We start from the raw sequence: 115343 nt of genomic DNA, 5'->3' as shown, positions 1-115343 counted from the left end.
TGGAAGTAAGACATCGTATTCACCGGTAAAGTCTTGTACCTGAAGGCCGGGTTCAAATTGCGTGATCCACTCAGATGCGGCTACCCAGTTCACTTGCTGAGGAACGCGTACTTCCGCAGAGCTCGGTACTTCTGTTTCTTCATAACGCACACCAGCGTTAATCTGAACGAAGTAGTCACCTACTTCAAAGTCCCATTCGGTTTGAACGTAGATAGAGTCAGTTGTCTCTTCAACGTTACTTACAGATGGCGCACCTGTGAAATAAGGGTCAATTGAATAGGCATTACTTTCACCAACAACATCAGCAGTGATAAAGGCTAATTGACGGGCAATGGCTTCGTCAAAGTTGTAGGTGTAGTAATAACCTGGGTTCATGGAAGCGCCGCCACCGTCGAAGGCATCAAGGAAGCCTGCGGTGCTGTTGCGCACAAACATGCTGTCGGGGAATATTTGGGTGAATGACGGGCTGAAACCTGGGCCACCACGTAGTCCACTCCATGCTTGGAAGCCTGACAAGGCTTGCTCTGTACGGGCAATACCAAAATCAATTTTCACTAGTGGTATATCAAACGCAGAGTTGTACCATGTGCCGTCTAGTTGTAATTGTTCTATGTCTGAACGGCCTGGTGAATAGATAAACTGACTGAAGTTTGAATCTATCTCGCTAGGGAGAATCTCGTTGGTACCATTATTCCAGTTAACAAATACTTGTGGTATTTCGCCTTGGCGGAAATCGTACACTTTTGATTCAAGTTGGTTTGAACCAAGAATAACCTGACCAGAGCTTCCAAGCCCTTTGTCATGCCCATTGTCTATTTTATTGTAAGAGTCATGATAGTCTAACGAAAAGTGCCAGTCATCAGATACAACCCAATCAAGGTTCACACCTAAAGAGCGGGCATCAACACGTGTTGTTTCTCTGCTGGCAGTAAATGAACCATCATCACCACTGATATCAGCATAAACTGCAGTACCGTTTTCATCTAGCTCATAGGCATTGATGTTGGCACCAAAGTTATTCCAGATACCCCAACCTACTGTATTTACGCCGGTTGTTGCTTGTGAGAATGTGTAATCAACCGTCGCCGTGAAGTTATCAACTGGACGGAACTGGAACGTTGCTTGTGCATTCGAACGTTCTCTTTGCACATCCGTAATGCTGTAGTTCATGTCTTTAGGGAAAAACGCAGCATTGGTGATGTTTGTGCGGTTATCTACCACATTTGCCGAATCTAGCTCAGGTAAAGCACTGTTTTCTTGTAACTGCCAACCTTGAATGCTCGCAGCTTGTTGCTGGAAGTCGCGTTCCTGATGTGAAAACGAAACACCGAAGCCAAACATGTCATCTGCAAATGTATTGCTATATACACCTGCTATTTCTGGCGTTACATCGTCACCTTCTTCATTAGAAGAGTCATAAATGCCTTTAACTGAAATAGTGGCATTTTGACCCGGTTGTGATAACGGCTTCATGGTAATAATGTTTACCGTAGCACCTAATCCGCCACTGGGGTTTTCTGCACGTGCCGTTTTGTGTAGCTCTAGTGTGTTTACACCTTCTGACGACAAATTTGCCAAGTTAAATGAGCGGGTGAAGCCGGTGCCTGGCATTTGACGACCATTTAAGGTGATCAAGTTGAACTCTGGACCGAAACCACGAACGGTAATTTCGCTACCTTCGCCGTTTGAACGGCTGATAGTTACACCAGTAATACGCTGCAATGCTTCTGCAAGGTTGGTGTCGGGGAACTTACCCAATTCTTCCGCCGATATTGCGTCTACAACACCATTTGAGCCGCGTTTTAAATCCATTGAACGCATCATACTGCCACGAATACCACTTACTTGAATGACTTCAATATTGTCATCTGCGGCTTCTGCACTTTCATTTTCTTGCGCGAATGTGGGTACTGCTAACGTTGAACCCATCAACAAAGCCATTGATGTGGCAAGCTGGGTCTTTTTAAAAGTTGAGTGTTTCATAATTGCCCTACTAATTCTTATCAATTTAACGCTGCCGTTGCTTACATTAAGCAACGGCGGTTGCTTTGTTACTGCGCTGTAATTTCAACATTGTCGATACGGTACACCGCACCTTCACCCGATCCCCATGCAGGGAACATCATGATGACGTTGATAGCACTGATATCTAATCCAGCGTCAAATAATGTCTGAAGAGGGAACGTGTAGGTTTGCCACTCGCCTTGTGCAGGGTCTGCGCCTTCAACGCTTGCAGACATTGGCAACTCAACGGCCGTTGATGCGCCAATTGATTCAATTTTGAACAGCCACGGTGCTGATGCATCATTTGGCATCGCACTTACTTTCATTTCGAAGCGAACCACACCGTTAGTTAATAGTGCTGAAGCGTCATAAGAATGCCCTTCATCAGCAAGGAAGCCCATCACAGTTGGTGTGCCGCCAATGCGGAATTCGGCTACTGTACCATGCTCAGAATCGTCAGCTTCTTCAGTAGGAGTGGAACCACCACAGCAATCCCAGATAGACCATTGCTCAGCTGCTGTGTCAGCAAAAAGTGTGATGCCTCCAGCTGGTGCTGTGCCGCTGTCAGGGTGATAGAATTTAACGTTATCTAGACGGTAAACCGCACCTTCACCGGTCCCCCATGCTGGGAACACCATGATTACATCAATGGCACTAACATCTAGTCCGCGCGCTTGTAAATCTGAGAATGGGAAGGTGTAGGTCTGCCATTCACCTTCAACTGGAGCTTGCCCTTCCACGCTTTCTGTCAATGGTAGTTCGACAGCGGTAGATGCGTCGTTTGATTCCACTTTGAATAGCCATGTTGCGTCTGCATTGTTAGGTGCATTTACAACACGCATATCAAATTGAAGTAATCCACCATCAGTTAATGCAGTGGCATCAAATGGCGTGTTACCACCACCAGAAGCTGGACGTGTAATAAAGCCCATCACTGTTGGGTCAGCACCAATACGGAATTCTGCAGTTAGGCCATGTTCTTCGTTATCCATTTCTTCAGTTGGCGTTGAACCACCACAGCAATCCCACATTGGCCAATCTGGATTTTGACCATCTTCAAAGATCACTAGCTCAGGGTAAGTCACACCGCCTTCTTGAGAAATTTCAACGTTAGTCATGCGATAAGTAGCACCGCTACCTGTATCCCATGCTGGGAATACCATGATAACGTCGATAGCACTGGTATCTAAACCAGCAGCGGCAAGTGTACTAAGAGGAAACTCATACGACTCCCACACACCTTGCTCTGGTGTAGCACCTGCAACATCAGCAGGGCCCACGTAGCCATCCATTAACGGTAGTTCAGCGGCGGTAGAACCTTCACTGCTTTCAATTTTGAAAAGCCAGTTTGTGGTTGCATTGTTCGGTAAAGAAACCACTTTTAAGTCAAACTTAACGCTGCCAGTTTCTTCCATTGGCGATGCGTCAAACGGTGAAGCTTCACCTTCAGGGTCGGTAATAAAAGCACTGCGGCTTATAAAGCCCATTACTGTTGGTGCATCACCAATTGAGAACTCGTAAACTTGCCCTTCATCAGAGTCGTCTACTAGCGCCGGTGTTGTGCCGCCGCAGCAATCCCATGCGGGCCAGTTAGGGTTAGGCGTACCATCAAAAATGGTAAGATTTTGTGCAACACCAGTTGATGGTGGAGATGGAATTGGAGCAGCCCCTTCTACCAGTGCGTCTTCTAGTGAATCATAGCCAGGACGTACAGTTTCACAGCCTTTGCCTGTATCAGGGTCAGAAGCACATTCGTACACACGAACATAGTCAATTTCATAGGTTTGACCTTCGGCAAATGCTTCAGCGTCGATACCTGTTTCGTTTACATTGGCTGGCCAATCACCACCTACAGCAAAGTTAAGGATTAGATAGAACTCTTGGTCGAATGGGGCATTGTCCCAATGAGTAACTAATTCACCAGAACCTTGCTCAAAATACTCTGTATACCAACCGCGATGTGAAAGTCCGGTCGCGTCACCGTTGGCATTATAGCGAACTTGAGAGCGCCGCTGCGTTGCATACAAATAGTCGTCCATGTACCAACGAATTTCACCTTCTTGCCACTCAATAGCATAAGTGTGAAAATCATCTGCTGGGTTTGCACCACTGGGCAATGAATATCCTTTGCCTGAACTGTCGTTATTTGGCCATTCTTGACCATAATGCAGCGTACCATGGATATGATTTTCTGGCGTTCCCTCGATTGTAGACGCTTTTAAGTTAACTGCTTCCATGATATCGATTTCACCAGAACGAGGCCAGCCACCATAAACTTCGTCTGTTGGCATCATCCAAAATGCTGGCCAGCTACCTTGACCAAACGGCAATTTGGCACGCATTTCAATACGGCCGTATTTGAAATCGGCCTTGTAGCGCGTGTTTAAACGAGCTGACGTATAAGGTTTTTGTGCACCTTCTTCTGCAGGAAGCGCTACAATTTTTAGACTGCCATCTGAAACAAACGAGTTGTCTGCACTGTCGGTATAGCACTGTGCTTCATTATTGCCACCGCCGTCACAGTTTACTTCATGTGTCCAATTGTCATCATCGATGCTGGAACCTTCAAACTCGTCACTCCATACAAGTGTCCAATCTGAAACGGGTTCAGCGGGGTCAACGACATTGACATTGGTTGAGGTTGTAGCCCCACCACCGCAGCCAAATAGGGTTGTGACTGATAGCGCGGCTGCAATCCGCGTAAGTTGAGATGCTCTTTTAGTCATTTTTTTCAGCCCTGATCCAAAGAAATTAGGTTGTTATGTTGCGGCAATGGCCACGTAAAAAGCGTAATTGTAAGCGCTTACAATTTTACTCAAATAAAAATGGCTGTTTTGAAAGCGCTTACATTACATTAAGCTACTGACAACTAAAGATCAATACTGTTCTCAAAAAATTAACATTTGGTGTGGGTGGGGGATTTTGCTTGTCTTCTCTATTGGCCTTTAATTTAAAGGCTTTCATGGGGTTTTATGTCAATTTTATAAATTTTACTTTTAATGTATTCACTCTATGTTTACAAAGTGTTCGGTGTCGTGTTAACGAATGTCACAACAATTGTGTGCTATTGGCAGTGCACTTAGAGGTATGATTGCGTGTATGCTAGTGAAAACATCTTATAACTGACTTTATATGCATCATCATCACGATCACTCTCATCCACATCTACATGAAAATGACGGTGAAGATTCGAAAAGGATAGGGTGGGCATTTTGGCTCAATTTCATCTTCACCATTATAGAATTTATTGGTGGATGGCTTACTAATAGTGTGGCCATCATGGCTGATGCTGTGCATGATTTAGGTGACTCTTTGTCTATTGGTTTAGCTTGGTACCTAAGCAAAATGGGCAACAAAGCTGCAACTGAAAAGTACTCTTACGGCTTTAAACGACTCAGTTTAATGGGCGCGATGATCAATGGTGTCATCTTAGTTATTGGGTCCATTTGGGTACTCTCTGAAGCTATACCGCGTCTAGCTAATCCAGAAATGCCAGTGACAGAAGGGATGATCGGGCTAGCGATTTTAGGTATTTTAGTTAACGGCTTTGCTGCCTACAAACTACATGGAGGACACTCCATGAATGAGAAAGTGCTCAATTGGCATTTGATTGAGGATACCATGGGATGGGCTGCTGTGCTCATTGTTGCCATTGTATTGCATTTTGTCGAGTGGCCAATACTCGACCCGATTCTATCTATTGGTTTTACCTTATTTATTTTGGTGAATGTTGTTAAGTATGTCATTCAGACAATGGCTCTGTTTCTTCAAGGTGTTCCAAATACAGAAACTCGTGAAGCGATTAGCAAATCATTGCTTTCGATTGAACATGTAGAGGAAATCCATCACGTTCATTTTTGGTCACTTGATGGTGAGCAGCATGTGTTAACCGCGCACGTCGTTATTGATTGCAGTATTGACAATACCAAGCTGCGCTCGCTCAAAGCGCAAGTGCATCGGGCACTTGAACCTTTCGAGCTTGTTCACACCACAATTGAGTTTGAACTTCCCGGTGAGCCCTGTCGAGACGACAGTGATCACCTGCATATGCATGCTCATGATAATAAGCACATTGATTTATAAACCAAAAAATCGCCGGCGCATGTCGTGCGGTATACCTAAATACGGTTCACAGAGAGAGGTTTTGAAAAATCAGTGTTGCGCCACTTGTGGCAAGTATAGAAAGGGCAATAGTTCGCACTAAATGTGGCTTTACTCTCACCGCAATTAGCCTACCAATGCGAGTAAAAAGGAGAATGACAGGTATTGCGATTAGTGCTGAAATGAGCACACCTTTTGAAGGTAGCGTGCCGAAAGGCACAATACATAAGCGTACAAGAGCGGTTATGCTAAAGACTGCAAGCAGTGTAATGCGTATCTCGTTAATAGGCCAATTTTGCCTGTAACACTGAAATACGACAGGTGGGCCAAATGTAGAAAAGAGCCCTCCGAGAAGCCCTCCTAGCGCTCCCGCAATAGCAAAACCTGAATCGCGACCTGATGCAGATATTTTATTGCGTTTTATCAGAAGTAAGATGCAGCAAGTTAATATAACACAGCCAAGTAACACGTTTAGAAACGCTGTCATGCTGACGGACAAATATTCAAGCAGTGTATATCCGACAGCAATAAAGGGTACTCCGCAAGCCAAAATTATAACGAAAGCTCGCTTGTTTATATGTATTGTATTTCTCATCACCAAAGAAGCTGAGTTAAACAAACTCAAAACGCTTACCAGAAAGGTTGTAGCTGTTAGGGGCATAATTTCAAACAAGGTGAAACTAGACACTACCATTAGGCCAAAGCCGAATCCGCTCAGTGTTTGAAGCAGAGTTGCAAGGCTGAGAAGTGCGAACATGGCTATGAGTGTTTCTAATGGCATAGCGCGTAATTCCTGTGAAGCTATTCTAGCAATAAATAATTGTTGGCCTTATTCATCTGGTAGAAAGCGCGTAGTATTAGCGACAATTACGGTGTCGGAACAATAAACAAAATGAACAATTTAGCGGTAAAGTGCAAAACCATATGGCCCGGATTAGGAATTGCTACAATAACGGGAATGGCTGCCCTTTTTCTAAGTGAGCATTATAACGCACCTGCAATGTTATTCGCACTTTTATTAGGAATGGCTGTTTCATTTCTCTATCAAAATAATACCCAATGTAAATGCGGTATCGATTTCGCGTCAAACTCGATATTAAGAGTGGGTGTGGTTTTACTCGGACTGAGGATTGCTCTTGGCGATTTGGCTGTGTTGGGTTGGAAAACCGCGCTAATGCTTGCGGTAGCAATATTTACCACCATTTTATTCGGGGTAATATTGGCGAAGGTGCTGGGGTTACAAAAGCGATTGGGAGCGTTGAGTGGTGGCGCAGTTGCCATTTGTGGTGCATCAGCTGCACTCGCCATATCGGCTATTCTTCCCAAAGGGGAAAACCACGAGCGCGATACCTTACTGACTGTGGTTGGAGTAACGGCTATGTCGACAATTGCTATGGTAACTTACCCCATTATTGTGGGGCAATTGGACATGAGCGATACGCACGCTGGCGTATTTTTAGGTGGTACAATTCACGACGTTGCCCAAGTAGTCGGTGCGGGTTATTCGGTATCAGAAAGTGCAGGGGATGTAGCAACACTGACAAAGCTTGTACGTGTTGCTATGTTAATGCCAGTGGTTGTTATTTTGGTTGCCTTGATTAGGCGAGGTCATCGCGCGAATTTGCGAGCTGGTAGTGGGAATATACCTAAAGTACCTGTGTTTTTAATTGGGTTTGTCTTCCTGATGCTACTAAATAGTTTTGTAGCTTTGCCTACAGTTGTTACCGACTCTGGAACACAAATTTCTCGCTTTTTTCTCGTTATTTCCATTACTGCAATTGGTATGAAGTCGAATTTAGCTCAGCTAGCAGAGGTGGGAATACTACCCATTGTTATGATTGTGCTTGAAACAGTGTGGATAGCATTATTGATTCTGGGTTACTTATTCGTTATTTAACTGATTATTAAACGTAATAGCGTCAGAAGTAGCGACTATGTAAAAACTTGATAACTCAATGGTGATATGTTGATTCTTATCACAAATTTTACATCAGTTTTTTTCACCTTTGCCGATAATCTTGTAATAACACTACTTCAGGCTAATGGTTAACGGCTTAATCTTTCTGTTATTCTGACATGTAAACTAAGATTTCATCAACTAATGGTAATGACATATGTTTGTTTCTCGCAGTAAATTCGAAGATAAGGAAGCGCAAGTCCGTCAATTGGAAGGGCGATTGCAAGAGGCGATGGATAAAGTTGAAGCACTTGAAGCTGAAAACATCGAGCTTGCTTCATCGATTGAAGCAGCCAACCAAGTAAGTTCACAAAGTGATTCGGTGTTGTTGAAGTGTGTAATCGACTCATTATCGCAGATGGAAGGTATTCGAGAAACCGTATTAGCTACCTACCAACGTATTGATGCGGAAAATGAATCCATATCTGATATCAATCAAATATTTAATAATTCAGCCGCTACGTTGCAAAAAATACTCAGTGATATGAGTGGGCTCAGTGTGCAAATGAGCAGCATGAGTGAACGCATCTCTGGGTTATCAACAACAGCTGATAACATCAATAAATTTGTGACAACCATTACCAGTATCTCCGACCAAACTAATTTGCTTGCACTTAATGCTGCTATTGAAGCAGCACGAGCGGGAGATGCTGGACGCGGTTTTAGTGTGGTTGCTGATGAAGTTCGTGCGCTTGCAACAGAGACAAATAAGTCTGCGACGGAAGTTTCTGAACTGGTTAATGGTATTATTCAATCTACGTCAAAAGCAGTTTCTGGTGTAAATGAACTAAGAAGTAATAACGAGCAGCTTGAAGCGGGCATTAACGACCTCAATGGTAGCTACGAAACCATGGTTGAACACTGTGGGAGTATGAAACAAACAATAAGCTCTGGCGCACTAAGTACATTTATTCAGACTGTTAAGCTAGACCACGTAGTTTGGAAAGCGGATGTTTATGCCGTATTGTGTGGATATAGCCATAAATCTATTTCTGAGTTTGCCGATCACGCAAGCTGCCGTTTAGGGCGCTGGTATAGTGAAAATGCCAGTAAACCAATAGGGCAATCTTCAGGATACAGAGAAATTGAAGCGCCTCACGCGGCAGTACACAAAAATGGTATTGCCGCAATGCAGGCGAAACAAAATGGGAATGAACAAGAAGCGGATGCTAAGCTTATTGCTATGGAGCAGGCCAGCGAGCGTGTTATGGCTTTACTCGACAGGCTAATTGGCTAGGGCAAGCAAGAGCCGCGTGCAAAGCGGCACCGATATAAAGGGGGCATCTAGGTGAAGGAGTTAACTCAAAACACCGAGCAAGAAAAACTCTCTTCACTAGAAGCCCGCGTGAACTCGCTAGAGCGACAACTTAAACGCCAAAAAATAGCGCGCAAGAACGCAGAGTCATTTCTCGAGTCTTATTCTCGCGATGCCTACCTTTCCAATCAAGCGCTGCGCAAAGCACTAAATGCTTCAAAACGTCGCGAACGAGAATTGCTCTTTCTCAATCAGGCGGCATCCCAACTTACCAATCTCCAACCAGGACAAAGCGCTATCTTAAGTGCACTTGAAGCTGCCATAGACTTCAGTGGTGCAAGTTGCGGCAAGGTCTTTATCAAAAGGGAAAATGATTTTTTGGTCGGTGATGACGATGAAGTACTAACACCAGATAACAAGTGGACACACTCACCTGAGTTAGCCAAATTACTAAAAGAGATATTGCCCACAAGCATTGACGAGCCTTATGCACATTGGTGTGTAACTTCGGTTGATAGACCCGACACACAAAAAGAAGCGCGTGTACTGCACTTTATGCACGAAATGCCTAACAGCGAGTATGCTTGGTTGGTGTTATTGACACCCGATGACACTCTTGATGAAGAGACTCTTTATGTACTTGATACGACTAAGTATTACCTAAACTTTAACTCACGCTATCAAAGCAAGAAGAGTAAGCTAAACGACAAACAGGTTGAATTAAGCAGTATTAAAAAAGATAAAGATGCCCTGGAGGAAAAGCTAAAAAACGCAGATAAAATGGCGATGTTAGGACAACTTGCCGCAGGTATTGCCCATGAGATAAATAACCCAATTAGTTATGTTCTCAGTAATACTGAAGTTGCTAAAGAAATCTTTGATGATTACCAAAACGCTATTAGTGAAATTGGCAAATTGTGTAATGAAGCGGGTGGCACTTTAAAAGAAAAGTTTCACGAATGTGAAAGAGGCTATTCCTTAAAAGAGAGTGCGAACGAGATTACGGAGATGTTTGTGGAGTCGCTAGAAGGCATTAAGCGTATCGTCGATATTATCAAAGCACTGCGCAGCTTCTCTTATTCCGGCTCAAATAAAAGTGTGGAGGTTGATGTTGTCGAAGCGATGAATTCGGCCATTAAACTTACCAGTACCCTCCATCGTTACAAAAATAAAGTCATTTTAGAAGCTACCGACAATAATATTTGCTTTAGTGGGAATGCTGGGCAAATACAGCAGGTGTTGGTTAATTTGCTCACAAATGCGATTCATGCAACGCCAGAAGGAAAATGTATTTATATTCGCGTTAGCAAAAATGAAGAGCATGTCGTAATTGTCATAGAAGACGAAGGAGTTGGTATGCCAAAAGACGTTTTGGACAAAATTTTCACGCCGTTTTTTACGACTAAGCCCCCAGGTGAAGGGACAGGACTTGGTATGTCAATATCGATGACTATCATAGAAGAACATGGTGGCACTATCGACATTAGTAGTAATCCAGGTAAAGGAACCTGTGTGACCGTGTTTTTTCCTTTAGCCTAAAGTATACTAGGAGCTATTTAACTAACTGATAAGTATTACCGTTTCGCGAATTGTCGTTTTAACTAGACGTGGCGGTTTTTTGTTCTAGTCTTAAGTGAGAAAAGGTTCAGTTTACTGACGGAGCATGACTTTGCTGAACGGAGAGGCATTACATGAGAAATAACCAGCCAGTCACACAAAAAGAATATAAGTTTCCAACGCATCATAGACTGATTTCAACAACAGATAAGCGCGGTATTATTCAGCACTGCAACCAAGAGTTTGTTGAGGCGAGTGGCTACTCTCGTGAAGAGTTGATTGGGAAAAATCATAATTTAATTCGTCATCCTGATATGCCTGCACCTGTTTTCAAAGAAATGTGGCGAACACTTGAATCAGGTAAGTGCTGGTTAGGTATCGTTAAGAACAGAAGAAAAAATGGTGACCATTACTGGGTTTCCGCTTTTGTTACACCTGTGTATGACAAAGGAAGTATTGTCGGATATGAGTCTGTTCGCGTGCCCGCTTTTGCTGACGAAATTTCTCGTGCATCGTCTATTTATGAAAGACTTCAAAGTGGAAAATCAGCCGTCTCTTTTGCACAGAGAACAGTCCATGGTTTAGAGCGCACCTGGCCATCATTGACTATTGGTTCGTTACTTACTTTGTCACTCGGTTTTACTACAGGAATGCTTCCCGCAATTATGTCACTAGTTGCATTTGGTGTATTGGTTGTAGTGCAAGATATCAAGTCTCGAAATGAATGGGGTAAGGTAACTGCATTAAGCCCTGAAAGTTACAACAACGAAATTGTTGCGCAGACTTATTTTCCTGACGCAACGCACATTGCGCAGGCGAAGTTGATAGTGGGTTGTGAATTAGCGAGAACAAGAACAGCATTAACCCGAATAAAAGATGCATCTGGCGGACTTGAGGCAATATCAAATACCACGCATGAGCAAGCGGAAAGCACCAGTGCAGCGGTTGTGCAGCAAAATCAAGCTACGCAACAGATAGCATCAGCGGTAACCCAAATGAGCCAAGCTATTCAAGAAGTGGCAGAGCGTGTTGAAAGTAATGCGAAGAGTGCTCGAACTGCAGCGGAAAATGTCAGTATGGGTAACCAAAAAGCAGAGGAAGCCATGCAGGCGATTGTGTCCTTGCGCGAAGCGGTAGAGTCGATATCTGATACAGTAACAGAACTTGCACAGTCAACCACAGATATCGGCGAGGCTGCGAATATCATTTCTACCATTGCTGAACAAACCAATTTACTAGCCTTGAACGCTGCCATTGAGGCTGCTCGTGCAGGTGAACAAGGTCGCGGTTTTGCTGTAGTTGCCGACGAGGTGCGAACACTTGCTTCAAAAACGCGTGAATCGACAGATAAAATCCACAATATCATTAGTGAACTTGCTGAGCGTTCAGACAGAGCAGTGAGAGTTTCAACAGAAGGCTTAGCATCTGCAGAGCATGGTAGTCATATTGTAGAAGAAACGCGAGGTGCATTGTACGAGATAAATAATGCTGTTAAGGGCATTGCAGATGCAACTGTTGAGATGTCTTCAGCTGTTGAAGAACAAAGCACGGTTGCTGAGCACATTAATCAACAGCTTGTTGAAGTTGCTGATGGTGCAGCAGAAACACAACGCTCTTCGGAGGCCTCGTTAACGGCAAGCAACGACTTACGCAAAACCGTTAGCCAAGTTCATGAACTCATTCTTCGTTTTAGTACAAATAAGCGAGTGGGAGAATAGGCGACTTACTCGCCTATTCTTTTCGCCTTTCCTTATCGACCATTCAGTCCGGCGTGTAAACCTCGTTTATATGCCGCCAATGCCGGAAACAGCGACACCAAATAAGTGCTTGTTAATACAAGGCCGATAATAAAAACGCTGCTTTGTCCAAAAAGCGGTGAGCTTATAAAAAGGCCGTATTCGCTACTTAGCCATGGCCCTATTATTCCCATTAAACCAGCAACGAGCAGAAGGCTCAAAACTATACCAGCAGTGGTAATTAACATAGCTTCTATTTGAATGAGTAAAAGCAAGGTTAATGGGCCTGCACCAATAGTTCTTAATACCGCAATTTCTTGGTAGCGTTCGCGCATTGTCGCAAGTTGCATAGTGGCTAAACCAATAAGAGCACATATAACAATAAGTGCAGAAAGAGCCAACAGCAGTGCTTCAATGTTTCCCATAATTTGCCATAGTTCGGCCAATGCCATACCCGGCAAAATGGCCATTAAAGGTGTGTCTTTGTTTTGATTAACTTGGTATTGCAGTTGTAAAGCTGTGACGCGGTGTTTTAAGCCAATCATAACAACGGAAACTTGTTGCGGCTCAAATGTATCACTGTTGTAATCACTTTTTGAGTTGTTAGCATTGTCATGCTCATGCTCATGCTCATGCTCATGCTCATGCTCATGCTCATGCTCATGCTCATACTCATGCTCATGCTCATTGTCCATATCGTGAGAATGGGTAGGAGCAGGCTTTTTCAAAGTGCTACTACTTGTGTGGTTACTATGCGCGCCCTCTAAACCCTCTAGAGTGACATAAACCGCTTTGTCCACCGGCGTACCCGTTTTCTCTAAAACGCCAGAAACAATAAAAGGGTGTGTATCATGATTGTTAAAAGAAACATTACCTAAGCCATGCGATATAACGATATTATCGCCAACGCTATACCCTAAACTACTGGCGATATCAGCGCCAATGACTGCAGAGCGCTGAGCGTTAAATACATTTCCATGTGCAAAACGTAGAGGTTGCATATTTCCGTATTTAAAATGTGTAAAAAAGCGATTTGTCGTGCCTACCACTCGAAAGCCTTTATGAGTGTCGCCTAAAGAGAGCGGTATAAACCAACTAACCTGCTTGTTAGAAGACAGTGACTCCACGCTGTCCCACGCAATTCCCTTTGTTGGTGTTCCTATATTAAAAACGGAAGATAACAACAGATTGAGCTGGCCACTTGGTGCACCAACAATAAGGTCTACACCGGACACTGTGCGGGTAAAACTGCTTTTAACTTGTGTCCGAATAATATCTACAGACAGTAGCAAGCAAATACTTATGGTAATACTAACTAGCGTGAGAATAGCGGTATGTCTTCGTCTCTTGAGGCTTTCTAGCGCAATGGTTCCTAGCATGATATACCTTCCTTTATTTCATGTAGGGCATCAGTGCTTTTTGATGCATGTAAAGTTTGTATATCGATTTGCGTGTCGAAGTAATTCGCCATTGCAGGATCATGACTGACAAAAATCAATGTGCTCTCTTTTGCCACCGACTTTAAAAGGGCCATAAAGCTATCTCGCGCGTTTACATCAAGGGCCGATGTAGGCTCGTCGACAATAAGCAATTGCGGTGAATTGATAAGTGCCCTTGCAATGGCTACGCGCTGTTGTTGTCCAATACTAAGTGCATCTGCTTTTGCGTTAAGAACATTGCTGGGAAGTTGTAGTCGCTTTAGCAAATCTTCCATTTTTTTGCTCAACGCATCATTGCGCAGTTTTGAATGGGCGAAATAAGCAGCAGCACGAATATTCTGCTCTACCGAAAGATAAGGGATCAAGTTGAACTGTTGAAAAACCACACCAATGTGTTGCGCTCGAAAGCGATCGCGCTGTCGGTTGGACAATGTTGAAAAGGATTCGCCTAGTAGCGAAATAATACCGCTACTTGTTGTTAGCGTTCCGCTTAACAAATTAAGCAATGTACTTTTGCCACTGCCTGAAGGACCAAACAAAAATACGTGCTCACCGCGTCTCACTTGCCATTTATCAATTGAAATCACAGGTGCATCAGAGTTGGTATAGGCAAACCGCAAGTGGCGAATATCTACAGCCAGTTCTGAAAGGGTGTTTGACGATGTATTAGCTACCACACTCATCCCTATTTACTACCAATTTAATTCGTATATTAGGTCCAGGCATCCTCTAAACTGCCTTTTTCAGCGTAATTTAGAGGATACACAGGGCGCAGCGAAAATGTACTGTTAAGGTTGGCAAGTTCTTGCCAAGCACTTTATACCGATAAGCCTACTATTTAACTAACGCTTATACGAATAGCTTTATTAGGTTAAAAGGCTTAGTTTGTATTTCACTACTTATAAAATTTAAAAATGTTATGTTATCAAATAACGTTAGAGCCTGTTTGTCTTTATTCACAAAAAATGAACAAAGATAAACAGGCTCTAATATTTATACAGAAATAAAAAGGCAGTAAATTGGTGGTGCTAAATTCGAACTCATCAATTAACGGTGTTTAGCCATTCGCTTGAAGCTTTACCACCTCTGCACTTTCATCTTCAAGTACGCTATCAGCAGTAGCACCTTTAAATATTTTACTAATTTTATCTTTGTTCTTGGCAAGCATTATGGTGAGCTCTTCAATGGCGCCATCATCCATTTTAATACCTTTTGCCGATATGTACTCAGCAAGGTTATCTGCTGCGTCTAGCATCTTATCGTATTGATCGGCTTCTTTTTTGTCGGTAGTTACCAATTTTTCTACCCCTTTGTGTGAAACAACATATTGCGTAGTAATGGCCATGGTAGGTCCCCTGTTTATTAAAGACACAAAAACTGTACAGTAAGTTACTGTATAAATAAACAGTGTTTGGTTTTGTTTTTCTAAATTTTTTATCTGCCGCTGTCTAAGAAACCCTTATATGCGTCCTTGTATATGATTAATGCTTGTGCAAATTTTGACATGTGCGTATAATGCGCGCCCTTACAGCCAACCTAATTCGTTCCTTGTCTCCATACAGTCGGCTGTACTGTCGAGGCTACAACCGTAAGGAGCTATAATGCGTCATTACGAAATCGTATTTATGGTTCACCCTGATCAGAGTGAACAAGTACCTGGTATGATCGAGCGTTATACCACAATCCTTAAGCAAGACGGTGGTCAGATTCATCGTTTAGAAGATTGGGGCCGTCGTCAATTGGCATACCCAATCGAGAAGCTGCACAAAGCCCACTACGTACTAATCAATGCTGAAGCAACTGCAGAAGCTGTTGACGAATTGGAAAATGCTTTCCGTTTCAACGACGTGATCCTACGTAACATGGTTATGCGCACTAAGACTGCTGTGACTGAGCCTTCTCCAATGATGAAAGAAGAGCCTCGTCGTGAGCGTCGTGACGATTCTGCACCTCGCCAAGATCGCGCAGAAAGAAAAACTGAAACCACTGAAGACAACGCTTAAGGAGATCACCCATGGCTCGTTTTTTCAGACGTCGTAAGTTCTGCCGTTTCACTGCAGAAGGTGTGACTGAGATTGATTACAAAGATATCGCTACTCTTAAGAACTACATCACTGAGAGCGGTAAAATTGTCCCTAGCCGTATTACTGGTACAAGCGCAAAATATCAGCGTCAGCTGTCTTCTGCGATCAAGCGCGCACGTTTCCTTGCGTTGCTTCCGTACACTGATTCACACAAGTAATTTGGCGAAAATAAGGGTTAGCTAAGATGAATATCATCCTACTAGATAAAATCGCCAACCTTGGCGGCCTGGGCGACCAAGTGACTGTAAAGTCTGGTTACGCTCGTAACTTCCTTTTCCCACAGGGTAAAGCGGTTCCTGCAACTAAAGACAACGTTGAGAAGTTCGAAGCACGTCGTGCTGAACTAGAAGCGAAAATTGCTGAGCAGCTAGCTGCTGCAAATGCACGCGCTGAAAAAACTCAACGAACTGGCTGAAGTTACAATTGCAGCACCTGCTGGTGACGAAGGTAAACTGTTTGGTTCTGTTGGTACTCGCGACATCGCTGAAGCAATCACTGCTGGCGGCGTAGCGGTAGAAAAAGCAGAAGTTAAATTACCTACTGGTACACTTCGTGAAACTGGTGAGTACGACATCGACCTACAACTTCACTCTGAGGTAGTCACTTCTATCAAAGTGATCATCATTGCTGAAGCGTAAGCGTTGACGTTTTTGAAAAAGCCGCTCTTTTGAGCGGTTTTTTTATGCCTCAAACAATGTGGTGAAATGTATTTTTGCTGTTATTTGCCCCGTAGTCCGTTCATCAAGAATGTAAAAATTCATTTCCAATCTCGACAAATTACCCATAATCCAAGTCCACTCATCTGCGATAAATAACGTTTGTTAAGCAACATTTAAATGAAATGTTAATAGTCGCTAAAAATCTTCTTATCGTAGCTTTAAACTTTTTCTGTCATTCGTGCGACCTATAGTACATCGAACTATAAAACGCATAAGTACCGAATTATGGATATCACTCGTGCAGCAATAAAAAACGCAACTGGGGTAGGCATTGGAATCACCTTATTGGTGTTTCTTGGGTTATACAGCTTGTTTAATTTACCTGTTCAACTGTTCCCCGACATTGAACGACCGAACATCAATATTCAGACGTCTTGGCGTGCAGCTTCGCCCCAAGAAATTGAATCTGAAATTATTGAGCCTCAAGAAGAAGTGCTTCAAGGCATACCGGGTCTTGAATCTATGAGCGCCTGGTCAAATCAGGGTAATGCGTGGATAAACCTTGAGTTTAGTCTTGGTACCGATATGCAAAAAACACTGATTGAAGTGATAAGCCGCATGAATCGCGTACCACCGCTACCAAGGGATGCACTATCACCCAACATTATGCTGGCGGGCAGTGGTGGCGATGCCCCTGCATTAACCTATTTCTTTTTACAGCGTCTACCGGGTAACCCCAATGAAATTAACTCTTATGTTACTTATTTCACTGATGTGATTAAGCCGCAACTAGAGTCTATACCCGGAGTAGCCCGTGCACGTATGGAAAGTGGTGTGGGTGGTGTTGAAGAATTTCAAATTGTATTTGACCCATTCAAGGCCGCCCAGCTCGGTATTGATTTAACCGCAGTAGCTAATGAACTTGGAAGAGCCAATGATATATCTGGTGGCTTTGTTGATGTTGGACGAAGACGCTACACCTTGCGTTTTGAAGGCCGTTATCAGCCCGCCCAGATGGGCGAAATGATATTGGAGTGGCGCAATGGTAGCCCAATTACACTGAACGACATCGCTGAGATTAAAATTACGCGAGCTGATGGCGCTAACTACAGTGTACAAAACGGTAACCCTGCCATTTCTATTCGTGTCGATAGACAAAACAACGCTAACGTACTTGCTACCCTTGAGGCGGTAAAAGCGAAAGTCGCTGAAATTAATGAAAAGGACTTAGCGGCCGGGCAGCTTGTGATGGCGCAAAGCTTTGATGCATCAGTATTCATTTATCGCGCAGTGCAATTGGTAACCAGCAACCTATTTATTGGTGTATTACTAGCAATTGGTATCTTGTGGCTATTCATGCGCCAGCTACGTGCAACGCTTATTGTTGCTTTGGCAATTCCTATCTCTCTGCTAAGTACGTTTGTTGTGCTTCAGATAACGGGACGTTCGTTAAACATCATTTCACTCGCTGGGTTGGCGTTTGCTGTAGGTATGGTTTTAGATGCCGCCATTGTGGTACTCGAAAACATTGTCCGTACTCGCAAAAGTGTGGGTAGTGACGAAGAAAGTGCACACAAAGGAACGAAAGAAGTTTTTGGTGCTTTGATGGCGTCAACAGCTACCACCGTTGCCATATTCATACCCGTTATGTTCTTGGAGGATGTTGAAGGTCAGCTTTTTGCCGACTTGGCGCTAACCATAGCTATTGCAGTGTGTATGTCACTAGTGGTGGCTGTAACGGTGTTGCCGGTTGTTGCAGCCCGTTATCTCAATGGTGAAATGCCAGAAGATAGTCTGCAACGGGTGTGGGCAAAAGTTACCAAAGCAATTATGAAACTCTCCTCTACGCCGCTGCGTCGTGTATTGATGGTACTAACACTTATGGGTGTACCCATCACAGGAAGCGTTTTGATGATGCCTTCCATGGATTACCTTCCACCGGTAAAACGCGATGCCGTTGATGCTTTCTTGATGTTACCCGCAGGAGCAAGTGAAAACTTTATCTCTGAAGAGGTGATCCCAGTCATCGTGGAACGTTTGAAACCTTACATGGATGGTGAAAAGCAGCCCGCATTGAAAAACTACTACATTATCACTTGGCCGAACGGCGGTACCTTAGGTGTGCGGGCAAAAGACCAATCTAAAGTAAAAGAGCTCGAAGCGATCGTTCGCGACGAAATCCTCAAGGACCTTCCTGATACTCAAGCGTTTGCACAGCAAGGTAATTTATTCGGTGGGTTTGGCAATGGGCGCTCCATCAATATTCACCTTCAAGGTGTAGATCAAGACATGCTTGGTGTAGCTGCTCAAGCAGGTTTAGATAAGTTACGTGAGGTATTTCCCAACGCAAATGCACGCTCTAATCCACCGCTAGAACAATCTGAACCAGAATTGCGTTTTTCTCCTAATGACAGTCGCATGATGGAAGTTGGGCTCAATCGCGGTGGTATGGGTAACTTAGTCCGTGCAATGGGCGATGGAATGTATGTTGGCGAGTACTTCGATGGCGTAAAGCGTATGAATATTATATTCCGCTCAGAGCCTTGGCTAACGCCTGAAGATTTAGGGAGTACGCCTATCATGACCCCAGTTGGCGAAGTTGTTCAACTAAACGAGCTGGTTGATATTCAACGGGCAGTAGGGCCCAGTCGTATTCAACGTATAGACGGTCGCCGTACACTTACATTGAATGTAAATCCGCCTGAAGGCATGAGCCTTGAAGAGACGATGAAGGTGATCCAAGCTGAGGTGGAACCCGCCATAATGGCAATGATGCCGACGGATGGCTCTATTGCCTATGGCGGGAGTGCAGGTAGCCTTAAAGGTGCAATTTCTTCAATGACGGATAATTTCCTATTCGCCATGGTCTTGCTACTTCTTCTTATGGCTGGGCTTTTTAAATCATTGAAAGACAGTGTCTTAGTTGTTCTATCTATTCCGCTTGCCACAGTGGGTGGGGTGCTTGCCATTCGCATAATGAATGTTTTCACCTTCCAGCCTATGGATTTACTCACCATGATTGGCTTCATCATTTTACTTGGTTTGGTAGTGAATAATGCCATCTTGCTTGTTCACCAAACTCGACTGGGTGAACAAGATGGCCTCACGCGAGATGAAGCCGTTGAACAAGCGATTCAACTGCGTCTTCGTCCAATCTTCATGAGTACACTTACATCTATTTTTGGCATGTTGCCCCTTTTACTCATGCCTGGTGCAGGAAGTGTTATATATCGCGGGTTAGCTGCGGTAATCGTAGGTGGTATGACGGTAAGCACCATTTTCACGCTGCTATTGTTACCCACATTACTGCGCATGACGGCAACGAAAAAGACAGTTGAAATAAAGAATCACCACGTAGGTGGACTGACGCCGCAATCGGCAAAATTAGACAAACACAGTGACCACTTATAAGGACTAGAAAAATGAAAGCATTAATGAAAACTTCACTTATCAGCGCTTGTGCTTGGGTTGCTGTAGCGTCATCTGGTGTTGCACTGGCCCAAGAGAATACACCGCCACCTGTACTTGTTCAGGTTGATGAAGCGAGAGAGCAAGCAATATCACAACTTACTTGGGTGCCTGGTACGGTGTTGTCTCAAACTGACGCGAACCTAGCATCAGAAGTTAACGGGCGCATTACTTGGATGGCTGAAGTCGGTGATGTGGTTGAAGCAGGTAAGCCGCTAGTTGCAGTTGATGATACGCGACTTACGATTACGCTTGGTCAAAATAAATCAAATATCGCGAAGTGGGAATCGCAGGTTACTTTATTTGAAAAACGTCTTGCCCGTTACAAAGACCTGCAAGCGAGTAACAATACCTCTCGCGGTGAACTTGAAGCGGTAGAAGCAGATTTGGAAAACGCTAAGCAAGAGCTTGCACAAGCGAAGTTAGACTTGGAGTTCACTGCATATCAAATTGCCCAAAGTAATGTAACGGCACCGTTTACGGCACTTGTGGTCGAACGCTTGCAGTCGCCAGGCGAATATACAGCGATTGGCCAAACGTTATTGCGCGTGGTTAATCCTGAGAATGTCGAAGTACAAGTTCGTGCCCCGCTTTCTGTTTTGCCATATATTCAAAGTGGTATGACGGTTAATGTGCAAGGTAAACTCAATCAAGTAGAAGAAGTCATTCGGGCTATCGTACCTGTGGGTAATCAAAACTCCAGAATGATGGAGTTGCGTATTGCTATGAATCAAGGCGACTTTCCCATTGGTAGCGCGGTACGTGTAGCTATTCCAAGTAGCGACACCCACGAGGGCTTAACCATTCATCGTGATGCATTGGTTCTGCGTAAGTCGGGCACCTATATTTATCAACTCAATGAAAATAATGAAGCGCAACAAGTGAAAGTGAGAACCGGCGTTGGCATAGGCGATAGAATTGAGGTTTTTGGAGAGGTTAATCCCGCTCAATACGTGGTAGTTCGCGGTGCTGAGCGGTTACGAGAAGGTCAGAAAGTGCGCTTTGAAGAATCAACAGACACGTTAACGGCGAAAAATTAATATTTCCTTACGCTTATTCGAAGTAATAGTTTTTTAAATTGGGTAAAGTGCGACCTTTTAGATGACGTTTATCAGGAAGATTTTGCAATGCAACTAATGGCAAATCGTCGACTTACTCTCACGCAAGCGTGGCAATCGGTAAAGATAGTAAAGGTGGTGAAGTTGGTAAAGAAGGGCGCGCTCACAGTATTGGTAAGTGCGCTATTAGGCTGTGCGAGTCAAAACCACGTAGAGAAAGTGATACATGATGACTCAGTCATCAACTATGCCGATGTAGAAGGGTATGAAGACAGATTCACCAATATCTATGGTGAGTTCGATGACTACCCAGTTACATGCGAAGACGACTGTTACCCAGCTAATCCTATAATTTCTTGCAAAGAAGAAATGCAAAGTTGTTTGTATAACGGGGAGCATCCTAAGGTTAGTCTTGATACTGGCTATACGGTTACATGGCTTGGTCATGCAAGCTTCGTCATTGATACGCCAAGCGGCGAGCAGTTTTTAATCGACCCTGTATTTGAGCAATTTGATTGGCCTGTAAACTGGGCTTTCAGGCTTGCGGAAGGGTTTAATCGCAATCCTGCAGTGCCTTTAAGTCACGAGAAAAAAGCGCAAACCGATGCAGTACTTTACTCGCATATTCACTATGACCACTTTAACAAAGATGATATTGGCGAGCTTGGTAATACACCGACGTACTTGGTGCCATTAGGTTTTGCTGAGCATTTCCCCAAAGGTGGGTTTACTATTAAGGAAATGGCTTGGTACGCCTCACAAAAAGTCAGTCAGACAACCGCGCACTTTGTTCCTGCTCATCATTTCAGTAATCGTATTTTGGTGCCCTTTATTCATGAAGATAACAATGCCACCTTGTGGGGCGGTTGGGTGTTAGAAAACAATGGAAAAACCTTGTTTTTCGCCGGTGATACGGGGTACTCCCCTCACTTTAAAGACATTCATGAAAGGTTTGGCGATATTGATGTGTGTTTGTTACCCATTGCTTCTTATTTTAGTGAGGAGTCACCTAAATTTTACCGCAAAGTACATACTACACCTGAGGACGCTATTACTGCCGCAGAGGACTTACAATGTGGTGTAGTAATACCATGGGGTTATGGAAATTCGAGTTGGCGTATGGGCGATAAAACGTCTCACTCAGCATTGTTTCGTTTATTACATATGAAAGATAAACTCAATACGCCCATTCCGTGGTATGTGCTAAATGAAGGAGACTCAGTGTCGTTTTAAAATACGCTGTGTTTCAGTACGCTCTCTTGTTAGCAAAAAGAGAAATGTGTGCCTTGTGAATGATTTGAATCATCTGAGTTAAATAGCTAGCTAGTGAACTTGAACGTTATCTAAAAACGAATAAAGCGCATCTATCTTAAGCGGCTTTGAAAAGTAATAGCCTTGATAAATCGAACAGTTCATTGCTTTTAAAAGAGCAAGCTGTTCAATGTTCTCAATACCTTCGGCAACGGTTTCAATATTTAAGTTCTCAGATATGGTCAATATACCTTTGATCATAGAGCGAGCATCCTCATCAAACCCTATGTCGTCCACAAAACTCTTGTCTATTTTTAGTTCATCAATGGCGAGTTCTTTTAATGAGCTTAGTGACGAGTAGCCAGTACCAAAGTCATCAAGGGAAATTTTGACGCCAAGGGTCTTTAGTTTATCAATCACGCGAATTATCTTTTGAACATCTTCAATGAACATGCTTTCCGTTATTTCTAAAACCAAGTGACTAGGCGAGAAACCAAATTCACTTAGCGCGTTTTTCACGTGATAATAGAAATCGGGCTGCATAAATTGCGATACAGAGATATTGACCGAAAGATTTATATTCTTGTGTGTCTTTTGACAAAGTTCGACAATTTGCCTAATGGATTCCCTCAAAATAAATAGCCCTAAACTTGGCATAATACCCAGTGACTCTGCGATGGGAATAAACTTGAAAGGTGGAATACTACCGAGTGATTTGTTGTCCCAGCGAATGAGTGCTTCTACACCGTGAAGCTGTCCGTCGTATTTTATTTGAGGCTGATAAACCATATACAACTCGTTGTTTACTAGCGCTGTTTTTAGTTCTTGCTCCACTTGTAATCTAAACGCCAACTGTTCTTTTAACGTGTTGGTGTAAACGACGTGCGAATCTCTGCATTTCTTCGCCTCATGCAAGGCAAGGTCTGCGTTAGAAATAATATCATTTAGGCTATTACCGTCTTGTGGATAGCTAGATATACCAACGCTGGTGGTGATTTCAAATTGAATATCTTTCCATGGGAAGGGTTGCTTAATGACTTTAGAAAGCGCTGCGCATGTTTCGTTTAAATTAGCAACAGCAGCGGAGTAACTCACTATTAGAAATTCATCGCTTCCATAACGAACTAGTATGTCATTAGGTGACTTGTAGTTAGTTAGCCTCGTTGAAATTTCACACAGAACGCGATCACCAATGTCGTGCCCAAATTTTTCGTTAATACTCTTGAATCGGTCTAAGTTAATTAAAAAAACCACATAGGGATTTGTGGATTGATTAATATGCGATTCTTGCTCCTTCAAAAAGAAGCGGTTGTGAATATTGGTTAAAAAATCGTGAGTGGCTTGGAAGCTTAATGCGGTTTGCTTTTTTTCTTCTGCATCGGCTATTTTTTTAAATAGTGCGAAGATAATCCCCAGCGAAGTAAAGAACAGGGTGACTAAAAAAAGCACTTTCTTGAAAAATATTGCTTTAACCGTATCCAAGCTTACATTGGTACTCAACCACAGTTGATAATCCTTAAAGTAGGTACTTGCTACAAGCCCATAGCCTTGAGGTGTTTGCGACTGGTGGGTGATAACCAACTCTTTCTCTTTTATTTCTTCTAACGTAAACGGTAATTGACTAAGAAGAGCACTAAGCCCTTGCTTGACAGATTTTTCCGATATTGGCACTTGGTAGCTCTCTTTGTCGTATATTTTTGCTACTGGGGCCAGCATAAAAAATCTATCAAAATCTCTAAAAATATACGTGTCGTAAATCTCAATATCTTCATTGTTAGACGACAGGAAATTAAATTCTTTGTGCATATCTAAAGCTAGGGTAAGCACAAAGACCACTTCTCCATTTTCGTTGCGAACAGCTTTGCGAATAGGGATCACAAACTTCTGAAGTGACTGAACGAAATAGGTCCTACCTATAACGGGCTCTTGAACCTGAAGTGTGTGTAAGAATGTCGCCCTAGTAAATGAGATTTTAAGTAGATTAAATCCCTCTTCTAATGGCGTGGATGAGTTTGAAAGAAGAGGCGCGCCATTCACGTCAAAAATACCGATAGCTAACAAAGAGTCATCTATGGTCATGATAGAGTCTATTAAATTAGTAATTGGTGTATTGGTTATCGTGTAATCATAGTGCGCCATTTCAACAGACAGTAAGTCGAGTGCGACTTCATATTTTTGGAGTACCGCTTTAATTGAATTAGCATTAGTTTTAGTTAGGCTTTTCAATTGGTTTTCAACGTCGCCATAAACGTTGTTGTAGGATAAATAGGTGGCGACAAGGAAAAGCGATAACCATATAGCGGCAACCAATTGAAAGCCGAGCCAGATATTCTTCTTCAAAAATGCCATATAAAGCGTTAGTCACTCTTCAATTACCAGCCTCGGACAAAGTGCCGCAAATACACATTCTTATATTACTTTGTAACGTCTTGCTTGCGTGTAAGGGGTCTACTTGAAACTGATGTAAGTTTAATAAAACACTAACAAGGTAGTCAGTTTTACATCAAATAGTAGTTTCTAATTAAGATAAAAACAATATACACGCTGATAGGGCATTTAATTGCCCCCACTTTGTTGTAACTGGCTTATTTGGGCAACCAAATTGCGTCAGTAACACCTTGCGATGGACAATTTTGACCGCCAACACAAAAAACAAAGATACACGCCCCCTAGGGTATGGCAAGGCTATTTGTTCGTAATTTTTTCGCACTTTAAACGCCATTCATCATCAAGCGTGTCTAATGCTGCGAGCTTTGCCGCTAAGGCTTTATCTGTCTTGTTGTGGGCACATTGCATTAGCGTGTGTACGTCCGTGGTGTCGTCTTCGCGGCTAAGTAATGTAACCGTATCGCCAAGGTGAATTACGCCTGTTTTGATTACCCGGTAGTACCAACCTGTAATGCCGCGCTCACCTACGAAGCGATCTAAATTAGGTATGTCGAAACGCTGAGAGATTTTAATACATGGAGCTCTTGGGGCACTGACTTGTAGTTCCACTTCACCAAATTGCCAAATATCACCAATATAGACAGTAGCATCATCCATGCCTTCTACACTGATGTTTTCTCCAATACTTCCTATTTCGAAGTTACCTTCTGGGAAGTGTTTCGCCAGTGTGAGATAGTTCGTAGGGCAAAACTGATGTAGGACTTTTTCCGGTCCGCCATGAAGCTTTTTATTTGCTTGTTCATCTTCATCGGTACCATCAATATGCACGGTTAATGCATTTATCGCACTTTTTACAATACTGCTTGGTGCACCTCTAGGGCCCATTGGTTGAGGCTTGCCGGCAAATAACCCACTTACTTTAAAGGTTGGTGACATGGTTTCTCCAAAAAAATATTTTGTGCATTTAAACCTTTCTCCTATAGGGTACGACTAACTCTATAACACAAACAAGTGCTGCAATAAAAAAGCACATAAGTTCATAACTTTAAGAGAATACGATGGAACACACCCAACAACGTGTAGTTCACGCCGATGTGGTGTTTGGTAACCAAAGCGAAGAGGCGTTAATTTCGTCTGCGAAACGGGGCAATAAGCAAGCATTTCACTCGCTGTATGAAATGCATATCGCTCGTGTGTACGCTTTGTGTTATCGGCTTACAGGTGAAAAAGGTATGGCTGAAGACGCCTCTCAAGAGGTCTTTATTCAAGTGTGGAAAAAGCTCGACAATTTTGACGGTCAAAGTCTGTTTTCGACGTGGCTACACAGCGTGACAGCTAACATCACTATCTCGTATATGCGCAAGCAAAAGGGATGGGTACAGCGGATGTTCAACTTAGAAGCAAGTGGTATTTATGAAATGGCCGCTGAATCGAATAGTACCGATATTGATTTAGAGGGCTTAATTGTTCGACTACCCGAGCGAGCACGTATGGTGTTCGTTCTACACGCACTAGAAGGGTATAGGCACGAAGAAGTCGCCACTATGTTGAATATGGCAGTAGGGTCGAGTAAAGCACAGTTTTTTCGGGCTAAACAGTTATTAAAAGATTTTATGGGGTATGAAGATGAGTGATTTTGATGACAAGCTATCTCAGCATATCGCTAATTTAAGTAAAGTAAAAAAAACCTGAGCGCGACTTGTGGCGAGGCGTAGAGCTTGGCATCGAAGCGCAAAGAGAGGTATCAACGAGTACACAGGTAGCCGGTGTGAGTAACCGACAATGGTTTGCTATTGCGGCAAGTGTCTGCTTAGTCACTGTATTGTGGCTAACTGCGCCGTTCGCCTATAGAGCTGACCAATCAATGAATGATAGCTATGCGCTAATCGATGCCATGAGTTCTCAGCAGCAACAACAAGTAAGTAGTTTGCTTGCCAGTTATCAAAGCACACCCGCTTTGACAGAAGACTGGCAGCAACAATTAAAAGAGTTAGACGACGCCGCAGATGCAATTAAAGCTGCATTGCAAGAAGATCCAGATAATTCAGCGTTAATCAAAATGCTACATCATGTATATCAACAGCAAATTGCCTTAATTGAGCGAGTGCACGCGCCAAAGTGGCAGCAAATTTAATAAGGGTATAACTATGACAGGTAATAAGATCACAATGTTCTCTCAGCATGTAACCAAAAGCGTCGGTGCAGCACTTTTACTTACTTTTTCTTTAAGCGCATTGGCGGGTGAACAAGTTGATAGCACACTAGATACATCAACTTCGCCCAAACTGGACATAGAGCATGTAAACGGTAAAGCAGATATTCGCGTATGGGATAAACCGCAAGTGCGAGTAACCGGTGAGCTCGGTGATGATACCGAAGAGTTTGTGTTTGAAAAGCGCGGTGATGTAGTTGTCATCCACGTTGAAGTGGAGCGTCATGACAGAAATTGGTTTAAGAAGAGCAAAGACGGTGACGATTTAACTATTTATGTACCAGCAAGCAGTGACCTTCATTACACCGCAGTCAATGCTGATGTAAATGTAGAGGGTATAACCAAAGCTGTTGATATTGAAGTGGTAAATGGTGGTGTCTCGGTTAAAAACGTCGGCACCAAAGTGGAAGTAGAGTCAGTTAATGGTGACATTGAGTTGATTGACGTAAACGGTCATTTAGAGGCAGAAGCCGTCAATGGTGATATTCATGTTAAGCATACTGGGCGTGAAGAGATTTCTGTTGCAACGGTTAACGGTAAGGTAAGTGTAGAGTCCAATAGCCCCGAAGTTCAGGTTGAAACGGTTAATGGGCGCATTGAACTTAAGCTACAAAAAATTGATGCTCTTCAGATTAACACAGTGAATGGCCGCACGTTGGCCAACATGACAGTGAACAAAAACGGTAGTGTGAAGGCCAATTCCGTTGGTGGCACTATAGAGCTAGTCTTTCAAAAAGGCGTGTCTGCGCAATTTGATATTGAAGCTCATGCTGGAGGCGATATCATCAACAAAATCAGTGATGATAGCGTGAAAAAAGCTAAGTATGGACCAAGCAGTAGCTTGCAATTTATTAATAATGGTGGCGCTGCAAATGTAGATATATCAACAGTACATGGACGAATTGTTATAGAGGAAAAGTAAGTTGATATGGATATTTAATCGTCGAGATAGGTTGAAAAAAAGATTTTAGTCCATATTAATTAATCAACGCGCAACAAGCTGCCGTCATCGGCAGCTTGTTGCTTTTTAGTCGTTAAAATGGGGCGTTTGAACGCGCAAGAAGCAACATTTCTTTATTCTACTACTCTGAATCATTGTCATTTTTTCGGTTCGCTTAAGTAAGTGTGTAGAAAGGGATCACAGACAGTGGAGAGCACATTGAGTTTAGTAGGGCACGCCAAACGGTTTTGGCGATTACACGGCTTGGTTTTAGGAGCTCTGAGCGTGTCGGTCTTGGCGTTAGGTTGCGCAGTACAAGAGCCGGCTTTCTATGAAGGAACTTGGGTAGTTACCAAAGCTTACCAACCAGGCATTTCAGCCCATTCAAAAGAACAAGCCGCGCACTTCTTAGGGAGTTCTGTTACCTATACGCCTCAATCAGCAAAATTAGACCAACACGTGTGTCAATCGCCCGTTTATAAGTCTGAGAAGCTTAAAGTAGATGATTTTCAATCAAGCTATAAGGTTTCTATACAAGAGCTCGGTTTTTCTAATGAACGTGTCACACAAGTCACTCTCACTTGTGAGGATGGTGAATTTTCATTGGGGTCATTAATGTTATTTCAGGAAAATACTCACGCTTATACACTTGTTGATGGCACATTTTTCAAATTAGAGAAAACGTTATAACTGTTTTTGAATCAGTATTTTTGTTTTTAGGGTATAAAAAGCCAACATACGCTCTATGTTGAATGCGCTAATTTTTACCTATCCAATTTAAATATTTAAGCCAATTCCTTTCCTTCGTTTGTTGAGCAGAACGCGTTAAAAGCGCATAATATCCCACTGGTTTTTGCTCAAGAATATAGGTTGTTACGTGGCATCTGCTCCTCAAGGCGATAAGAATGTAGAAAAATTGAAGGTTCCACCTCACAGTATCGAGGCGGAGCAGTCTGTTTTAGGTAGCATGCTTATTGATCCTGAAAGTTGGGATAAAGTCGCAGAGTTAGTCACCGATAACGACTTTTACAATCGTTCACACCAAATTATTTTCCGAGCAATCACCCGCTTACTCAACCGCAGTCTTCCTATTGATCTCATCACGGTTTCAGAAGAACTGGAGAAGCATGATGAGTTAGACGATGCAGGAGGGTTTGCCTATCTTGGTGAATTAGCCAAAAATACACCCAGTTCTGCCAACGTAGCCTCGTATTCTCAAATTATTAGTGAACGGGCCATTACCCGTGAACTTATCGGTGTTGCGCATGAAATTGCAGAGATCGGTTATAACCCCGAGGGCAGAGACAGCGCAGATATTCTGGATTTAGCTGAAAGTAAAGTTTTTGAAATTGCTGAGCGAAGAACTGGCGAAAATGAAGGGCCGCGAAATGTTGAGTCTGTCTTGGGAAAAACCATAGACAGACTTGAAGAGTTAGTAAAAACCAATAAAGAAGTAACAGGGGTTACTACTGGTTTTACAGACCTAGATAAAAAAACCAGTGGCTTGCAACCATCAGATTTGATCATTGTGGCGGCGCGTCCTTCAATGGGAAAAACCACGTTTGCAATGAACTTGGTCGAGAATGCAATGATGGCAGAAGATAAGCCGGTACTTGTATTCAGCTTAGAGATGCCTTCAGAGCAAATTATGATGCGTATGTTGGCATCGTTAAGCCGTGTCGATCAGACAAAGATTAGAACAGCTCAACTAGACGATGAGGATTGGGCGAGAATATCTAATACCATGGCGATGCTTAAAGACAAAGATAGCTTGTTTGTGGATGATTCATCAGGTCTTACACCCATGGATGTACGAAGCCGCGCGAGAAAGCTCGCTCGAGAGCGTGGAGGAATTAGCCTTATTATGGTGGATTACCTTCAGCTAATGCGAGTGCCGTCGTTAAGTGATAATCGTACGCTTGAAATTGCTGAAATCTCACGCTCGTTAAAGGCGTTGGCGAAAGAGTTAGAAGTTCCGGTTGTTGCTCTTTCTCAGCTTAACCGTACGCTAGAGCAACGGGCAGATAAGCGGCCGGTTAACTCTGATCTTCGTGAATCGGGCTCTATCGAGCAGGATGCCGACCTTATTATGTTTATTTATCGCGATGAGGTATATCACGAAAACAGTGAAGATAAGGGTATTGCTGAAATCATTATCGGTAAGCAACGTAATGGTCCAATCGGTACCTGCCGCTTAACCTTCCAAGGTCAGTTTTCCCGCTTTGATAACTATGCGGGTCCAGCAATCGCTGACGAATACTAGAGCATATTGATCTTTTTAGGGACACTTTGCGGCAAAAATAAACCGCAAAGGTCAACATGCTCTAATAAAAAACGGCGCCACTAGGGCGCCTTTCTCGTCAAATCAACTGAATTACTTTTCTTCAGCTACTTTTACTGTCTCTTTTACTGTCACTGATATGCGACGGTTAACACGGTGAGCTTCAGCATTGTTTGCTGAGTCAAGTAGACGAGTTTCACCGTAACCAACTGTGTCTAGACGGTTGCTTTCAATACCATACATGTCCACCATAACTTTCTTGAAGTTAGTTGCACGACGTTTTGAAAGGTCCATGTTATACGCTTCTGTACCTGGCGCTGAAGTGTGACCTTCAATCAACGCAGTTGTTGAAGGATACTGCTTCATGAACTCAGCAAACTCAGAGATTTCTGGGTCTTTAGGCATTTTAACGACAGCACTTTCGTTGTCGAATAGAACGCGTAATGTAATTTCTACTGTTTCTTCATCAAATACAGTACAACCCTTAGCGTCTACCTTCACACCAGCTGGTGTGTCTGGGCACATGTCTTTGCTATCAGCAACGCCATCGTTATCGGCATCTTTCAATGCACAACCTTTGGCGTCAACTTTCGTGCCTACTGGAGTGTTAGGGCATTGGTCAACAGTGTTAAGAACGCCGTCCTTATCGTCGTCAATAGAACAACCCGTTGCATCAACACGTAAACCAGCAGGTGTCATTGGGCACTGATCCTTACCATCAACTACACCATCGTTGTCACTGTCTCTTGGTGCAGAAGGTGTACTCTTACCAAATGGAATAGCAAGGCCTACTTTAAAGCTGTAATCATCGTAATCTTCACCGAAATCTTGATAAGCAGCTACTTCAGTAATCAATTTAACTTTTTCAGAAAGGTTCCAATGCTTACCAAGACCTAGATTACCAAGCGTAGTTGAGTCACCAACTGCTTGGCGTTTTACACCACCGAAAATATATAACGAGTCATTTGGTAGAAAATAAAGTGCATCGACACCTACCATTTCACCCGTCTCGTCATCGCCCGATGAAGCGTAGTCCAAAGACAATGATGTAAATTCTACACGAGCAGCCCAGCTTTGGGTAAAACGGAAGCCGTATTCAAACGCGATGCCTCTGCCATTATCATAGGTGTCGTTGACCGGCATAGGGCGATCTGGGTCAGTGTTGTAGTAAACACCTGAGATACCACCCCAATGTCTATAAGATGGCTCAGAACTGTCTTGAGCAAATGCGTTAGCCGAAGCGATCACAGCAAGCGAAACTGCTGCCATTTTAAAATGTTTTTTCATAGTCACATCCTGTTTAACGTTGAGTGATTATCTGTGTTTGATAATTTTAGTGTTGTAGTTAGCTAAATAGCTAGCACAAGCTGTGCCATTTTATAATATGGGTTAAACTGTCATCCCTTGTAATGTGGCAACAATTGTTCTTTTTCCACCGTGATCCCGGTGTTCGCCGAGCATAATACCTTGCCATGTGCCGAGCGCAAGCCTGCCCTGCTGAACGGGTATCGTCAACTGGCAACCTAGTATACTCGATTTTATGTGGGCTGGCATATCATCTTTACCTTCATACGTATGCTGGTAAAAAGAGAGGTCTTCATTTACAGAGTAATTGATAAACGCTTCCATATCTTGTCTTACAGTGGGATCTGCATTTTCGTTTATCGTTAGACTGGCGCTGGTATGTTGAAGCCACAAATGAAGAAGGCCCACCTCAACATCTCGAATGGAAGGAAGTGCGGCCAGAATGTGGTCGGTGATGAGATGAAACCCACGCGGATAGCTATTAAGTGTAATTTTTTCAGACTGCCAGTAATTATTTGTCAAAGCAGATTTCCAAGTGCGCTAAGCCTTCATCACACATAAATGGAAGAATTATCTTAGCGCCATCGACTTGATGACTTATAGTGTGTTGTTTCCCAGAAACAACAATAGGCGTAGCCATACCAAACTCGTAACCGCGTTCAGCGAGGTCGCGTTTGGCATTGCCACAAATCATATTGGTGACTTCACCAACCATATCACCAACTTCTGCATCTAACTTGGCCGGCCTTTCACCCACCATTCTTTCCATAATGGTGAGGGCCAGTGATTCATCAAACGTAATAGACATAGACCCACGTACATTGGGACCTACCATACCAATAAGTCCAGATACATCGCCTTTTGCAAAATCACTTTGCTTTCGCTTGGGCTTACCTGGAGTCAGCTTTGTTTGCGCCATGGTTTCCATAACGTTTAGCAAACCTGCAATAAACGGGTTCACAAAATCAGCATTCATGTACATTCTCCTTAAGAGAGGGATCTTCCGTTTGTTGGCATTCGGCACAGTGTCCGTGCGCTTCTATCGTTTGTTTAGATACGCGAAATCCATGCTGCTGCGCCTGCTTTTCTAATGTTTCTTGAAGGCCTTCTGACTGAATTTCAGCAACATCACCGCAGCTGTCGCAAATTAAAAACTGTACTGGGTGGTTACATCCAAAGTGATAGCACGCCACAAACGCGTTTGTTGATTCAAGTCTGTGGATAAGTCCAAAGTCGAGGAGAAAGTCGAGAGCGCGATAAACCGTAGCAGGTTTGGCGCTCGACTCGGTTTCTTTTAGCGAATCAAGTAGCTCATAGGCTCCCATTGGTCCATGCTTTTCCACGAGAATTTCATATACTTTTTCTCTTAATGGTGTAAAACGCGCCCCGCGTTGCTCACAATATGCGCGAGCTTTATGAATAAGTGTGGTTTTGTTCATTTATAGAAACCGATATGTCGACTTTCATTATTATAAGATGCCCATTGATTGTTCACGATTTATTTTTGTGAACGTGGGCAATTAATTCATCTTCTAGTGCAAAGCGCTCTTCTAGTATTTCTCCAAGATTTGCCAGTGCTTTATCGAGTTTTGCCGCTTGTTCAGGTGATATTGCATCTGCAAATGCATCATTGAACGACAGTGCAGCATCCGTTGTTTCGGCAAGGCGTGGGTACAGTTCATCTTTCAGTGTCAACCCACTAGCATCATCTTCTATCAATATTTCAAATATTTCAAAATGACCAGCAGACAAATAGTCGAGCAACGCGCCGCAAAATTCAGAAATTTCATCCGCATCAGGTAGGCAGTCTCGATGTGCGTTAATACCTGCTATTTTACAATAGGATATAAGCAATGCTTGCCTTTCAAGCAGCCATTTGTCTATGACATGGCTTTTTCCACCCCATTTAGATTTTACGCTCTCAAGCTGTTGCAACATAGTGATCCGTTACCTGATTTGCGACAATAGATTATAAGTATAACACTGTGCCCTTATGACACAAATTTTGCACGAAAAAGAATAGGGTGGTCTTGATCACTTCTTTTGCGCATTAATAGTTAAAACGATCTGCGCGCAAATTGCCTCATTTGTTTTGTAAGACTATACGGAAAATATGCTATCGTGATGTAATTCTAAAAGAGTAATAAGAACGTGATGATTAAGCAGACAGGTGCCAAACTTAAAGCCAGTGAAGCCATGTGGGTTGTGTTTAGTCGAGGGAAGTTGGTAATAAGGGAAAACTCTTTAACTATTCCCGTTGCCTATTTTGATGACCTTCCTTTCCTTGCATCCTATACCGATGATATTCATCAACTGCCTCCGTTGAATGAAAGCGCGCATCGCAGTACTCCTGTTTTTGTGGTTGATTTAGGCTCAGAGCACATCGAAGAAGCTGGTTGGGAGCGCGTATCACTGAGACAACTGTTGGTTACTGAGCAAGATATTGCGTTTTCGGTAATTGGTCGTGCTTGGCAATACATTCACTTTCTGCGAACTCATCAGTATTGCGGTCAGTGCGGTGCGAAAACTGACCGTGTTGACTGGGAAATGGCCGTACATTGCCACCGTTGTCAACATCGCAGTTATCCTCGCGTTTCACCTTGTATTATTGTGTCGATTCACAATCGTGAAAAAACTACTGCTAGCCAGAGGCGTCAGGCATCGTGAAGCGAACATGTATTCTACATTGGCAGGTTTTGTCGAAAGTGGAGAGAGTTTAGAAGAGGCAGTTCACCGGGAAGTATTTGAAGAAGTAGGGGTGAAAGTGAAAAACCTGCGTTATTTCAACAGCCAACCTTGGCCATTTCCTCACTCACTAATGGTGGGTTTTATTGCAGAATATGACAGTGGTGATATCCGATGCCAAGAAAACGAAATTGACGATGCACAATGGTTTGATACTCATGCATTGCCAAACGTTCCACCGAAAGTTTCAATTGCAGGTCAGCTTATTGCTGAAACGGTGTCTCTGATCAGCGACAAATAAAAAACCCTGCCGGAGCAGGGTTTCAATGAAGTTAGCACGGTCCCATGTAGGGCTTCTTTTTAGTTAACGTGAATAGTAATAGCAAACACTTACTATAAGTGCAAGCATCAATTTCAAGTAATATTCGTCTCTTTTAATCGACAGTGTGTCGCAACACAGATATTTCCTTCAGGTTTTAGCACAACCTCGCCATATTGCTGATATAATCGGTCGCTTCAAATCTTTACAGTATCTACAGTTTTTTAGGTGAATTATATGTCGCAATCTATTCCTAGTGTTGATAAGCCCGCGTTGAAAAACGACCGCTACTTACGTGCGTTACTTAAACAGCCGGTTGATATGACACCTGTATGGATGATGCGACAGGCTGGTCGTTACCTTCCAGAATATAAGGCTACCCGTGCAGAAGCCGGTGATTTTATGTCACTGTGTAAAAATGCTGAGTTGGCATGCGAAGTAACATTACAACCCTTGCGCCGTTTCCCGCTTGATGCCGCTATTTTGTTCTCAGATATACTAACTATTCCTGATGCAATGGGATTAGAGCTGTATTTTGAAACCGGTGAAGGTCCGCGTTTTAAAAAGCCAATCACCTGCAAAGCTGACGTGGATAAAATTGGCCTGCCCGACCCTGAAGGTGAACTTCAATATGTAATGAATGCAGTACGTACAATTCGTCGAGAGCTTAAAGGCGAAGTGCCGCTTATCGGATTTTCAGGCAGTCCTTGGACACTAGCAACCTATATGGTTGAAGGTGGTTCAAGCAAAGCGTTTACAAAAATTAAGAAAATGGCTTTTGCTGAACCGGCGACATTGCACGCGCTTTTGGCCAAACTTGCTGACTCGGTAACAGAGTATTTAAATGCTCAAATTGCTGCTGGTGCTCAGTCTGTGATGGTTTTCGATACTTGGGGCGGCGTACTTTCACCTCGTGACTATAAAGAATTTTCGCTTCAATATATGGAGCGCATAGTAAGCGGCCTTACCCGTGAAAGTGAAGGTCGCAAAGTACCAGTTACCTTGTTTACTAAAAATGGCGGTATGTGGTTAGAGTCTATTGCTGCCACCGGTTGTGATGCGGTTGGCCTTGACTGGACAATTGATATCAAAGAGGCGCGTGCTCGTGTCGGTGATAAAGTGGCATTGCAAGGTAATATGGACCCATCAATGCTATACGCGCCTGCGCCGCGAATTGAAGAAGAAGTGGCCTCGATACTGGCAGGTTATGGTGAAGGAACAGGGCATGTCTTCAACTTAGGGCACGGTATTCACCTTGACGTACCACCGGAAAACGCGGGTGTTTTTGTTAACGCAGTACATGCGTTAAGTAAGCAATATCACAAATAGCTTTTACAAATAACTATCACAAATAAAAGAGCGTAGGATGAAACAGTGGTTTGTACTGTTGCTCGTGATGTTCATATTGGTAGCTGGATATAAATTTTCTGGCTACCAGCATCAACTCTCCGAGTCGAAAGCCGAAAAGGAACGCCTGTCATCAGTGCTTGCGCGTCCTCGCTCAACCGAAAATAGTGAGCTAAAGGTTATTAAGCCTACTGGAACTACTAGTCATACAGCCCCGATATTGCAAACAACTTCAGCCTCAAAAACTTTTACGCGCACTAATTCATCCGAGGACGAGTCATCGTTAAAGGCGTTTCTTGCTGCATATTTTGTTGATGTAAAGAATGAAACGAGCAATTTCACAGTCAATTTCAAAGTGGAGTCAGTGTCGTGTGTGCAAGATACTTGTCGTGTGGGCGGGCAATATAATGGTTCAGAGCGTGAGTTAACTACCTTGGTTGCCTCGCTTGAAGCAAATGCTTGGTGGGGGGAGGAAATGCCAACTATAAATGTGCAGCGTACCCACAATGATGTAAAACTTAACCTTGTATTTTCGACTTATCAGTCAATAGAAAATAACGGGGCAATCATCGCTGAATAGCCTATTGCGTGTTTGCCTTCATGCATCCCGTGGCAAGCCCTTCTCGACAGCGCGAATTAAACGTTGCTGCTGTCGATTTTCAACGTCTTTGTTCTGTGCCAACTGTTTTTCCATTTGACGAGCTAGTGCCCACTCAATATGCCTGTCTACCATATCACTTACCGCACCATAGCGCGCATTGAGTAACCTAACGCTTTCTTCATTGTAAGCGGCATTACCTAGCGCCACAGCAATATTGCGCTGCCATTTCTGAAATCCAATTCGCCTAATTGGTGAGCCTTCCGTGTTGGCTAAAAACGTTTCTTCAGACCAACTGAAAAGGGTATTTAACGATTGCCCGTGCAGTACGTCGCGCGGGTGAAAATCTGTTTCCTGTGAAATGTCAGCATAGCGATTCCAAGGGCAAATAAGCTGACAATCATCACAGCCATAGATGCGGTTACCCATCAATGGTCGCAAGTCCTCAGGGATATCGCTGTCAGACTCAATGGTGAGATAAGAAATGCATTTTCTTGCATCTACAGTATAGGGCGCAACAATGGCATTAGTAGGACAGATTGTCATGCATGCAGTACAACTTCCGCACCCTTCTTCAATGGGATTATCAGTGGGAAGAGGCAAGTTAATAAAAAGCTCACCCAGAAAAAACCAAGACCCCGCTTCCTTATTCAGTGTCAAACTGTGTTTGCCAGTCCACCCTATACCGGCTTTTTCCGCTATTGCATGCTCTAACACTGGAGCGGAATCAACAAACGGCCGATATTGTGTGTGAGCTAGCGCTGAAGTGATTTTTTCTCCGAGTTGCTTAAGCCGTTTGCGCAAAACTTTGTGGTAGTCACGGCCTAGTGCGTAACGACTTATATATCCGATGTCTGACGATTTTAAATGCTTAGCAAATGAGGCGTCGGGAGGTAGGTAATTCATGCGTACACTTATAACCCGCAAAGTGCCTGGGACGAGTTCATCTGGGCGCGCTCGCTTCATGCCGTGACTTACCATGAATGCCATATCACCGTGATACCCTTCATCTAACCACGATTGCAAGTACGCTTCGTGCTGATGCAGATCAATATCACTGATACCAACTTGTTGAAAGCCTAGCGCTACACCCCAAGCCTTGATATTGTTGGTTAATTCAACAAGGTCGATAGAATTAATTGCGGACATTTGCTCATGCTAGATACTCAACTCACATCAAGTTTATCACACAAACTATTTAGAGCCGATCAGGTTCGAGAAAATGAAGCGCAAGCTGCAACTGAATCGGGCTGTGACCTATATACGCTGATGCAACGTGCAGGTGAAGAGGTGTTTAAACAATGCCAAGAGCTTATGCCCAATTCTGACGTCTATTTGGTTTTAGTTGGTCAGGGCAATAACGCTGGAGACGGTTATATTGCCGCCTTGCACGCTAAGCAAGCCGGTAAGCAGGTGCATGTATGCGCAGTAGAGCCTGAGCGCGTATTAGAGGGTGATGCTGGTAAGGCTCAGCAGCGATGGTTTGATTCTGGCGGTAAAGTTACCGCATTTGACGGCGAACTTATCGAGAAATCTGATGTTGCTATTGACGCATTGTTAGGCACGGGAATTAACAGTTATATTCGCAACGAGTTTGCTGTGGTTATTGATGCGCTTAACAATGCATCAACGCCGGTGGTGAGTGTAGACGTTCCATCGGGCTTGGATGCAAACACTGGGCAGAGTTTGGGGCGCTGTGTACAAGCCGATATCACAGTAACCTTTGTGGGTATCAAGCCTGGCCTTGTGACTGGCGCAGGTAAACAGTCATGCGGAAAATTGGTGTACGCCGATTTGGGTATAGGTAAAGCGTTTCAAGCATTGGCTAAATCAAGTGCCACTATGCTTCATATCAATCAGTTCAAAGGCATGGGCCCGCGCGAAATTAACAGTCACAAAGGCACGTATGGTCGACTTTTATGCGTAGGAGGAAACCATGGTACTGCTGGTGCAATACGATTGGCTTCTGAGGCAGCTCTGCGCAGTGGTGCGGGTATGGTTCGGGTTTATACGCATTCTTCATCTGTCATACAGGTGAGTTCTGGGCGCCCTGAATTAATGGTGACAGACAGCCAATTAGAAGATGCTTTGGAATGGGCTACGTGCGTAATTATTGGGCCGGGGCTTGGTCAGAATGAATGGGCACAAACTTCGTTCGAAACCACACTGAAACACTGCCAAAGCCAAAACAAGCCTATTGTTATAGACGCGGATGCGCTCAATTTATTGTGCAAGCAATCCACGGCTTACACCCTATCTGACAGTATTTTAACACCGCATTCAGGGGAAGCGGCGCGTTTGCTTGGTGTATCTATTGATGATGTAGAAAGTGATCGTTTCAATTATGCGAGACAATGTTCACAGCGCTACCATGCGGTATGTGTACTTAAAGGTGCAGGAACACTGATTGATAACGAAAGAAAGACGTGGGTATGTCGTCACGGCAATCCGGGAATGGCAACGGCGGGCAGTGGCGATGTACTCAGTGGTATTTTAGGTGCGCTTTTAGCCCAGGGTGTTGAAACCGATATTGCCGCAAAATACGGAGTGGTGTTGCATGCGAAAGCGGGTGATGACATTGCGCAACTTTATGGGCAACGTGGTATGATAGCCAGCGATTTATTTGACGCAGTACGTGCTCTCATCAATCACTAATGTAGAGTGATTTTTTATCGGGTGGGCATCTATTGCGTATTTCAGTTATTTAATTCTGTGGAATATTGTCGATGTCGTACCCGCAAGCCTCTTACTTTGCCAACAATGAAGATGATACTGCTAAGCTAGCCAAGGACTTAGCGGCAGCAGTGTTTAGCCAACTTCCTGCCGACGCTGTAATTTACCTCAATGGCGACTTGGGCGCGGGGAAAACCACATTTAGTCGCTTTTTTATTCAAGCCTTGGGGCATTCAGGTAGCGTTAAGAGTCCAACTTACACACTGGTTGAACCTTATGAGTTAGAAAGCGTCAATATATATCATTTCGACTTATACCGATTGGCTGATCCCGAAGAGCTCGAGTTTATGGGGATTAGAGATTACTTCGGTGGCGGGGCTATTGCACTTGTGGAATGGTCTGAAAAAGGTGCAGAGTACTTGGCATCGCCAGACTTAGTGATTAGTATAAATATCACACTGTCAGGTAGACAATTTCAGATTGAGGCAAAAAGTACCCAAGGTGCAGCGTTGCTTCAACAGTGTAAATGCGTTTAAAGAGAGATAATAACAAAAGCAAAAAGGCGAGTTATGGTGCGCAGTATAATTTCGATATTGTTGTTTTGTGTTGTTGTACATGGCGTGCAGGCAGCGCAAAATAATATCGAAGGCATAAGAATTTGGCCTTCATCTGAGAACACTCGGGTTGTGTTTGATATGAAGTCCGCGCCTGACTTCACCTACTTTACGCTAAAAAATCCTCTTCGTGTCGTGGTGGATTTGCAAAATACCAACGACAATTTAAATTTGTCTAACATTGATAATAGCGGCAATCTTATTAAGAAAGTACGCTATTCAAAAGCTAAAGACTCTCGGTCAGCGAGGGTCGTTATTGAACTTTCCAGACAAGCAAAGCCGTCTCTTTTCGCCGTTGCACCTAGTGACAACTTGGGGCATCGACTTGTTGTGGACCTTGCCGATAGCGCTCCAAGTCAAAATACATCGTTACAAGCCTCTGTTAATAATGTGGTAATGGATGATAAATCCAGCCCAAGAGACACTAATATTATCGTTGCCATAGATGCTGGACATGGAGGGCGTGATCCCGGCTCTATAGGGCCAGCGGGCACTTATGAAAAGCATATCACGCTGAGCATTGCTAAAATGCTAGAAGACATGATAGATGCCGAGCCAGGTATGAAAGCCATCATGACCAGAGGTAGTGATAGTTATATCTCACCTAATCGACGCCCTGAAATTGCCCGTGAGAAAAAAGCTGACTTACTTATTTCCATTCACGCAGATGCGTTTAGTCAACCAGAGCCGCGAGGCGGTTCGGTATGGGTATTGTCAATGCGAAGGGCCGATACTGAGCTGGGACGTTGGTTAGAAAAATCGGAACGTCATGCGGAGTTACTCGGTGGGGCGGCAGAAGTTATTAATGATAAATCGAGTGAACGGTATCTAACGGAGACCATTCTTGGTTTGTCAATGGATCACAGTATGGCAACCAGTCATGATTTGGGAAATAAAGTTGTGGATGAGTTGAAAAAAGTGACCAGCATGCACAAAAGAAGACCTCAGGCTGCTAGTCTAGCTGTGTTAACAGCACCAGATATTCCTTCCATCTTGGTTGAGGTGGGGTTCATATCAAATCCGCAAGAAGAAAAAAACCTCAATTGGTCAGCGCACCGAGAACGCCTTGCCAATGCCATTTTCAATGCCACTAAACGCTACTTTAAACAAGTTCCACCAGACGGCACCTTGTGGGCATTTGAGAAAGCCAATAACCGTACCCATAAAGTGAGAAGCGGTGAGTCGTTGTCTTTATTGGCTCAGCGATACAATGTCAAAGTGAGCAGTATCAAAGCCGCCAACGATTTAAGTGGTGATATCGTTAGAGTGGGGCAAGTGTTGACTATACCCCGTACCTGAAACCCGCGTTCAATGTGAAGTAGATACGGTTTGCATTGAAGTTCAAGCGCGGTTTGACATACCATTGAGCGCACAGCACTGCGTTAAGCCTTTGGGTTAACACAAATTGCGTATTCGCCTCTGCCAGAATCTAAGAATTAACATCATAGGATGAGCCATTTGCCTATTCAGTTATTATCTCCTCAGCTCGCAAACCAAATTGCCGCGGGCGAAGTGGTTGAGCGTCCAGCATCCGTGGTCAAAGAACTGCTTGAAAACAGTTTAGATGCAGGTGCGACTAAAATTGAAGTAGATATTGAGAAAGGTGGGCACAAGCGAATTCGCATCAAAGACAACGGTTCTGGTATTGAAAAAGATGAACTGCAACTTGCTTTAAGCCGTCATGCCACAAGTAAAATTACAAGTCTCGATGATTTAGAGCAAATTCTATCACTGGGATTTCGAGGAGAAGCGCTTGCCAGTATTAGCTCTGTTAGTCGGTTAACGCTAACATCGCGAACGGAACATCAATCTGAAGCGTGGCAAGCGTATTGCGAAGGTCGCGATATGGCGGTTAGCGTCAAACCTGCCGCACATCCCGTTGGTACGACGATAGATGTCGCCGATCTTTTCTATAACACGCCTGCCCGTCGTAAGTTCTTACGCACTGAAAAAACCGAGTTTCAACATATTGAAGAGGTAATTAAGCGCATAGCGCTAAGTAACCCAGATATATCCTTCATTCTTAAGCATAACGACAAGGTAGTAAAGCGTTACATCAGTGATAAAGAAGGTCGCGTTGAAGCGCGCATAGGGGCGGTTGTAGGCCATAAGTTTGTACAAAATGCGGTTCACGTTAAGTCAGAATATGAAGGTATAATCATCGATGCATGGCTGGGCAATGAAGTAATGCTGCGCAGTAGTAACGACTGTCAATTCAGTTTTGTTAACGGCCGTGGTATGCGCGACAAGCTAATTATGCACGCAATTCGTCAAGCGTACGAAAGCGCTTGGGGTGTACTCGAACAACCCAGTTTTGTTGTTTTCTTAACATTAAACCCCCGCGAAGTCGATGTGAATGTACACCCAGCAAAGCACGAAGTGCGTTTTCAGCAAAGTCGTCTAGTGCATGACTTTATTTGTAAGACAGTGAGTGATGCGCTTCATGCAACTTCGGACGATGGCGATACCGCGGTGCAAGGGCATTCAAACCAAGACTATATGACACCTGATGTAACGCATGATTACATTCGGCCACTGCAAACACATCAACCTGAGCATCTCGGTTCACAGCGCGCTTCCAGTTATCAACCACATACGAAGCCATCAGTCAGTGAAGGAAGTATCACGAGTACGAATAGCTATCAGGGGGCTAACCCTAGCGTACGAGAATGTGCGCAAGGCGGTGCTTCGTTTTCTAGTGGACGTTTTCAAAGCAAAACACCAAGTTCTGCCTATCAAACTAGCTATCGCGCATTAATGACGCCAAATAGCGACACACTAACCGACACTACACACTCGCATAGTAATGTTGAGGGAGTATATCTAACGCCCTATAAGCGGATTTATCCAAAAGCTGACAAAATTTATATGGTAAGTGTCGAAAAACTTGCAAGTATCTGGCTTAGCGAACTATTTTTAAATGCACAACACAGTCAACCATTACTGATGCCTGTGGCAATTCCGAATGTGGACGTGAATGAAAGTACCTTAGCTTTTCTTAAATCTTTGCATTTTGAAATTAATCGAGTGGCTGGAAAGTATCGTTTACAACAGGTTCCAGCTGGTACGCGGCATTTGCCTTGGTTAAAGTGGTTTGAGCACATTATTACCATAGATGCGCCACTTGAGGAATATGCTAAAGCAGAGCTCGCTTCAGTTATTACTATTCCATTGGATGGTATTGAAATTGAAGTAGCGCAATTGATTTGGAATTGGTTTGAACTTTTAGATGAAGTGAAACAATGGGAATATATTGCACAATTTGCTAAAGTTCGCCCCCTAAAAATGGTGCTAGAGGTATGGGGGGAATAAATTGTCCAATGGCATAAATTCTGCATCGCCCGTTATTGCGTTAATGGGGCCGACAGCATCAGGTAAAACAGGTTTAGCGTTAGAAATCGCTGAGCATGTTGATAGTGAAGTGATTAGTGTAGATTCAGCCCTTGTTTATAAGGGAATGGATATTGGTACTGCAAAGCCAACGCAGAAAGAACGCGCTGGGGTAGTGCATCATTTGATTGATATTATTGACCCTGCTGAAAGTTATTCTGTGTCGCAATTTGTTAACGATACCAATAGCTTAATTGAAGATATTTTAGGTAGAGGTAAGGTGCCAATTTTGGCCGGCGGTACAATGATGTACTTTAATGCCTTGATAAATGGAATTTCGCCACTACCTAAGTCGGATGAATCGATAAGAAGTGAAATTGCCGAACAAGCTGAACGCTTGGGTTGGGCCAAATTGCACGACGAATTGCGTAGCGTAGACCCTGTATGTGGTGAGAGAATTCACCCCAATGATCCGCAGCGCATAACTCGTGCGTTAGAAGTGTATCGAAGTACTGGTAAAACGCTGACTTATTGGCAGCAACAAGAAAGTGCGAAGTGTCCATTTAATATTGTTCAATTTGCCATTGCTCCAAAAGAAAGGTCGGTTTTACACGAGCGTATTGCTCAGCGCTTTGACTTGATGTTAGCGCAAGGCTTTGAACGAGAAGTGTCAGCACTCTATGAGCGAACTGATCTTCACGAAGATTTACCGTCTATCCGCTCTGTGGGATACAGGCAAATGTGGCAGTACCTAGACGGTCAGCTATCTTATGATGAGATGCGCGAACGCGGCATCATAGCAACGAGGCAGTTAGCTAAGCGCCAGCTCACGTGGTTAAGGGGTTGGGAAGACGTGACATGGTTAGACACATTTTTTAAAGATAATTTGACTAAAATTACAGCGAAAGTCACACTTTAGAACTTGGAGTGTGGTATATATTAGACATGCAGTGGTAGTAGTAGGCTATCACCAATAATAAAAACTAAGGATATCAAATGGCTAAAGGGCAATCGTTACAAGACCCATTTTTAAACGCTTTGCGTAAGGAACGTATTCCAGTATCAATTTATCTGGTAAACGGCATTAAACTTCAGGGGCAAGTTGAGTCTTTCGACCAATTCGTCATTCTTCTGAAGAATACGGTAAGCCAAATGGTGTATAAGCATGCAATCTCAACAGTGGTTCCAGCTCGCGCTATTACAATGCCCAGTGCAGGAGATTCTGAAAATACTAAAGGTGAATAATTTATTAAAAGGTAACGCGCTTGTTTGACCGTTATGAAGCCGGTGAGCAGGCTGTACTTGTTCATGTTAATTTTTCCGACGAGAGCAACAAAGAAGACTTAAGTGAGCTTTCTCTTCTTGTGTCTTCAGCAGGTGTTGATGCCGTTGAAGTGATAACAACTTCGCGCAGTGCACCACATGCTAAGTTCTTTGTTGGGTCAGGTAAGGCAGAGGAAATAGCAGCTGCGGTAAAAGCGCATGACGCTAATGTTGTTATTTTCAACCACGCGCTTTCTCCCTCACAGGAGCGAAATCTAGAAGCAGTGTGTAAATGCAGAGTGCTAGATAGAACGGGGCTTATCCTTGATATTTTTGCGCAACGCGCGCGGACACATGAAGGTAAGTTACAAGTTGAACTGGCGCAGTTACGTCATATTTCTACGCGTCTCATCAGGGGATGGACTCACCTTGAGCGTCAAAAAGGTGGGATTGGTCTACGTGGTCCTGGTGAAACGCAGTTAGAAACAGATCGCAGATTACTTCGAGGACGAATTAAAGCCATTCTTCGTAGGTTGGAAAAAGTTCAAAAGCAGCGTGAGCAAGGACGTCGCTCTCGAAAGCGTGCGGAAATTCCAACAGTCTCTTTAGTCGGTTATACAAACGCGGGTAAATCTACCTTGTTTAATACCATCACCGATTCACACGTCTATGCTGCCGACCAGTTGTTTGCAACACTCGATCCCACTCTACGTAAAATAGACTTAAAAGATGTTGGCCCTGCAATATTGGCCGACACGGTTGGTTTTATTCGTCATCTCCCCCATGATCTTGTTGCCGCATTTAAAGCAACACTTCAAGAAACGCAAGAAGCAGATTTGTTGTTGCACGTTGTTGATATTGCTGATGCAAAATACCGTGAAACAATGGACGAAGTTAACAATGTGTTAGAAGAAATTGACGCTGGGGAGATCCAACAGTTAGTAATCTGTAATAAGATTGATAAACTTGAAGACGTTAAACCACGTATAGAAAGAAATGACGAAGGCGTTCCTGTCCGAGTCTGGTTGTCTGCACAATCAGGAGATGGTACAGAATTGCTAAGCCAAGCGCTTACCGAGTGCTTAGGACGTAGCATGGTGAATTATACGCTTAAGATACCTCCTGCTCATAGTCGCCTACGAGGTGTACTTTATGAGCTAAATTGTATATCGAGCGAGCAATACGACAGCCAAGGAGATTGGGTAGTGGACGTAAGAATGCCTGCTGCCGATTGGAACAGACTGGAAAAACGTCTGGAAAACGGAATATCAGAGTATGTTGTGCACCATTAGTCGCTTCGACTGACTGATAGTGTGTAAAACAAAAGAATATAACAGTAATCTATGGAGTATAAGCATGGCTTGGAATGAGCCGGGTGGCAATAATAACGACCCGTGGAAAAATCGCGGTGGGCGCGAACAAGGGCCCCCTGATTTGGACGATGTGTTTAAAAACTTATTTGGCAAGTTCGGTAAGTCTGGTGGCACCGGTGGTAACTCAGGCAAGAGCTTGGGTGGCATTGGCGCAGGTATTCTCGTTGGCTTACTTGTGGTTATTTGGTTTATCAGCGGCTTTTACACCATACGTGAAGCAGAGCGTGGAGTAGTGTTGCGTTTCGGTGAATACAGCCAACAAGTTGAGCCAGGTCTTCGCTGGGCCCCAACGTTTATCGACAAAGTGATTCCAGTTGATGTGCAGTCTATTCGTGACCAATCTTCATCGGGCTCGATGCTAACAGAAGACGAAAACGTGGTAAGTGTGCAAATGGAAATGCAATTCCGCGTTGTTGACCCTTACCGTTGGACGTTCGCGGTTGAAAGTCCTGAGCAAAGTCTCAGTCAGTCGTTAGATAGTGCTATTCGCTATGTTGTAGGTCATTCAACCATGGATGACGTACTAACAGATGGTCGTGAAGTGACACGTCAACGGGTTTGGGAAGAACTTCAAGCCATTATTGAACCTTACAATATGGGCGTTTCTATTATTGATATGAACTTCCGTGATGCGCGTCCACCTGAGCAAGTTAAAGATGCATTCGACGATGCTATTGCTGCACAGGAAGATGAGCAACGCTTCATTCGTGAAGCTGAAGCCTACGCCAGGGAAATTGAACCGCGAGCGCGTGGTCAGGTTAATCGTATGAACGAAGAAGCCCAAGCTTACAAAGAGCGCGTTACGCTTGAAGCGCAGGGTGAAGTAGCACGATTTAACGAATTGCTGCCACAATATGAAAAAGCGCCTCAAGTTACTCGCGAGCGTATTTACTTGGAAACAATGGAAGAAGTGCTTGGTAGTACTAGTAAAATTTTGGTTGATAGCAAAGGCGGTAACAACATGATGTATCTTCCACTAGATAAAATCATGGAGCGTCAACAGTCAGCAACCACAAGCCGCTCTCGTAACACGTTAGAAGGTTTACAAGCGCCAGTGACTGATGCAGCGGGAAGAAGCCGCAATTCATCACCGACGTCGGGTCTACGTGGTGATAGCTACAGAGAGGGGAGATAATCGCTATGAAGAATTTACTAATTGCTGTTTTCGTTCTTCTCGTTTTATTGACATCAGGTGCGCTGTTTGTTGTAAAAGAGGGTGAGCGAGCGATTGTTATTCAATTCGGTAAAGTTCAGCGTGTTGAAGGAACCGGTGAAACTAAAGTGTTTGAGCCAGGACTTCACTTTAAGCTACCTTTCATTGATACAGTACGTCATTTAGATGCGCGTATTCAAACGCTGGACGGCACACCAGACCGTTTTGTTACCAGTGAGAAAAAAGACCTTATTGTCGATTCTTATGTGAAATGGCGTATCGATGATTTTGCTCGTTATTATCTTTCTACTGGTGGCAACAAACTACAAGCTGAAGCGCTACTTAAGCAAAAGGTGAACAACGGTCTTCGTTCAGAGTTTGGTACGCGTACAATTGCGCAGATCGTTTCTGGTGAACGTTCAGCGCTAATGAATCAAGCAATGGAACAAGCATCTACATCTTCAGATGAGCTTGGTATCGAAATTGTTGACGTACGCGTTAAGCAAATTAACTTACCGACTGAAGTGAGTAACTCTATCTTCCAGCGTATGCGGGCAGAGCGAGCAGGTGTAGCGCGTGAGCACCGTTCACAGGGGCAGGAACAAGCAGAGGTTATTAAGGCGAATATCGATGCCAAGGTAACCGTTATGCTGGCTGATGCAGAACGTAATGCGCGTCAGCTGCGTGGTGAAGGTGATGCACTTGCAGCGCAAATTTACGCAGATGCTTATTCTAAAAACGCAGATTTTTATAGCTTTCTTCGTAGTATGGATGCCTATAAACAAAGCTTCAACAGCAAGCAAGACGTCATGGTGATTGCACCTGATAGCGAATTCTTTAAATATATGAATGGCGCTAAGGGTAAATAAGCCGTAGTTAGATTAAAAATGTTGAAAAAGGCCAGTCTGATGACTGGCTTTTTTATTGCGCTAAAAATTTGTAATGTATTGATTTTATTTATGATAAATCAACAATGGAAAGTCTCTTTGCTAAGCGTTTACCTTTGATTTACCAGTATAACTGCCAAATTTGTGCTAAATCGGGTAAAATAGCGTCGAATTTACTATAAAAGATGCACCACTTATGATTGTGCGAAAGTATGCCGTCCCAGCGTGCTTGTCGATAAAGTAGGTGCCCATAAACGACAGAGGGAAAATTTTGAACACGGAACAAACAAATACAGTTTCTGCCGAATCAAACGGCGGAAAAGGCGGGTTATTCTCACGATTTCTAGCCACGGTAGAGTTTTTAGGTAACTTACTACCGCATCCAGTAACATTATTCGCGCTACTGTCACTCTTTATTGTGGTGTTAAGTGGAATTTTGGGCTATTTCGATATTGCTGTTGCAGATCCACGTCCAGAAGGAGCGAAAGGACGTGAAGCGGATGGCATGATTGAAGTTATCTCGCTAATGAGTGCTGAAGGCCTGCAGCGTATAGTCACTGGCCTAGTAACAAATTTCACCGGTTTTGCGCCGCTAGGTACAGTGCTAGTGGCACTATTAGGTGTGTCAGTTGCAGAGCATTCAGGTTTGTTGTCTGCTGCTATGCGCGCATTGGTCATGAATGCTTCTCAGCGAGCTGTAACTTTTGCCATTGTTTTTGCAGGTATTATTTCAAACACTGCGTCAGAACTTGGTTATGTGGTATTAATTCCACTGGCCGCCATGATTTTCCACTCTCTCGGTCGTCACCCGCTTGCAGGACTTGCCGCGGCCTTTGCTGGTGTGTCTGCAGGTTATAGTGCCAATTTATTATTGGGTACGGTTGATCCCCTTCTATCAGGGATAACCGAAGCGGCTGCTCATATGATTGCGCCTGATTATGTCGTTGGTCCAGAGGTTAACTGGTACTTCATGTTTGTCAGTACATTTGTCATCGCAACCATGGGAGCATTGGTTACTGAGAAAATTGTTGAGCCTCGACTGGGTAAATATGACGCCTCAGAAGCGTCTATAGATTTGGGCAATCAGTCGATGGATGCGCCTACCTCACTTGAGAAGAAAGGTTTGCGTTGGGCGGGTATCGCTTTTATTGCGGTATGCGCTGTGTTGGCATTAACCGTAGTGCCAGAAAACGGTATTTTGCGTCATCCAGAAACTGGTGAAGTGGCTGGGTCTCCATTCTTAAAAGGTATTGTGGCGTTCATTTTTATTACATTCGCTATCCCAGGTTTTGTTTACGGTAAAGTGACTGGCTCGATGAAAAATGACAAAGATGTCATTAATGCTATGTCAAAAAGCATGGGTGCGATGGGGCTATACATTACACTCGTATTTTTTGCTGCGCAGTTTGTTGCTTTCTTTAAATGGACAAATCTTGGAACCGTACTTGCGGTCAAAGGCGCAGCACTGCTTCAAGCCGCTGGATTAGATGGCCCTGCCGTATTCATTCTGTTTATTTTAATGTGTGGCGTGGTGAACTTGTCATTGGGCAGCGCTTCTGCACAATGGGCGGTTACAGCACCTATTTTTGTTCCCATGTTAATGTTAATCGGTTACGCACCTGAAGTTATCCAAGCTGCCTATAGAATTGGAGACTCCGTCACCAACGTGATTGCGCCAATGATGAGTTACTTCGGATTGATCCTTGCCATGGCTGCCCGTTACAGGAAAGACTTGGGAATGGGAACGCTTATTGCCATGATGCTGCCTTACACCATGGTGTTTATTGTAGGCTGGACTTTATTGTTCTATGTGTGGGTTTTCTTACTTGGCATGCCAGTAGGCCCAGGTGCAGCTACATACTATCAGCCGTAGTTTCGGTTAGCAGATTAATTTTAAATAGGAAGGCGTTATTTGTAGTGAATAGCGCCTTTTTTAATACCTAAATTCTATTGATGGAATCGAGTTATTTTCATGTTGTTAGCGATCATTATTCACAGCAAATCAGTATAATATCGAATAAACATGTAAAGCATTCATGCTCTGTAGCGACTTACAGCTAGAAAAACGCGCAGTATTACTTGGGAAGAGTATTTAATGAAGTATAAATCGAACACTGGGTTTACCCATGGGCAGGCTGACAAAATAGGCGTGTTGGTAACGAATTTAGGTACACCTGAAGCGCCAACAAAGCAAGCGCTTCGTCCTTATCTTAAAGAGTTTTTGTCAGATCCTAGAGTAGTGGAAGTACCAAAGTTCATTTGGTGGTTTGTACTTAATTTAATTATCTTGAACTTCCGTCCCAAACGCTCAGCACATGCCTATTCTACGGTGTGGACTGAAGAAGGTTCGCCTTTAATGGCAATTACCAAGGCGCAAGCAGCGGAAATAGAAAAGCGTTGTAAAGCCGCCTATGGTGACGATGTAGTGGTGGATTTCGCAATGCGTTACGGCAACCCAGCTATTTCCAATGTAATTGATAGCATGTTGTCTAAAGGCGTTAGAAAACTGGTGGTGTTACCTCTTTATCCACAATACAGTGCTTCGACGACAGGCTCTACATTTGACGCCATCGCCAATGACTTCACTTCTCGTCGCTGGTTGCCAGAGCTGCGATTCGTAAATCATTACCACGATAGAGACAGTTTTATTACGGCTTTGGCAAATAAGGTAAAAGCCCATTGGGAGAAACACGGTAAAGCCGACAAGCTTATTTTGTCTTACCATGGTATTCCAAAGCGTTACCTGATGAATGGCGACCCATATCATTGTGAATGTTACAAAACATCACGACTACTGGCAGAGAAGCTAGGTTTAGGCAAAGATGATTATATGACGACGTTTCAATCGCGCTTTGGGCGAGAAGAGTGGCTAAAGCCATACACCGATGAAACGCTCAAAGCGCTTCCTGAAAAAGGGGTAAAAGCTATTCAGGTCATGTGCCCTGGGTTCTCGGCAGATTGCCTTGAAACCATTGAGGAAATTGGCGAGGAAAATCGCGAATACTTTATGGAAGCGGGTGGTGAACGTTATGAGTACATCGAAGCCCTTAACAGTGACAAAGAACATATTGATGCATTATTTGAAATTGTGCAGGAAAACCTACATGGATGGGCGGTAAGCGTAGATAACGAGTCTCGGGCTAAGTTAGCCACTTCATTAGGTGCTGATAAATAGGTTCACATAATAAGTTCAACCAGCATTAACAATTAAACTGCAAAAATGAGGTAATACATGGACGTGAAAGCGCCAAAAGCTCTGCTGAAAGCCCAAAAAATGGCAAATTTGTTAGACACGGCCGTCAAATTACCTCTTGTACCAGTGCGGATTGGTTTAGATTCACTTATAGGTTTAATTCCTGGCGCCGGTGATGCACTAATGTTGTTGGTATCACTGCGCATCATCTGGCTGGGTAAATCTTTAGGTATGCCTAAGCTTTTGATTGCGCAAATGGTAAAAAACTCTGCCATCGACTTTGGTCTGGGCTTTATTCCACTAGTCGGTGACATTGCGGATATCTTTTACAAAGCCAATCAAAAGAACGTACGCATTATGGAACGTTGGTGGATAAGTGAGAATAAGGCGAACGTGGATGCTGCCACTCAACAGGCACTTGAAGCGTGGGAAAAACAACAGAATAGCTAGAGCGTGTTGACCTTTGCAGTACGTTTTTGCATCAAAGTGTCTGTCAGTACCGTAAAGCCTTCGTAAAGTCTGTGTAAAGTCATCTTTTTTGGAGAACTACTGCGTTCTCATCACCGTCCCATCATACAATTCTGTATGGCGAGGAAATAACGATGGCAAAAAATTCCATTCATCAAATTAATACCAATAGACGGGGTTTCATTAAAACTGCGGCAGGCCTGTCGTTGATACCTATTACGGCCTCTTTGTGGGGGTGTGGGGGAACGGAAAGTGTTGATATCTCTTCAGGAACTCAAGACTCAAGTGATACTAGCTCCGGTTCTGATGGAAGTACGAGCGATTACGACAATTGGGCTAGTGGCGGGACAGCATCAATGTACGCTGACTTTCCCGACGATTCTTTGTTCGATACTGCCGGCGTGTGTACCGTCGCATTGACGGGATCTCAAACAGAAGGTCCTTGCTACTTTCAAAGTAGCTATTTAGATGATATCTCTTTCGAACAAACTGGCCTGCCTATGATGTTATGCCTTCAACTAACTGACGAAAACTGTAATCCATTGTCAGGTTATGAAATTGAAGTATGGCATTGCGATGTCAATGGTTTGTATTCAGGAGACACAAGCAGCAGTGCAGACAGTAGCAGATTCAATAGTTCGTTTTGTACAGGCAATAATTCTGGAGCACTCAATTCTGCATGGTTTCGAGGAATTGGGGTTACTGATTCCAGTGGCCGAATTAACCTGAAAAGTTGCTTTCCTGGTTGGTATAGCAGTAGAGCTATTCATGTCCACTTTCGAATTCGAAACAATAACAATGACCAGCTAATTTCCCAATTCGGCTTTGAGGACAGCTTTTGTAATGCTATTTGTGCTAATCATGTAGATTATAGTTCGCGAGGTGAACCGGATACATTACTTGGGCAAGACACTGTATTCGGTAATGACTATAACGACTATCTATTCAATGTAATTCAAAATGACGATGGTTCTCTTCTGGCATATAAGCGTATTATGGTAACCCAGTAAGCTCGCAATATATTTGAATATCATCTATGTTGACTATGCCTGCATCTCGCAGGCATTTTTTATTAAAGTTAAATCGTTTTTAAGATTACACCCGTAGCAATAACAACAAACTAAGCGCGTCAATTTTACCAACACTTTACAAAGGAGTGTGCAGTACATGAAAGCGTCAGACTTATTCGTTAAAGCTTTAGAAGCTGAAGGTGTGGAATACATTTTTGGTATTCCCGGAGAAGAAAACCTCGATTTACTTGAATCACTTCGTTCATCCTCCATAAAACTTATCCTTACTCGTCACGAACAAGGTGCAGGTTTTATGGCTGCAACCTACGGCCGCCTTACTGGAAAAGTAGGTGTTTGCTTGTCCACCCTTGGCCCCGGTGCAACTAATTTAGTTACCCCAGCAGCTTATGCCCAATTAGGTGCTATGCCAATGCTAATGATCACTGGGCAAAAGCCAATTAAAACCAGTAAACAAGGGCGATTTCAGGTTATCGATATCGTGGACATGATGCGCCCGATTACTAAGTTCACTAGCCAAATCGTGAGCGGTGATCGCATTCCCTCTACTATTCGCGAAGCGTTTCGCCTAGCTCATGAAGAACGTCCAGGGGCTGTGCACATTGAATTGCCTGAAGACATTGCAGCAGAGCAAACCTCTGCGCCACTTTTGGCGCCTAGCGCAACCAGACGCCCCATTGCCGAATACAAAGCCATAGCTTGCGCTATCTCAATGATAGAAAAAGCGCAGTCGCCCTTATTACTAATTGGTGCTGGGGCGAACAGAAAGCTTACTGCAAAAATGTTGCGCGAGTTTGTAGATAAAACGGGTATTCCTTTTGTTACCACCCAAATGGGTAAAGGTGTATTGAATGAAAGCGATTCACGTTTTGCTGGAAATACCGCGTTATCCGATGGCGACTTTGTACATCGGGCAATACAACGGGCTGACCTTATTATCAATGTGGGGCATGATGTGGTGGAGAAGCCGCCATTTTTCATGCTCAATGACGATAAAAAAGTCATACACGTCAATTTTGAACCCGCAGCTGTAGACCCTGTTTATTTCCCTCAAGCGGAAGTTGTTGGTGATATCGCCAATAGTATTTGGCAAATTAAAGAAGGCATAACACCACAGCCTGATTGGAAATTAGACTTCTACCAAGACGTACACGAAGCTTATGTTAAGCACCGTGCGGAGGCGGAAGATGATAGCCGTTTTCCTATACTACCTGAACGTTTTGTGAGGGATATTCGCAAAGTAATGCCTGAAAATGGCATCGTGACCTTAGACAACGGTGTCTATAAAATTTGGTTCGCCAGAAATTATCCAGCTTATCACCCTAATACCTTGTTGCTCGACAATGCGCTTGCCACTATGGGAGCGGGTCTTCCATCAGCCATTGCTGCCAAACTTGTAAAACCAGATGTGCCTGTCGTAAGTGTTTGTGGAGACGGCGGCTTTATGATGAACAGCCAAGAAATTGAAACTGCTGTGAGGTTAAAGCTCGACCTTGTTGTCATTATTTTACGGGACGATGCTTATGGCATGATCAAATGGAAGCAGGCCAATATGCAGTTTGACGAATTTGGACTGGATTACGGCAATCCAAATTTCGTCAAATATGCACAAAGTTATGGTGCCCAAGGATGGCGAGTGGATGATACCGATGTGCTTATTCCCATGCTAGAAAGCTGCATTAATACGCCAGGCGTACACGTTATTGACTGCCCGGTAGATTACAGTATGAATGACGAAACACTTAATCACACAATCAAAGCACTTAGCCAAAAATTATAAAAACAGATGCAAAGACAACTGAAAGGAGCCGAATTATGTTAAAGGATAGCTATCCTTATTACTTAGCCAGCGAAGCGTACTATGCCAATACCGATCTTGATGTTACTAACAAGTACACAGGCGAAGTTGCCACAAGAGTGGCGGTAGCTGATGCTGAAACAATAGATAAAGCGATTGCCGCTGCGGAGCAAGCTCAGCCAGCGATGACAGCGATGGCTCCGTATGAGAGACAAGCCGTATTGGAATATTGTGTTAAGCGCTTTACAGAGCGTGCAGATGAACTTGCCCACGCATTGTGTATAGAAGCGGGTAAACCAATCAAAGATGCCAAAGGTGAAGTGAGTCGTCTAATAGATACCTTCAAAATTGCTGCTGAAGAATCGGTGCGTATTAATGGTGAAGTGGTTAATTTAGAGATTTCAGCACGGGCTAAAGGTTATCAGGGCATGACGAAAAAGGTGCCTATCGGTCCTTGCTCTTTTATTTCACCTTTCAACTTCCCGCTTAATTTAGCCGCACACAAAGTGGCACCAGCGATTGCTGCTGGGTGTACATTTGTGCTTAAACCGGCATCACGAACCCCCATTGGCGCGTTGATTATTGGTGAGATCCTCGCTGAAACTGATTTGCCTAAAGGTGCGTTTTCTATATTGCCTTGCAGCCGAGATGGGGCCGACTTATTTACCACCGATGACAGACTGAAACTATTGAGCTTTACAGGGTCACCGGATGTAGGTTGGGCATTGAAAGCCAAAGCGGGCAAGAAGCCTGTAGTACTCGAGCTAGGCGGAAACGCTGCGTGTATTGTCGATGAAGATGCTGATATCGACGATGCTATTGAGCGTGCCATCGTTGGTGCCTATTACCAATCAGGGCAAAGTTGCATCAGTGTGCAGCGCTTGTTGGTGCACCGCAGCATTTACGATACCTTTAAAACACGTTATGTACAGAAAGTCAGTGCGTTAGTATCAGGCGACCCGTTCAATGAAGATACGTTTATTGGGCCAATGATATCTGAAAGTGAAGCATCTCGTTTGCACGGATGGATTGAAGAGGCAAAAGAACAGGGCGCGACTGTGCTTTGTGGTGGCACGCGAGATGGCGCAATGCTAGAAGCCACCGTAATGGAAAATGTACCTAAGGAATGTGATGCCAGTGCCGAAGAAGCATTTGGGCCTTTATCCATCCTAGAGCCATTTGATAACTACGATGATGCCCTCGAAGAAGTCAACAACAGCCGCTATGGTTTACAAGCGGGTATCTTTACGCGAGATATCTATAAAGCCCATAAAGCATGGGACGTGCTAGACGTTGGTGGCGTAGTCATAGGCGACGTACCAAGCTGGCGCGTAGACAACATGCCCTATGGCGGTGTTAAAGACTCAGGCCTAGGACGTGAAGGTATTCGATATGCTATTGAAGATATGACCGAAACCCGTCTAATGGTCATACGCACACCACAGTAAATATGTGATGTATGTGCTAAAAAGTCGCGTCGATTATATACTGGCGCGGCTAATCAGCCGCGTATTCTTCTAGTAGGGCAAGCGGAATGATATCTAACGCTTTTTCATGGGTCGCCTCTAGGCGTATCTTGGGCGCTACGCCTGCTTCATAAGCTTGTAGCCAACGCGCTGCGCATAGGCACCACCTGTCCCCTGCTAGTAGCCCCGGAAACTCCATACTCGGCCATGGCGTTATTAAGTCATTTCCCTGTCGTAACGAAAACTGTAGAAATTCATCTGTCACAACGGCGCATACACTATGGTTGCCAATGTCTGCATCGGGAACATAACAAAAGCCCTCTCGTGTGAACCCTGTATTACCACAGCATAATTGAAGCGGACGTCCATAGACATTTTTTGCATTGGCCAAAATCGAATACCTCCACGACTACGTAATATATCTAAGAATAACAATATTTAGGTTATAAATACTATTTTGCGGTATTTCATGGCGTCACTTTGAATATAAAGCGAATTGTGACACACAGTGTAAGCAATGGAGATAAAAACAGATGCTCGATAAAAGCCGCAAATCGGCAAAGCTTAATGTATCAAATGAAGAAGTAGCTCGATTTGATGCACTTGCAGAAAGCTGGTGGGACCCAAATGGCCAGTACAAAACGGCACTTGCCTTTAATCAAGCTCGATTGAGTATTATCAAAAGCATAATAGATAGGCATTTTGGTATTAATCACAGTACGGATGGGTATAACACACTTTCTATTGTTGATATTGGCAGCGGTGGTGGTTTGATTAGCGAGCCACTTGCTCAATTGGGGGCGCAGGTGACAGGTATAGACGCCAGTGCGGTAAGCGTAGAAGTCGCTACTCGTCATGCAGAAAAACAAAATATAAATGTAGACTACAGGCATATGCTATCTAGCGAAATGGTGGCTGAAGGTAAACAGTTTGATGTAGTTATAAACGCAGAAGTGGTGGAACATGTACCTGATCAACAGGGTTTGATAGAAGACTGCAAAGCTTTGGTTGCACCGGGTGGCTTGCTTGTCCTTGCTACCTTAAATAAAACCCTGAAAAGCTTTGTTATCGCGATTGTCGGCGCAGAATACGTGATGCGTTATTTGCCTGTAGGAACCCATGATTGGAAAAAATTTGTGACACCTCAAACGCTTAATCATTGGGTTGGTGACGAATTCTCATTGTGCTACGAAGAGGGGCTGAAACTTAATCCGCTGAGTGGAAAATGGAAACCTACATCGAGCCTTGCCGTTAACTACATTCAAGCTTACGCACGAAAACGCTGAGGTTTTTAGATTGTGCTGACCTTTGCTAATTGGTTTTAGTTATAGCTCTCGCAGAAATGTACGCGAATGTCGGGCCTTACTTGGTCTACGGTGAAAGTGGCGACGGTTCATGTGGGCTATAGTCAAAAAGGTGAAAAAAACCTGCAGGAACAATGAAGTGCTCATATTAAGCTTTCATATAAAGCGAGCACTTAAAGCAAGCAGGGTTTTTTGATTCAGAATCAATAATCTGGATAAGCGTACTCACTTAAACCAAGATCATCGATTACCTTGTTAATATGCGCCCTAGCTTCTTCGCTTGGCCCTGGGTAATCGCCGCCAATGGCTACGTTACCTTTAAAACCAATATCCTTTCTGCCTTGTGGCGAGCTGAAATATCCAGCCAACACTAATGCACGGTAACGGGAAAATGCATCGGCAGGGCGAGTATATGCCCCCTGTATGTTGTCGTCGCGAGTGGCGATGGCGTCCAGTATGGATTGCTGCTTTTCATCTGTCAGTGCAATAAAACTTTTTGCGCCATGTAATTTAGCTTCATCGTCAAGCCATGCTAGAAGGTGAAAAATAGTTTCTCTGTCGCGTTGCTGACCATCGTAAGGTGCACTAACCCACTCATCAATTACATCAGGTACTTTAACCTGTGTGGCTGAAGGATTACTGCCTTCACTTGGGATGATCCAGTCGCAGAGCACTGCTACAGTATCTAATTGCGCAGTCGTAAGCGTGCGTGGCCAAGGCGTAGCAGGTGGCATGATCAAATTCGGGTCAGTACCATAACCTGCTGCCGATATTGGCGTAAGTTTCAATTCTGGCCAGTGACCTGTAATCGTGCCAGTGGTTTGTTTTACCGGTACGGCATCAGAGCATGCTACCAAGCCTGGAACCGCAGTTGTTGCGGCCAGTGCGCCTAACCATTTAAGGGAATCTCGGCGAGACATCTGTGGTACATAAATGCGCTGTTGATTGTTGTTACTCATCTTAAAGCGCTCCTTGTTTGATTTGCCCTGCTAACCAATCGGCGTTGCGCATAGCCAAAGTTAATATGGTCAGGGTGCAGTTCTTGTGCGGATTAGAGGCAAAAGTACCGGCGTCCATTACAAACAGGTTAGGGCAATCCCAGGTTTGTCCCCATTGGTTGGTAACCGAGTCGGCTGGGTCTTCTCCCATACGTGTGGCACCGACTTCATGAATAATCTGCCCACCTTTAAGAATGGCATCTTCGGGGGCAGGCAGATCACCTACATCAGCGCCCATATTGGCGAAAATCTTTTTCGCTGTTTCCAGGCCGTGTTTCACTTGGTTTATTTCATGTTCTGAAAATTTCCAATGGAATTTGGCCACCGGAATGCCCCACTTATCAGTCACCTCGTCATCAATTTCCATATAGCAGTCGTCATTAGGTAGCATTTCGCCACGTAGCGCGAAACTGATGTAGCTACCGTAAGCAGCACGTGCTTCCTCTTTTACCGACAACCCATAGCCTTGAAAGTCACCTGCAACCCAAGAGCCTGGCTCGCGAAAGCCGCTGCCAATCTCAAAGTGATAGCCTCGAGGGAAATCCAGTTCGCCTTTGGCTTGCGCATCATGACCCCACCAAGGAATAAATAAGTGATTGGCCGTGTGACCATCTTCGTTATAACGAGGGCGGTTACGCAACGCTGGTATGTATGCGCCAATACCTGCACCGGTAGAATCCATCAAATTACGACCTACCTGACCACTGGAGTTTGCCAAGCCTGCTGGATGCACATCCGTTTTTGAATTCAGAAGAATACGGGCCGATTCACAAGAACTGGCAGCCAGAATGACCACTTTCGATAATAACTTGATGTCTTTTCCTGTGTTTTTGTCGACATAAGTAAGGCCTGTAACCTGACCATCGCTATCGGTATCAACGGTTCTGACCATGGCATCAGTTATCACTTTAAGATTACCCGTTTGTTTAGCCAGTGGGATCAGTGATGTGGTGGTTTGAAATGCTGCACCTATAGAACAGCCGTGACCACATGGCGTGGCATAAAAGCACTTTTGGCGAATATCTTGAGACTTTGTTAGCACCGCACGATGCATGGGAACCGCACGGATCCCTTCTTTTCCCGCAGCGGCAGCAACTAATAATTCTGTGACCCGCGGCTTAGGTGGTTCTTGTAAAACGCCAGGCGCAGAGTGCGGCATGTCTTCATGGTCCGTATTTGCGCCACATACACCAACAAGCTTTTCCGTTTTATCATACCACGGGGCAATGTCATCATATTCGAATGGCCAGTCTGCGCCCAAACCATCACGGCTTTTACCTTTAAAGTCATGATGTGAAAAGCGCAAAGAGTAACGCCCCCAGTGATTCGTTCGACCACCGAGCATACGGGCACGCCACCACATGAATTCAGAACCTTCTGCCGTGGTGTAAGGTTCATCCGGTACTTGCCAGCCGCCATCGACAGTTGCATCGTAAAAACCGAAATTCTTATCCTTGTTGCTGCTTCCTAGTAGTGGTGCCTCATGATTGGTCTTAAACATGGGAGTTTCAGTTTTCGGGTCGTAATCTCGTCCCGCTTCGAGCAGCAGAACCTTTATGCCTTGGCGCGTTAGCTCATAAGCAGCCATTGCACCACCGGCACCTGAACCAACCACAACGGCGTGGTAATCAAAATCATCCATTACTTCAACTCCCTCACTTTAATGTTCTTAAACCACACTACATTGCCGTGATCCTGCAAGCCAAAATGCCCTGATTCGTTCGCGCCAAAGCCATCCCAAGTAGCAAATTTACTGGCCGCTACCAGCTTATTCCAAGTTGAACTACCCATTACTAGGTTGGTTGTCATTACGTCGTTTTGCCATACCTGCAATAGCCCATCTTTTAAATGTACTCGTGTAGTATTCCATTCACCCGCAGGCTTTTGCGCAGATTTATGTACCGCTACCATGTCGTAAAGAGAACCAGCCAAATGGGTATCAATTTTATTGTCGTGCGCTTTTTCGTTATCGAGGATCTGTACCTCCGGCGCGTGAGAGTACACATGGTCGCCTTGCTCGTCAGCAAGCAGCAAAATGCCACTGTTGCCACCCTCAGAAATCTTCCAATCAATAGTGAATTCAAAATCGGTGTATTTGTCTTTGGTGATAATGTCGCCCGCACCCGCTTTGGTCAGTTTCATCGCACCACTATCGATAACCCAGCCGTCGTTGAGGCCTTGTTGTTTGAAGTTGCGCCAATGAGACATGGTTTTACCGTCGAACAGGAGACTCCAGCCTTCGGCCTTTTCCTGTGTACTCAGTGTATTGTCCTGTGCCAGTGTTGTTGTAACGACACTACTTAGCAGAAAGAGTGTCGCAATGGTGGTAAGCGCTTTCATAATTCCCTCAGTTATTATTATTGTTTCGCTGTTTTTGTTATGGATTTTCTATTTATCAGATTGCGTCATAGTGACATGCAGTGATGTATGTTAACAACTTATTTACTTTATCAAAGCCAAGAAGAGCTGCCACATGTACGGGAGGAAACCTACAAACAATCTGTTGAACGACCATAGAGAAAAGTAGTGCCAAATCAGTGCCACATAGCTACATGAATCACAGAGGTATAACCATAAAACGACTGAATAGTCTTACTGGTATCGTAAGTGATTTGAATGCATTGGCATGTATTACTAATCTAGCTTAATAATAATTAAACGCTTACTGCCTGTGGAGAGCGACAGAGTATGAAAATTTACGAAACGAAGACTGCCCCTAACCCGCGACGCGTTCGCATGTTTCTTGCCGAAAAGGGGATTGATGTCGATTATGTTCAAGTTGATATCCAAAAAGGCGAAAACCTGACTGCTGAAATGCGAGCGAAAAATCCTCTTGGAAAGATCCCTATTCTTGAACTAGATGATGGAACTTGCATTGCTGAGACTGATGCTATTTGTACATACTTTGAAGCATTGCAGCCAGAGCCGCCATTGATGGGCACAACCCCCGTAGAAAAGGCTACGATCTCTATGTGGCAGCGACAGGTTGAATTCGCTTTCATGATGCAGGTAGGCATGTGTTTTCAGCACACCACCGGGTATTTTAAAGATCGCATGGTTCCAGTGCCTGAATACGGAAAAGAAGCGGGTATCAACGCGTCTAAATACCTCAATATTTTAGAGCGTCGACTAGCAGTAAAAGAGTTTATTGCTGGCGACACGTTTAGTATTGCTGATATTACTGCATTGTGTGCTCTTGATTTTGCCCGTGTTGTAGATATTCGACTAAAAGAAGAACAAACTAGCCTTGCCCGTTGGTACAAGGCAGTAAGTAACAGAGCGAGTGCAAAAGCCTAATGATAGATTTATACACTGCAGCAACCCCAAACGGTTGGAAGGCGTCGGTAGCCCTAGAAGAAATGGGTTTAGATTACACAGCGCACAGCGTCAACTTGATGAAAGGGGAGCAAAAGACCCCAGAGTTTCTGGCGATGAACCCCAACGGAAGAATCCCTGTTATTGTAGATCGGGACGAAGATGATCATGTTGTGTTTGAGTCTGGCGCCATCATGATTTATCTGGCAGAAAAAACGGGGCAGTTTTTACCCGTATCGGCAAAAGAGAGAAGCAAAGTCATTCAGTGGTTGATGTTTCAAATGGGAGGCGTTGGGCCCATGATGGGTCAAGCCAATGTGTTTCATCGTTATTTGGAAGAGAAAATCCAAATTGCTATCGACAGATATCAGAACGAAGTTCGCCGTTTATTCACTGTACTTGATGGGCATTTGGCGAACCATGAATACCTAGTTGATGACTATTCCATTGCCGATATGGCGAATTGGTGTTGGGTTAGAACCTATGAATGGTCTGGTGTGAGTATTGATGGGTTAGATAACTTAATTCGTTGGAAAAACAGTATAGAGGCGCGGCCTGCAGCGCGTCGAGGTGTTGAAGTACCAAATAAAATTGATAAAGAAGCGTTGATCAAAGGTGCGAAAAACGTGGTTACCCGTTAGCGGCGATTAATACCCCAAAGCATAGAGCGTGTTGAGATAGTTTTTACGTCCGCCGTACGTTAGGCGGACATAGGTCGACATGCTCTAGTAATAGTTAGCTAAAAGCGGCAGGATTGCACTCCCTATAGATTGTGCATTTGCACCCACTGTGCCACTGCAAATAGAGGTGCTTGCAATGCCTCGCATATCTAAAGCAAACATGGCTTCTTGTGTTTGGACGATGAGTGATTCTTTAATCTCTGGTGGTATGGCGCCATCGACAATAACCCCGTCTAAATCGAGCAAGCTCATTGCGCACTGAGCAGCATGGGCAAGCCCTTTCGCCGCACCACTTACCCACTCAATTATAGACGCCTCGTGAAAATGCCAGGGTGACGTCGAGTCATATACCTTTTTACCCTGTTCACCCTTTGTATTAAGGCTTTGCTCTAATAAATAAAGTGAAGATTGGTTAATCAGCTGCTTTCGCTCCTGGCCTTCAAAAAAAGGCAAAGAGCCAATAGCACCCGCATTACCTGTTCTACCTGAAAGGAGCGAATTATTGATGACCACAGCGCCACCAAGAAAGGTGCCTACAAAGACGTATAAATAGTTCTCCCATTGTTGGGAGTTACCAAAGGTCATCTCTGCGCTGCATGCAGCAGCGGTATCATTTTTTACAAACACTGGTAGTGATAAAACACGCTCTAATTCGGATTTAATATCAAATTGTTGCCACTGGGCTAACGTGGCTTCGGGTGCACCAGTTTCAATTGGCCAATTCCATATAGCGAAGGGCATCGCTACACCCACACCCCTAATGCGTAGTCGTTGTATATCATTTAGCGACTTCACTATTTCGTGAAACGCATTACTTGCAAAGGTGAGGAACCCTGCCGTTGTGGGGTAAGAAACACTTTCATAACGCGTGGCTCTGACATTACCCTCAAGATCGATTAGGGTCATCTCATAGTTGCGTCGCCCAACTTTAAGCCCTATACCAAACGCGCCTTCTGGGTTCAGCCCAAAAGGGATCTTAGGTTGGCCAATACCGCCTTTAATTGGTGCTAAAGGTTTTACCAGCCCACTTGCTTCAAGCTTTTTAATAATAACGGTAGCAGATTGTGCAGAAAGCCCAGTCAATTTTGACAATGTCGCTTTTGGTAGAGCCTTATGTTGACGAATAAGGTTAAGGATATTTCTTTCGTTATCTGAACGATTATCGGTAAGTTCAGTGCGTTCGTTTTTAAGTAAATAAGGCGCAGAATCCAAAGCCACAACCATATAAGTCAACCAAGTTGATTAAAGAGTACCATATCTTTATATGCAATATTGTTGTCTATACTCATTTTTCAGTGGCGTTTTCTTACTATGTGACATACACAAACTCGAGTTGGAACAAATTACAGATTTATTAAATCAATCCGGTTGATTTAATCGTATTTATGGTCGATACTCCCGATAATTCGTTAACCAAAAGTTAACGTTCTATTTAACCTAAAGTGTTTTTAAAAGTGAGGTAGGTATGAAAGTTTTGTGTTTAGGTGAAGTCCTTATCGACATGTTAAGTCAAGGCGCTGCGCCCAAAGACGGAGACATGCCTGCAATGCAACCCTTTCAGCCCTATGCGGGTGGCGCACCAGCGAATGTGGCCGTTGCTGTGGCACAACTAGGGGGTAACAGTGCGATGGTGTCAAAAGTCGGTGATGATACTTTTGGTAACTTCCTAACCGACATGCTTGAACACTACAAGGTAAACACGGATTTTGTTTGGTCTACAAAAGCAGGCAATACCGCATTGGCGTTTGTTAACCTCGATGAGCATGGCGAACGCTCTTTTGATTTTTATGTGGACAATGCCGCGCACAAGCATATTACCGAAGCTGATTTATCTACCATTGATTGCAATACCAACACTATATTGCACTTATGTTCAGGCTCGGTATCAGGCCCTGAGCTTATTCCTAGCACAGATTATATTATCAATAAGGCGAGTGCTAATGACATGCTGGTTTGCCTTGATATTAATTATCGCCCTGCATTTTGGGATGACACGGCAAACGCGCCAGCCCGCATTGATGCCCTAGCTAAGCAAGCGAGTATTATTAAAGCCAGCCGCGAAGAACTCAGTGCTTTATACGGCGATGACAACGCCGATACAGCGGTTCAGCAGTGGCTAGATAGCGGAGCAAAAGTGGTTTTGGTTACCGATGGGGGAGAGCCCATTCACTATGTCACTAAAGCTTTTAAAGGAACACTGGTTTCACCTAAAGCTGATGTAAAAGATACCACAGCAGCTGGTGACTCATTTATCGGAGGCTTTTTGTACTATGTTTCGACGCACGTGCAAAATACCGAGGCATTTACTGCGTGGACTCAGCATGAGGAAAACATCAGTGCGGCGACCGCATTCGCCATCCGTTGTGGTGCCTATACCGTAACCCAATACGGAGCCTTCAGTGCACTTCCTACTCAAGCCAACTTAGCTGGATAGTTAGGGGTAAATAGGGGTAGATAGGGGGAGCTAGCAGGGTAAATACACATTAATGAGTATCATCAGGCATCAATCGGTAAGTCGAGGCCTCAAACTTTAACGTTGAGGCTTGAAGCGCCAGTAACCGATTAGTGCTCTATAAGCTCTTTAATGGTGTCTAGAGTGTCAGCTTCAGTGGCGGGCTTGTCCCATCGAATGCGATGTATTCGCGGAAAACGCAACGCGACGCCTGATTTATGTCGATTGGACGGGTGTACGGCGTCAAACGCCACTTCAAGCACTAAGGCTTTTTTGACCTCGCGGACGGGGCCAAAACGGCCCACGGCATTGCGTCTTACCCAATTATCCAGCTTTTTGAGTTCTTCATCGGTGAAACCCGAATAGGCTTTGCCTATCGGTAGCAGTTGGTCGCCTTCCCAAGCGCCAAAGGTGTAATCAGAATAAAAGCTTGAGCGTTTGCCGTGACCACGCTGAGCGTACATCATAACGGCATCAACAGTAAGTGCATCGCGTTTCCATTTGAACCATTGACCTTTGGGTCTACCGGGTGTGTACGTACTTTCGCGGCGCTTTACCATTAGCCCTTCTACTGCACGGTCTTCACATACTGTTTTGTGTAGTTCTCGTAAGGCATCAGGTGAGTCAGCCCGCAAGGTGGGTGATAAAAACAAGCGGGGTATTGCAGCCAAGGAAAGCCAGCGTTCCAACTTGTTACGTCGCGTTCTAAGTGAACAAGCGGTTAGTGACTCTCCATTAAGGGAGAGAATGTCGTAGACAATGAGCCCAACAGGAAGGGATTCAAGTAATGCTTTGGTAGGTTTCTTCTTATTCAACCGCTGTTGTAGGGCGTTGAATGTATCAACCTCAGGTGTCTGCATTCCATCTTGAATACACTTTGCGTTATGGATCACCAGTAGTTCACCATCTAGCACCATATTGCCTGTTACGCATTCGAGTAAGTCTGGGAATGCATGACTTATGTCGTCACCAGTACGTGAATACAATGCTTTTTCTGGCTCCACTTTTTGTGTGTTGACCGCAAGTTGCACACGAATACCGTCATACTTGTGTTCAATTTGCCATGTGTTCGGCGAGAACCCGTCGATATCCTTGGTCTCTATTGGGTGAGAGAGCATGACAGGGTGAAAGGTAACGGCGTTTTTTATATCAGGCTTGTCTACCTTACCTTCCAACCATTGCAATAAGTCAATATAGGGAGGCTTTACCGCGTGCCATAAGGTTTCAATTTCTTTTACATCTTTGTTGCCGTAATCAGCTAAAATTTGCTTAATTGATCGCGCTGACACGCCTACCCGTAAGCCTCGTGTGCCCAGTTTTAACAAAGCCCAACGTTGCGGAGGTGTCATCATAGATAAGTAGCTCGCCAGTGTTGCGGACACCTTTTGCTTACTGGTTGATGCAAAGTCGTCAACGATACAGCTTAGTGTAGGAAGTGGTTTAATGGGGGTATATTCCGGCCATAAATGGGCAACAGTTTCGCTCACCTCACCCACATAGTCATAGCTCATGGCAAATAACTCAGGGTCAATGCGAGAAGTAATTAGCTTCTTTACCGTATTTCGCTTAAAAAAATCAAAGCGCAGCGTGCCTGCCATTGCCGCAATAGCCCAGCCTCTATCTGGGTCTGGCGCGGTGGCAATGTAGTCTCTAATTAATTGCGCTTTTGCGTTGGTACCCGCAGTGTAGTACAGCTGTTCCAATAAATGGCTAAATGCTTCCATTAACTGCCTCCCTGCTCATCTTCATCGTATCCAACAAGAGATAGCGCTCTGGCTTTAAAGCCCATTTTTTGTGCTTGGTACATTAGGGCATCTTCTCGGCCATGGGTTACCCACACTTCTTTAGGGCTTACCTCTTTGATTGTTTGTAGCAGTTCGGGCCAATCACAATGGTCGGAAATAATTAAAGGAAGTTCTACATTGCGCTGTTTTGCTCGCGCGCGAATTTGCATCCATCCTGATGCCATTACCGTGCGCACATTTGGCAAGCTGCGCGACCATCTATCAGCTAGTGCCGATGGCGGTGCTATAACAATTTCTCCTTCAAGTTCCGTCTTATCCTTTACTTCAGAGACCGGTATGAGTTCACCTAAATCGATATCAAACTGCTGATATAAGTCACACAGCTTTAGCTGGGCGCCATGTAAGTAAATGGGTTTTGAATAACCAGCGTCACGCAATGCAAGAATGACCCGTTGGCATTTGCCTAACGCATAAGCGCCGACTAAGTGACAGCGGTTTGGAAATACGCGTACTGAGTGTAAAAGTTTATTGATTTCGTTCTCGATAGGAGGGTGGGTGAAAACAGGCAAACCAAATGTTGCTTCACTAATAAATATATCGCATGGCACGACCTCAAAAGGTGGGCATGTCGGGTCGTGTCGCCGTTTATAATCACCTGATACCACCACCCGATAACCTGCATATTCAATCAGAATTTGCGTAGAACCTAAGATGTGCCCTGCAGGAAAAAAAGTAACGGTGACGTCATTAAACTGCAAACCACACCCTAATTCTATTTCACTCTGAGTATCGGCCATGTCTTCACCATACCGGGTTTGCATTATGGCCAAGGTTTCGCGACTGGCATAAACCGTATGGTGGCCTGCACGCGCGTGGTCAGCGTGACCATGTGTGATAAGTGCAGTATGTACCACGTTCATAGGGTCGATATAAAAGTCACCAGGCTTGCAATACAAACCTATATCGTTAACTTCTAACCAAGAGGATGGGTGCACGAAAAACCTTTTTGTTATTAGATTACGATAGCTTTACTACGTAAGTTATCAGTGAAAACGACCAATTAATTAAGTTAAACCTTCTTGCGCGTCTTACGTATAACCGATAAAAAAGTGTATGAGTTCCTAATGACAATGATTCCTTCCGTGTTTGCAGATTGGTTCAAACACAAAGGTTGGCAACTACGCGACTATCAGCGCCATATGCTGGAAGAAAAAGACCAGCACAACAGTACCTTATTAATAGCACCTACAGGGGCGGGCAAAACCCTATCAGGCTTTCTTCCGAGCTTAGTAGAGCTTTCTCAACAGCTTGATAAGTCTGACGTTAAAGGCTTACATACCCTTTATATATCACCCTTAAAAGCACTCACTCAGGATATTCATCGCAACTTGTTACAACCCATTGAAGAAATGGGGTTGTCTATCACTGCTGAAACCCGCACAGGTGACACACCTTCTCACAAGCGACAACGTCAGCGTAAAAAGCCCCCACACATTCTACTGACCACCCCTGAATCGTTAATGCTTATGCTGAGTTATGCCGACGCTGATAAGCTCTTTGGCAAACTCAAGCGGGTCATTATTGATGAAACGCATAGTTTGATGGCAAATAAACGGGGTGATTTTCTATCGTTAGCATTAGCGCGCTTGAACGTGCTGTCTCCTTCAGTAAAACGTATTGGGTTGTCGGCAACAGTGGCGTTTCCTGAAACATTAGGAGCATGGCTGGCTGGTAGCGACGGTCAAGCTCATATCATCAAAGTAAATGCAGGGGAAAAGCCCAACGTTCACATGTTGCATTCAAAAGCTAGAATGCCATTTGGCGGCTTTATGGCGCGATACGCGATAGAAGATATTTATCACGCTATCGAACAAGCAGAAACGACCTTGGTGTTTGTGAATACCCGTGCGCAATCAGAGTTGTTATTTCAAATGCTGTGGGAAGCAAATAAAGCGGCACTCCCTATTGCTTTATATCACGGCAGTTTAAGCAAAGAGCAGCGCAGAAAAACAGAAGCCATGATGGCAGGTGGCTTCTTACGCGCGGTAGTGTGTACATCTGCTTTGGAATTAGGGATCGATTGGGGAAATGTCGATAAGGTCATCCAAGTAGGTGCGCCCAAAGGCGTTAGCCGATTACTGCAACGCATTGGCCGCGCGAATCACCGCCTTGATGAGCCCAGTGAGGCCTTGTTAGTACCGGCAAATCGTTTCGAAGCGCTAGAATGCCAAGCGGCGATTGTTGCTATCGATAAAGGTGAGCTCGATGGTGAATCACCACAAGCTGGCGCGTTAGATATTATTCCCCAATTTATTCTAAACTGCTTATGTAGCAGTGCTGACACGCCTGACAACTTATACCAACAAATACTCAATGCCACGCCGTATCAAGGTCTTGAAAGAGATGACTTCGACAAGTTGTGGCAATTTACCCAAGACGGAGGAAATGCGCTAAATGCTTATGAGCGTTACCAGCGTTTAACTATTAATGCGGATGGTACCTTTTCACCGGCAAATCGACGGGTTATACAGCGGCATCGGCAAAATATAGGCACAATTGTTGAGGCTGGCCGCTTAAAAGTAAAACGTATTCGAAGAGGTAATCAGGGAAAGATAATTGGTGAAGTGGAGGAATATTTTGCCCAGCAACTCACACCGGGAGATACTTTTTATTTTGCGGGAGAAGTACTGAAATTCGAAGCTATCCGCGACATGCAATTGCATGCCAAACCAGCTAAAGCGAAAGAGCCGAAAATACCCAGTTATGCCGGTGGACAAATGCCGCTATCTACCTATCTAGCTGACGGTGTAAGGGCGTTGTTGGCAGATAGAAAGACGTGGCAGTCGCTACCATCACAAGTGCGAGAATGGCTAACATTGCAAGAGGCTTTTTCTCAGCTACCCCAACCGGGCAAAGTATTGGTGGAACAGTTTCCATTTAGACAAGCGTATTACACCTTGTATTACACCTTTGATGGACGCAAAGCAAATCAAACACTGGGTATGTTACTTACCCGTAGAATGGAAAAAATGGGGGTTAAGCCGCTAAGTTTTAGTGTTACCGATTATGGGTTGTCGGTAGCGTCAGTGAATGCGGTGTCTCAGCATCAGCTGCAAGGTTTGTTTCAACCCGATATATTAGGTGATGAGTTAGAGGATTGGATGCTACATGCACCTATGCTCAAGCGTTCGTTTAGGCAAGTGGCTGTTGTCAGTGGCCTTACTGAACAGCGTTATCACGCTAGTCAAAAAACAATGAAGCAAGTGACGTTTTCAACAGATTTAATATACGATACGCTGCGAGAGCACGACCCCGATCATATCTTACTAAAAGTTGCCAGAGCCGATGCGGAAAGGGAGCTTTTAGATCTTAAACGATTGGCCAACTTACTTATTCGTTATGTAGACAACGCTACATTGGTAAACTTAGCGAAGCCATCACCGATGGCTATTCCCATTGTACTTGATGTGCGCAGCGAGCAAATAAAAGGTGCTGGCGCTCAAGCTGTAATTGAGCAAGCGAATTTATACGCAGAAGCAGAAAGTATGTTAGATGAAGTCCGTGCACTGTTATCTGGCAATACGGTTTTAGACAATAAAGCAGGCTAGCGAATTGGCAATTAACGATACGTGGCTTACTCAACAATTACGCCAGCGACAACTCAGTATTACCAAATTTGCCAATCACATATGGCTTTTAGATGCGCGAGGTGTTGCGTATTTACCCGCTTGCGATTGGCTGATTGTGTCTGATCTACACTTAGAAAAAGGCAGTTACTTACGTAGCTTTGGTAATCCATTACCCAATATAGATTCAACCGCCACGTTACTGCGCCTTGAACGTATTCTTGAAGACTACCAACCTTCCCGTGTTATCAGTTTAGGGGATAGTTTTCACGATAGGCACAGTATGTCTCGCATGACCAAACACGATAAGTCTCACCTGAGTGACTTAGTCAATAACACGAGACAATGGATGTGGGTTGAAGGCAATCACGACCCCGAATTACCAGCGGGCATACCGGGTGAGCCATGCGAGGAAATTCATTTAGATGGCATAGTGTTTAGACACGAGCCACAGCAAAATGAATCGAAGGCGCAAGTAATAGGGCACTTTCATCCTAAGTTACGAACCCGCATATCTAGGCGCAGCTACTCGGGTAAAAGCTTTGTTCACAATGCCACGCTTTTCATAATGCCAGCGTTTGGGCAGTTTACCGGCGGTTTAAATATAGACGATGAGGTTATGTTGTCGCTGTTGAGTAAAAAAGAGCGGAACGCATTTATGCTTTATGACGAAATCATTTTCAAAGTATAGTTTTCGAAAAGTTCTGGCGCTCCTTGCAATGACAAACTTGCTTGATTTATCAACAAGTGAAAAGATGGCATTCTTATAAAATTAAAAAAGAGCGTTGCCATGATTGCCGATATTCAACTACCTGCCTCGTTAAAAGTTGGCGCAGGTGCCCGATTTGCGTTACCCGACATGCTTTCTGTACTTGGTGCCCAGCGCCCTTTCATCATTGCCGACCCCATTATGCAAGAGCTTGGCGTGGTGGATACGTTTGTTGCTATGTTGAATGAAAAGCAAATCCCTTCGGCAGTCTTTGCTAATGTAATGCCAGAGCCCGACGATAGCTCTATTGTAGCTGCCGTTGAATCGGTCAAGCAGCACAATGCTGATTGTTTAATTGCGCTTGGTGGTGGTAGTGCCATTGACAGTGCGAAGGCCATTGCGCTTTTAGCCAGTCATGGAGGGCAGATGCGCGATTACAAAGTCCCTCACGTTGTCACCCAGCAAAGTATCCCTATTATTGCGGTGCCAACAACGGCAGGCACTGGGTCTGAATGCACTAGGGTAACGGTAATCAGTGACAGTGCATCCCATGAAAAAATGTTGTGTATGGGGCCTGGCCTTATGCCTAAAGCTGCCATTATTGATTATGAATTAACGCTTACCGTACCGTTTCGCGTGGCAGCTGATACGGGAATTGATGCACTGACACACGCCATCGAAGCGTGGGTGAGCAAAAAGGCAAACCCGTTTAGCGACCAACAAGCGATGTCAGCAATGCGCTTGATAGCGCCTAACTTACTTAAAGCTTGTAAAACGCCCGAGGACCATGAAGCAAAAGAAGCGGTAATGCTTGGAGCAACTATGGCAGGTATTGCTTTTTCTAATGCCTCTGTGGCGTTGGTTCACGGTATGAGTAGGCCTCTTGGTGTTCATTTTCATGTTCCACATGGTATGAGTAATGCCATGCTACTTCCCACAGTAACCCAATACTCACTTGAAGCTGCACCACAGCGCTATGCTGCGTGTGCTCAAATAATGGGGTTAATTGATGACTCTGCTGACATAAAAGCATGCCACGAGGCTTTGATGGTATTCTTAAATAAGCTCAATCAAGAGTTGGGGGTGCCGGCAATGTCAGAATTTGGCATAGACAAAGTGCACTATGACAGTATTACTGCGTTAATGGCAGAACAAGCAATTGCGTCCGGTTCGCCCGCGAATAACCCCTTGGTACCAGAGAAAGACGCCTTGATAGCCTTGTATCAACAAGCGTATCGATGAGGGGGCTTGAGCGTATGTGAGGCAAATCGCTTACGCTGTAATGACTTTGTTTTTACCACTATTTTTTGCATCGTACATAGCGTTGTCTGCCGCTATGTACAATTGTTCTGCGCTTCGGCTTTCATTGCCGTCATAGTAAGCAATGCCAATACTTGCAGTGATGCGAAGCGACGCTGTCTCTGTGTTATCAATATACGGGGTGTTTTCGAATACTTCCTGTAACTTTTTGGCACTTTGCTTGGCTTCATCTTCATTGTTACTTTGCACAATCACGGCAAATTCCTCGCCGCCAACGCGAGCAATAATGTCTGTTTCTCGTGAGAAAATACGCTTTAAAATAGCAGTAGCATGAATTAGACATTTATCGCCGACTGAGTGGCCATATGTGTCATTGATAGTCTTAAAATCGTCTAGATCTAGCAGTATAAGGCCCATGCCAGACTGGGTTCGCTGACAAATTTTCATGGCAACGGCGAGTCGTTTATTGAATTCACGTCGGTTTAATAAACCAGTTAAACCGTCAGTCACAGAAAGTACCTCCAATTCTGCCAACGCGGCTTGTAGATCAAGCTTGTTATCTAAATGGTTAAAATATTCCTTATGACTATTGCGCGCAGTTAAGACTAAGTAAGGAAGATAGAGCGCCAAAGTAAAGGTAACGATAGATAGCGATGGTTGGTATAACCACATAATTAAGACACTAGGCAAAAGGCACAGCAAGCTACATGTTATTGCTCGTTTTAGCTGGGGACTGAATTGGTGTACCAGTGCGGTTGAAAAATTAATTGTGCTTACTAATCCGAACAGAAACGCACTGCTCATACCATACGTATATACTATCCAGCTATAAAAGGCAGACCAGGTAACCACACTACTTATTACAAAACACCAATGCTTGATAATGAATTGTTCAATGTGCACTGGCTCATTTTTAGGAGGGCGGGTTGTTAATCTTGCTACGGCGACAACAATCAGTATTGCCAAGGCAGCCCCAAAAATGGGCGATAGCGGGTCGTGTAGATTTGCAAGTATGCCTGTAATCAGTGCGGATAAAACGTAGAAGATCGGCCCTATTTTTGAGCGAGCGAACAAGTCGTTACACACGAATTGCCGAACGAGCAGTTCTCTATTGTTACCATTAGTGGGTTGTTTAGACATACTTGCATTAGCCCGTAACATAGTGAGCGATAATATAGCGTGTTGTTTTTATTATTGTGTCTAAAGCGAAAAAGTGTGGGCTGTGTTCTTTTCTACACTTCGCGATTTTTCGATAGCACTATGGCTATTACTTTGCAGCATGAAATGAGTAAAGTCCAATGTTAAAAGGCGACGTGCGAAGTCGCCTTTTATGTTGTACATCAGTAAGCTGATTAATCTCGCCAACGCTTGGTAAGGTCGTCGTAGGCATCAATTCTGCGGTCGCGGAAATAAGGCCAAATTCGCTTAACTTTTTCTGTACGTTCCATGTCTAGCTCTACAGTGAGCGTAGTTTCACTGTCGGCATCCGCTTTCGCCAATATTTCACCTTGTGGCCCTGCCACAAAGCTTTGCCCCCAAAACTGAATACCTGGGTCGCCATCAATAGGTGATGCTTCAAACCCCGTTCGGTTAGCTACAATAACAGGTACTGAATTGGCAACGGCATGTGCACGTTGAATGGTTTCCCAAGCACCGTGTTGACGGGCGCGTTCTTCGTCTGTATCAGTTAGATCCCAACCAATAGCCGTTGGGTAAAACAATAAGTCTGCACCAGCCATTGCCATTAGGCGAGCGGCTTCTGGATACCACTGATCCCAACAGACTAGTACGCCAAGCTTTCCAACGCTGGTTTCTATTGGCGTAAAGCCCATGTCACCGGGTGTAAAATAAAACTTCTCGTAGAAGCCAGGATCATCAGGAATATGCATTTTGCGATATTTGCCTGCAATTTCTTTGCTTCTATCAAATACGACGGCCGTATTGTGATACAAACCTGAGCCGCGTTTTTCAAATAATGAGGTCACTAACACAATATTGTGCTTTTCTGCCAATGCACCGAAATATTCTGTGGCCGGGCCGGGTATTGGCTCGGCAAGATCAAAAGCATCAGTGTCTTCTTGTTGGCAAAAATACAATGTGCTGTGTAGCTCTTGAAGCAAGATACACTCGCAACCTTCAGCCGCTAACTTGGCTATCTGCTCGGCACTTTTTTGCCAGTTTGTTGCTTTGTCGTTGTCGGCAACAGACTGCTGTACCAAACCAACTTTTAGCTTAGTTGGGCGCATGTAATGACACTCCTTTCTTTAAGGTGGTGATAACTGATTCTTTTAATGTATTTGTAGGCACTTGCATAGAAATACAATGCAAGCTGCCATATTGCTTCACTAGTACACTGCAATCGATAGGCTCAACGCTGTGGTTTGGATGCGCTTTTTTCACAATTTCGATGGCTTCAGCATCTTCTTCTTGGCCATAAACAGGTAACAATATGGCGTTATTGCAAATCAAGTAGTTTGCGTAGGATGCCGGAAGTCTATCGCCATCTTCATTTTCGATAAAAGGCAACGGTAAATGAAACTGTTGATGCTCTGGTAATTCCAATGCACATTCATCGCACAGGGCTTTCAAGCCCTCGTAATGGCTGTCTAGCGGGCGGTTGTTACACGCTTGAATGACCAACCCTTGATGCGGTGTAAATCGAACTAGAGTATCAATATGCCCGTCAGTATCGTCGCCTTCTAAATGGCCGTGTTGCAACACTGTTACTTTGCTACACCCAAGCATATCTTTAAAGGCATCTTCGTAAGCACTTAATGTCATATCGCCATTGCGTTCTGGGTTTAACAAACATTGTGCGGTACTGAGCAAATGACCATGCTCATCTATTTCAAGTGCACCGCCTTCTGCTACTACAGGGCTACTGCGAAGTACAGCATTGCAAAGTGCAGCAAGATAACGTTGGTTTGCAAGGTTATCTTCAGTCGCATCGAACTTGTTACCCCATCCATTGAAACGAAATTCAACAGGGGCACCTTGTCCATCGCTATCCTTACACGTTAAAAAGCCATAATCACGCATCCAAGTATCGTTGTACGACGCTGGTATAACAAGCACGCGAGCGTTTTCTGCTAAGCGAGTAACAAGGTCATCTACATCGTCAGGAGCACACAACAATATCACCCCTGCATCATTTCGGTTAACCGCTGCAATGACGTTTAGGTAAGTTTGTCTGGCTTCTTCTAACCAAGGAGACCAATCAGTTTGCGCATGTGGCCATGCTAACATTACAGCATCAACTTGATGCCATTCAGGCGCCATCGTGCGGTTACCTTGCATAGTGAATTCTCAATTGAACAATAAAGAGGTGATTATAACGAGGCAATACGTCCTTACCAAGAAAACCCATGATGAAATTAATTGGCGGTGACGATTAGTGATAGCGCTTGTTTGGTATAAGCGCTATCACTGGCTGTGAGAACAACCGCTATTGGCGTTTGGCAACGGTGTTGTTTTCGGTTAGGTGTGTTTTTAGGAAACGGATGAGCGCGTTGTAATATTTTGCTTCATCATCAACGTATCTAAAGCCGTGACCTACATCGTCAAATACCATCCATTCATGGTCAATATCATTATCTTTTAAAGCAAAATGAAGACGATAGGAATGTTCGATATCCACGACATTATCATCGGTTCCATGAGCGAGAAAAACAGGTTTGGTGATACTTCTAAACTGGTATAAAGGCGAGTATTCAAATAATTGTGCTTGCTGTGTTTTTGGATCACCAATAATGTCAGTGAGCAAACGCATTATGTCATCGCCTTGTACATCACTGCGCTGGAATTGTAATGCAAGGTCTGTTACACCGGCAAAAGAGGCTGCGCATTTGTATAACTCTGGTGAGCGAATAACGCTATAAAGGGCTGAATAGCCACCATAGCTGCCTCCGACAATACACACGTTATCATCATCAATATCATAGTGGGCTTTTGTGTACGATAGCGCTTGCTCTATATCGTCTTCGATTAGGCGTCCCCATTGTTGCATACCTTGTTGCTTAAAGGATTTACCATAACCTGCCGAGCCGCGATAGTTTACTTGTAACGTTGCAAAGCCCGCATCAACAAGCACTTGTATGTTGCCTGAATAATGGCGAGAGTCGCTAACGCCAATTGGCCCACCGTGAGGAATAACCACAAGAGGTGGGTTTTCTACATCAGGTAAGGTAAGAAATGCTTCTAACGTGACACCGTCATCGGTATTCAACTTCAATAGTTTGGTTTTACTTAAGTGTTTCTCTGACAACCAAGGGTACAAATCAATCAGGTGGTTGAACGTATCTTGTTGGCGATTATAAACGAATAGCTTTTCAGGGTTGGCACTGTCGTCGGCAACAAATAAAATGTTATCGCCTGTTGCATCCATATCGATTGCGTATGCGCCTTCTATCTTGGAAATCTCCTTAAGCCTAGCCGTAAGGTTACCATAGTCTTCATTAAAATAGACTTGTTTGGCCATGCCTTTCTCAATGAAAGAAACGCCAATAACGTCTTTGGTTTCTGGATGCTTTATGGCACCGGTTAGATCATAAAAGGGATGTTCGAATATTACCTCTTCAAATTGTTTCGTTTCGGTATTGAAGCGGCGCAAGTTAACTTTGTCACTTTTGTGGTTGGTTAGCACTAAAAGCTCGTTCTTATCAGCATTTCCACCGACAACCTTTACTGTGTCGTCTTTGTCGCTTTTCCACATTTCTTTGTATCGATATTTGCGAGGTTTCGAGCCTGTTCTGGCAAAAATTTCAGTAATACCATTTGCGGTACGACTGCCACCTAAGCGCCACCCTGTATCATCGAAGATCCATTGTTGTAAATCTGGCCCTGTTTTATTCAATCTATATTTGCGGCGGAAATCTCCTTCAGTAATTTCTTGAGATAAGTCTAGACTAAAAAGATCGACATAGTAGTCATAGTCATCATCGCTTTCGTAGCGCGCAAAAATTGCTTTGTTCGGATAATTTGGAAGCGTATCCAACCAGTAACCTGGCTGAGAAATATAAGACAGTCTAAACGGAGGGTTAGCTGCCTTTGAGCGGTCAGCAAATTCCACAATCACGTATCGATGGAAGCGTCTATTAGAATATTGCTTCAGTGAAATGAAGTTGTCAGATAGCCAAGTCAGTTCTTTTATAAAATTAAAATGCTGTTCCCACGACATAATTTTATTTTTGTGTTGAACGTGCATTTGCTGTCTTTTAAAGGTAATGGGGTCGTCAGTAGTACCGCGCACTAAATCGTAAATAATGAGGTCGTAAGAGTCGCTCTTAGGTTCAATGTAGGCTATGGCAGTACCTGATGGATTAACAGAAAAAAGTTTGTATTTAGCGCCTTTAAAAAACGCTTCTATGGAAGTGTTATCTGTATTGGCCGAAGTGTCCGCTTGCGATTCTTCTGCGTTTGTAAAAGTAGCAAAAACACCCAGCACAGAAAGCAGTAGTATTAATAAAACGTTATTAGATGACATTGTATTACTCTCCTACTTTTTGGGTGTGATTTAAGTAGAAATCAATGTAGTGGTCGTTGGGATACAGTGCGTTCACAATATCGAATTTCTCTGCGTACTGAGGGAAGTCTTGCTCTAGAATTTTCAGAATGATTGAAGTTCTATTGAGGACTCTTATTGTTGCTTTACTTCCTAGCCTTTCTAGCATAAATAGCCCTGTATAGTTGAGCTTTCCTGGTTCAATGGTAAATGACAAATCCAAGTCGGCAATATCCATGTAGCTTTCAAGTAAATTGCCTTGAGCCAGTGAGCCTGTGCGCTCTGATACTCTGTCCCACGTATATCTTCCCGCAGGCATTTTTATAACCTCGATGTGCTGAGAATGATTTAATGGTCCAAATGTGTACTTGTTAGTTAATCCGCTACCCTTTAAGGCGATACTTTCAGTGTAACCTTTAGAGTACAGCGCAATAATGGCATAGCCTTCGTCAGCGTCGAGAGGTTCGATAGCTTGTTGTTCAGCTAGAAGAGAGTTTGAAAAGACAAGAAGTATGAAGATAAATAAAGCTTTCACTTTTTCATTCCTTTGAGCATTGATCACTATTCACGCGCAGATAGTGTGCGCGTGAATTCCTTCGCACACACTACGATTTGAAAAATGTAAAATCAACCTTAACGCATTATTTTTTATGAGCTATTTTAAATGTCGTCCACCATTGAGGTGGAGCGTTTGGCCGGTTACATACTCACTCTTCAGTAAGTAAAGCATGGCTCTTACGGCTTCTTGCGCACCGGGAACCGTTTCTAACAGTGACTTTTTTAACGCCTTTTGTTTATAGGTGTCATCATCGCCTTCGTTGAACATAAGTAACGCAGGGGCAATGCTATTGACCTTCACATTCGGTGCATACTTTTTTGCAAAAGACAGGGTTAAATTATGCAGCGCCGCTTTACTTGCCGCATAGGCCATGTGTTTTTCACTCCCAATTTCTTGCACATAGTCGGTCATATGAATAATGTCGGCCTTGCCGTTTGGGTTAAATAATTTTCCTTCCAATGCGAGGTTTATGCGATATGGAGCAATAGCATGCACCATCATCATGCGTTGTATAAGGTCATGTTTATTGTTGCTACTGTTCTCTTGTGCCCAATCTGAAGCATTGTGGATGACGGCTCGATAGGTTCCACTGATTGCCTTAATCTCATCAATTGCTCGATCAATAGCCGCCTCAGTGCTAAAATCCGCCTTTACAATCGTTGCTCCTTTTTCAACCAACATGGAAAGAGCAGGGCGATGAGTTCGATATGTGACGATAACATCAAAGTGATTGTCCAAAAGACTCTCTGCCATAGCGAGGCCAAGTCGTTGGCTTGCGCCCGTAATAATAATGGGGTTTTCCAAGATGAATTCCTCGTGTAGTTGCAGCGATGAGTTAAATGTGTGTAATGCACAGCAGGTAATAATGACTAATAATGATATTTGATAAGACATTAAATAAACGTCATTTTTCTGCGTAATGGATCTGAAACGACTGTGAAGGCGTATGAGATCAAAAAACGTAGTCACTACGGAATATGTAATGTTAGCAAAAGAAGCGGTAATTGTGCGTGATGCACTAGACCCCTCAATTTCAGAGCCAGCACAGCGCGTACAAGCAGCACTTGAAGCCACAGGTTTGGAAACACCTATGGTGAGTAATGGGCTTTCTGATGAACAAAAACGCAAGCGTATAGCTTCTGCGATGCGCGATGTGATGGACACGCTTGGGTTGGATTTAAGCGACGATAGTTTGTGCGATACGCCAACGCGTATTGCTAAGATGTACGTTGATGAGATTTTTGGCGGGTTGGATTATCGCAAGTTTCCAAAGATCACAGCTATTGAAAACAAGATGCAAATTGACCAACCGGTACAAGTGTCTGATATCAGCCTTACCAGTACATGTGAACATCATTTTGTCACTATCGATGGCACTGCAACCGTGTCCTACATCCCTAAGGACACCGTAATAGGCTTATCAAAAATAAACCGTTTAGTGAGTTTTTTTGCGCAACGTCCTCAAGTTCAAGAGCGCCTAACACAACAGGTATTGGTCGCTATACAAACGTTAGCCAACACTGATGATGTTGCTGTCTCTATTAATGCTACACATTATTGTGTTAAAGCTCGAGGTATACGCGACACCAATTCATACACGAAAACATCTGCCTTAGGCGGACGTTTTCTCACTGATAGTGAGTTGAGACGAGAGTTTTTTCGCTAACCAAAGCTGTTGATGAACGTAAAACCAAAAAACGCACAATTTAGTGCGTTTTTTGTTTCTTGATACAGATTAAGAATGTTTACCTAAGTAAAAAATCCACTTATTTAATGCGTTGGTCAGGTTCAATTTCGTCAATAATCAGGTTAATTTTTCCGCCTATGCCGTCTGCGGCGACAAGACTCAAAGCTTTATTGCAACAGGCACAAGCTTCTTGATGCTCTTGGTACATATCGCGTATTGGTGAAAGATTAAATTGGTTCGTTGCTCCACAACTTGGGCAACGATACTCAAAAGCATGGGTATCTTGCATAGCGCTTTTCCTTTACTTAAACAACACTTCCTTATGTGATGTGTGTAAGCCAATGTTTTCTGTTTTTGTGTGACCATCAAAAACTTGTTAGCCACACTTTTATTATAGTTGCTCTTTCAAACTACAGATGAAAAATAAGCAAGAAAGTCAGTAAATATCTGAGCTAAAGGGATTAATAGTTGTAAATGGATATAGGTAACTTAGAGAATAACGTGGTGGTGAAGGTTTTTTTCGTAAAGCAGTGCGAATATCACCGCGTTCCATGAGAGCATAGGCCCGAGTGATATTCGCATTGTTAGAGTTACTGCACTGCCAGCCAAAGTTGCTGATATGGGCGCAAGGTCAATAGAGGTTCATTGCCAGAATAGGTTGTATCAGTAATTAAATCTACGCATGGCATGTGAGCAATAGCATTAAGTACTTCGCCATTTACTTGCTGAGTGTGTTCACTGAAATTACTTAACACCAGCAACTTGCTGCCTTCTTGGTTTTCTCTTAAAAAAGCAAAACAATGTTGATTTCCTGTTTCCAATATCTGCGTAGATGCATTACCAAATACACGGTGAGATTTGCGAATGTTGAGCAGTTTTTGTAAACCAGTAAATACCGCCAAGCTAGCTTTTTCTTGCAGCGTTATCGCTTGAGATTCAGCGAGTGCAAGAGAAGTGTCTTCTGCGGTTACTGCAATGCGATTTACCCAACGATCATCATGGTTTTTTACTTTCGTCATCGCGATAACTGTAGTCATTGAGCTTTGCTATTTCGTCGCTTGAGTAAAGCAGCGGTATTCCGCCAATACTGAATGTAATGCCGTAAAGCAACAGCATGCGTTTTACCGCTTCGTCGATGGCATTGCTATCGCTTGATTTCAATGCCCCTTCTAAGCCGCACAGCGACGCCAACGAACCACATACGCGACAATCGCCATTTGACGGGTTTTCTGCAAAAGGAACACCGTTAGCAAAGCTACCTTCGAAACGGCCAGTGTAGAATTGATTCAAGAAAAAGCGGTGATCAAACGGGTTGATACCAAGTTCTTGTGCCACTGCATCGTCAAATGTCCAGCCTATGTCATCGTGGCATCGCACATAGTTTACCCATGTACAATCATCTGAAATAGGGAAGCTCTTTTTCATAGAGCGAGTGAGTAATCGTGTTTTTCGGGTAGCAAGCGAGTTCCACAACAGCGCCATCAATAATGGGTTGTATGACAACTGACACTCGTCTTTGTCGATGTATTTAACCACTTCATCGGGGTGAACAATGGCTTCCGATTTAAACACCACCGCGGGTGCTGCAATTTGTAAACAGCAGTTAAATGCTTGAATTAAAACATGGGCTTTTTCTTGGTTCTCACAATTAGTCCCCATTTCCTTCCAGATAAAGGCCAAGGCATCTAAGCGCAACGCCGCACAGCCAATATTAGCGAGGAACAGCATTTCAGATGTAATGGCGTTAAATACCTCTGGGTTACTGTAATTTAAATCCCACTGGAAGCTGTTGAACGTTGTCCATACCCACTTTTGCATTACATCATTGTAAGTGAAGCTACCGCGACGCACTTGCGGAAATATTTCGCGCAGAGTTTGTTCGTATTGGTTGGGTATGGTTTTGTCGTCAAATAAGTAATAGTAATTTTGATATTGCTTATCACCTGCAAGTGCTTTTTTTGCCCAACGGTGTTCATCTGAAGTGTGGTTGAACACAAAATCAAGTACCAAGTTAATGCCTTCTTTTTGAAGTGCAGATGCAAGTTTCTCTAACTCGGTCATAGTACCTAACGACGGATTGACTTTTCGGTAATCACTTACCGCATAGCCACCATCGCTATCGCCTTTAGGTGCGTCATATAAAGGCATTAAATGTAAATATGTTACACCTAGGGCTTTATAATACGGAATACGATCGTGTAGGTCTTTAAGCGTAGGGCCCATCAAATCAACATAAGCCGCCATTCCAACGTGTTTTTCGTCGCGATACCACAATGGAGATTTCAGACGACTTTCGTCAAGTTTCTTTAATGCGGGTTTGCGATTTTTTAGCCCGTCTCTTAATACTTCTACCAGCTTTTGTAAATGAAAGTAACAGTCGTATTGGTGACCATAAACATACGTATACTTTTCAAACAACGCAGGAAAATGCGCCTTTAATCGGCGAGTGAAGATTGCGGTATCCTTCTTGGTAAGGCCCGACATATCAGTCGAAGCCAAGATACGGTCCAAACATACACTACTGTCAGCAGCATAACTCATAAATCACTCCAGCGTATTGCGTAATTCGCGTTGTCGAATTAGCGAGTTTACGGTTTGTTTAAATTTTGTTAACTTTTATCTTAAACGATTAAGTGATTTTAGCAAATAAATTTCTGCAAGTAATTAGCGCGTGTTGGTCTTTGATGGCTTATTTATCTTCTGCTGTCATCTGCTTAAGTAATGCGAAGTTACTTTGTTTATTGGGACCAAAAATACGCGTCGCTATCAAGCCTTTTATTTCAAGTTCGACTCCAGATTCTATTTAACAGCATAGCGATTGTTTAACGCGCTATTGTTGTTTATCCTCGCTTTACACATCTTACAACTTCACAAAAATACCATGGAAGATCTAAAACAAGCTCAAGTGCTCTATGACACCCTAGTTGAATTTGCTGTGACCTACAGTTTCCAAATTATGGGGGCGCTGGTCATTTTCTTAATTGGCTGGTGGTTAGCATCAAAAATAGGCGCTGCTGTTGAAACGCTAATGGTGAAACGGGATATTGATATCACTTTAAGCCGTTTTACTGGCGGAGCGAGTAAGTTAGTTATATTAGGCATTGTTATCATCATTGCTTTGGGTAACGTGGGTATAAGTGTTACTCCTCTTATAGCTGCAGTGGGAGCGGTAGGTTTAGGTGCGGGACTAGCCATTCAAGGAATGCTTGCCAACTATGCAGCAGGTTTCACCATCATCATCACACGCCCTTTTGTTGTCGGTGATACCATACGTGTGCAAGGGGTATCGGGTGTTGTAGATAAGGTCATGCTGCCCTATACCATTCTGGTTGATGAAGACAATGTAAGTATTCAAATACCGAATAAGCTCATTGTTGGAGAGATTTTACATAACTCTGCTGAACAGATGTTGATTGAGCTAGAAGTGGGTGTTGCCTACTCGAGTAATGTTGAACACGTCATCGACATTATTGGTGAGGCGGTGGGCACTGTTGAAGGGTTATCACCAGAAAAAGCTCCCGCGATAGGTATTGCTAATTTTGGCGATAGCAGCATTAATTTCGGTGTTAGGGTGTGGGCGCCTACAACTCGGCATTTTGAAACTCGGTATGCGCTAAACCAAGCAATATTCAACGCGCTACAAAAAGCAAATGTTGAAATTCCCTTTCCTCAGCGCGAAGTGCGCATGCTTGAAAGTTCTTAAGGTTGTTCGTAAAGCTCCAAAGGAAGTCCGTCGGGGTCTTGAAAGAAAGTAAATTGCTTACCTGTGTACTCGTCTATTCGCACAGGTTCGCAGTTCACACCTTTACTATTAAGTGTTGCGATCACTTCATTTAAGTTTTCGACCTTAAAAGCGAGGTGACGCAGGCCCTGTGCTTCTGGTCGAGATGGGCGTGGTGGTGCACCTGGAAACGAAAAAAGTTCAACCTGACTACCATCGGGAAGCGCAAGATCGCATTTATAGGAGTCACGTGCTTCGCGATAATTCTCATCGATAATGCTAAACCCGAGGACATCTGTGTAAAAAGCTTTTGAGCGCGTATAGTCACTACAAATGATTGCGACGTGATGAAACCCATTCAACATAGTAATACTCCACAGCAAATACGCTAACCAGTAACTAGAGACTAGACCTAACTAGTCTCAAAAACACGTAAATTTTGTATTATTGGTTATGGCATCTCTTGACCGCGGGCCGTTTCGAAGAGTTTGTACCAGTGTTCGCGGGTTAAGTTGACGCCTTCAGCCTGTTGGCAAGCCTCTATTCGCGCCAAATTTGTAGTACCTAAAACCGGTTGAATATTGGCTGGGTGCTTCATCAACCATGCTAGAACAATGGCTTCGGGTGTTGTTTCGTATTCAGCTGCAAGCTTTGATACAAGACTTGCTGTTTGTTCATCGATTTGATTTTCCGTTGTTGCACCTGTGTAGCGGCCCTGTGCCAAACTACCCCACGCCTGAAGTTGTACCTTGTTTAGCATACAGTATTCTAGCGTCCCCGGTGCATAACCCATACTCCTATTAGCCTCACTATTGGTGGTGATGCCGTCTTCTATCCAGTCTCTAAAGGCTAAACTCATTTCAAGCTGGTTAGCAACAATAGGTGTTTGTAATGCCGATTGAAGGTAGTTGATTTGGTGTCCGTGCATATTCGATACGCCTAAATGCTTTACCTTGCCTTGTTGCTGAAGTCTTGTGAGCACCTCTGATACTTCATCTAGCTCCATGAGCGGATCAGGACGGTGCAGTAAAAGAATGTCGAGTTGCTCTATGTTCAATCTTGAAAGAATACCTTCAACAGATGATTGAATATGGCTTGCTGAAAAGTCGTAGCGTTTTGGTCCTAATTCGTCCTCAAAGCGTATTGCACATTTTGATTGGATGATCATGCTTTCGCGTAGGTGCGGTGCCGCTTTTAATGCACGCCCAAAAACCGTTTCTGCTTTTCCAAAAGTATAAATGTCAGCATGATCAAAGACATTGATATTAAGCTCTAGGGCCTTATCGATTATCTGGCGAGCTTGATTTGTATCAGCTTCCGATGCAGGACTATTGTTCCATCCACCGCCTAGGCCCATGCAACCATAAATGAGGCGGCTTGCGTGAGGAATGTGTGCTTGCATAGGTATACTCCATGTCTTTGAGTTTGGTGTGTAGAGCGTAACATAATTGTTAAAACGCAGAACTAAAAGCCTTGTATAGACGAACTCAGTCAATCAGTCGACAACTAACGCATTGAATACGTATGAACTTAAGGAGCGCCAAATGCGAAGTACCATGCTTTACTGCATAGGAATATGCTTGCTAATCTCAAGCTGTACCAGTGTCCCAGATAACGTTAGGCCTGTAGGAGAGTTCGAATTGCCTCGATACTTAGGCACATGGTATGAAATAGCCCGATTTGACCATAGCTTTGAACGTGGATTAAGTGAAGTTACAGCCACCTACAGTATGCGGGCAGATGGTGGTGTGCGAGTTATCAATAAAGGCTATTCACAGAAAAAAGGTGAGTGGGATGAAGCTGAGGGCAAAGCGTATTTCGTCAGCAATTCGTCGACTGGGCATTTGAAGGTATCCTTTTTTGGTCCTTTCTACGCCAGCTATGTGATTATGGCGCTAGATAAAGAGAATTATGAATATGCATTAATCACGGGGCCAGATAAGGACTACTTGTGGATTTTGGCGAGGACGCCGTCACTACCTAAACAGACGGTAGACAAGCTAATAACCATTGCAGAGCAAGCTGGTTACGACACCAACAAGTTTATTTGGGTGGAACACACAGGTAACGTTGTTGAAACCACGCAATAAATTGCTCAATAATTTTTTAAATGTACTTTAGGTAAGCTAAGTCATGTTGTTGAATTGTGTTATTATTACGCTAACCCCCGCCGTATAAACAGAATTAAGAGAGTTAAGGCATGCATACGCTTACCATCACTACCCCTGACGATTGGCATCTTCATTTTCGCGACAATGACATGTTACTGGAAACAGTACCGGCTACCGCCCGCTGCTTTCAACGCGCTATTGTTATGCCCAATTTAGTGCCCCCTGTAGTGAATGCGGAAATGGCGTTAGCTTACAAATCGCGTATTGAGGCGGCGCGCCCAGCGGGAAGTAGCTTTGAACCACTAATGACGCTGTTTTTGACTAATCAAACAACACCGCAAGATATTGCAGATGCCAAATCAGCCGGTGTTACAGCGTGTAAGCTTTATCCTGCTGGTGCAACCACCAATTCAGATGCAGCAGTAAAGGGCATTGAAGCTTTATATCCGGTGTTTCAAGCAATGCAAGAGCATGGACTATTATTGTTAATTCACGGTGAAGTAACAGAAAGCCATATTGATATTTTTGATCGGGAAAAAGTCTTTATTGATACGCATCTAGCCCCAATTGTTGAAGCGTTCCCTCAACTTAAAGTGGTTTTCGAGCACATTACGACCGCTGATGCCGCCAATTTTGTGGCGCAAGCCAGTGATTATGTTGGTGCGACTATTACTCCTCAGCATCTTTTGCTTAATCGCAACGATTTGTTAGTAGGCGGTGTACGCCCACATAACTATTGTTTGCCAGTTCTTAAGCGCAACACGCATCAGCAAGCGCTACGAGATATGGTTGCAAGTGGAAACAAAAAATTCTTTTTAGGCACAGATTCTGCACCGCATGCTAAGCACAAAAAAGAAAACGCCTGTGGGTGTGCGGGGTGCTACAGTGCATGGTCCGCAATTGAATTGTACGCAGAAGTTTTCGAGCAATTAGGTGCAATTGATAAATTAGAAGGCTTTGCGAGTCATTATGGTGCTGATTTTTATGGCTTACCAAGAAATACGACTACAATAACCTTAGTAAAAGAACAGTGGAGTGTGCCTGATCAAGTCACACTGGCCGACGGTACTGAAATGGTGCCATTTTATGCGGGGCAAACTTTACAATGGAAACTGCAAGAGGCATTTCAAGCGGTTTAGTTACATTAATTCTTAGTGTTATTGTACTGTGCAGTGTTAGCACTCATACGAATGCAAAGGAGTTATCCTATGCAAATGTTGAAATGCCTGCGCTCTTACAAGAGCAACAAAAGGCGCTTAGTGATTACGCTGAGCGCCTTCTCTTAAACAGTATTTCTGTTACCAAGATAAAGCTTATTAAATCAAAAGCAACGTCACCTTCTTCTGGGGCAGTTGAAGTGGCTCTTGGTGTGTTAAGGACTGTTGATAACGAGCATGTCTATCATTGGCTAACCCCCATTTATGCTTTTGACTGTAGTAACCTACCTTCGTCTTGTACACCTAATTCGGGAAGTCAGCCTATTAAAGTGGGGGTTGTATACGTCACCTTGAAAAAAGCCAAGGGTACCGATTTGTTAGCAGAGCAGCTGAGTGAATTACTCAGTGTCTATAAGAGCACTAATGTCTTCTTAGACGATGCCGAAGATGTAATGTCTATATTGTTGCCTCACTACCCAGAGATTTTGCTTGATTATGGGGCTATCAGTTTAGTGGGGAAACTCGATGCAGATACATCGGACCTTTGGGTTATTGCTGACCACATACCTTTGTTTTCTGAGCTGGGCGAGCGCGGAAAAGTAGAAGGAATTGCCGCAGACTTGGTAAGAGATATCCTGCTTGAGGTTGATAGACCATCTGATATCTTATCCGCCCCTTGGATGCGTATTGCAAAGGAAGCCATGAGCAAGTCCAACGTGTTGGTATTCTCTGTGGTTAGAACTGAAGAAAGGGACGATGTATTTCATTGGATTACCCCTGTCTCACGTAACCTACATGGCTTATTTGGGATTAACAAGCCGTATTTTGATAGCCTAAATGACGTACCTAAATCTTATAAAGTAGGAACGCTACTTAACGATTATCGCTATAATGTCGCCCTAGACAATGGATTTAATGTTCGTGCATATGAGTCGTGGCATGACCTTGTGGAAGCTGTTTTTAAAGAGGAAGTTGATGTCCTCTTTGGATCGCAAGGAGCGGTTGATTTTGGATGCGACCCCAAAGTTTTCAATTGCGAGATGATTAAACTAACGGGTAAATACGAAGTGTCGACGGCGTATCTTGCGCTGTCAAAGAAAGACACATGCTTGCTAGTTCTAGAAAAACTTAAGTTAGCAGCCGTTACAGTAAGAAAAAGTGAAAAGTACAATCAACAGCTTGCCACATGGAGCGAAAAGGTCGAAAGAGATCACGGTATCGCTCATCACACCGAAAATGGTGTTGTACACCTTTGGAACACAAATTAATGACAGTTGAAACAGTTAAGCAATTAGATATAAATCCCGCCATAGTTAAAGCGTTAGACGCGCAAGGAATATATCAATTATCGCCTATCCAGGCGCAGTCTTTACCCGACTCAATATCGGGTAAAGATATTATTGGGCAAGCGCAAACCGGCAGTGGTAAAACCCTTTGCTTTGTTATTCCTACCTTGGAAAAAGTGGAAGTTAGCGAATTTATTACACAGGCTATCGTGTTGTGCCCGACGCGCGAGCTAGCCGACCAAGTCGCAGACCAATTTAGAATGGCGGCTAAGCAAATAAGTAACCTTAAAGTCACGACGTTATGCGGCGGTAAACCTATGGGGCCGCAAATTCAGTCGCTTAAGCATAGCCCGCATATCATCGTAGGTACGCCAGGGCGAGTGATGGACCATGTTGAGAAGCGCAGAATAGATCTCAGCCAAGTAAAAATTCGCGTGCTAGATGAAGCTGATCGCATGTTAGATATGGGCTTTGAGGATGACTTGCGCATTATTTTCGGACAAACGCCAAAAAGTGTCCAAACGCTTCTATTTTCAGCGACCTTTACAGAAACCATTGAGCGCATTGCAAAACAGTACCTTTGCAACCCACTGACGTTCAAAGTTGAGTCGCAAGATAGCAAACCTGCTATTACTCAACTTGGGTACAATGTGCTAGCTCATACCCGTATACAAGCTCTAAAGGCTGTATTGACTCATTATCAGCCTAAAAATGCCATTGTCTTTTGTAATCGCAAAGTACAAGTAACGGAAGTGGTAGAGGAGTTAGTGGAGGAAGGGTTTAGTGCTGCAGGTCTACAAGGTGATATGGAACAGCACGCCAGAACAGCCGTATTGATGCAATTTGCTAGTGATGCGTTACAGGTATTGGTTGCCACTGATGTTGCTGCGCGAGGATTGGATATTGACGACGTAGCCTGTGTTATTAACTATACCGTCAGTGAAGAGCCTGAAACTCACATTCATCGAATTGGACGAACTGCGCGCGCTGGCGCCCAAGGAATGGCAATTACGTTAGTGAGTGAAGAAGAAGAGCACTTCTTGCGTAAAATAGAAGTGCTGCAAGAAAGTGATATTCCATTAAAAGGCGCGCAAAGTTTACGCTTTCACAAAAACAAAATCACCCAACCAGAGTATACTTGTATTTCACTCAGTGCTGGCAAGAAGGAAAAGTTGCGTCCTGGTGATCTCGTTGGTGCGCTTACCAAAGATGCCGGCATTCCTGGTGATGATGTTGGGAAAATTGCGGTTCAAAACAGTATGAGCTTTGTAGCGGTGAAAGCGCGCAGTGTTAAGCGGGCCATGTCACAATTTCGCGAAGGAAAAATTAAGGGTAAAAGAGTTAGAGCAAAAAAGCTTTAGCCCACTCCTTTACGTGTAAACCCAAGGGATAATATGACAGCCGAGACAGATTTAAGCACGTTACTGAATAATCTAACTCCTGTAGCTAGCGATGAAACGTATGTGTTTGTGTCGGCTGAATTTGCCCGGTTGCCGGTTGAGGTTTTTAAGCATGCTAAAGGTATGTTTAAAGAGATGGAAGGTACTACCTTTATTCTAGAGCAACAATACGCTGAGAGCTTGGGACTGAGTTACGAAGGCCGTTTTTGTTGTATTACCTGTGAAGTGCATTCGAGTTTAGAAGCTGTGGGCATGACTGCAGCGATGACCACTGCGTTGGGAGAAGCTGGGATCAGCGCTAATGTCGTAGCGGCATATTTTCATGATCATATCTTTGTACCAGCAGATAAAGTGATTCAGGCTATAAACACACTTAATACCTTATCAAATCAAGAATAAGCGTGTTTGAAAGCAAACTTTTTTGTTAGTCCTTGCGCTAGACAATATTGGGCAATGTAGTAAGTTGACATAACCCATACCGGTGAAAAGGGTAATGGCGTTTTAAATACAGATTGGGCCAATATAGCGTCTGAAATAATAAAAATAATTGCGCCAGTTGCTATCATTTTCGATTGAGACCATAACACCGCACTTAGTCCCATCAGTGTTATCACCCCAATATACGCAATAACGGCGTAATATAATTCTTCAGTGGCGGGTAAAATATGCCATGCCATCAAACCAGAGAAACACACAATAGTAAGGCACAGCACAGCAGGTCGTATTGAAGTGAAAAAGCCGCGTTGTTTAAACAGACGACGTGAGTGTTTTTGTATATGGCCTCGCAAAGCAACAAAGCTAACTATATAAGCCAGATGTGCAATGAAGAAACTTACTAACCCGTATATAAAGCTGTTTTCGATTGGCAAAGCCAGAAATACATCGCCGATAAGGCTAGCGAGAAGCGCAAATGCAACTATAAACCGAGCACTTCCTCTAAGTGTTAATAGGGCATACACAAAGAGTATGGCGATGGGAAAAGCTTTTATCGCAAACTGCCCCATATAGGGTGTAAGCCCCAGTGTCGCAATATACACAACTGAAGCGATAAGGTAGGTCAGTGTTAATTGTAATGGCATCTTTATATTCGCAACGGCATCAGAAATAAAAAAGCGACCTACATGCTTAGAGCACAAGGTCGCTTCGTTCAATTAGCGATTTTTTACCTGGCTGAAAAAGTATCAAGAATAGCATGCTGTTCTCAATATACACGCATTCAGCTCTTTATGGATAACGCTTAAATTACCAAATTTTTACGCGCTCTTCTGGCGGTAGGTATAACGCATCTTCTTCGGTAACGTTAAACGCTTCGTAAAACTCTGGAACGTTTCTTACCGCACCGTTGGTTCTGAACTTAGTTGGTGAGTGAGAGTCTGTTTGTACCTGACTTCTCAATGCTTCATCGCGATATTTGCTTGCCCATACCTGACCATAACCGATAAAGACGCGCTGATCGCCCGTAAAGCCATCGAGTTCAGGTGCTTCTTTACCTTCAAGAGACAAGTGATATGCTTTAAGTGCGATACTAATACCACCCAAGTCACCAATGTTCTCACCTAGAGTATATTCACCGTTGACATATAAATCAGGTAGTACCTCGAACTGATTATACTGTTCAATTAGGTTGCCTGTGCGAGCTTCAAATTCTGCACGGTCTTCATCTGTCCACCAGTTACGCAGTACGCCATCACCATCAAAGGTTGAGCCTGCATCATCGAAACCGTGACCAATTTCGTGACCAATTACCGCACCTATGCCACCGTAGTTCACGGCGTCTTCTGCATTCATGTCAAAGAACGGCGGTTGCAATATCGCTGCTGGGAATACAATTTCGTTTAGAGGAGGGTTGTAATACGCGTTAACTGTTTGCGGTGTCATACCCCATTCATGAGTCCAAACAGGCCCGCCTTGCTTCTTCAACATTTCATCATAAACCACATCTGAAGAGCGCTTTAAGTTACCAAATAGATCACCGGCATTTACTGAAAGCGCAGTGTAATCCTGCCACTCGTCAGGGTAACCAATTTTAACGGTGAACTTTGATAGCTTATCAAGAGCTTGAGCACGGGTTTCATCAGTCATCCAATCTAAGTTCTCGATACTTTCTTTGTAAGCAAGTAATAGGTTGTTGACCATTTCCAACATGCGCTCTTTGGCTTCAGGTGGGAAATGCTGTTTTACGTACACCTTACCAATAAGCTCGCCCACGTGACCATTGGCTAAGCTTACTGCACGACGCCATTGCGGCTCTTGTTCTTCTACACCGCGCAGCACTTTGCTGTAAAAGTTAAAGTTAGCTTCATCAAGTTGAGCTGATAAACGACTCGCAGAAGCATTCAACAGCCCCCACTGTAAGAAGGTTTTCCAATCATCAATAGATGTATTGGCAATAATCCCATCCATGTTTTGCATGAAGTCTTTTTGTAGAATACCTAAGGCAGGGATTTCAGCAATTTTAGCTTCACTAAGATACGCAGACCAATCGAAATTAGGCATTAGCGCAGCTAATTCTTCCTGCGTCATTTTGTTGTAGTTTGCTGCAAAGTTACGCGCTTGCTCTTTTTTCATGTGCAATTCTGCAATCTGGGTTTCCAGTGCATATAGCATTTTCGCGTTTTCTTCTGGCGCTTCAAAGCCGGCTAGCTCGAACATGGTTTGAATGTGTTTAACATAAGCATCGCGAATGGTTTGTGATGCTTCGTCATCTTTAAAGTAGTATTCGCGCTCAGGTAAGCCAAGACCAGCTTGCCATGTATACATTAAGTATTCTTTTGGCGACTTTAAGTCAGGGTATTGGGTTAAGCTAAAGGGAGTGCCATAGCCATAGCGTGCCGCATAGGCAAAGTATGCTGCAAGGTCAGAGTAGTCTTCAATGGCTGCAATTTTTTCAAGTTCGGGTTTAAGCGGCGTAACACCCAATGCATTGCGGGTTTCCATGTCCATGTATGCGCGATAGAAATCACCGACTTTTTGCTCATCACTTCCCGCTTTAAAGTCGCCCTCTGCTGATGATTTGATGATATCCATTACATGAGCTTGCGCTTCATCACGCAAGATTACAAAAGATCCATAGCTTGATTTATCAGCGGGAATTTCGAAATTGTCGAACCATTTACCATTTACGTAGCGGAAAAAGTCATCACCAGGGTCAACCGACAAATCCATGTTTTCTTTGATAATACCCGACGACAGTGTTTGTTGCTGTGTGGTTTCTGCTGGGGTTTGTGTTTGTTGTTCTGGGGTAGAGTTTTGTGGGCTACACGCGGTAAGAGCGAGTGCAACACTTAAACTTAATACGCTACGTAACATGGCGTTTTCCTTTGTGTTTTCTATTTATGTATCAACTTATGACATACGCACATACATCGTTGAACTTGTTTTTATGTGAAGCTTTGACAGACATTCTTAGGGGGTATTAACCCGATGCCGTCAATGTAACTTTATTTTGTAGCATGCGAGGGGGAATAGAAAAAGTGTTTATAGTGAAAATACACAGCTTGTAACAACTTGAAGCGAACAATTAGTTATAGTGGCTTAATGAAGCTGTGGCATACACCAGCTTCATTAAGCTAAGAATTTAAATTTCCAGAACACGAACATTAAGAATGCGGACCCTAAAATCTTAAGAGCCAATAGAATTGGTTAGCCCAAATAAGGAGTGGTTTATGCAGAACACGCAAAATATGCAATTAAATGAAATTCCATTTGATGCCGTATCGCCATGTGAATATGCCGACGCATTACCAAGAACGCAATTTATGGATTATGTCATAAAGCCACTTTGGCAAGGTATTAAGCGAATTGCTGGTCCTGCATTTACCGTAAAATGTGAATCGGGCGATCATCTCATGCTGCATGCTGCTATTTATCGCGCTCGCCCTGGTGACATCATAGTGGTTGAAGCGGACGACCAGTTTGCTGTTGCGGGTGGCAATGTTTGTGCAATAGCTCAGACTCGTGGTGTTAAGGGGTTTGTGATCGATGGCGTCATTCGCGATATTGCTGAAACCAGAGAAAACAAATTCCCTGTTTTCGCTAGGGGCGTTATACCCAAGCCTGGTGCAAAAAAATGTATTTCACCGCTCAACCAACCCATAACTTGTGGCGGTGTAACCGTTAATGCTGGCGATATAATCGTCGCTGACGAAGAGGGCATTGCTGTTATTCCTCAAGAGCAAGCCATTCAAGCGTTTGATATTGCAAAAGCTCGGGGGGATAAGGACGCTGCAATGTCATTAGAAGAGTGGCAAGCTCAGCATTCGGAAAAAGTAGAAAGCATTCTCAAAGAGCTTGGGTTTAATGACTAAAACGTCATTGACGTTTATAAAAAAAACAGCTGACTCTAATAGAGCCATGCATAGCTGAATTTCATAAACACGGCTTGTTCTGTTCTGAGCAAGCCAGGGTTGTCATCATCAGCAAATGCTGAGTCGCCGTAACCGATAAATAAGCGCGAGAGCGGGTTTATCATGTAGGAGTAGACTATCTGCGTACCTAAGCTTCTTTCCCGTGCATCCACATCCATTAAGTAGTTGCTCGTGTTGCGCTTAATATCAGCGTACACCAGCGCAACACGAATAAACTGATTTGCACTAAATTGATAGCTTAAACGCAGATCTGATAGGTTAGCAGTGAATAACATTTCATCATTAACATCGATACGGTTGTACTCGTGACTTAATGAGGCTTCAAGGTGTTGGCCTAAATTCAGTGTAATAGCAGGTTCTAGTAAAATTTGATCGCCCAGCCTGTTATTCCTTAAATCAATGCGATCACCAATTCTTGCATAATTTTCGAAATACAAAGTACTGTTGGGCTGCATTTCAAAGTAAAAGGAATACTGCTCTTCGGTAAAGCGCGTGGAATTACCATCAATGGTAAGACTGGAACCATCATGGCGTAACCCGACCGTATCTCTTTTCACCCACTGAAGATTAAAGTACGACTGATAGGCTGCATTCAACTCGATTTGCGCTTGTAGCTCTCGCTCGATTAACTCTCCATTGTCGTTATGGGTAATGTCCCAGTCACCACCAAACTCTAAACGGTTCCACCATGCATCGTCTTGCCACCAAATATAGCCGCCACCCAGCAAGTCTTTGTGCCTATCGACATTACTCTCAAACCCTAAGTCGGCGCGAAAGTCGGCTTGAGTACTCGTGCGGTTGGTAACCACATACCAATTGCGTTCTTCGTGGCGATAATCAACCGTGTATGTACTGCCACTAAACGCTTCACTGTTGCGCGTGCGTAAGGTAATTTCGTCTACATCTGAATCGCTCTCGCACTCATTCGCGCAGAAGTCTTGATAGAGGCTATGAGGGTATTGCGTATCAGAGCGCAAAACTTGCGCGCGTAGCGTGTCACTTGGCGTAATTTGATAACGGGTATCTATACCTGTGACCACATTGTGATAATCATCAGCACGACGGCCAGTAATGATGGCACCAATCGACAACTCATCAGACACATCGTAACGATATCGCGCTGCAATGTTAGTACTTTCACTGGCTATGTTTGCCACGCTAGAGCTTAGATTACCTGGTACCAAGAATGTCGTATTCTCGTCATTGGCTGCTAAAATGCCGAAAGTGTGGTTATTAATTCTACCTGTGAGCTTAGTGCCTAAATCAGGAGCACCGATATTTCTGGTATAAACCAAATCGTATTGAGTACTAAAAAAATCTGCATTTTCTAGAAAGAAAGGGCGCTGTTCAGGGAAGAACAATGCAAAAGGGTTATTGATGCCCAATTGTCCTGCATCTGCCTCTACTTGCGAAAAGTCAGGGTTTATAGTGGCCTGAAGCAGCATATCGGAAGAAATTCCCCAGTTTATATCTACGCCCACTTCTTGGTTATTTTGATATTGCCAATCGTCGGCTGTATTGTTGCCAGAAATGGGAAGTCTGTTTCTGGCCACACCCGCTACTGCGTAAGGCGTAATTGATAAATTTTTGCCTTGCACAGCTGAGGAAAAGCCTTCCATTTTGCCCATTTGGCAAAGCCCGCATGCGTTATTACGGTCAACGGGACGATTGGAGATACGTAAGTTATTTTCACGGGGGTAAAAGCGAACGAACTCCACTCGCCAATTTTTGGGACCGTCACTATCAATGAAGTTCATTATGCGAAAAGGAAGACGCATCTCAACGGTATAGCTGTCATCGCTAATGTGTGTCTTAGCGTCCCAAATGGCGTTCCAACTGTCACTTTCACTCAATGTCATTTGGTTTTCTATGGCGTCAGATTGAATGCCATGCGGGTTGACGAAAAACTGATACGACAACCTGCTATCGCCGAAGGTATCTATCTTGATGCCGACTAGGTCATTGTCCCAAACATTGTCCCTGTCTCTGAACATGGCGCGTAATTGTGAAACGTCGTCGTCATGGGCTGTAAAAGCAACAAATATGGCTTGGCCATTTTCAAAAATTCGGGCAGTTGTTGCTACGGGAGGTGTCGTGTTTTCAAAAGGGCGCGTTATAAAATTAAGGGGGACGATAGCCGCTTGTTGCCACACTGCTTCATCGATTTGACCATCAAGTAATATATCATATTTCAGATAGGGCACCTGCAGACTATCATCGTTCGCAATAATCGTATTTATCGATTCTTCTGCGTCTGCATCTAAGGTGGTGACTAGGCTCAGTAGGAATAGCGCGGAAAAAATAGAATGGGCCAATGCTTTTAATGAAAATGTAGTGTGTTTTGAAGTGTGCCTGTCCATAAGTCTTTTCACTAAATTGTTATTTTTTTTCACGCGGATTATGACGAAAAGCCAAGGCCACCTAAAGTAAATTAATCGCATATACAGTGTTGCTTAACGAAATCTAAAATTTTTCTTAATAAAGCAGGGTGGGGCATTTCGAGCAAAACACCAAGGTTTGCGCTAAGTTCCTTCGGTTATCTATAGGGATATCGTGTAGAATTGCCTTCTAACCTTGAAGTATGCGCGCCATATAGTTGCGCCTGAGATTTGAAGAAAAGAGTTTTACATGTTTTCATTTTTTGAAAGGCTCACACAGCCTTTTCCTGACGCGCAGCCTACGCAGCCGCCGACGGGTTTAGTAGCGTTTTGTAAGTATTACACGAAAGGCATGTGGGGCGTTATTCTCACTGTGTCAGTGCTAAGCGCAATTGTCGCTGTGCTTGAAGTGGCTTTGTTCGGCTTCTTGGGTCAAATGGTCGATTGGTTCTCAAATCAAAATCGCGAAACTTTTCTTGCTGACCAAAAATTTACCTTAATTGGAATGGGACTCACGGTATTAGTGTTCATCCCACTATTCATACTTTTGCGTTCGCTTTTTTCTCGTCAATCGCTGATGGGAAACTACCCAATGCGAATACGCTGGCAAGCACATCGCTATTTATTGGGGCAAAGCCTGACTTTTTTCCACAATGAATTCGCAGGGCGCGTGGCAACAAAAGTCATGCAGACAGCATTGGCAGTTCGAGAAACTGTTACCAAAGTACTCGACCTGCTGGTGTATATCAGCGTGTATTTTATCTCAATGGTGGTACTGATTTTCAGTACCGACTGGCGACTGGCTATGCCGCTTATTGTATGGTTTTTTGTGTACATTAGTATTCTTCGCGTGCTAGTGCCGAAGTTAAAAGAGGTATCACAAAAACAGGCGGATGCGCGCTCATTAATGACCGGACGTATTGTTGATAGCTATACCAACATTACAACAGTAAAACTTTTCTCCCACAGTCGACGAGAAGCGGATTACGCTAAAGAAAGTATGGACGGTTTCTTACAAACTGTTTATCCACAAATGCGTCTTGTAACAGTACTTGAATTTTGTGTAGAGATGGCAAACGCCATTTTGATTTTCACCATTGGTGCGTTGTCGGTGTATCTGTGGATGGAAAACATCGCTAGCCCAGGTGACATCGCTATTGCGATTAGCTTGTGCTTACGATTAAACGGCATGTCACATTGGGTAATGTGGGAAGTATCAGGCCTATTTGAAAACCTCGGTACAGTGCAAGATGGTATGAATACCTTAGCGCAACCGATAGCGGTCAAAGACAAAGATAAAGCCAACGCGCTTACTGTGAATGGTGGCGGTATTAACTTTGAAAAGGTGAACTTCTCTTATTCGGGAGCAGATAACAAGCCTATTGATGTATTTACTAATTTAGATGTGGCGATTAAGCCGGGTGAAAAAGTGGGTCTAGTAGGGCGTTCTGGTGCGGGTAAGTCAACATTAGTGAATATCCTAATGCGCTTTTACGATATTCAAAGTGGCCGTATTGTCATTGATGGACAGGATATAACTGAGGTCGGGCAGGAAACATTACGCGCTAAAATTAGCATGGTAACGCAAGATACTTCGCTTATGCATCGCTCGGTGCGAGACAATATTTTATACGGTCGTACAGATGCGACCGAAGAAGATATGATCCACGCAGCGAAGCAGGCAGAGGCCCATGAATTCATTCTCACGTTAACCGATAGCCATGGTCGCACGGGGTACGATGCCCATGTTGGTGAGAGAGGAGTTAAGTTGTCAGGCGGCCAACGTCAGCGCATTGCTATTGCGCGTGTACTTCTTAAGGATGCGCCAGTATTGGTGCTAGATGAGGCTACATCGGCGCTGGATTCAGAAGTAGAAGCGGCAATTCAAGCGTGTTTGGATAAAGTCATGCAAGGCAAAACCGTTTTGGCTATCGCCCACCGACTTTCAACCATTGCACAAATGGATAGGTTGTTGGTTTTGGATAAAGGCCAGATTGTTGAGCAAGGCACCCATTCCCAACTTATTGCGCATGATGGTATTTATGCAAAGTTGTGGGCGCACCAAACCGGTGGATTTATCGGAATAGAGTAGCGTTAACAACTGCGAAGTAGGTTTTCGCAAGGAAGAGATAAACCGCTTGTATCTTGAAAGTGGTTAAGTATAATACGCGTCCCTCCCTTGCGATACCGCACTTTCCTTAGAAAAGACGCACAATTCCCAAGGGTAGTGTAAGTAAATTTTGTCATTAGACACCACAGGGGTGTAGTTCGAATTGGTAGAACAGCGGTCTCCAAAACCGATGGTTGGGGGTTCGAGTCCCTCCACCCCTGCCAAATTTACTTACTTGTACAAAATTTTATTCGCGCTGCTAAAACAGTGCGTAAGACAACGACGCTGTAGTGCTAGGATCGTAACATGAGCGAAAAGACGGAAAATCAGTCCAATGCGTTGGACATGTTGAAATGGGTAGTAGTATTTGCGCTACTTGCCGGTTTGGTAACCGCAAATACAATGTACGGTGAGATTTCGGTGCTTTACCGTGCCATCGCGATTGTTGTAGTTGTTGCTGTAGCAGGTTTTATTGCAGCGACTACGGAAAAAGGTAGTACATTCTTGAGCTTCGCGAAAGAGTCTCGCACAGAAGTCCGCAAGGTTGTATGGCCAACACGCCAAGAAGCGAATCAAACTACGCTTATCGTACTTGCAGCGACGCTTGTTATGGCACTGATTTTATGGGGACTAGACGGCATTATTGTTCGTGTAGTTGGCTTTATTACTGGAATAGGAGCATAAACGTATGTCTGAAGAAGAAGCAGTAAAGAAAAGATGGTACGTGGTACAAGCTTATTCACAGTATGAGTCTCGTGTTAAGAAGACCCTGCTTGAATATATCAAAATGCACAACATGGAAGACTACTTCGGACAGGTTTTAGTACCAACTGAAGAAGTAGTAGAAATGCGCGCAGGTCAAAAGCGTAAATCTGAGCGCAAGTTTTACCCAGGTTATGTGCTAGTTGAAATGGCAATGACTGAAGAATCTTGGCACTTAGTCAAGAGTGTACCTCGTGTACTGGGCTTCATCGGCGGCACGTCAGATCGCCCAATGCCTATCTCTCAGAAAGAAGCTGATGCTATCTTGAATCGTCTTGAAGAGAACGTAGATAAGCCAAGACCAAAAACGTTGTTCGAGCCGGGCGAAGTTATCCGTGTTATCGATGGTCCATTTGCCGACTTTAACGGTGTAGTTGAAGAAGTAGACTATGAAAAGAGCCGCGTAAAAGTGTCTGTTCTTATCTTTGGTCGTTCTACGCCGGTTGACCTTGAGTTCGGTCAGGTTGAGAAAGGTTAATCAACGAGTTTGAAATACCAAAAAATTGTCGAAAGCCCCTTAATTAAGGGGCTTTTTTGTATCAGTTATTTTGAATCTAACTTCAGTCACCAAGTACAAATAGTTGCAAAGCGAGCATACAGCAGAAAACAAATATAAACTGTGTGATATCAGCGGAGCGCTTTGAAAACCTTCGGCTCTTGGCTAAACTATCCCAAAAGCCAACTTCAAATATCCGCTTCAACGTTAAGTTTGTACCAACTACTAAAATTACCCATATAACGAGATTCATCTTTTCCAATTAATGTATCCAAACGATGCTAACACTGCTACTACAACTACTATCCACTTGTATTGCTGGTCGAAAAATTGACCGCATACTAAACAACTGACGAACATAAAGGTAGTAAATAACAATCGAATTGACGTGTTATTGAATGACGCCTTTCCCCCTATATCTGCTTTCAATCTGTAAAACCAAAATATTGTTAAAAGCGACGCTGTAACCGCTGTGTAATTGAACAGCAGAATAGAAGGTTTTTCGCCAACAAACGCGCCAAGTGAAAAAAGACTAAACATAAAGCAAACCATGTAAAGTCTTCCAGTACGTGACAGCTTCACTTACTCATCCAATGTTTCACTATAATCGACTACTGCGTCTGCAGTGCCAACAATAGTGCCTACGCCAGTTCCAATTAAGCCACCTATCAGCGCTCCAACTGGGCCAGCATATGCACCTAACATAGCGCCGACTCCAGCGCCCGTTGCCGCTCCTTCTATACCGCCTTGGAATGCCGCTCGTGAGATATTTCCGCCTGAAACCTGTTGAATTTCTGGAGCAGTTAGTAAAATAACGTTATTCATCATCAGTGAAAAACTCCCATGCTGCGCCTATCGCAGCACCAGTTGCTACGGCCCCTAAAGCAACGGGAAACGTAATTGCGAAACCTACAGTTGCGGCGAATCCGACGCCAGTCGCGCCAATCCCGCCACCAGCAAGGCCTCCCGCAGCAACATCCCAGCCATCACCGCCAGATACGCTTTTGATGTCATTTTCATTTAGTAATTCCATATAAAAGTCTCCTAGGCTTACATTAAGCCTTTCATGTTAATCTTAAGCTTCTCAAATCAAATAAGTAGCTTTGATAAACCTACCCATAGTACGATATGAAAAATACTGACCTTTAGGTGGTTTTTTATTCTAAATTCCCCTTGCATAGTAATTGTTCACCTTATATAATGCGCGCCCTTTTAAACGGAAACGGGAAGCCGATTGAGCAAATAATCTCTGTATTTGCGAGGCGTTAGACCCAAACAAGAGAGCATGTAAAATGGCTAAAAAAGTAAGCGGTATTATTAAGCTTCAGGTTGCGGCAGGTGCTGCAAACCCAAGTCCACCGGTTGGTCCTGCACTAGGTCAACACGGTGTAAACATCATGGAATTCTGTAAGGCTTTCAACGCAAAAACTGAAAGTCTTGAGAAAGGCGCTCCAGTACCAGTAGAAATTACTGTATACGAAGATCGCTCTTTCACATTCGAAACTAAGACTCCTCCTGCGTCTTACCTGCTTAAGAAAGCAGCTGGCATCAAGAGTGGTTCTGGCCGTCCTAACACTGAGAAAGTGGGTAAAGTTACTCGTGCTCAGTTGGAAGAGATTGCTAAAACTAAAGAGCCAGACCTAACTGCAGCTGATCTAGAAGCAGCGGTACGCACTATCGCGGGTTCTGCTCGCTCAATGGGCTTGAACGTAGAGGACTAATCGAATGGCTAAATTAACTAAACGCGCTCGCCTAATCCGCGAAAAAGTTGACTCTGCGAAAGAGTACGAAATCAACGAAGCAGTTGCGCTTCTTAAAGAACTAGCGACTGCTAAGTTCGCAGAAAGCGTTGACGTAGCTGTTAACCTTGGTATCGATGCGAAGAAATCTGACCAAAACGTTCGTGGTGCAACTGTACTACCTAACGGTACTGGTAAAGACGTTCGCGTTGCTGTATTTACTCAAGGCGCAAACGCTGAAGCTGCTAAAGAAGCTGGTGCTGACATCGTTGGTATGGAAGACCTAGCTGAGCTAGTAAAGAAAGGCGAAATGAACTTTGACGTAGTAGTTGCTAGCCCAGACGCGATGCGTGTTGTTGGTCAACTAGGTCAAATCTTAGGTCCACGTGGCCTAATGCCTAACCCTAAAACTGGTACAGTAACGCCTGACGTTGCTACAGCAGTTAAGAACGCGAAAGCTGGTCAGGTTCGCTACCGTAACGATAAGAACGGTATCATCCACGCTAGCATCGGTAAGATTGCGTTCGAAGCAAACCAAATTCAAGAAAACCTTGAAGCGCTACTTGAAGCATTGAAGAAAGCAAAGCCTTCTTCAGCTAAAGGTACTTACATCAAGAAGATTAGCCTAAGCACTACTATGGGTGCGGGTGTATCTCTAGATAAGGCTTCTGTAGGTCTTTAATTCCCTTGAGCTCAGGCTCGAAGGACTCTCTTAAAGGTTATGGGTTGGAGCTGTGTATATTAGCAGTGCTAGTAAGCAGCTCCCGTCCTAGACCGCAGGTGCGGTGTGGTGAAAGAGGTAAGAGAACTTTCACAGTCAACATACTGCTTAATACAACAACCTGCGCAGACGGTGGTTTGACTCAGACTCTCTGGGGTAACAAACACCGTAGAGCGGTATCTACCATAGTGGTTGATATCAATCTGTGAACCCTGACGGCGTTCGTAGAAAACTACTTACAAAGTCAGATACAAAGAGGTGAACTCAGTGGCACTAGGTTTAGCAGCAAAAAAAGAGATCGTAGCAGAAGTTTCTGAAGTTGCGTCTCGCGCTCTATCCGTAGCCGTTGCTGAATACCGTGGGATGGAAGTTAGTGAACTGACTGAACTACGTGTTAAAGCTCGTGAGCAAGGCGTATACCTAAAGGTTGTACGTAACACTCTTGCAAAGCGTGCGCTAGCAGACAGTCAATTTGCAGACTTAGACAGCGCCCTAACTGGCCCGCTTATCTATGGTTTCTCTATCGACGCACCAGGCGGTGCAGCACGTCTTTTCAAAGACTTCGGTAAGACTAACGATAAGCTTAAAGTTACTGCACTTTCAATTGGTAGTGGTCTTCTTGGTCCAGAGAAATTGGACGCAGTTGCAGCTCTACCTACCCGCGACGAAGCGCTTGCAAAACTTCTTGCAACCTTCAAAGCACCAGTTGGCAAGTTCGTTCAAACAATCAACGAAGTTCCTGCCAAGTTTGTGCGCGTATTGGCGGCGGTCAAAGACACCAAGTAATTGGCGTTTTTGGCATATTGATTTTTTTAACATTTTATACCCAGGAGTTTAGAGAAAATGGCTCTAACTAAAGAAGATATCTTAAACGCAATCGCTGAAATGCCAGTAATGGAACTGGTTGAACTTATCGAAGCGGCTGAAGAAAAATTCAACGTATCTGCTGCAGCTGTTGCTGTTGCTGGTCCTGCTGTAGCTGGTGAAGCAGCTGCTGCTGAAGAAAAGACTGAGTTCGACGTTGTAATGACTTCATTCGGCGCTAACAAAGTTGCAGTTATCAAAGCAGTTCGCGGCGCGACTGGCCTAGGTCTTAAAGAAGCTAAAGAAGTAGTTGAATCTGCTCCTAAAGCTATCAAAGAAGGCGTAAGCAAAGATGAAGCTGAAGCACTTAAGAAAGAGCTTGAAGAAGCTGGTGCAGAAGTAGAAATCAAGTAATCTGACATAGTCAGATTATTGCCTGAGACGGCAAGGCTGGTGGTTTTTTGAACCACCAGCCTTTTTGCGCTGTATAGCGTGTAGAATCTAACCCTTGGCTACACGATTAAAGGCGCCATTCGGAAATACACATAAAAAGCATAAAAATCCAACAAGTTAACTAATAATTGGTTAAATTTTGTTGTATGCTGGTGTATCTGCCCGAAAAAGGGTTGTGGAAGTTTGTTGCTTAGTGCGCAATTTAAAACGCAGCTTTTAGCCCATAGCACGCGTTTTAAAGCATTTAGCGGCAGGTTGGGTCAAAAATCAGCAGGCTGAGGAACCCATGGTTTACTCTTATAGCGAAAAGAAACGTATCCGTAAGGATTTTGGCAAACGCCCACAGGTATTGGAAATTCCATACCTTCTTTCAATTCAGCTTGATTCTTTCAAAAAGTTTATTGAGATCGACGCAGATGCTCAATACGGTTTGGAAGCAGCATTTCGTTCCGTTTTTCCAATTAAAAGCTACTCAGGTAGTTCAGAGCTTCAGTATGTAAGCTATCGCCTGGGAGAGCCGGTTTTCGACGTTAAAGAATGTCAAATTCGTGGCGTCACTTTCTCTGCTCCGTTAAGAGTAAAACTACGGTTAGTGTTGTTCGATAAAGACGCTGCCCCAGGTACCGTAAAAGATATTAAAGAACAAGAAGTGTACATGGGCGAGATCCCATTGATGACTGAGAACGGTACGTTCGTTATCAATGGTACTGAGCGTGTTATCGTGTCACAGCTACACCGTTCTCCTGGTGTATTCTTTGATCACGACAAAGGTAAAACCCACTCGTCAGGTAAAGTGCTTTATAATGCGCGTGTAATTCCTTACCGTGGTTCGTGGTTAGACTTCGAGTTTGACCCGAAAGATAACCTATTTGTACGTATCGACCGTCGTCGTAAGTTGCCTGCAACCATTATCTTACGTGCGCTTGAAATGTCATCAGAAGAGATCCTAGATACTTTCTTTGACAAAGTAGCGATTCGCATCGATAAAGATAAGCTGATGATGGAAGTGGTTCCTGATCGCCTACGTGGTGAAACGGCACAATTCGATATCATCGATGGCGAAGGTAATGTAGTTGTTGAAACAGGTCGTCGTATTTCTGCTCGTCATACTCGTGCGCTTGAAAAAGCTGAATTGACTGAGCTTGAAGTTCCGGCAGATTACCTAATTGGCCGTGTATACGCTGCAACATACGTGAACGAAGACACTGGCGAAGTGATCGTAAGCGCGAACGACGAATTAACCCTTGAGACCTTAGCTGCACTTAGCCAAGCGGGTATCAAAGAATTCGAAACGCTTTACATCAACGAGCTTGATCATGGTTCATACATCTCTGATACATTGCGAATTGACTCTTCAACTAACCGCTTAGAAGCATTAGTAGAAATCTACCGCATGATGCGTCCTGGTGAGCCACCGACGAAAGACGCTGCAGAAACCTTGTTCGATAACCTATTCTTCTCTGAAGATCGTTACGACTTGTCTTCTGTTGGTCGTATGAAGTTCAACCGTCGTTTAGGTCGTGAAGAACTTATCGGTTCTGGTACGCTAGACAAAGAAGACATTATTTCTGTAATGAAACAGTTAATAATGATTCGTGACGGTAAAGACGAAGTTGATGATATCGATCACCTTGGTAACCGTCGTATCCGTTCTGTTGGTGAAATGGCAGAGAACCAATTCCGCGTTGGTCTTGTACGTGTTGAGCGTGCAGTTAAAGAGCGTCTAAGCCTAGGCGACCTAGACAACGTAATGCCACAAGACTTAATTAACGCTAAGCCTATCTCGGCAGCGGTTAAAGAGTTCTTCGGTTCATCTCAGCTTTCTCAGTTCATGGACCAAAACAACCCGCTATCAGAAGTAACGCACAAGCGTCGTATTTCTGCATTAGGCCCGGGTGGTCTTACTCGTGAACGTGCAGGCTTCGAAGTTCGAGACGTACACCCGACGCACTACGGTCGTCTATGTCCTATCGAAACGCCGGAAGGCCCGAACATCGGTCTAATTAACTCATTGGCAAGCTTTGCGCGCACCAATGACTTCGGTTTCCTAGAAACACCTTTCCGTCGCATTGTTGATGGTGTGGTTACAGATGAAATCGATTATTTATCTGCAATTGAAGAAGGTCAATTTGCAATCGCTCAGGCTAACATCGCGTTAACTGAAGCAGGCGAATTGGTTGACGACCTAATTCCATGTCGTCACCGCGGTGAAACTACCTTGATGCCGAAAGAAGACATCAAGTACATGGACGTTTCTCCACAGCAAATCGTTTCAATTGCTGCAAGCATTATCCCATTCCTAGAGCACGATGATGCGAACCGTGCACTAATGGGTGCGAACATGCAACGTCAGGCAGTACCTACTCTACGCGCTGATAAGCCGCTAGTTGGTACCGGTATGGAAAGAACTATCGCGGTTGACTCAGGTGTTACTGTAGTTGCTAAGCGCGGTGGTGTGGTTGATTACGTAGACGCCAGCCGTATCGTTATCAAGGTAGACGAAGATGAAATGCTTCCAGGCGAAGCGGGTATCGACATCTACAACCTGACTAAGTACACACGTTCTAACCAAAACACATGTATCAATCAGAAGCCTACGTGTAGCGTTGGCGACCCGATTGTTGCAGGTGACGTGCTAGCTGATGGTCCTTCAACAGACTTAGGTGACCTTGCACTTGGTCAAAACATGCGTATCGCGTTCATGCCGTGGAATGGTTACAACTTCGAGGATTCAATCCTTATTTCTGAGCGTGTAGCGCAGGAAGACCGTTTCACTACTATCCACATCCAGGAGCTTAGCTGTATCGCTCGTGATACTAAGCTTGGGCCAGAAGAAATTTCTTCTGACATTCCGAATGTGGGTGAGTCTGCACTAAGCAAGCTTGATGAATCAGGCGTTGTTTATATTGGTGCGGAAGTGAAAGGCGGTGACATCCTTGTAGGTAAAGTGACACCTAAAGGCGAAACGCAGCTTACGCCAGAAGAGAAACTACTACGTGCAATCTTCGGTGAAAAAGCGTCTGACGTTAAAGATACGTCTCTACGCGTACCTAACTCAGTACACGGTACCGTTATCGACGTTCAAGTATTTACCCGTGACGGTGTAGAGAAAGACAAACGTGCGCTTGAAATTGAAGACATGCAATTGCGTCAGGTTAAGAAAGATCTTACTGACGAGTTCGAAATTCTTGCAGACGGTATCTTCGCACGTGCACAAACTGCACTCCTACGTGCTGGTGTTGACCAAGCTAAGCTTGACAGCCTGCCGCGTGAAAAGTGGTTTGAAATTGCATTAAGCAATGAAGATGCACAGCTAGAGCTAGACCAAATCGCTGATCAGCACGCTGAAATCAAAATGGACTTCGATAAGAAGTTTGAAGGTAAGCGTCGTAAGATCACACAAGGTGATGACCTAGCACCTGGTGTACTTAAGATTGTTAAGGTTTACCTTGCGGTTAAGCGCCACATCCAACCGGGTGACAAAATGGCCGGTCGTCACGGTAACAAAGGTGTTATCTCGACTATCCAGCCTGTAGAAGACATGCCATACGATGCTAACGGTACGCCGGTAGATATCGTACTTAACCCACTAGGTGTACCGTCTCGTATGAACATCGGTCAGATCCTAGAAACGCACTTGGGTATGGCTGCTCACGGTCTTGGTGTGAAGATTGATCGCATGATTAAAGAGCAGCGCGAGCTGGCTGAACTGCGTGAGTTCTTGAAGAAAGTGTACGAGCTTGGTGAAAATCACCAAGAAGTCGACATTGATAACTTCACAGACCACGAAGTACGCCGCTTAGCGGAAAACCTTCGCAAAGGTGTTCCAATTGCTACACCTGTATTCGATGGTGCTCGTGAATCAGAAATCAAAGAAATGCTGAAGCTTGCTGATATTCCAGAGAGCGGTCAGATTGCTTTGTTTGACGGTCGTACCGGTCGCGAATTTGAGCGTCCAGTTACGGTTGGTTACATGTACATGCTGAAACTGAACCACTTAGTAGACGACAAGATGCACGCGCGTTCTACTGGTTCTTACAGCCTTGTTACACAGCAACCTCTTGGTGGTAAAGCACAGTTTGGTGGTCAGCGCTTCGGTGAGATGGAAGTATGGGCACTTGAAGCATACGGTGCTGCATATACCCTTCAGGAAATGCTTACTGTTAAGTCGGATGACGTTAACGGCCGTACCAAGATGTACAAGAACATCGTCGATGGCGACCACAGAATGGAACCTGGCATGCCAGAATCATTCAACGTACTACTTAAAGAAATTCGCTCGTTGGGTATCAACATCGAGCTTGAAGAAAAGTAATACGGCAATCGCCGCGTAATGTTATGAGATGGCCCGGTGCTTGCGCCGGGCTCTAGAGACTGACTCCGCTGGGAGAGTAATGTGAAAGACTTATTAAAGTTTCTAAAGCAACAAAACAAGACTGAAGAATTCGATAATATTCGAATCGGTCTGTCTTCACCTGACATGATCCGTTCATGGTCATTCGGTGAAGTTAAAAAGCCTGAAACAATCAACTACCGTACGTTCAAGCCTGAGCGTGACGGTCTGTTCTGTGCGCGTATCTTTGGTCCGGTTAAAGACTACGAGTGTCTTTGCGGCAAGTACAAGCGCCTTAAGCACCGTGGTGTTATCTGTGAGAAGTGTGGCGTTGAAGTTACACTGACTAAAGTACGTCGTGAGCGTATGGGTCACATCGAGCTAGCTAGCCCGGTTGCGCACATTTGGTTCCTTAAATCACTTCCGTCTCGTATCGGCCTAATGCTTGATATGACACTTCGTGATATCGAACGCGTACTATATTTTGAATCATACGTGGTTACAGAGCCAGGTATGACTACCCTTGAGCGCAGTCAACTTCTAAACGAAGAAGAGTACTTGGATGCACTTGAAGAGCACGGTGATGAGTTTGAAGCGAAGATGGGTGCTGAAGCAGTATTCGATCTTCTCACAGCACTTAACGTAGATGCAGATGTTGCTGCTATGCGTGAAGAGTTGCCTTCAATTAACTCTGAAACCAAGCGTAAGAAAATTACTAAGCGTCTTAAGTTGCTTGAGTCATTCCAACAGTCTGGTAACAAGCCAGAGTGGATGATCATGACGGTACTTCCGGTACTTCCACCAGACTTACGTCCACTAGTACCACTAGATGGCGGCCGTTTTGCAACCTCTGACCTTAACGACCTTTACCGTCGTGTAATTAACCGTAACAACCGTCTTAAGCGTCTTCTAGACCTTGCTGCTCCAGACATTATCGTACGCAACGAAAAGCGTATGCTTCAAGAGTCTGTTGATGCGCTTCTAGATAACGGACGTCGTGGTCGTGCGATTACCGGTTCTAACAAGCGTCCACTTAAGTCGCTTGCAGACATGATCAAAGGTAAGCAAGGTCGTTTCCGTCAAAACCTTCTTGGTAAGCGTGTTGACTACTCGGGACGTTCAGTAATTACCGTTGGTCCTACTCTACGTCTTCACCAGTGTGGTCTTCCTAAGAAGATGGCACTTGAGCTATTTAAGCCGTTTATTTACGGTAAGCTTGAAGGTCGAGGTCTTGCGACAACAATCAAAGCTGCGAAGAAGCTTGTAGAGCGCGAAGCACCAGAGGTTTGGGACGTACTAGACGACGTTATCCGCGAACACCCGGTACTTCTTAACCGTGCGCCTACACTTCACCGTTTGGGTATCCAAGCATTCGAACCAACACTAATCGAAGGTAAAGCGATTCAGCTTCACCCACTAGTGTGTGCGGCGTACAACGCCGACTTCGATGGTGACCAAATGGCGGTACACGTTCCGTTGACAATTGAAGCACAGCTAGAAGCACGTGCACTTATGATGTCAACGAACAACATTCTGTCACCTGCGAATGGTGAGCCAATTATCGTACCTTCACAGGACGTTGTATTGGGTCTTTACTACCTAACGCGTGACAAAGTAAACGGCTTGGGCGAAGGCATGGTATTTACCAGCCCGAATGAAGCAGAAAAAGCATACCGCACAGGTAATGCTGAGCTTCACTCTCGCGTTAAAGTACGTATCACTGAATATGACATCGATGAAGATGGCAACAAAACTGAGAAAGTAACGCTAACAGATACTACTGTTGGTCGTGCTATTTTCTCTTTGATCCTACCTAAGGGTCTGCCGTTTGAAATCATCAACCAAGCGATGGGTAAAAAGCAAATTTCAAGACTATTGAACGCTTGTTACCGTACGTTAGGTTTGAAAGACACAGTAATTGCTGCTGACCAAATCATGTATACCGGTTTCCACTACGCGATGATCGCGGGTGCGTCTGTTGGTATCGACGATATGGTTATCCCAGAAGCGAAGAAAGAAATCATCGACGCCGCTGAAGCAGAAGTTATCGAAATTCAGGAACAGTTCCAAAACGGTCTTGTTACCGCGGGTGAGCGTTACAACAAAGTTATTGATATTTGGTCAAACGCAAACGAGAAAGTTGCTAAGGCCATGATGGATAACCTTAAGACTGACATCGTAATTAACCGCGATGGCGAAGAAGAAGAGCAAACATCATTTAACTCTGTTTACATGATGGCTGACTCGGGTGCTCGTGGTAGTGCCGCTCAGATACGTCAGCTTGCTGGTATGCGTGGTCTGATGGCTAAGCCAGATGGCTCAATCATCGAAACACCAATTACGGCGAACTTCCGTGAAGGTCTGAACGTACTACAGTACTTCATCTCAACCCACGGTGCGCGTAAAGGTCTTGCGGATACCGCACTTAAGACAGCTAACTCGGGTTACCTAACGCGTCGTCTAGTAGACGTTGCACAAGACTTGGTAATCACTAACGACGACTGTGGCACATTCGAAGGTGTTCAAATGACACCACTAATCGAAGGTGGTGACGTTGTTGAGCCACTACGCGAGCGTGTACTAGGTCGTGTAGTAGCAGAAGATGTACTTAAGCCAGGCACTAACGAAGTACTAGTAGAGCGTAACGTTCTTCTAGACGAAGCGTTAGTAGACATGCTTGAAGCTAACTCGGTTGACCAAATCATGGTTCGCTCGGTAATCACTTGTGACAACGACTTCGGTGTTTGTGCTAAGTGTTACGGTCGTGACCTTGCACGTGGTCATATGGTGGGTAGCGGTGAATCGGTTGGTGTTATTGCAGCACAGTCAATCGGTGAACCAGGTACACAGCTTACCATGCGTACATTCCACATCGGTGGTGCGGCATCAAGAGCATCTGCGGAGAACAGCGTACAAGTTAAGACTGCGGGTAGCCTTAAGCTACACAACGCGAAATTCGTACGTAACTCTGATGGCAAAGTGGTTATCGTTTCTCGTTCAACAGAACTTACTGTCATCGACGAGCAAGGCCGTGAGAAAGAGCGCTATAAAGTACCTTACGGTGCTGTACTTAGCGTGGATGACGGTGCAACGATTGCCGCTGGCGACATTGTTGCTAACTGGGATCCGCATAGTCACCCAATCATCACTGAACGTGCTGCTAAGATTAGCTTCGCGGACATCGATGACTCTAACACCGAAATGCAACAAGACGAGCTTACTGGTCTAACTCGTATCGTTGTTAAAGACCTTGCGAAAGTAAACTCTAAAGAGCCTAAGCTAATTCTTGAAAGCGACGAATTCGGTCTTCAAGAAATTCGTCTTCCAAGCTTTACAACTATTGAAGCGAAAGAAGGCAAAGTGGCTAACGAAGGTGACGTGCTAGCACGTATTCCTCAGGAAAGCTCGAAGACTCGTGATATCACGGGTGGTCTACCGCGCGTTGCGGACCTATTTGAAGCACGTAAGCCTAAAGAGCCTGCAATTCTTGCAGAAATCTCAGGTACTATTGGCTTCGGTAAAGAGACCAAAGGTAAGAAACGTCTTGTAATTACACCTGCTGAAGGTGATGCATACGAAGAGATGATTCCTAAGTGGCGTCAGCTTAACGTGTTCGAAGGTGAGAAAGTGGAAAAAGGCGAAGTTATCGCTGATGGTCCAGAGTCTCCACACGATATCCTGCGTCTACGTGGTATCTCTGCGGTAGCAAACTACATTGTGAACGAAGTTCAGGAAGTATACCGCTTACAGGGTGTTAAAATTAACGATAAGCACATTGAAGTAGTTATTCGTCAGATGCTACGTAAGTGTGTTATCACGCACCCAGGGGATACACAGTTCCTTGAAGGCGAACAGGTTGAAGTATCGAACGTTAAAGTGGCTAACCGTGAAATTGAAAGACACGGTAAGATCCCAGCGCAGTATGAAACACAGCTGCTTGGTATTACTAAAGCGTCACTGTCTACTGAGTCATTCATCTCAGCGGCATCGTTCCAAGAAACAACACGTGTTCTTACTGAAGCAGCTGTTCAAGGTAAAGAAGATGACCTACGCGGTCTGAAAGAAAACGTAATCGTTGGTCGTCTAATTCCAGCGGGTACCGGTTTCGCTTACCACGAACGCCGCGCACAGCGTCGCAAAGAGCAAATCGAAGAAATGTCAGTTTCTGCTGCTGAAGCAGAACAGGCACTAACCGAAGCGCTTAACGCAGGTGCAGACGAAGATACTGCCGAATAAGGTAGGTTTTTAGGAGTACGTTAACGTACTCCTAACAATTTGGCATGTCAGGCTGACAGAGCGAAGGAAAAAATAACTGCCTAACCTTTGTACAGCTTGACAGTCAGAGCGATGATCATTACTATTCCGCGACCCGATTTTTGATAGCCCTTAAGTGGCACTTAAAACGGACGCGGTTTTTTGTATCAGCGCTCAGTGAATACTGACGAGCACAGTGTTTACATTTTAGAGTGGCGAATTATAGAACGTCGCAAATATAGGACCCAATCACAGTGATTGGGTTTTCTTAGTTTTTAATCAGGAGCTAGTTAATGGCAACAGTTAACCAGTTAGTGCGCAAGCCGCGTAGAAAGCCCGTTGAAAAAAGCAACGTAGCTGCTCTACAAGCTTGTCCACAAAGACGTGGTGTATGTACACGTGTATATACTACTACGCCTAAGAAACCAAACTCTGCACTACGTAAAGTATGTCGTGTACGTCTAACTAACGGTTTTGAAGTTTCTTCATACATCGGTGGTGAAGGTCACAACCTACAAGAGCACAGTGTAGTACTTATCCGTGGTGGTCGTGTTAAAGATCTACCAGGTGTTCGTTATCACACAGTTCGCGGTACACTTGACTGCGCAGGTGTAAACGATCGTAAACAAGCCCGTTCTAAGTACGGTGCGAAAAGGCCTAAGTCTTAACGGTTCTCCGTTAGTAAGGCCAAACTGAAGTTTAAGAGTTTTGGGTTTTCCCTGAATTCATACGGAGAATAGAAATGCCAAGAAGAAGAGTCGTAGGTCAACGTAAAATCCTACCAGAGCCAAAATTTGGTTCACAACTGCTTGCGAAATTCATGAATGTCGTAATGCTCGACGGCAAAAAGTCAGTCGCTGAAAAAATCGTTTACGGTGCGCTTGATATTGTTGCTGAAAAAACCGGCAAAGCACACCTAGATATCTTTGAGGAAGCGCTTGATAACATCCGCCCAACAGTAGAGGTTAAATCTCGTCGTGTTGGTGGTTCAACTTATCAGGTTCCAGTTGAAGTACGTCCAGTTCGTCGTAACGCGCTAGGTATGCGTTGGATGGTTGAAGCTGCTCGTAAACGTGGCGAAAAGTCTATGGCTCAACGCCTAGCTGCTGAAATGCTTGACGCATCAGAAAACAAAGGTTCTGCGGTTAAGAAACGTGAAGACGTTCACCGTATGGCCGAAGCAAACAAAGCGTTTGCTCACTACCGTTGGTAATCAACGTTATATAACTGAGAGAGATTTATGCCTCGTAAGACCTCGATTGAGCGTTATCGCAATATTGGTATTGTGGCTCACGTGGACGCGGGTAAAACCACGACCACAGAGCGTGTTCTGTTTTATACAGGACTGTCTCACAAAATCGGTGAAGTGCACGACGGTGCTGCAACCATGGACTGGATGGAACAAGAGCAGGAGCGTGGTATTACTATCACGTCTGCTGCAACTACGTGTTTCTGGTCTGGTATGGAGCAACAGTTCGATCAACACAGGATCAATATCATTGATACTCCTGGACACGTTGACTTTACTATCGAAGTAGAGCGTTCATTACGTGTTTTAGATGGTGCAGTGGTAGTTTTCTGTGGGTCTTCTGGGGTAGAACCTCAATCAGAAACAGTCTGGAGACAGGCTGATAAGTACCAAGTGCCACGTCTCGTGTTCGTCAATAAGATGGACCGAGCTGGCGCTGATTTTGAACGTGTTGTTGGACAAATCCGCAAGCGTTTAGGCGCAACCTGTGTACCGATTCAAATCAACATGGGTGCCGAAGAGAATTTCCATGGTGTCATCGACTTACTGAAGATGAAAGCCATCAACTGGAATGAAGAAGACATGGGTATGACATTTACCTATGAAGACATTCCAGCAGAATACTTAGACAAAGCTGAACAATACCGCACTGAGATGATCGAAGCGGCAGCTGAAGCGTCTGATGAATTAATGGATAAGTATTTGGAAGGCGAAGAGCTAACTGAAGAAGAAATCCGTTCTGGTCTTCGCAAACGTACTCTGAACAACGAAATTGTTCTTGCCACTTGTGGCAGTGCCTTCAAAAACAAGGGTGTTCAGGCAGTACTTGACGCTGTTATCGAATATCTTCCGTCTCCAACAGAAGTTAAAGCCATCACAGGTGTGCTTGACGATAAAGACGAGACAGAAGCTGAGCGTCATTCAAGCGACGATGAGCCGTTCTCAGCATTGGCATTTAAGATAGCTACAGACCCATTTGTGGGTACGCTGACGTTCTTCCGTTGTTACTCAGGTGTAGTTAACACTGGTGACACGGTATACAACCCGGTTAAGGGAAAACGTGAGCGCTTTGGTCGTATCGTACAAATGCATGCGAAAGATCGTGAAGAAATTAAAGAAGTCCGCGCAGGTGATATTGCTGCGGCTATCGGTCTGAAAGACGTAACAACAGGCGATACGCTTTGTGATCCTAATCACGTAATTACACTAGAGCGTATGGAATTTCCTGAGCCGGTAATTTCAATTGCGGTAGAACCTAAGTCTCAAGCTGACCAAGAAAAAATGGGCATTGCGCTTAGTAAACTTGCAGCAGAAGATCCGTCGTTTAAAGTAAAAACTGACGATGAGACAGGTCAAACAATCATCTCTGGTATGGGTGAACTTCACCTCGATATCATTGTTGACCGTATGAAGCGTGAATTTAAAGTTGAATGTAACGTAGGTAACCCACAGGTTGCTTATCGCGAAACCCTTCGTAAATCTGTCGAAGTTGAAGGGAAGTTCGTTCGTCAGTCTGGCGGCCGTGGTCAGTTTGGTCACGTATGGTTGCGTATTGAGCCTCAAGAAGAAGGGGCAGGCTACGAGTTTGTAAACGAAATCGTCGGTGGTGTGGTACCAAAAGAGTTCATTCCAGCGGTCGATAAAGGAATTCAGGAGCAGATGCGAAGTGGTGTTCTTGCAGGGTATCCGGTACTAGATGTAAAGGTTACTTTGTTTGACGGTTCATACCATGATGTTGACTCTTCTGAAATGGCGTTTAAGATCGCCGGCTCTATGGGTTTCAAAAAAGGCGCCGCAGAAGCGAATCCGGTGTTGCTTGAACCCACTATGAAAGTTGAAGTGACTACTCCAGAAGACTGGATGGGTGATGTAGTCGGTGACTTAAATCGTCGCCGCGGTATGATCGAAGGTATGGAAGATGGCGTTGCAGGTGTTAAAATAATACGTGCAAAAGTGCCGCTCTCAGAAATGTTTGGTTACGCAACAGATTTGCGTTCACAAACACAAGGTCGTGCTTCATACTCAATGGAGTTCTTCAATTATTCTGAGGCGCCTAACAATGTGGCGCGAGCTATTATTGAATCTAGAACTTAATCTAAATGAAGGTTCGGTCCGGTCTATTGGTGGGTCGGGCTTTTAACTTAGGAAACGAGAAAAATGGCAAAAGAAAAGTTTGAACGTACGAAACCCCACGTAAACGTGGGTACAATCGGCCACGTTGACCACGGTAAAACTACCCTAACTGCAGCTATCACTACAGTTCTTTCTAAAACTTAT

94 protein-coding genes, 1 tRNA gene and 4 pseudogenes (1 of these 99 running past the window's edge) are annotated in these 115343 nt (G+C 44.1%); 63 read left to right on the top strand and 36 right to left on the bottom strand.

Going from position 1 to position 115343, the window contains the following annotated elements; translation table 11 throughout:
• Together EYR97_RS16940 and EYR97_RS16935 are read right to left on the bottom strand one after the other, a co-directional pair.
• A protein-coding gene (locus EYR97_RS16940; protein ID WP_131094841.1) for a TonB-dependent receptor crosses the window boundary here: on the bottom strand, positions 1-1983 show its 5' portion. It extends 963 nt beyond the left edge of the window; only the first 1983 of its 2946 coding nucleotides appear in the window; the start codon lies at positions 1981-1983; the stop codon falls past the left edge of the window.
• A gap of 68 nt (positions 1984-2051) precedes the next feature.
• On the bottom strand, positions 2052-4730 hold the full coding sequence (locus tag EYR97_RS16935) for a glycoside hydrolase family 16 protein (protein WP_131094840.1): 2679 nt from the start codon (positions 4728-4730) through the stop codon (positions 2052-2054).
• Positions 4731-5136: 406 nt separating this feature from the next.
• On the opposite strand from EYR97_RS16935, the gene EYR97_RS16930 reads away from it, so the two are divergent.
• Positions 5137-6087, top strand: a complete 951-nt coding sequence (locus tag EYR97_RS16930; RefSeq protein WP_131094839.1) for a cation diffusion facilitator family transporter — start codon at positions 5137-5139, stop codon at positions 6085-6087.
• A 46-nt stretch (positions 6088-6133) separates the two neighbouring features.
• On the opposite strand, the gene EYR97_RS16925 is transcribed toward EYR97_RS16930, so the two are convergent.
• A complete protein-coding gene (locus tag EYR97_RS16925) occupies positions 6134-6886 on the bottom strand; it encodes a sulfite exporter TauE/SafE family protein (RefSeq protein WP_131094838.1) in 753 nt (250 codons plus the stop codon).
• A gap of 111 nt (positions 6887-6997) precedes the next feature.
• On the opposite strand from EYR97_RS16925, the gene EYR97_RS16920 reads away from it, so the two are divergent.
• From EYR97_RS16920 to EYR97_RS16905, 4 genes are all read left to right on the top strand, one after another.
• Positions 6998-8002, top strand: a complete 1005-nt coding sequence (locus EYR97_RS16920; RefSeq protein WP_131094837.1) for a YeiH family protein — start codon at positions 6998-7000, stop codon at positions 8000-8002.
• A gap of 217 nt (positions 8003-8219) precedes the next feature.
• Positions 8220-9299, top strand: a complete 1080-nt coding sequence (locus EYR97_RS16915) for a methyl-accepting chemotaxis protein (protein WP_131094836.1) — start codon at positions 8220-8222, stop codon at positions 9297-9299.
• Between the two features lie 51 nt (positions 9300-9350).
• The gene (locus EYR97_RS16910) at positions 9351-10856 is read left to right on the top strand and encodes a sensor histidine kinase (RefSeq protein WP_131094835.1); all 1506 of its coding nucleotides are present in this window, start codon (positions 9351-9353) and stop codon (positions 10854-10856) included.
• Positions 10857-11008: 152 nt separating this feature from the next.
• Positions 11009-12592, top strand: coding sequence for a PAS domain-containing methyl-accepting chemotaxis protein (locus EYR97_RS16905; RefSeq protein ID WP_131094834.1), 1584 nt, complete (start codon positions 11009-11011; stop codon positions 12590-12592).
• A 32-nt stretch (positions 12593-12624) separates the two neighbouring features.
• Here EYR97_RS16905 and EYR97_RS16900 read toward each other — a convergent pair whose 3' ends face one another.
• The 3 genes from EYR97_RS16900 to EYR97_RS16890 form a co-directional block, all read right to left on the bottom strand.
• Positions 12625-13989: an ABC transporter permease gene (locus EYR97_RS16900; protein WP_131094833.1), complete on the bottom strand. Its 1365-nt coding sequence runs from the start codon at positions 13987-13989 to the stop codon at positions 12625-12627.
• On the bottom strand, positions 13983-14732 hold the full coding sequence (locus EYR97_RS16895; protein WP_131094832.1) for an ABC transporter ATP-binding protein: 750 nt from the start codon (positions 14730-14732) through the stop codon (positions 13983-13985). Before EYR97_RS16895 ends, EYR97_RS16900 begins: the two co-directional genes overlap by 7 nt.
• A gap of 374 nt (positions 14733-15106) precedes the next feature.
• The gene (locus EYR97_RS16890; RefSeq protein ID WP_131094831.1) at positions 15107-15394 is read right to left on the bottom strand and encodes a YebG family protein; all 288 of its coding nucleotides are present in this window, start codon (positions 15392-15394) and stop codon (positions 15107-15109) included.
• Positions 15395-15650: 256 nt separating this feature from the next.
• On the opposite strand from EYR97_RS16890, the gene rpsF reads away from it, so the two are divergent.
• The 6 genes and pseudogenes from rpsF to EYR97_RS16860 all read left to right on the top strand — a co-directional run bounded on the left by rpsF (position 15651) and on the right by EYR97_RS16860 (position 22551).
• Positions 15651-16052: a 30S ribosomal protein S6 gene (rpsF, locus tag EYR97_RS16885; RefSeq protein WP_131094830.1), complete on the top strand. Its 402-nt coding sequence runs from the start codon at positions 15651-15653 to the stop codon at positions 16050-16052.
• Positions 16053-16063: 11 nt separating this feature from the next.
• A complete protein-coding gene (gene rpsR, locus EYR97_RS16880; protein ID WP_012519954.1) occupies positions 16064-16291 on the top strand; it encodes a 30S ribosomal protein S18 in 228 nt (75 codons plus the stop codon).
• A gap of 26 nt (positions 16292-16317) precedes the next feature.
• Positions 16318-16771: pseudogene (rplI, locus tag EYR97_RS16875) on the top strand (50S ribosomal protein L9).
• 306 nt (positions 16772-17077) lie between these two features.
• The gene (locus tag EYR97_RS16870; protein WP_131094829.1) at positions 17078-20203 is read left to right on the top strand and encodes an efflux RND transporter permease subunit; all 3126 of its coding nucleotides are present in this window, start codon (positions 17078-17080) and stop codon (positions 20201-20203) included.
• A gap of 11 nt (positions 20204-20214) precedes the next feature.
• Positions 20215-21300 carry an efflux RND transporter periplasmic adaptor subunit gene (locus EYR97_RS16865; protein WP_131094828.1) on the top strand — a complete coding sequence of 362 codons (1086 nt, stop codon included), beginning with the start codon at positions 20215-20217 and terminating at the stop codon, positions 21298-21300.
• An 87-nt stretch (positions 21301-21387) separates the two neighbouring features.
• Positions 21388-22551, top strand: coding sequence for an MBL fold metallo-hydrolase (locus tag EYR97_RS16860; RefSeq protein WP_242635064.1), 1164 nt, complete (start codon positions 21388-21390; stop codon positions 22549-22551).
• Between the two features lie 90 nt (positions 22552-22641).
• On the opposite strand, the gene EYR97_RS16855 is transcribed toward EYR97_RS16860, so the two are convergent.
• Together EYR97_RS16855 and EYR97_RS16850 are read right to left on the bottom strand one after the other, a co-directional pair.
• Positions 22642-24918: an EAL domain-containing protein gene (locus EYR97_RS16855; protein ID WP_131094827.1), complete on the bottom strand. Its 2277-nt coding sequence runs from the start codon at positions 24916-24918 to the stop codon at positions 22642-22644.
• 336 nt (positions 24919-25254) lie between these two features.
• Positions 25255-25893, bottom strand: a complete 639-nt coding sequence (locus EYR97_RS16850) for an MOSC domain-containing protein (protein ID WP_131094826.1) — start codon at positions 25891-25893, stop codon at positions 25255-25257.
• A gap of 122 nt (positions 25894-26015) precedes the next feature.
• Between EYR97_RS16850 and EYR97_RS16845 the strand changes: the two genes are divergently transcribed.
• The 5 genes and pseudogenes from EYR97_RS16845 to dnaB all read left to right on the top strand — a co-directional run bounded on the left by EYR97_RS16845 (position 26016) and on the right by dnaB (position 30372).
• Positions 26016-26591 (top strand): RNA polymerase sigma factor, encoded by a 576-nt coding sequence (locus tag EYR97_RS16845; protein ID WP_131094825.1) that lies wholly within the window; start codon positions 26016-26018, stop codon positions 26589-26591.
• A pseudogene (locus EYR97_RS16840) lies at positions 26584-27091 on the top strand (hypothetical protein). The gene EYR97_RS16845 and the pseudogene EYR97_RS16840 overlap by 8 nt, the downstream one beginning before the upstream one ends.
• A 13-nt stretch (positions 27092-27104) precedes the next feature.
• Complete coding sequence (locus EYR97_RS16835) at positions 27105-28091, top strand: DUF4097 family beta strand repeat protein (protein ID WP_131094824.1); 987 nt, start codon at positions 27105-27107, stop codon at positions 28089-28091.
• Positions 28092-28328: 237 nt separating this feature from the next.
• Positions 28329-28799, top strand: a complete 471-nt coding sequence (locus tag EYR97_RS16830) for a hypothetical protein (protein ID WP_131094823.1) — start codon at positions 28329-28331, stop codon at positions 28797-28799.
• A 187-nt stretch (positions 28800-28986) separates the two neighbouring features.
• Positions 28987-30372 (top strand): replicative DNA helicase, encoded by a 1386-nt coding sequence (gene dnaB, locus EYR97_RS16825; RefSeq protein ID WP_131094822.1) that lies wholly within the window; start codon positions 28987-28989, stop codon positions 30370-30372.
• Between the two features lie 111 nt (positions 30373-30483).
• Here dnaB and EYR97_RS16820 read toward each other — a convergent pair whose 3' ends face one another.
• The 5 genes from EYR97_RS16820 to rsd form a co-directional block, all read right to left on the bottom strand.
• Positions 30484-31677: an OmpA family protein gene (locus EYR97_RS16820; RefSeq protein ID WP_131094821.1), complete on the bottom strand. Its 1194-nt coding sequence runs from the start codon at positions 31675-31677 to the stop codon at positions 30484-30486.
• 102 nt (positions 31678-31779) lie between these two features.
• Entirely contained in the window at positions 31780-32217 is a 438-nt protein-coding gene (locus tag EYR97_RS16815) for a secondary thiamine-phosphate synthase enzyme YjbQ (RefSeq protein ID WP_131094820.1), read from the bottom strand.
• Positions 32207-32671, bottom strand: a complete 465-nt coding sequence (locus EYR97_RS16810; protein WP_131094819.1) for a chemotaxis protein CheX — start codon at positions 32669-32671, stop codon at positions 32207-32209. The genes EYR97_RS16815 and EYR97_RS16810 overlap by 11 nt, the downstream gene beginning before the upstream one ends.
• Positions 32661-33134, bottom strand: coding sequence for a transcriptional repressor (locus EYR97_RS16805; protein WP_131094818.1), 474 nt, complete (start codon positions 33132-33134; stop codon positions 32661-32663). The genes EYR97_RS16810 and EYR97_RS16805 overlap by 11 nt, the downstream gene beginning before the upstream one ends.
• A 52-nt stretch (positions 33135-33186) precedes the next feature.
• Entirely contained in the window at positions 33187-33633 is a 447-nt protein-coding gene (rsd, locus tag EYR97_RS16800; RefSeq protein WP_131094817.1) for a sigma D regulator, read from the bottom strand.
• A 213-nt stretch (positions 33634-33846) separates the two neighbouring features.
• Between rsd and nudC the strand changes: the two are divergent.
• From nudC to EYR97_RS16785, 3 genes and pseudogenes are all read left to right on the top strand, one after another.
• Positions 33847-34681: pseudogene (gene nudC / locus EYR97_RS16795) on the top strand (NAD(+) diphosphatase).
• A 255-nt stretch (positions 34682-34936) separates the two neighbouring features.
• Positions 34937-36028 (top strand): uroporphyrinogen decarboxylase, encoded by a 1092-nt coding sequence (gene hemE, locus EYR97_RS16790; protein ID WP_131094816.1) that lies wholly within the window; start codon positions 34937-34939, stop codon positions 36026-36028.
• Positions 36029-36065: 37 nt separating this feature from the next.
• Positions 36066-36626, top strand: a complete 561-nt coding sequence (locus EYR97_RS16785; RefSeq protein ID WP_131094815.1) for a hypothetical protein — start codon at positions 36066-36068, stop codon at positions 36624-36626.
• A gap of 18 nt (positions 36627-36644) precedes the next feature.
• Here EYR97_RS16785 and queG read toward each other — a convergent pair whose 3' ends face one another.
• Entirely contained in the window at positions 36645-37793 is a 1149-nt protein-coding gene (gene queG / locus EYR97_RS16780; RefSeq protein ID WP_131094814.1) for a tRNA epoxyqueuosine(34) reductase QueG, read from the bottom strand.
• Positions 37794-37799: 6 nt separating this feature from the next.
• On the opposite strand from queG, the gene EYR97_RS16775 reads away from it, so the two are divergent.
• From EYR97_RS16775 to EYR97_RS16705, 15 genes are all read left to right on the top strand, one after another.
• Positions 37800-39299 (top strand): NAD(P)H-hydrate dehydratase, encoded by a 1500-nt coding sequence (locus tag EYR97_RS16775; protein WP_131094813.1) that lies wholly within the window; start codon positions 37800-37802, stop codon positions 39297-39299.
• A gap of 71 nt (positions 39300-39370) precedes the next feature.
• Positions 39371-39853, top strand: coding sequence for a tRNA (adenosine(37)-N6)-threonylcarbamoyltransferase complex ATPase subunit type 1 TsaE (gene tsaE, locus EYR97_RS16770; RefSeq protein ID WP_131094812.1), 483 nt, complete (start codon positions 39371-39373; stop codon positions 39851-39853).
• 33 nt (positions 39854-39886) lie between these two features.
• Complete coding sequence (locus tag EYR97_RS16765) at positions 39887-41230, top strand: N-acetylmuramoyl-L-alanine amidase (protein ID WP_131094811.1); 1344 nt, start codon at positions 39887-39889, stop codon at positions 41228-41230.
• Between the two features lie 159 nt (positions 41231-41389).
• On the top strand, positions 41390-43243 hold the full coding sequence (gene mutL / locus EYR97_RS16760) for a DNA mismatch repair endonuclease MutL (RefSeq protein WP_131094810.1): 1854 nt from the start codon (positions 41390-41392) through the stop codon (positions 43241-43243).
• Positions 43244-43286: 43 nt separating this feature from the next.
• The gene (gene miaA / locus EYR97_RS16755; protein WP_219996019.1) at positions 43287-44180 is read left to right on the top strand and encodes a tRNA (adenosine(37)-N6)-dimethylallyltransferase MiaA; all 894 of its coding nucleotides are present in this window, start codon (positions 43287-43289) and stop codon (positions 44178-44180) included.
• A gap of 77 nt (positions 44181-44257) precedes the next feature.
• On the top strand, positions 44258-44506 hold the full coding sequence (gene hfq, locus EYR97_RS16750) for an RNA chaperone Hfq (protein WP_014951092.1): 249 nt from the start codon (positions 44258-44260) through the stop codon (positions 44504-44506).
• A 20-nt stretch (positions 44507-44526) separates the two neighbouring features.
• Positions 44527-45816 carry a ribosome rescue GTPase HflX gene (hflX, locus tag EYR97_RS16745; RefSeq protein WP_131094808.1) on the top strand — a complete coding sequence of 430 codons (1290 nt, stop codon included), beginning with the start codon at positions 44527-44529 and terminating at the stop codon, positions 45814-45816.
• A gap of 64 nt (positions 45817-45880) precedes the next feature.
• Entirely contained in the window at positions 45881-47032 is a 1152-nt protein-coding gene (gene hflK / locus EYR97_RS16740; protein ID WP_131094807.1) for an FtsH protease activity modulator HflK, read from the top strand.
• 5 nt (positions 47033-47037) lie between these two features.
• On the top strand, positions 47038-47919 hold the full coding sequence (hflC, locus tag EYR97_RS16735; protein WP_131094806.1) for a protease modulator HflC: 882 nt from the start codon (positions 47038-47040) through the stop codon (positions 47917-47919).
• Between the two features lie 289 nt (positions 47920-48208).
• Positions 48209-49810, top strand: coding sequence for an AbgT family transporter (locus EYR97_RS16730; RefSeq protein ID WP_131094805.1), 1602 nt, complete (start codon positions 48209-48211; stop codon positions 49808-49810).
• Between the two features lie 222 nt (positions 49811-50032).
• Complete coding sequence (gene hemH / locus EYR97_RS16725) at positions 50033-51112, top strand: ferrochelatase (RefSeq protein ID WP_131094804.1); 1080 nt, start codon at positions 50033-50035, stop codon at positions 51110-51112.
• 57 nt (positions 51113-51169) lie between these two features.
• Positions 51170-51580 carry a DUF4112 domain-containing protein gene (locus tag EYR97_RS16720; protein ID WP_131094803.1) on the top strand — a complete coding sequence of 137 codons (411 nt, stop codon included), beginning with the start codon at positions 51170-51172 and terminating at the stop codon, positions 51578-51580.
• A gap of 152 nt (positions 51581-51732) precedes the next feature.
• Complete coding sequence (locus EYR97_RS16715; RefSeq protein ID WP_131094802.1) at positions 51733-52608, top strand: intradiol ring-cleavage dioxygenase; 876 nt, start codon at positions 51733-51735, stop codon at positions 52606-52608.
• Between the two features lie 157 nt (positions 52609-52765).
• Positions 52766-54406: an acetolactate synthase large subunit gene (locus EYR97_RS16710; RefSeq protein WP_131094801.1), complete on the top strand. Its 1641-nt coding sequence runs from the start codon at positions 52766-52768 to the stop codon at positions 54404-54406.
• Between the two features lie 35 nt (positions 54407-54441).
• Positions 54442-55872, top strand: coding sequence for an aldehyde dehydrogenase family protein (locus tag EYR97_RS16705; protein WP_131094800.1), 1431 nt, complete (start codon positions 54442-54444; stop codon positions 55870-55872).
• Between the two features lie 49 nt (positions 55873-55921).
• Here EYR97_RS16705 and EYR97_RS16700 read toward each other — a convergent pair whose 3' ends face one another.
• Entirely contained in the window at positions 55922-56281 is a 360-nt protein-coding gene (locus EYR97_RS16700; protein WP_131094799.1) for a DUF2237 family protein, read from the bottom strand.
• Positions 56282-56423: 142 nt separating this feature from the next.
• Between EYR97_RS16700 and ubiG the strand changes: the two genes are divergently transcribed.
• Positions 56424-57176, top strand: coding sequence for a bifunctional 2-polyprenyl-6-hydroxyphenol methylase/3-demethylubiquinol 3-O-methyltransferase UbiG (ubiG, locus tag EYR97_RS16695; protein ID WP_131094798.1), 753 nt, complete (start codon positions 56424-56426; stop codon positions 57174-57176).
• 221 nt (positions 57177-57397) lie between these two features.
• Here ubiG and EYR97_RS16690 read toward each other — a convergent pair whose 3' ends face one another.
• The 3 genes from EYR97_RS16690 to EYR97_RS16680 are packed head-to-tail and all read right to left on the bottom strand — an operon-like array spanning position 57398 to position 60532.
• Complete coding sequence (locus EYR97_RS16690; protein ID WP_131094797.1) at positions 57398-58153, bottom strand: gluconate 2-dehydrogenase subunit 3 family protein; 756 nt, start codon at positions 58151-58153, stop codon at positions 57398-57400.
• A gap of 1 nt (position 58154) precedes the next feature.
• Entirely contained in the window at positions 58155-59834 is a 1680-nt protein-coding gene (locus tag EYR97_RS16685; protein ID WP_131094796.1) for a GMC family oxidoreductase, read from the bottom strand.
• Positions 59834-60532: a DUF1080 domain-containing protein gene (locus EYR97_RS16680; RefSeq protein ID WP_131094795.1), complete on the bottom strand. Its 699-nt coding sequence runs from the start codon at positions 60530-60532 to the stop codon at positions 59834-59836. Before EYR97_RS16680 ends, EYR97_RS16685 begins: the two co-directional genes overlap by 1 nt.
• Before the next feature lie 348 nt (positions 60533-60880).
• Between EYR97_RS16680 and EYR97_RS16675 the strand changes: the two genes are divergently transcribed.
• Both EYR97_RS16675 and EYR97_RS16670 read left to right on the top strand, forming a co-directional pair.
• A complete protein-coding gene (locus EYR97_RS16675; protein WP_131094794.1) occupies positions 60881-61489 on the top strand; it encodes a glutathione S-transferase family protein in 609 nt (202 codons plus the stop codon).
• The gene (locus EYR97_RS16670; RefSeq protein WP_131094793.1) at positions 61489-62148 is read left to right on the top strand and encodes a glutathione S-transferase family protein; all 660 of its coding nucleotides are present in this window, start codon (positions 61489-61491) and stop codon (positions 62146-62148) included. Before EYR97_RS16675 ends, EYR97_RS16670 begins: the two co-directional genes overlap by 1 nt.
• Before the next feature lie 84 nt (positions 62149-62232).
• On the opposite strand, the gene EYR97_RS16665 is transcribed toward EYR97_RS16670, so the two are convergent.
• Entirely contained in the window at positions 62233-63405 is a 1173-nt protein-coding gene (locus tag EYR97_RS16665; RefSeq protein WP_404840976.1) for an ROK family transcriptional regulator, read from the bottom strand.
• 247 nt (positions 63406-63652) lie between these two features.
• On the opposite strand from EYR97_RS16665, the gene EYR97_RS16660 reads away from it, so the two are divergent.
• On the top strand, positions 63653-64621 hold the full coding sequence (locus EYR97_RS16660; RefSeq protein ID WP_131094791.1) for a carbohydrate kinase: 969 nt from the start codon (positions 63653-63655) through the stop codon (positions 64619-64621).
• 128 nt (positions 64622-64749) lie between these two features.
• Here EYR97_RS16660 and EYR97_RS16655 read toward each other — a convergent pair whose 3' ends face one another.
• Both EYR97_RS16655 and EYR97_RS16650 read right to left on the bottom strand, forming a co-directional pair.
• Positions 64750-66363 (bottom strand): cisplatin damage response ATP-dependent DNA ligase, encoded by a 1614-nt coding sequence (locus EYR97_RS16655; protein WP_131094790.1) that lies wholly within the window; start codon positions 66361-66363, stop codon positions 64750-64752.
• Complete coding sequence (locus EYR97_RS16650) at positions 66363-67379, bottom strand: ligase-associated DNA damage response exonuclease (RefSeq protein WP_131094789.1); 1017 nt, start codon at positions 67377-67379, stop codon at positions 66363-66365. Before EYR97_RS16650 ends, EYR97_RS16655 begins: the two co-directional genes overlap by 1 nt.
• A 129-nt stretch (positions 67380-67508) precedes the next feature.
• On the opposite strand from EYR97_RS16650, the gene EYR97_RS16645 reads away from it, so the two are divergent.
• The 3 genes from EYR97_RS16645 to EYR97_RS16635 all read left to right on the top strand — a co-directional run bounded on the left by EYR97_RS16645 (position 67509) and on the right by EYR97_RS16635 (position 71961).
• Positions 67509-69992: a ligase-associated DNA damage response DEXH box helicase gene (locus EYR97_RS16645; RefSeq protein WP_131094788.1), complete on the top strand. Its 2484-nt coding sequence runs from the start codon at positions 67509-67511 to the stop codon at positions 69990-69992.
• Between the two features lie 4 nt (positions 69993-69996).
• Positions 69997-70701 (top strand): ligase-associated DNA damage response endonuclease PdeM, encoded by a 705-nt coding sequence (pdeM, locus tag EYR97_RS16640; RefSeq protein ID WP_131094787.1) that lies wholly within the window; start codon positions 69997-69999, stop codon positions 70699-70701.
• A 99-nt stretch (positions 70702-70800) separates the two neighbouring features.
• A complete protein-coding gene (locus tag EYR97_RS16635) occupies positions 70801-71961 on the top strand; it encodes an iron-containing alcohol dehydrogenase (protein WP_131094786.1) in 1161 nt (386 codons plus the stop codon).
• 30 nt (positions 71962-71991) lie between these two features.
• Here the strand turns inward: EYR97_RS16635 and EYR97_RS16630 are convergent, their stop codons facing one another.
• The 6 genes from EYR97_RS16630 to folM form a co-directional block, all read right to left on the bottom strand.
• Positions 71992-73119 carry a GGDEF domain-containing protein gene (locus tag EYR97_RS16630; protein ID WP_165478076.1) on the bottom strand — a complete coding sequence of 376 codons (1128 nt, stop codon included), beginning with the start codon at positions 73117-73119 and terminating at the stop codon, positions 71992-71994.
• Between the two features lie 212 nt (positions 73120-73331).
• On the bottom strand, positions 73332-74225 hold the full coding sequence (locus EYR97_RS16625; RefSeq protein ID WP_131094784.1) for a carbon-nitrogen hydrolase: 894 nt from the start codon (positions 74223-74225) through the stop codon (positions 73332-73334).
• Positions 74212-75276 carry an agmatine deiminase family protein gene (locus EYR97_RS16620; RefSeq protein WP_131094783.1) on the bottom strand — a complete coding sequence of 355 codons (1065 nt, stop codon included), beginning with the start codon at positions 75274-75276 and terminating at the stop codon, positions 74212-74214. The genes EYR97_RS16625 and EYR97_RS16620 overlap by 14 nt, the downstream gene beginning before the upstream one ends.
• Before the next feature lie 148 nt (positions 75277-75424).
• On the bottom strand, positions 75425-77461 hold the full coding sequence (locus tag EYR97_RS16615) for a S9 family peptidase (protein WP_131094782.1): 2037 nt from the start codon (positions 77459-77461) through the stop codon (positions 75425-75427).
• A 4-nt stretch (positions 77462-77465) separates the two neighbouring features.
• Positions 77466-78014, bottom strand: coding sequence for a hypothetical protein (locus EYR97_RS16610; RefSeq protein WP_131094781.1), 549 nt, complete (start codon positions 78012-78014; stop codon positions 77466-77468).
• Between the two features lie 120 nt (positions 78015-78134).
• Entirely contained in the window at positions 78135-78842 is a 708-nt protein-coding gene (folM, locus tag EYR97_RS16605) for a dihydromonapterin reductase (protein WP_131094780.1), read from the bottom strand.
• A 178-nt stretch (positions 78843-79020) separates the two neighbouring features.
• Here folM and folE point away from each other — a divergent pair, with 178 nt between their 5' ends.
• On the top strand, positions 79021-79704 hold the full coding sequence (folE, locus tag EYR97_RS16600) for a GTP cyclohydrolase I FolE (protein ID WP_131094779.1): 684 nt from the start codon (positions 79021-79023) through the stop codon (positions 79702-79704).
• Positions 79705-79804: 100 nt separating this feature from the next.
• Here folE and EYR97_RS16595 read toward each other — a convergent pair whose 3' ends face one another.
• Together EYR97_RS16595 and EYR97_RS16590 are read right to left on the bottom strand one after the other, a co-directional pair.
• Entirely contained in the window at positions 79805-80014 is a 210-nt protein-coding gene (locus EYR97_RS16595; protein WP_131094778.1) for a hypothetical protein, read from the bottom strand.
• Between the two features lie 301 nt (positions 80015-80315).
• Positions 80316-82266, bottom strand: a pseudogene (locus EYR97_RS16590) (amylosucrase).
• 340 nt (positions 82267-82606) lie between these two features.
• Between EYR97_RS16590 and EYR97_RS16585 the strand changes: the two are divergent.
• Positions 82607-83428 (top strand): mechanosensitive ion channel family protein, encoded by an 822-nt coding sequence (locus EYR97_RS16585; RefSeq protein WP_131094777.1) that lies wholly within the window; start codon positions 82607-82609, stop codon positions 83426-83428.
• On the opposite strand, the gene EYR97_RS16580 is transcribed toward EYR97_RS16585, so the two are convergent.
• Positions 83425-83811: a VOC family protein gene (locus EYR97_RS16580; protein ID WP_131094776.1), complete on the bottom strand. Its 387-nt coding sequence runs from the start codon at positions 83809-83811 to the stop codon at positions 83425-83427. The two genes, EYR97_RS16585 and EYR97_RS16580, sit on opposite strands and share 4 nt — an antisense overlap.
• Before the next feature lie 86 nt (positions 83812-83897).
• Complete coding sequence (locus tag EYR97_RS16575) at positions 83898-84848, bottom strand: aldo/keto reductase family oxidoreductase (protein WP_131094775.1); 951 nt, start codon at positions 84846-84848, stop codon at positions 83898-83900.
• A 142-nt stretch (positions 84849-84990) separates the two neighbouring features.
• On the opposite strand from EYR97_RS16575, the gene EYR97_RS16570 reads away from it, so the two are divergent.
• From EYR97_RS16570 to EYR97_RS16550, 5 genes are all read left to right on the top strand, one after another.
• Positions 84991-85536 carry a lipocalin family protein gene (locus EYR97_RS16570; RefSeq protein ID WP_131094774.1) on the top strand — a complete coding sequence of 182 codons (546 nt, stop codon included), beginning with the start codon at positions 84991-84993 and terminating at the stop codon, positions 85534-85536.
• A gap of 110 nt (positions 85537-85646) precedes the next feature.
• Positions 85647-86696 (top strand): dihydroorotase, encoded by a 1050-nt coding sequence (gene pyrC, locus EYR97_RS16565; protein WP_131094773.1) that lies wholly within the window; start codon positions 85647-85649, stop codon positions 86694-86696.
• The gene (locus tag EYR97_RS16560) at positions 86663-87982 is read left to right on the top strand and encodes an ABC transporter substrate-binding protein (protein WP_131094772.1); all 1320 of its coding nucleotides are present in this window, start codon (positions 86663-86665) and stop codon (positions 87980-87982) included. Before pyrC ends, EYR97_RS16560 begins: the two co-directional genes overlap by 34 nt.
• Positions 87982-89361 (top strand): ATP-dependent RNA helicase DbpA, encoded by a 1380-nt coding sequence (gene dbpA / locus EYR97_RS16555; RefSeq protein WP_131094771.1) that lies wholly within the window; start codon positions 87982-87984, stop codon positions 89359-89361. The genes EYR97_RS16560 and dbpA overlap by 1 nt, the downstream gene beginning before the upstream one ends.
• A gap of 33 nt (positions 89362-89394) precedes the next feature.
• Entirely contained in the window at positions 89395-89799 is a 405-nt protein-coding gene (locus EYR97_RS16550; RefSeq protein ID WP_131094770.1) for an ACT domain-containing protein, read from the top strand.
• On the opposite strand, the gene EYR97_RS16545 is transcribed toward EYR97_RS16550, so the two are convergent.
• Together EYR97_RS16545 and EYR97_RS16540 are read right to left on the bottom strand one after the other, a co-directional pair.
• Positions 89790-90479, bottom strand: coding sequence for a lysoplasmalogenase (locus tag EYR97_RS16545; protein WP_131094843.1), 690 nt, complete (start codon positions 90477-90479; stop codon positions 89790-89792). The two genes, EYR97_RS16550 and EYR97_RS16545, sit on opposite strands and share 10 nt — an antisense overlap.
• 163 nt (positions 90480-90642) lie before the next feature.
• The gene (locus tag EYR97_RS16540; protein ID WP_131094769.1) at positions 90643-92709 is read right to left on the bottom strand and encodes a M13 family metallopeptidase; all 2067 of its coding nucleotides are present in this window, start codon (positions 92707-92709) and stop codon (positions 90643-90645) included.
• Positions 92710-93083: 374 nt separating this feature from the next.
• On the opposite strand from EYR97_RS16540, the gene EYR97_RS16535 reads away from it, so the two are divergent.
• Positions 93084-93707, top strand: a complete 624-nt coding sequence (locus EYR97_RS16535) for an RraA family protein (protein ID WP_131094842.1) — start codon at positions 93084-93086, stop codon at positions 93705-93707.
• A gap of 35 nt (positions 93708-93742) precedes the next feature.
• On the opposite strand, the gene EYR97_RS16530 is transcribed toward EYR97_RS16535, so the two are convergent.
• A complete protein-coding gene (locus EYR97_RS16530) occupies positions 93743-96127 on the bottom strand; it encodes a carbohydrate binding family 9 domain-containing protein (protein WP_165478075.1) in 2385 nt (794 codons plus the stop codon).
• Positions 96128-96395: 268 nt separating this feature from the next.
• On the opposite strand from EYR97_RS16530, the gene EYR97_RS16525 reads away from it, so the two are divergent.
• From EYR97_RS16525 to nusG, 4 genes are all read left to right on the top strand, one after another.
• Complete coding sequence (locus EYR97_RS16525; protein WP_131094767.1) at positions 96396-98237, top strand: ABC transporter ATP-binding protein; 1842 nt, start codon at positions 96396-96398, stop codon at positions 98235-98237.
• A 165-nt stretch (positions 98238-98402) separates the two neighbouring features.
• Positions 98403-98479: transfer RNA gene (locus EYR97_RS16520), tRNA-Trp, on the top strand.
• Between the two features lie 82 nt (positions 98480-98561).
• Positions 98562-98939 (top strand): preprotein translocase subunit SecE, encoded by a 378-nt coding sequence (secE, locus tag EYR97_RS16515; protein ID WP_131094766.1) that lies wholly within the window; start codon positions 98562-98564, stop codon positions 98937-98939.
• 4 nt (positions 98940-98943) lie between these two features.
• Positions 98944-99495 (top strand): transcription termination/antitermination protein NusG, encoded by a 552-nt coding sequence (nusG, locus tag EYR97_RS16510; RefSeq protein WP_131094765.1) that lies wholly within the window; start codon positions 98944-98946, stop codon positions 99493-99495.
• A 600-nt stretch (positions 99496-100095) separates the two neighbouring features.
• On the opposite strand, the gene EYR97_RS16505 is transcribed toward nusG, so the two are convergent.
• On the bottom strand, positions 100096-100341 hold the full coding sequence (locus EYR97_RS16505; protein ID WP_131094764.1) for a hypothetical protein: 246 nt from the start codon (positions 100339-100341) through the stop codon (positions 100096-100098).
• Positions 100331-100546, bottom strand: a complete 216-nt coding sequence (locus EYR97_RS16500) for a hypothetical protein (RefSeq protein ID WP_131094763.1) — start codon at positions 100544-100546, stop codon at positions 100331-100333. The genes EYR97_RS16505 and EYR97_RS16500 overlap by 11 nt, the downstream gene beginning before the upstream one ends.
• 259 nt (positions 100547-100805) lie before the next feature.
• Here EYR97_RS16500 and rplK point away from each other — a divergent pair, with 259 nt between their 5' ends.
• From rplK to EYR97_RS16450, 10 genes are all read left to right on the top strand, one after another.
• A complete protein-coding gene (rplK, locus tag EYR97_RS16495) occupies positions 100806-101234 on the top strand; it encodes a 50S ribosomal protein L11 (RefSeq protein ID WP_131094762.1) in 429 nt (142 codons plus the stop codon).
• Between the two features lie 4 nt (positions 101235-101238).
• Positions 101239-101934 (top strand): 50S ribosomal protein L1, encoded by a 696-nt coding sequence (gene rplA, locus EYR97_RS16490; RefSeq protein ID WP_131094761.1) that lies wholly within the window; start codon positions 101239-101241, stop codon positions 101932-101934.
• A 306-nt stretch (positions 101935-102240) separates the two neighbouring features.
• Positions 102241-102759: a 50S ribosomal protein L10 gene (rplJ, locus tag EYR97_RS16485; RefSeq protein ID WP_131094760.1), complete on the top strand. Its 519-nt coding sequence runs from the start codon at positions 102241-102243 to the stop codon at positions 102757-102759.
• A 57-nt stretch (positions 102760-102816) separates the two neighbouring features.
• The gene (rplL, locus tag EYR97_RS16480) at positions 102817-103191 is read left to right on the top strand and encodes a 50S ribosomal protein L7/L12 (protein ID WP_131094759.1); all 375 of its coding nucleotides are present in this window, start codon (positions 102817-102819) and stop codon (positions 103189-103191) included.
• 325 nt (positions 103192-103516) lie between these two features.
• Positions 103517-107545, top strand: coding sequence for a DNA-directed RNA polymerase subunit beta (gene rpoB / locus EYR97_RS16475; protein ID WP_131094758.1), 4029 nt, complete (start codon positions 103517-103519; stop codon positions 107543-107545).
• An 81-nt stretch (positions 107546-107626) separates the two neighbouring features.
• A complete protein-coding gene (rpoC, locus tag EYR97_RS16470) occupies positions 107627-111799 on the top strand; it encodes a DNA-directed RNA polymerase subunit beta' (protein ID WP_131094757.1) in 4173 nt (1390 codons plus the stop codon).
• Between the two features lie 311 nt (positions 111800-112110).
• Positions 112111-112485 (top strand): 30S ribosomal protein S12, encoded by a 375-nt coding sequence (gene rpsL / locus EYR97_RS16465; RefSeq protein WP_071980814.1) that lies wholly within the window; start codon positions 112111-112113, stop codon positions 112483-112485.
• Positions 112486-112559: 74 nt separating this feature from the next.
• Entirely contained in the window at positions 112560-113030 is a 471-nt protein-coding gene (gene rpsG, locus EYR97_RS16460; protein WP_131094756.1) for a 30S ribosomal protein S7, read from the top strand.
• 27 nt (positions 113031-113057) lie between these two features.
• Entirely contained in the window at positions 113058-115160 is a 2103-nt protein-coding gene (fusA, locus tag EYR97_RS16455; RefSeq protein ID WP_131094755.1) for an elongation factor G, read from the top strand.
• A gap of 63 nt (positions 115161-115223) precedes the next feature.
• Positions 115224-115343: GTP-binding protein (locus tag EYR97_RS16450; RefSeq protein ID WP_242635065.1), on the top strand; the 120-nt coding region annotated here is incomplete at its 3' end.

Origin of the sequence: Alteromonas sp. KUL42, from assembly GCF_006538325.1 — a bacterium.
Classification (GTDB): domain Bacteria; phylum Pseudomonadota; class Gammaproteobacteria; order Enterobacterales; family Alteromonadaceae; genus Alteromonas.
The sequence above is the reverse complement of the archived record's forward strand: the minus strand, read 5'-3'. Positions and strand labels throughout refer to the sequence as shown.

Bases quoted from the DNA above. Each gene is read 5' to 3' on its own strand.
- EYR97_RS16935 (WP_131094840.1), bottom strand. From the start codon at position 4,730: ATGACTAAAAGAGCATCTCAACTTACGCGGATTGCAGCCGCGCTATCA.
- EYR97_RS16930 (WP_131094839.1), top strand. From the start codon at position 5,137: ATGCATCATCATCACGATCACTCTCATCCACATCTACATGAAAATGAC.
- EYR97_RS16925 (WP_131094838.1), bottom strand. From the start codon at position 6,886: ATGCCATTAGAAACACTCATAGCCATGTTCGCACTTCTCAGCCTTGCA.
- EYR97_RS16920 (WP_131094837.1), top strand. From the start codon at position 6,998: ATGAACAATTTAGCGGTAAAGTGCAAAACCATATGGCCCGGATTAGGA.
- EYR97_RS16915 (WP_131094836.1), top strand. From the start codon at position 8,220: ATGTTTGTTTCTCGCAGTAAATTCGAAGATAAGGAAGCGCAAGTCCGT.
- EYR97_RS16905 (WP_131094834.1), top strand. From the start codon at position 11,009: ATGAGAAATAACCAGCCAGTCACACAAAAAGAATATAAGTTTCCAACG.
- EYR97_RS16900 (WP_131094833.1), bottom strand. From the start codon at position 13,989: ATGCTAGGAACCATTGCGCTAGAAAGCCTCAAGAGACGAAGACATACC.
- EYR97_RS16895 (WP_131094832.1), bottom strand. From the start codon at position 14,732: ATGAGTGTGGTAGCTAATACATCGTCAAACACCCTTTCAGAACTGGCT.
- EYR97_RS16890 (WP_131094831.1), bottom strand. From the start codon at position 15,394: ATGGCCATTACTACGCAATATGTTGTTTCACACAAAGGGGTAGAAAAA.
- rpsF (WP_131094830.1), top strand. From the start codon at position 15,651: ATGCGTCATTACGAAATCGTATTTATGGTTCACCCTGATCAGAGTGAA.
- rpsR (WP_012519954.1), top strand. From the start codon at position 16,064: ATGGCTCGTTTTTTCAGACGTCGTAAGTTCTGCCGTTTCACTGCAGAA.
- EYR97_RS16870 (WP_131094829.1), top strand. From the start codon at position 17,078: ATGGATATCACTCGTGCAGCAATAAAAAACGCAACTGGGGTAGGCATT.
- EYR97_RS16865 (WP_131094828.1), top strand. From the start codon at position 20,215: ATGAAAGCATTAATGAAAACTTCACTTATCAGCGCTTGTGCTTGGGTT.
- EYR97_RS16860 (WP_242635064.1), top strand. From the start codon at position 21,388: ATGCAACTAATGGCAAATCGTCGACTTACTCTCACGCAAGCGTGGCAA.
- EYR97_RS16855 (WP_131094827.1), bottom strand. From the start codon at position 24,918: ATGGCATTTTTGAAGAAGAATATCTGGCTCGGCTTTCAATTGGTTGCC.
- EYR97_RS16850 (WP_131094826.1), bottom strand. From the start codon at position 25,893: ATGTCACCAACCTTTAAAGTAAGTGGGTTATTTGCCGGCAAGCCTCAA.
- EYR97_RS16845 (WP_131094825.1), top strand. From the start codon at position 26,016: ATGGAACACACCCAACAACGTGTAGTTCACGCCGATGTGGTGTTTGGT.
- EYR97_RS16835 (WP_131094824.1), top strand. From the start codon at position 27,105: ATGACAGGTAATAAGATCACAATGTTCTCTCAGCATGTAACCAAAAGC.
- EYR97_RS16820 (WP_131094821.1), bottom strand. From the start codon at position 31,677: ATGAAAAAACATTTTAAAATGGCAGCAGTTTCGCTTGCTGTGATCGCT.
- EYR97_RS16810 (WP_131094819.1), bottom strand. From the start codon at position 32,671: ATGAATGCTGATTTTGTGAACCCGTTTATTGCAGGTTTGCTAAACGTT.
- EYR97_RS16805 (WP_131094818.1), bottom strand. From the start codon at position 33,134: ATGAACAAAACCACACTTATTCATAAAGCTCGCGCATATTGTGAGCAA.
- rsd (WP_131094817.1), bottom strand. From the start codon at position 33,633: ATGTTGCAACAGCTTGAGAGCGTAAAATCTAAATGGGGTGGAAAAAGC.
- hemE (WP_131094816.1), top strand. From the start codon at position 34,937: ATGTCGCAATCTATTCCTAGTGTTGATAAGCCCGCGTTGAAAAACGAC.
- EYR97_RS16785 (WP_131094815.1), top strand. From the start codon at position 36,066: ATGAAACAGTGGTTTGTACTGTTGCTCGTGATGTTCATATTGGTAGCT.
- queG (WP_131094814.1), bottom strand. From the start codon at position 37,793: ATGTCCGCAATTAATTCTATCGACCTTGTTGAATTAACCAACAATATC.
- EYR97_RS16775 (WP_131094813.1), top strand. From the start codon at position 37,800: ATGCTAGATACTCAACTCACATCAAGTTTATCACACAAACTATTTAGA.
- tsaE (WP_131094812.1), top strand. From the start codon at position 39,371: ATGTCGTACCCGCAAGCCTCTTACTTTGCCAACAATGAAGATGATACT.
- EYR97_RS16765 (WP_131094811.1), top strand. From the start codon at position 39,887: ATGGTGCGCAGTATAATTTCGATATTGTTGTTTTGTGTTGTTGTACAT.
- miaA (WP_219996019.1), top strand. From the start codon at position 43,287: ATGGGGCCGACAGCATCAGGTAAAACAGGTTTAGCGTTAGAAATCGCT.
- hfq (WP_014951092.1), top strand. From the start codon at position 44,258: ATGGCTAAAGGGCAATCGTTACAAGACCCATTTTTAAACGCTTTGCGT.
- hflK (WP_131094807.1), top strand. From the start codon at position 45,881: ATGGCTTGGAATGAGCCGGGTGGCAATAATAACGACCCGTGGAAAAAT.
- hflC (WP_131094806.1), top strand. From the start codon at position 47,038: ATGAAGAATTTACTAATTGCTGTTTTCGTTCTTCTCGTTTTATTGACA.
- hemH (WP_131094804.1), top strand. From the start codon at position 50,033: ATGAAGTATAAATCGAACACTGGGTTTACCCATGGGCAGGCTGACAAA.
- EYR97_RS16720 (WP_131094803.1), top strand. From the start codon at position 51,170: ATGGACGTGAAAGCGCCAAAAGCTCTGCTGAAAGCCCAAAAAATGGCA.
- EYR97_RS16715 (WP_131094802.1), top strand. From the start codon at position 51,733: ATGGCAAAAAATTCCATTCATCAAATTAATACCAATAGACGGGGTTTC.
- EYR97_RS16710 (WP_131094801.1), top strand. From the start codon at position 52,766: ATGAAAGCGTCAGACTTATTCGTTAAAGCTTTAGAAGCTGAAGGTGTG.
- EYR97_RS16705 (WP_131094800.1), top strand. From the start codon at position 54,442: ATGTTAAAGGATAGCTATCCTTATTACTTAGCCAGCGAAGCGTACTAT.
- ubiG (WP_131094798.1), top strand. From the start codon at position 56,424: ATGCTCGATAAAAGCCGCAAATCGGCAAAGCTTAATGTATCAAATGAA.
- EYR97_RS16690 (WP_131094797.1), bottom strand. From the start codon at position 58,153: ATGAGTAACAACAATCAACAGCGCATTTATGTACCACAGATGTCTCGC.
- EYR97_RS16685 (WP_131094796.1), bottom strand. From the start codon at position 59,834: ATGGATGATTTTGATTACCACGCCGTTGTGGTTGGTTCAGGTGCCGGT.
- EYR97_RS16680 (WP_131094795.1), bottom strand. From the start codon at position 60,532: ATGAAAGCGCTTACCACCATTGCGACACTCTTTCTGCTAAGTAGTGTC.
- EYR97_RS16675 (WP_131094794.1), top strand. From the start codon at position 60,881: ATGAAAATTTACGAAACGAAGACTGCCCCTAACCCGCGACGCGTTCGC.
- EYR97_RS16670 (WP_131094793.1), top strand. From the start codon at position 61,489: ATGATAGATTTATACACTGCAGCAACCCCAAACGGTTGGAAGGCGTCG.
- EYR97_RS16660 (WP_131094791.1), top strand. From the start codon at position 63,653: ATGAAAGTTTTGTGTTTAGGTGAAGTCCTTATCGACATGTTAAGTCAA.
- EYR97_RS16655 (WP_131094790.1), bottom strand. From the start codon at position 66,363: ATGGAAGCATTTAGCCATTTATTGGAACAGCTGTACTACACTGCGGGT.
- EYR97_RS16645 (WP_131094788.1), top strand. From the start codon at position 67,509: ATGACAATGATTCCTTCCGTGTTTGCAGATTGGTTCAAACACAAAGGT.
- EYR97_RS16635 (WP_131094786.1), top strand. From the start codon at position 70,801: ATGATTGCCGATATTCAACTACCTGCCTCGTTAAAAGTTGGCGCAGGT.
- EYR97_RS16630 (WP_165478076.1), bottom strand. From the start codon at position 73,119: ATGTCTAAACAACCCACTAATGGTAACAATAGAGAACTGCTCGTTCGG.
- EYR97_RS16625 (WP_131094784.1), bottom strand. From the start codon at position 74,225: ATGCGCCCAACTAAGCTAAAAGTTGGTTTGGTACAGCAGTCTGTTGCC.
- EYR97_RS16620 (WP_131094783.1), bottom strand. From the start codon at position 75,276: ATGCAAGGTAACCGCACGATGGCGCCTGAATGGCATCAAGTTGATGCT.
- EYR97_RS16615 (WP_131094782.1), bottom strand. From the start codon at position 77,461: ATGTCATCTAATAACGTTTTATTAATACTACTGCTTTCTGTGCTGGGT.
- folE (WP_131094779.1), top strand. From the start codon at position 79,021: ATGTTAGCAAAAGAAGCGGTAATTGTGCGTGATGCACTAGACCCCTCA.
- EYR97_RS16595 (WP_131094778.1), bottom strand. From the start codon at position 80,014: ATGCAAGATACCCATGCTTTTGAGTATCGTTGCCCAAGTTGTGGAGCA.
- EYR97_RS16585 (WP_131094777.1), top strand. From the start codon at position 82,607: ATGGAAGATCTAAAACAAGCTCAAGTGCTCTATGACACCCTAGTTGAA.
- EYR97_RS16580 (WP_131094776.1), bottom strand. From the start codon at position 83,811: ATGTTGAATGGGTTTCATCACGTCGCAATCATTTGTAGTGACTATACG.
- EYR97_RS16575 (WP_131094775.1), bottom strand. From the start codon at position 84,848: ATGCAAGCACACATTCCTCACGCAAGCCGCCTCATTTATGGTTGCATG.
- EYR97_RS16570 (WP_131094774.1), top strand. From the start codon at position 84,991: ATGCGAAGTACCATGCTTTACTGCATAGGAATATGCTTGCTAATCTCA.
- pyrC (WP_131094773.1), top strand. From the start codon at position 85,647: ATGCATACGCTTACCATCACTACCCCTGACGATTGGCATCTTCATTTT.
- EYR97_RS16560 (WP_131094772.1), top strand. From the start codon at position 86,663: ATGGAAACTGCAAGAGGCATTTCAAGCGGTTTAGTTACATTAATTCTT.
- dbpA (WP_131094771.1), top strand. From the start codon at position 87,982: ATGACAGTTGAAACAGTTAAGCAATTAGATATAAATCCCGCCATAGTT.
- EYR97_RS16550 (WP_131094770.1), top strand. From the start codon at position 89,395: ATGACAGCCGAGACAGATTTAAGCACGTTACTGAATAATCTAACTCCT.
- EYR97_RS16545 (WP_131094843.1), bottom strand. From the start codon at position 90,479: ATGCCATTACAATTAACACTGACCTACCTTATCGCTTCAGTTGTGTAT.
- EYR97_RS16540 (WP_131094769.1), bottom strand. From the start codon at position 92,709: ATGTTACGTAGCGTATTAAGTTTAAGTGTTGCACTCGCTCTTACCGCG.
- EYR97_RS16535 (WP_131094842.1), top strand. From the start codon at position 93,084: ATGCAATTAAATGAAATTCCATTTGATGCCGTATCGCCATGTGAATAT.
- EYR97_RS16530 (WP_165478075.1), bottom strand. From the start codon at position 96,127: ATGGACAGGCACACTTCAAAACACACTACATTTTCATTAAAAGCATTG.
- EYR97_RS16525 (WP_131094767.1), top strand. From the start codon at position 96,396: ATGTTTTCATTTTTTGAAAGGCTCACACAGCCTTTTCCTGACGCGCAG.
- secE (WP_131094766.1), top strand. From the start codon at position 98,562: ATGAGCGAAAAGACGGAAAATCAGTCCAATGCGTTGGACATGTTGAAA.
- nusG (WP_131094765.1), top strand. From the start codon at position 98,944: ATGTCTGAAGAAGAAGCAGTAAAGAAAAGATGGTACGTGGTACAAGCT.
- EYR97_RS16505 (WP_131094764.1), bottom strand. From the start codon at position 100,341: ATGATGAATAACGTTATTTTACTAACTGCTCCAGAAATTCAACAGGTT.
- EYR97_RS16500 (WP_131094763.1), bottom strand. From the start codon at position 100,546: ATGGAATTACTAAATGAAAATGACATCAAAAGCGTATCTGGCGGTGAT.
- rplK (WP_131094762.1), top strand. From the start codon at position 100,806: ATGGCTAAAAAAGTAAGCGGTATTATTAAGCTTCAGGTTGCGGCAGGT.
- rplA (WP_131094761.1), top strand. From the start codon at position 101,239: ATGGCTAAATTAACTAAACGCGCTCGCCTAATCCGCGAAAAAGTTGAC.
- rplL (WP_131094759.1), top strand. From the start codon at position 102,817: ATGGCTCTAACTAAAGAAGATATCTTAAACGCAATCGCTGAAATGCCA.
- rpoB (WP_131094758.1), top strand. From the start codon at position 103,517: ATGGTTTACTCTTATAGCGAAAAGAAACGTATCCGTAAGGATTTTGGC.
- rpsL (WP_071980814.1), top strand. From the start codon at position 112,111: ATGGCAACAGTTAACCAGTTAGTGCGCAAGCCGCGTAGAAAGCCCGTT.
- rpsG (WP_131094756.1), top strand. From the start codon at position 112,560: ATGCCAAGAAGAAGAGTCGTAGGTCAACGTAAAATCCTACCAGAGCCA.
- fusA (WP_131094755.1), top strand. From the start codon at position 113,058: ATGCCTCGTAAGACCTCGATTGAGCGTTATCGCAATATTGGTATTGTG.